We start from the raw sequence: 113886 nt of genomic DNA, 5'->3' as shown, positions 1-113886 counted from the left end.
GGCCTGCTGGAGCGCGTCGGACGTGGCCTGCGCGCGCGACTGGCGCGGCCGGCGACGCAGCGCGGGCGCGGGTTGCGCCGCCGGCTGGCCGGGCGGCGCCGGAACCTGAACATGTCGCGGCGGCATATTTGCTACTCTGAAATTCAGCGGAAACGCGTTTGACCGGCAGACCGCGACGCACGAGACCGGAGACAGCCCGATGACCGAATCGACCCGAGACGTCACGAACCAGTTCGACGAACTGGTCGACTATAACCTCTTCGCCACCGACGTCGCGCTGCGCGACGCACTCGCCCGCGCGGGCGCCGACTGGGCCGTGCCGCGGCTCGACGCGTACGGCGCGCGGCTCGGCAGCGCCGACACCGCACAGCTCGCCGACGAAGCGAACCGCCACGCGCCGGAACTGAACGCGTTCGACCGGCGCGGCCGGCGCATCGACCGCGTCGACTTCCATCCGGCCTGGCACACGCTGCTCGGCATGTACCGCAACGAAGGCTTCGTGTCGCTCGCGTTCCGCGACACGCGCCCCGGCCGCTGGGCCGCGACCGCGGCCGGCTTCTACCTGCACGGCCAGATCGAGGCCGGCACGCTGTGCCCGGCGACGATGACGCAGGCCGCGATTCCGGTGCTGCAGAAGGAGCCGGCGCTGTGGGGCCTGCTGCGCGACAGGCTGTACAGCGACGACTACGATCCGCGCGACGTGCCGGTCGCCGACAAGCGTGCGATCTGGTTCGGCATGGGGATGACCGAGAAACAGGGCGGCTCCGACGTGCGCGCGAACACGACGCTGGCGACCCCGGTCGGCGCGGGCGGGCGCGGCGGCGAATACCGGCTGCGCGGCCACAAGTGGTTCTTCTCCGCGCCGATGTGCGACGCGCACCTGGTCGTCGCGCGCACCGAAGCGGGCAGCCCGTCGTGCTTCTACGTGCCGCGCTGGCGGCCCGACGGCACGAAGAACGCGGTCGAGATCCAGCGGCTGAAGAACAAGATCGGCAACCGCAGCAACTCGAGCAGCGAGATCGAGCTGAACGACGCATGGGGGATCATGCTCGGCGACGAAGGCCGCGGCATTCCGACCATCATCGAGATGGCCACCTATACGCGGCTGAACTGCGTGCTCGGCAGCGCGGCGATGCTGCGCCAGGGCGTCGTGCAGGCGATCGCGTACACGCGCCGGCGCCACGCGTTCGGCCGCGCGCTCGCCGAGCAGCCGCTGATGCGCACCGTGCTCGCCGATCTCGCGCTCGAAAGCGAGGCCGCGCTCGTGCTCGCGATGCGCCTGGCCGACGCGTTCGAGCGCGACGACGCGCCGCGCGAACGCGCGTGGAAGCGGATCGTCACGCCCGCCGCGAAATTCTGGGTCTGCAAGCGCGCGGTCGAGCTGACCGGCGAGGTGATGGAAGTGTTCGGCGGCAACGGCTACGTCGACGACGGCCCGATCGCGCGCCTGTTCCGCGAAGCACCGGTCAACTCGATCTGGGAAGGCTCAGGCAACGTGATGTGCCTCGACGTGCTGCGCGCGGTGTCGCGCGAGCCCGACGCGGCCGCGGCGCTGCTCGCCGAACTGGCCGACCTCGGCGCGGGCGAACCGCGCATCCGCGCGGCGCTGGATACGCTGCGCGCGATGCTCGCGGCGCCCGCCGACACGCTCGAGGCGTCGGCCCGGTTGTTCGCGCAACGGCTCGCGCTGGTCGCGCAGGCGTGCCTGCTGCGGCGCGACGCACCCGCGTTCGTCGCCGACGCATTCGTCGCGACCCGGCTCGCCGCGCCCGACTGGGGCCGCATCGCGGGCGGCTTCGACCCGCACGCGCTCGACGTCGCTGCGCTGCTGCAGCGCGCGTACCCGGCCTGACGCGCCCGCTCGTCCTCCTCGCGTGGAGCCATGATGAACCTCGCCGCCGCCCTCGACCGCGCCGCCCGTGCGACGCCCGACAAGCCGTTCCTGATCCACGACGACACGGCGATCACGTACGCCGCCGCGCGCGAGCGCTCGCATCGCGCGGCGGCCGTGCTGAGCGCACTCGGCGTCGCGGCCGGCGACCGCGTCGCCGCGATGTGCCTGAACACGCCCGCGTTCGTCGACCTGATGTTCGGCGCGTGGCGGCTCGGCGCCGCGTTCGTGCCGATCAACCACAAGCTGCAGGCGCCGGAAGTCGACTACGTGCTCGAGCACAGCGGCAGCAAGGTGCTCCTGTTCGACGCGGCGCTCGCGCCGGTGCTGGCGCGCGTGATCCATCCGGTGCGGCGGCTCGTCACCGAAGGCGACGCCGCCGGCACGCCGAATTTCGACGCGATGTGCGCGGCGATGGACGGCGTCGCGGGCATCGAGCCGGCCGACGGCGACGTCGCGCAGATCCTCTACACGTCCGGCACGACCGGCCGCCCGAAAGGCTGCGTGCACAGCCATCGCGCCGTGACGCTCGCAGCGATGCAGGCGGCGCTCGCGACCGGCATCGGCCGTAACGAACGCACGCTGATGGCGATGCCGATCTGGCATTCGTCGCCGCTGAACAACTGGTTCGGCGGCACGCTGTACGCAGGCGGCACCGTCGTGCTGCTGCGCGAATACCATCCGCTACGCTTCCTGCAGGCCGTCGAGCGTGAGCGCGTGACGCTGTATTTCGGCGCGCCGGTGTCGTATACGCTGCCGCTCGACACGATCGAGCGCTTCGCGGCGTTCGACCTGTCGAGCGTGCGCGCATGGCTGTACGGCGGCGGCCCGATCGGCGCCGCGCAGGCCGAACGGCTCGCGCATGCGTATCGCAGCAACGCGTTCTTCCAGGTGTACGGAATGACGGAAACGGGCCCGGCCGGCACCACGCTGTATCCGGACGAACAGATCGCGAAGGCCGGCTCGATCGGTCGCCAGGGCGGCCCCGGCGTCGACCTGCGGGTCGTGCGGAGCAATGGCGCCGACGCGCTGCCGGGCGACACCGGCGAGATCTGGCTGAAGGCCGACAGCATGATGCTCGGCTATCTCGACGACCCGGCCGCGACGCGCGCCGCGTTCGCGCCGGACGGCTGGTATCGCACCGGCGACATCGCGCGGATCGATCAGGATGGCTACCTGTTCATCGTCGACCGGCTGAAGGACATGATCGTGACGGGTGGCGAGAACGTCTATTCGAAAGAAGTGGAGGACGTGCTCGACGCGCATCCGGACATCGCGGAAGCGGCCGTCGTCGGCGTCCCGCATCCGGAATGGGGCGAGACGGTCGTCGCGCACGTCGTGCTGCGCGCGAGCGCTGCGCCCGATGCGGATGCGCTGCGCGCGTTCTGCGGCGAGCGGCTCGCCGCGTACAAGATTCCGCGCGAATTCGTGTTCGCGGAAACGCTGCCGCGCACGCCGACCGGCAAGCTGCAGAAGTTCCTGCTGCGCACGCGGCGCGAGCGCGAGTAACGCCGAAGCCAAAGAAAAAGCCACCGGACCCGACGGCCCGATGGCTTTTTCGCACGCGATGCGGGACGGGGCATTGCGACGCCCCCGCCCGCGCTCACGCCATGCTTACTTGCCGCCGATGCTCTTCAGCGGCTTCCACTCGCCCTTCTCGACCTTGTACATCGTGATGCCGCCGTTCTTCAGGTCGCCCTTCGCGTCGTACGCGACGTGCGACGACGTGACGCCGGCCATGTCGGTCTTCGCGAGCACCGGCAGGTACTTCGCCGGATCGGTCGAATCGGCCTTCTTCATCGCGTTGAGCATCGCCATCGCGCCGTCGTACGCGTACGGCGAGTACGTCTGCACTTCTTCGCCGAAGCGCTTCTTGTACTTGTCGGCGTAGGTCTTGCCGCCGGGCATTTCTTCCAGCGGCAGGCCTGCCAGCGATGCGATCGTGCCGTCGGCCGCGTTGCCCGCGATCTTCAGGAACGTCGGCGTCTTCACCATTTCGCCGCTCATCAGCGGTGCGGTGATGCCGAGCGTCTTCATCTGCTTGACCATCGGCGCTGCCTGCGAATCCGCTCCGCCGTAGTAGACGAGGTCCGGCTTCGCGGCCTTCAGCTTGGTCAGGATCGCCTTGAAGTCGACCGCCTTGTCGTTCGTGAATTCACGGTCGACGATCGTCGCGCCGCCGGCCTTCGCGGCCTTCTCGAACTGGTCGGCGAGACCCTGGCCGTAGGCCGTGCGGTCGTCGACGATCGCGATCTTCTTCATGCCGAGATCCTTCGACGCGAAGGTGCCCGCCACCGAGCCCTGCTGCGTGTCGGACGTCATCATGCGGAAGGTCGTCTTGTAACCCTGCTGCGTGTATTCCGGCGCCGTCGCCATCGCGATTTCCGGAATGCCGGCGTTCGCGTAGATGCGCGAAGCGGGAATCGTCGTGCCCGAGTTGAAGTGGCCGAGCATGCCCTTGATGCCGTCGTCGACGAGCTTCTGCGCGACCGTCGTGCCGGTGCGCGGGTCAGCCTGGTCGTCCTGCGTCTCGAGCACGAACTTCACCGGCTTGCCGCCGATCTTCGGGCCGGTCGCGTTGAAGTCTTCCAGCGCGAGCGCGATCCCGTTCTGCATATCCTTGCCGTAGTGAGCCTGGGCGCCCGTCATCGGCCCTGCGTAACCGATCTTCACGTCATCCGCATGGGCCGTCCCCGCCAGCGACATGACAGCGACGAACGTCGCGCCTGCCAGCTTTTTCATCGTGTGTTGCATAGCTTCTCCTTGGTACCAGGGTAAATGGAGCGGCTTCGGGATCGCCTTGCCGCTTCCTTTGATTGATCCGAACGGCAAGGATGGTCAGCCGATCGTCATCAAATTCGCATTGCCGCCCGCCGCGGCCGTATTCACGCTCACCGAGCGCTCGGTCAGCAGGCGCTCGAGCGCGTAGTCTTCCGCGTCGCCGTTCTCGAACGCGCCCGCCGACACGCCCTGCACCGACACGATCGGGCCCGGCCGCTGCGCGACGTCCTTCACGAGCGTCTGCAGCTCGTCGCTGTCGCCTTCGAACAGCACCGCGTCGAACGGCGCGTCGGCCTGCTTGCGCACGGCCGCATGCGCCTTCAGCGCAGCCGGCAGCGCGGCCACCAGCGCCTCGCCCGCGGCACCGGCGAACAGTGCGCGGTTGCCCGTCGCCAGCACCGCCGCGAACTGCGCGCGCGCGCCGCTCGGCGTTGCCGCGACACACAGCACCGTGCCGCGCGGGCCGAGTGTATACGTGTTTCGCTCGCCGGTCGGGCCGGTCAGCACCGCGGTCGCACCGGCCGGCACCTGCGCCAGGTAGCCGTCGCAGCGAGCGGCCAGCGCCGGTTCGCGCTGCTCGATCAGCCAGTCGCGCAGCGCGGTCAGCGCCGTCGCCGGGTTGCTGCGCTGTTCGCCATCGACCGCGCCGTCCGCGATCAGCGTCTGCGCGAGCGAACGCGGCAGGCCCGACGGACGCGTCGCGAGCAGGCGCTGCAGGTACAGCGCGCCGCCGGCCTTCGGGCCCGTGCCCGACAGCCCTTCGCCGCCGAACGGCTGCACGCCGACCACCGCGCCGATCACGTTGCGGTTCACGTAGATGTTGCCGACGTGCGCGTTCGAGATCACGTGCGCGATCGTCTCGTCGATCCGCGTGTGGATGCCGAGCGTCAGGCCGTAACCCGTCGCGCGGATCTGCTCGAGCAGCTTGTCGAGCTGGCTGCGGCGATAGCGCACGACGTGCAGCACGGGGCCGAACACTTCGCGCTTCAGCTCGTCGATGCTGCCGATCTCGATCAGCGTCGGCGGCACGAACGTGCCGTGCGCGCAGGCTTCCGGCGACGGCAGCTGCGTGACCGCGTGGCCCTTGTCCTTCATCGTCACGACGTGCGTGTCGATCGTCTGCTTCGCTTCGCCGTCGATCACCGGGCCGACGTCGGTCGACAGCCGGTCCGGGTTGCCGAGCGCCAGCTCGTGCATCGCGCCCTTGAGCATCGTCAGCGTGCGGTCCGCGACATCGTCCTGCAGACACAGAACGCGCAGCGCCGAACACCGTTGACCGGCCGAGTCGAACGACGACTGCATCACGTCCGCGACGACCTGCTCCGCGAGCGCCGACGAATCGACGATCATCGCGTTCTGGCCGCCCGTTTCCGCGATCAGCGGAATCGGCTTGCCGTCCGGGTCGAGGCGCGCGGACAGCGTCTTGTTGATCAGGCGCGCGACTTCGGTCGAGCCGGTGAACATCACCGCGCGCGTGCGCGGATCGGCGACCAGCGCCGCGCCGACGGTCTCGCCGGTGCCCGGCAGCAGCTGCACCGCGCCGGCCGGCACGCCGGCCTCGCGCAGCAGGCGCACGGCCTGGGCCGCGATCAGCGGCGTCTGTTCGGCCGGCTTCGCGAGCACCGTGTTGCCGGCCGCGAGCGCGGCGGCGACCTGCCCCATGAAGATCGCGAGCGGGAAGTTCCACGGGCTGATGCAGACCACGGGGCCGAGCGGACGGTGCGTGTCGTTCGAGAATTCGTCGCGGATCTGCGCCGCGTAATAGCGCAGGAAGTCGACGGCTTCGCGGATTTCGGCGATCGCGTTCGGCAGCGACTTGCCGGCTTCGCGCACGATCAGGCCCATCAGCGTGTGCATCTGCGCTTCGAGCAGGTCGGCCGCGCGCACCAGGCAGTCGGCGCGCGCATCGACCGGTGTCGCCTGCCAGATCGGCGCGGCGGCAACCGCGTGCGCGAGCGCCGCGCTCACGTGCTCGGCCGTCGCTTCGCTGACCGTGCCGACGATGTCGCGCTGGTCGGCCGGGTTGCGCACGTCGCGCGCCGGGGCGTCGGCGAGCGCGTCGTCGGCGAGCATCGGCGCCGCGCGCCACGGATGGTGCGCGCTCGCCAGCAACGCGGACGACAGCGACGCGAGACGGTGTTCGTTCGACAGGTCGAGGCCCATCGAGTTGGGACGCTCGTCGCCGTACAGGTGGCGCGGCAGCGGAATCTTCGCGTGCGGCGCGCCGAGCGGCACGACCTTCGACGCCTCGTCGACCGGATCGGCGACCAGTTCCTTCACCGACACGGTTTTATCCGCGATGCGGTTCACGAACGACGTGTTCGCGCCGTTCTCCAGCAGGCGGCGCACCAGGTACGCGAGCAGCGTTTCATGCGTGCCGACCGGCGCATACACGCGGCACGGACGGTTCAGCTTGTCACGGCCCGTGACTTCCTCGTACAGCGGCTCGCCCATCCCGTGCAGGCACTGGAATTCGTACTGGCCCGGGTAGTAGTTCTGGCCGGCCAGGTGATAGATCGCGGCCAGCGTGTATGCGTTGTGCGTCGCGAACTGCGGGTAGACGGCGTCGGGTGCCGCGAGCAGTTTCTTCGCGCACGCGAGATACGACACGTCCGTGTAGATCTTGCGCGTGTAGACCGGATAGCCTTCGAGGCCGTCGACCTGCGCACGCTTGATTTCGGTGTCCCAGTACGCGCCCTTGACGAGGCGGATCATCAGGCGGTGACGGCTGCGGCGCGCGAGGTCGATCAGGTAGTCGATCACGAACGGGCAACGCTTCTGGTAACCCTGCACGACGAAGCCGATGCCGTTCCAGCCCGCGAGTTCCGGATCGAAGCACAGCGCTTCCAGCAGGTCGAGCGACAGCTCGAGACGGTCGGCTTCTTCCGCGTCGATGTTCAGGCCGATGTCGTAGCGGCGCGCGAGCAGCGCGAGCGCACGCACGCGCGGCAGCAGCTCGCTCATCGTGCGGTCCTGCTGCGAGCGCGAGTAGCGCGCGTGCAGCGCCGACAGCTTGATCGAGATGCCCGGGCCTTCGTAGATGCCGCGGCCGCCGGCCGCCTTGCCGATCGCGTGGATCGCCTGTTCGTACGACGCGTAGTAGCGCTGCGCGTCCTCTTCGGTCGTCGCCGCTTCGCCGAGCATGTCGTACGAGTAGCGGAAGCCGCGCGCTTCGTACTTGCGGCTGTTGGCCAGCGCCTCGGAAATCGTCTCTCCGGTGACGAACTGCTCGCCCATCAGGCGCATCGCCATGTCCACGCCCTTGCGGATCAGCGGCTCGCCGCCACGGCCGATCAGGCGCGTGAGCGCCGACGACAGGCCCGCTTCGCTGTTGGTCGTCACGAGCTTGCCGGTGATCATCAGCCCCCAGGTCGCCGCGTTCACGAACAGCGACGGCGCGTGGCCGACGTGCGAGCGCCAGTCGCCCTTGCTGATCTTGTCGCGAATCAGCGCATCGCGGGTCGCGCGATCGGGGATCCGCAACAGCGCTTCGGCCAGACACATCAGCGCGACGCCTTCCTGGCTCGACAGCGAAAACTCGTGGATCAGCCCTTCGACGCCGCCGCCCGAGCTCTTCTCGCGCAGCGCCTCGACGAGCTGCGTCGCGAGCGTCTGCACGTCGGCCTGCAGGTTCGCCGGCAGGCGCGCCTGGCCGAGCAGGAACGGCACGCATTCCGGTTCGGGGCGGCGATACGCGGCCGTGATCGCCGCGCGCAACACCGATTGCGGCTGCACGTTCTGGGCGAACTCGAGGAACGGATGCGGCGAGTTGTCGTCGTCACCGTCCGGCGTCTGGCCGTCGGCGAGCTCCGTCACGCCGCTGCTGCCCGACAGTTCGGGCGGCAGCTGGCCGTGCTCGATCCGCTCGAGGTACGCGAAGATCGCCTGCTTGATCAGCCAGTGGGGAGTGCGCTCGAGACGCGCTGCCGCGTCTTTCAGGCGCGAGCGGAGAAGGTCGTCGACTTTGACGCCAAGAGTCGTGCTTGCCATGGTGGGTTGGTGCGCCGGTGCGAGCCCGGCAATGTGGTGTGAGAGGATGCGCGAAATCCTACGGCACGCAATAAAAAGGTGCAACCGAATTAAGAGATTGGTTGCACCTCGAAGTTACTCAATATAATCAGCCACTTATAAGGTTGCAACCTAGGGGTTGCCCGTGGTCGGTGGATCGGTGTTTTCCCTGATCGAGGGCGAGTTGGCGCGCGTGGGCAACCTTCGGTGTGCGCGGCGGAGGGGAAAGACGGGTTGCACTGGCCGGGTCGGCGGGTACCGCGGGCAGGTTTGGAACGCGCCCTGCGGAGATCGCATGCCGCTCGGCGCGGGCGGCGGGGTTGGCGGGTTGGCGGGTTGGCGGGTTGGCGGGTTGGCGGGTTGGCGGGTTGGCGGGTTGGCGGGTTGGCGGGTTGGCGGGTTGGCGGGTCGGCGGGTCGGCGGGTCGGCGGGTCGGCGGGTCGGCGGGTCGGCGGGTCGGCAGCTCGGCAGCTGGCAGCTCGGCAGCTCGGCAGCTCGGCAGCTCGGCAGCTCGGCAGCTCGGCAGCTCGGTACCGGGAAAGCGGCGCGCGGCAGACGACTGCTGCCGCGCCGCTCAGATATCCAGCGGATCGACCTCGACGCTCCACCGCAGCACGCCCTTCAGCGCGCGCAGTTCCGGCTGCCATGCGCGCAGCGCGTGCTGCAGCGCGGCCCGCGACGCGCTTTCGAGCAGCAGCTGCGCGCGGTGGACGTTCGCGACCTTCACGATCGTCATCGGCACCGCGTCGTACACGGTCACGCGATCGGCGCCCGGCAGCCCCGGCAACGCAGCCGCGGCCTGCAGCAGGAACGCGAGCGCCGCGTCGAGCGTGCGCCCTTCGGCGCGCAGCAGCGCCTGGTAGACGAACGGCGGCAGGTGCGCGTCGCGGCGCTCGCCGAGCGTCGAATTCGCGAAGCCGACGTAATCCTGCCGGCCGAGCGCGTGATACAGCGCGTGACGCGGATAACGCGTCTGCACGAGTACCTCGCCCGGCAGCCCCGCGCGCCCCGCGCGGCCGCTCACCTGCATCAGCTGCGCGAACAGCCGCTCGCTCGCGCGGAAGTCGTGCGAGAACAGCGCGGTGTCGGCATTGAGCACACCGACGAGCGACACGCGCTGGAAGTCGTGCCCCTTCGCGATCATCTGCGTGCCGACCAGGATGTCGACTTCACCGGCGTGCACATCCGAGAACAGCGCCTGCGCACTGCCCTTGCGCCGCGTGCTGTCCGCGTCGATCCGCAGGATCCGTGCGCCCGGCACGGCCTCGGCGAGCGCCTCCTCGATGCGCTGCGTGCCGCGCCCGAGCGGCGCGATGTCGACGTTCCCGCATTCCGGGCACGAACGCGGAATGCGCGCTTCCCAGCCGCAGTGATGGCAGCGCAACGCGTGCTCGGGTTTGTGCAGCACGACATAGGCGCTGCAGCGCGGGCAACCGGCGACCCAGCCGCACGCGTCGCACGCAAGCTGCGGTGCGTAGCCGCGCCGGTTCAGGAACACGAGGCTCTGCTCGCCGCGCTCGAGCCGCGCCTTCAGCGCCGCGACGAGCGGCCCCGACAGCCCGCCCATCGACGCGCGCCCACGCCGCCGCTCCTCTTCGAGATCGATCAGCCGCACGGTCGGCAGCGTCGCGTCGGCCACCGCGCGGCGCGACAGCGTGAGCCGCGTGTAGCGCCCCTGCTCGGCCTGCCACCAGGTCTCGAGCGACGGCGTCGCCGAACCGAGCACGACCGGAATGCCGAGATGCTTCGCGCGCCACACCGCGAGATCGCGCGCCGAATAGCGTAGCCCTTCCTGCTGCTTGTACGCGGGCTCGTGCTCCTCGTCGACGACGATCAGCGCGAGCGTCGGCAGCGACGCGAGCACCGCGAGCCGCGTGCCGAGCACGATCCGCGCGCGGCCCGTATGTGCGGCGAGCCAGTTGCGCGCCCGTTCGCCTTCGGCGAGCCCGCTGTGCAGCGTGACGATCGCGTCGTCGGCGAGCGTGCCTGCGAAGCGCGCGCGAAACGCGGCCTCGAACTGCGGCGTCAGGTTGATTTCGGGCACGAGCACGAGCGCCTGCGCGTCGGGCCGCGCATCGAGCAGCGCGGCGAGCGCATGCAGATACACCTCGGTCTTGCCGCTGCCGGTCACGCCATGCAGCAGGAACGGCGCGAAGCCCTGCGCGGCGCGGATCGCGTCGAGCGCCTCGGCCTGCTGGTCGGTGAGCGCCGGCGGCACAGTTCGTCCACCGGTTGTCGACAGGTTATCCACAGCTTTGGGCACAGGCGCGTCGGCCCAGCCGATTTCCTCGATCGCGACCCAGCCGCGCGCCGCCCAGTCGTCGAGCGTGGCCGCCGCCTTCGGATGCAATGCGCGCGCATCGGGCAGCGTCAGCGAATCGGTGTCGGCGAGTGCCTGCGCGAGCCGCCGCAACGCGGCCCCGCGCGCGGGCAGTGCGTCGGGCAGCGCCGTGCGGCCGGCTTCGGTCAGCCGGTGACGCACCTCGGGCGCCAGCAGCCGCCCCCAGCGCTCCGCGTCGCGCAGCGCCTGCGGCAACGCCGGCAGCGCGACTTCACCGCGACCGCGCTGGTAGTAGTCGGCCGCGAAAGAGACGAGCGCAAGCCAGTCCGGCGCCAGCGGCGGCAGCTCGGTGCAGATCGCGTCGATTGCCCGCAAGCGGGACGGCGGCACGTCGGTGTGAGTCGTCACTTCGCAGACGAGGCCGACGACCTGCCGCTTGCCGAACGGCACCTGCACAAGGGTGCCTGGCTCGGGCGCCGGCTGGACGTCGCAGCGGTAGTCGAACAGGGTGGCGAGCGGATGGTCGAGGGCGACCCGCAGGTAGGTGCCGTCCATCACCGCGCTCCGGCGGCGCACAGCACACGGACGACTTGCATCCGAGTCCGCATCACGGTGACGGACTTAAAGTAAAACTTCAGATTCGGCGCTAAGTTTTGGATTCGCATTAGGAATCGCCGTATACCCTGACCAGCCTGTGGATAACTTTGTTGAGAACTCCCCGTCCAATCGCCGCAAAGCGCGCGGGGCCGTGCTTTCCGCTGTTTCCGGCCGCCGTGTGCCGCGCCCCGCGGAGCCTTATTCCATAAGGCTGCTATTCAAATTACCCAACCATAGCGAGACAATTCGACCGATGCAGGGCTCTACCGCGCTGCAACGTGGAAAATGTGCATAAGTCAAGTCTTGACAAGCGATGGATCGGCAACCGGGGCGGGGTTGCGCCCTGTTTAGCGCCGACAGCGAAACGCCGTCATCCCGCAGTGCAGCATGACAACGCTTGCGCTCAGCCCGCCGCTCCGCTACGAATCTTGCGGCTGTGCGTGTGCACTTCGTCGACGAGTTCGGCGACGTGGTCGGGCGACGTGAACTGCGAGATGCCGTGGCCGAGGTTGAATACGTGGCCGGGATGATTGCCGTAGCTGTCGAGTACCGCGCGCGCCTGCTCGCGCACGGCGGCCGGCGGCGCAAACAGGATCGTCGGGTCGAGGTTCCCCTGCAGCGCAACGCGCCCCGCGACACGCTCGCGTGCGGCGCCGAGGTTGACCGTCCAGTCGAGCCCGACCGCGTCGACGCCGGTCGCCGCGATTTCCTCGAGCCACAGCCCGCCGCCCTTCGTGAAAGTGATCACCGGCACGCGCTCGCCGTCGTGCTCGCGCTTCAGTTGCGCGACCACGCGACGGATGTAGTCGAGCGAGAAGCGCTGGTATGCGCCGTCCGCCAGCGCGCCGCCCCACGTATCGAAGATCATCACGGCCTGCGCGCCGGCTTCGATCTGCGCGTTCAGGTACGCGGCCACGGCCTGCGCGTTCACGTCGAGGATGCGGTGCATCAGGTCGGGGCGCGAATACGCCATCGACTTCACCGTGCGGAAGTCGTCCGACCCACCGCCTTCGACCATGTAGCACGCGAGCGTCCACGGGCTGCCCGAGAAGCCGATCAGCGGCACGCGCTGGCGGCCCTGGCCGTCGGTCAGCGCGCGGCGAATCTCGCGCACGGCGCCCGTCACGTAGCCGAGCGTTTCCTCGATGTCGGGCACCGCGAGCTTCGCGACATCGGCCTCGGTGCGCACCGGATGCGCGAACTTCGGCCCTTCGCCGACCTGGAAGTCGAGGCCGAGGCCCATCGCGTCGGGAATCGTCAGGATGTCCGAGAACAGGATCGCGGCGTCGAGCGGGAAGCGCTCGAGCGGCTGCAGCGTCACTTCGGTCGCGTAATCGGGATTCTTCGCAAGGCCGAGGAAGCTGCCGGCGCGCGCGCGCGTCGCGTTGTACTCGGGCAGGTAGCGGCCAGCCTGGCGCATCAGCCAGATCGGCGTGTAGTCGGTCGGCTCGCGCAGAAGCGCACGCAGGAAGGTGTCGTTGAGCAGGGTATGGGCCACGGTAGGAGCGACGATGCGAAGGCAAAACGGCATTTTACCGGAGCGGGGCCGCATGGCTGCGTATGTCGATGCGATGGCGGCCATATGACGCGCGCGATGGCTCCGTTATGATCGGACGCTGATATCGAACCGATCCACGGAGGAGACCGATGAAGACATTTGCCACGCGCGCCGCGCTCGCCGCCGCCACCCTGCTTTGCTGCGCCGCCGCGCACGCGCAGGGTACGACCGCGACCGCACCGTCGTCCGCGGCCGCGGCCGGCTCGCGGCTCGACGACGTGCTCGCACGCGGCACGCTGCGCGTGTGCACGACGGGCGACTACAAGCCGTATTCGTACTACCGGAGCGACAGCCGCTTCGAGGGCATCGACATCGACATGGCCGAGTCGCTCGCGAAATCGCTCGGCGTGAAGGCCGACTTCGTGAAGACGAGCTGGTCGAACCTCACCAACGACTTCGTTGCGAAGTGCGATATCGCGGTCGGCGGCGTATCGACGACGCTCGAGCGCCAGAAGCGCGTGTTCTTCACGCAGCCGTACGTGGTCGACGGCAAGACGCCGATCGTGCGCTGCGCGGACGCAGACAAGTACCAGACCGTCGCGCAGATCGACCGGCCCGAGACCCGCGTGATCGTGAACCCGGGCGGCACCAACGAGCGCTTCGCGAAGCAGTTCTTCACGCACGCGAACCTGACCGTCTACCCTGACAACGTGACGATCTTCAAGCAGATCCTCGCGGGCAAGGCGGACGTCATGGTGACGGACGCATCCGAGACGCTGCTGCAGCAAAAGCTGAATCCGGGCCTGTGCTCGGTGCATCCGGACAAGCCGTTCCAGTTCGGCGAAAAGGCGTACATGGTGCCGCGCGGCGACGTCGTGTTCCAGCAGTATGTCGACCAGTGGCTGCACCTCGCGCTGTCGACCGGCGAATACCAGGCGATCGCCGACAAGTGGCTGAAGTAAGCGCGATCGCGGGCGGCAACGGCGGCCGATAGCAGACAACGCCGCCGCTATCGCAGCAGGCGAACGGGGCGCGGGCGGCGGTATGGCCGTCCGCCGCCCCCCGTTACACACGGCGCAGGGGGCTGAAGACGTAAAACCGCGAAAATTGGCCGAATGGCCGACTACCGCGCGCGCCGATCACGTTTCAAAATCTTTCTGACGAATGAATCGTCATATGCGATATGTGCCGCGCGATGCACATTGGGGCGTATAAATCGGCCATTCACCGATGCTGATACGCATGAAAAACGCATTATGTGCAACCGCTGAAAACTCTGCGGAAAAGATGGGTAAATATGACCTTTTTCAGGACCCCGAAAACAGCAAAAAATCCCGGAAAGCCTTATCTGGCGGGCGTTACAACCTGAAACACTTTGTTACCGCGAGGGGTGAGCAATTCGCCCACAATGGCCTCAACGGTTTCAACACGGATGCGGTCTCGTGTGCCAAGTGTGAGCGGACGCGAAGCGCTGCGAGCCAGTCGGTCACGTACCGAAGCCCTTCCGAGGGGCATCCCTGTTGGAGTCGTTTCCGGCCCCCCGCCGGATCCGGTTTCATCTTTGGTCTCCTCGCGCTAACCCCGTAGCGTGTGGTTTTTAGCGGGCTAATAAGCCCGCTTTTTTTCGTCCATCGAAAACGCAACGGCCCGCAGGCCGCCGCGTTTTTTTCCTGCCGCCGGCCAACCGGCCTCTCACGCGGTCTTCTGCACGTCCAGCTTCAGTTCCTCGATCATCCGGTCGCGCATCACGAACTTCTGCACCTTGCCCGTCACCGTCATCGGCAGCTCGTCGACGAAGCGGATGTAGCGCGGAATCTTGTAGTGCGCGATCTGGCCGCTGCAGAACGCGCGCACGTCGTCCTCGGTCATCTGCTCGTCCGCGCGCAGCACGATCCACGCGCACAGCTCCTCGCCGTATTTCGGATCCGGCACGCCGAACACCTGCGCGCTCTGAATCTTCGGATGCCTGAACAGAAATTCCTCGATCTCGCGCGGATACACGTTCTCGCCACCGCGGATCACCATGTCCTTCAGCCGACCGACGATATTGCAGTAGCCGTCCGCGTCGAGCGTCGCGAGGTCGCCCGTATGCATCCAGCCGTCGACCAGCACCTCGCGCGTCTTCGCGTCGTCGTCCCAATAGCCGAGCATCACCGAATAGCCCTTCGTGCACAGCTCGCCCGTCGCGCCGACCGGCACGATCTCGCCGTTCGGATCGACGATCTTCACCTCCAGGTGCGGCTGGATGCGCCCGACCGTCGTCGTGCGCTTCTCGAGCGGATCGTCGGTCGAGCTCTGGAACGACACGGGGCTCGTCTCCGTCATCCCGTACGCGATCGTGATCTCGCGCAAATGCATCTGCGACACGACGCGCTTCATCGTCTCGATCGGGCACGGCGAGCCGGCCATGATGCCGGTGCGCAGCGTCGACAGGTCGAACTTCGCGAAGTCCGGATGATCGAGCTCCGCGATGAACATCGTCGGCACGCCATGCAGCGCGGTACAGCGTTCGTCGGCCACGGCCGCGAGCGTCGCGATCGGATCGAACGCCTCGCCGGGGAATACCATCGCCGCGCCCTTCGACACGCACGCGAGCACGGCCAGCACCATCCCGAAGCAGTGATACAACGGCACCGGGATGCAGAGCGAATCCTGTTCGGTGAAGCGCATCGCCGCCGCGATCGAGCGTGCGTTGTTGACGACGTTGCGGTGCGTGAGCGTCGCGCCCTTCGGGCTGCCGGTCGTGCCGCTCGTGAACTGGATGTTGATCGGCTCGGTGGCCACGAGCGTCGCGCCGATCGCGTCGAGCCGCGCGACATCGAGCGTGTCGCGGCCGCGCGCCATCACGTCCGCGAAGCGGAACATGCCGGCCGGCGCCGCCTCGCCCATCGAAACGATCGTTCGCAGGCTCGGCACGCGCGCCGCATGCAGGTCGCCCGGCGTCGCGCTCGCGAGCTCCGGCGCGATGGTCTGCAGCATCTCGACGTACGCGGACGTCTTGAAGCGCTCGGCCGCGATCACGGCCTTGCAGCCCACCTTGTTCAGCGCGTATTCGAGTTCCGCGAGCCGGTAGGCCGGGTTGATGTTGACGAGCACCGCGCCGATCCGCGCGGTCGCGAACTGCGTGAGCAGCCATTCGCTGCGGTTCGGCGACCAGATGCCGACGCAGTCGCCCTTCACGATCCCGAGCGCGACGAGGCCCGCCGCGAGCACGTCGACCTCGCGTGCGAATTCGCGCCAGGTCCAGCGCACCTGCTGTTCTCGGAACACGACGGCCGGACGATCGGGAAAGCGGCCGGCCGTGTCGAGCAGGAACCGGCTGATCGTCGCTTCGGATAGCGGCACGTCGGTCGCGCCGCGCACGTACGACAGTCCGTTTTCGGGCGCGATCAGCGCCCCCTTGCCAAGGTCTGCTGCCATCGATGTCTCCGTCCGTTTTTGTCTGATCGGCCCGGCGCGCGGCTCGCGCGCGTGCCTGCTCCGCCACGATCGCGGCGGACTGCCTCTACCCGGATGATGCCGCGCTCTGCTGACGACACTCTGACATCAAATCGCGGCGGACGGATGAAATAGCACGACCGGACGATACGATCCGGCCCGCAAAAAACAGACGAAAACGACGGGCGAAAAAAAAGCAGCCCGAAGGCTGCTTTCTTTCGCGGGATACGCGCGCGCGGCTTAGTGCCGGCTGCGAATCTTCGCCAGACGCTGGATCGCTTCGAGCTGCGCCATCGCGGTCGCGAGCTCGGATTGCGCCTTTGCGAGGTCGAGGTCCGACTTCGCGTTCTGCAGCGTTTCCTCGGCACGCTTGCGCGCTTCCTCGGCTTTCGCCGCGTCGAGGTCCTTGCCGCGGATCGCGGTATCGGCGAGCACCGTCACGGCGCCCGGCTGCACTTCGAGAATGCCGCCTGCGACGAACACGAATTCGTCGTTGCCGCCCTCGACTTCGATGCGCACCGCACCCGGACGAATCCGGGTGATGAGCGGCGTGTGGCCCGGCAGAATGCCCAGCTCACCCGTTTCGCCCGGCAGCGCGACGAATTTCGCCTCGCCCGAGAAGATCTGCTCTTCCGCGCTGACGACGTCTACTTTGATGGTTGCCATATCGACTCCTGTCGATCGAAGCGAGCACTCGAGCGCTTACTCCGATCCCATGCACGGCGGGTTGAGCGTATTGCGTGGGCGCCTGTCCGCGAACGGATACCATCACGGTATCCCTCACGAACGTACCGGCGCCCGCTGCGTTACGCCTGACCCTTACGAGATCTTCTTGGCCTTTTCGAAGGCTTCGTCGATCGTGCCGACCATGTAGAACGCCTGTTCCGGCAGGTGGTCGCACTCGCCGTCGACGATCATCTTGAAGCCACGGATCGTTTCCTTCAGCGGCACGTACTTGCCCGGCGAGCCCGTGAACACTTCAGCGACGTGGAACGGCTGCGACAGGAAACGCTGGATCTTACGCGCACGTGCGACCGACAGCTTGTCTTCCGGCGACAGTTCGTCCATGCCCAGAATCGCGATGATGTCGCGCAGTTCCTTGTAGCGCTGCAGCGTCTGCTGAACGCGACGGGTGATCGAGTAGTGCTCTTCACCGATCACGTTCGGGTCGATCTGGCGCGACGTCGAGTCGAGCGGGTCGACCGCCGGGTAGATACCCAGCGAAGCGATGTCACGCGACAGAACGACGGTTGCGTCCAGGTGGCCGAAGGTGGTTGCCGGCGACGGGTCGGTCAAGTCGTCCGCAGGGACGTACACGGCCTGAACCGACGTAATCGAGCCCTTCTTGGTCGACGTGATGCGCTCTTGCAGCTTGCCCATTTCTTCAGCCAGCGTCGGCTGATAGCCCACTGCCGACGGCATACGGCCGAGCAGTGCCGACACTTCGGTACCGGCCAGCGTGAAACGGTAGATGTTGTCGACGAAGAACAGCACGTCGAGGCCTTCGTCACGGAAGTGCTCGGCCATCGTCAGGCCGGTCAGCGCGACGCGCAGACGGTTGCCCGGCGGCTCGTTCATCTGGCCGTACACCAGCGCGACCTTGTCGAGAACGTTCGAGTCCTTCATTTCGTGGTAGAAGTCGTTCCCTTCACGGGTACGCTCGCCCACGCCCGCGAACACGGAGTAACCGCCGTGTTCCTTCGCGATGTTGTTGATGAGCTCCATCATGTTGACGGTCTTGCCCACGCCTGCACCACCGAACAGGCCAACCTTGCCGCCCTTCGCGAACGGGCAGATCAGGTCGATGACCTTGATACCCGTTTCGAGCAGTTCGGTCGACGGCGACAGTTCGTCGAACGCCGGAGCCTTCTGGTGGATCGAACGCGTCGTTTCGCTTTCGATCGGGCCGGCTTCGTCGATCGGACGGCCGAGCACGTCCATGATACGACCGAGGGTCGGCTTGCCGACCGGAACCGAAATCGGCTTGCTCGTGTTCTTCACGGTCAGGCCGCGGCGCAGGCCGTCGGATGCACCCAGACAGATGGTACGGACCACGCCGTCGCCCAGCTGCTGCTGGACTTCGAGCGTCAGTTCCGAGCCATCGAGAATGAGCGCGTCGTAGATCTTCGGCATGCTGTCGCGCGGGAATTCCACGTCGATAACGGCGCCGATGCACTGTACGATCTTGCCTTCTACCAAAGCAGCAGTACTCATCGCTTTTCCTTTAAATACCTGATTCTTTACTCGCGCAAAGGCGCAGTTGTCGTCCGTGGCGCGCGCTTAAACAGCGGCTGCGCCGCCGACGATCTCCGACAGTTCTTTCGTAATCGCGGCCTGGCGGCTCTTGTTGTACACGAGCTGCAGTTCGCTGATCACCGTCTTCGCGTTGTCGGACGCGGCCTTCATCGCGACCATCCGCGCCGATTGCTCGGACGCCATGTTCTCCGCGACGGCCTGGTACACCAGCGCCTCGACGTAACGCACGAGCAGTTCGTCGACGACTGCCTGCGCGTCCGGCTCGTAGATGTAGTCCCACGACGTGGCCGGCGTACCGTCATCGGCTTCGAAGTGTTCCGACGACAGCGGCAGCAGCTGCTCGATCACGGCTTCCTGCTTCATCGTGTTGACGAAGCGCGTGTAAGCGATATAGACCGCCGACAGCTTGCCTTCCGAGTACAGATCGAGCTGCGTCTTCACGGCGCCGATCAGCTTGTCCAGATGCGGGGTGTCGCCGAGGTGCACGACCTGCGACATCACCTTCGCGCCGAAGCGGTTCAGGAACCCGAGGCCCTTGCCGCCGATCGCGGTGGCTTCGACCTTCTGGCCCTTCTCTTCCAGCTCCTTGAACTTCTGCACCGTCGCACGCAGCACGTTGGTGTTCAGACCGCCGCAAAGACCCTTGTCCGTCGTGACGAGGATGATGCCGGCCGTCTGCGCGCCGTCGTTTGCCACCATGAACGGGTGGCGGTACTCCGGGTTCGCACGGCTCATGTGCGCGGCGATGGCACGGACCTTGTCTGCATACGGACGAGCGGCGCGCATGCGTTCCTGCGCGCGACGCATCTTCGATGCAGCCACCATCTCCATCGCCTTCGTGATCTTGCGCGTGTTCTGCACGCTCTTGATCTTGCCGCGAATTTCCTTCATTCCAGCCATAGCTTGCTCCTTGACCGAAGCGGCGCGGGCGCATCAGCACCCGCGCGGCCTCAGTGTGTCACTCGCGGATCAATAGGCACCGGACTTCTTGAAGGATTCGATCGCCGAGCGCAGCGCGCCTTCGTCGTCCTTCGAGAGATCCTTGGTGTCTTCGATGCGCTTGATGAGGTCAGCGTGGCTGGTCTTCAGGTTGTCGCGCAGGCCCTTCTCGAACGACAGCACTTGCTTGACGTCGAGATCGTCGAGGTAGCCGTTGTTCGCGGCGTACAGCGACACGGCCAGTTCCCAGACCTGCAGCGGCTGGTACTGCGGCTGCTTCAGCAGTTCCGTCACGCGGCGGCCGCGCTCGAGCTGCTTGCGGGTCGCTTCGTCGAGGTCCGATGCGAACTGCGCGAATGCGGCCAGTTCACGGTACTGCGCGAGGTCGGTACGGATACCGCCCGACAGCTTCTTCACGACCTTCGTCTGAGCGGCGCCACCGACTCGCGACACCGACACGCCGGCGTTGATTGCCGGGCGGATGCCTGCGTTGAACAGGTCGGTTTCCAGGAAGATCTGGCCGTCGGTAATCGAGATCACGTTCGTCGGAACGAACGCGGTCACGTCGCCAGCCTGCGTTTCGATGACCGGCAGTGCCGTCAGCGAGCCGCTCTTGCCCTTCACTTCGCCGTTCGTGAACTTCTCGACGTACTCTTCCGACACGCGAGCAGCACGCTCGAGCAGACGCGAGTGCAGATAGAACACGTCGCCCGGGTACGCTTCACGGCCCGGCGGGCGGCGCAGCAGCAGCGAGATCTGACGGTATGCCCAAGCTTGCTTGGTCAAGTCGTCATAGATGATCAGCGCGTCTTGGCCGCGGTCGCGGAAGTATTCGCCCATCGTGCAGCCGGCGTACGGCGCGAGGTACTGCATCGCTGCCGAATCCGAAGCCGAAGCGGCGACGACGATCGTGTATTCCATCGCGCCCGTTTCTTCGAGCTTGCGAACCACGTTCATGATCGACGAAGCCTTCTGGCCGATCGCGACGTAGATACAGATCAGGTCCTTGCCCTTCTGGTTGATGATCGCGTCGAGCGCCACCGCGGTCTTGCCGCACTGACGGTCGCCGATGATCAGCTCACGCTGGCCACGGCCGATCGGCACCATCGCGTCGATCGACTTGATGCCCGTCTGCACCGGCTGCGACACCGACTTACGCCAGATCACGCCCGGGGCGATCTTTTCGATCGCGTCGGTCAGCTTCGCGTTGACCGGGCCCTTGCCGTCGATCGGGTTGCCGAGCGCATCGACCACGCGGCCGACGAGTTCCGGACCAACCGGGACTTCGAGAATGCGGCCCGTCGTCTTGACGATGTCGCCTTCCGAGATGTGTTCGTATTCGCCGAGAATCACCGCGCCGACCGAGTCGCGCTCGAGGTTCAGCGCGAGGCCGAACGTGTTGCCCGGAAACTCGAGCATTTCGCCCTGCATCACGTCCGACAGGCCGTGGATACGCACGATACCGTCGGTCACGGAGATCACGGTGCCCTGGTTGCGAACGTCTGCGCTCGCTTCAAGGCCCTGGATCCGGCTCTTGATCAGCTCGCTGATCTCAGAGGGATTGAGTTGCATTATTCGCTCCTGATAGTCAATTCTGTTGCGTGCCGGCGTGGCGCTCAGGCGGTCAAGGCAGCCTGCATCGATGCGAGGCGCGCGCGAACCGAGGTGTCGAGCACTTCGTCGCCGACCGTCACGCGCACGCCGCCGATCAGCGACGAATCGACTTCGACCGTCGGCTTCAGCTTGCGCTTGAACTTGCGTTCGAGGCCAGAGACGAGGCTTTCGAGATCCGCGCCGTTCAGCGGGAACGCGCTCACGATCTCGGCGTCGGCTGCACCTTCACGTTCGTTCTTGAGCGCCTCGAACTGCTCGGCGATTTCCGGCAGCAGCGCGATGCGATGATTGTCGACCAGCATCTGCACGAAGTTCTTCGCTTCGGCGCCGGCCGCGACCGGCGACTTCACCGCAGCAAGCAGCAACTCGGCTACTTGCGTGCGCGTCACCTTCGGGCTCGACGCGACCGACAGCACTTCCGGCAGACGCGCAACCTGGGCCAGCTCTTGCACGAGCGTGGACCAGGCGGCGATGTCACCTCCCTCGGCCACGCGGAACAGCGCTTCTGCGTAAGGGCGGGCGATGGTTGCAAGTTCGGCCATGATCAGAGCTCGGCTTTCAGTTGATTCAGCAGTTGGGCGTGGGCCGTTTGATCGACTTCGCGCTTCAGGATCTGCTCGGCGCCCTTCACGGCCAGCGCGGCGACTTCGCCACGCAGCGCTTCGCGCGCCTTCACGATTTGCTGTTCTGCTTCCGCTTTCGCCTGGGCGACGATGCGGGCGGCTTCAGCCTGGGCGTTGGCCTTGATTTCCTCGGCGACCGCCTGGGCACGCTTTTCAGCGTCGGCGATGCGCTGCTGGCCGTCGTTGCGGGCCTGCGCGAGTTCCTGGTCCACGCGCTTGTGCGCTGCGTCGAGTTCCGCCTTGCCCTTCTCCGCGGCTGCGAGGCCGTCGGCGATCTTCTTCGAACGTTCGTCGAGGGCGTTGATCAACGGCGGCCACACGAATTTCATCGTGAACCACGCGAGGACCAGGAACACGACCATTTGCGCAAACAGAGTTGCGTTGAGATTCACGGTGTTTCCTTATCTGCTATTCCGGAAAAATGAAACGGTAAGGCGCTCATCGAGTTGCATTCGATCAGCGCCCCAAGTCTCCGTTCCGCCCTGCGCCGGCTCACGCCGGTCGCATATTTCCGAGGAACCTTAGCCTGCGACGAGCTTCGACAGGAGCGGGTTCGCGAACGCGAACAGCATTGCGACACCAACGCCGATCAGGAATGCAGCGTCGATCAGGCCGGCCAGCAGGAACATCTTCGTTTGCAGCGGGTTGATGAGTTCCGGCTGACGTGCGCAGGCTTCGATGTACTTGCCACCCATCAGCGCGATACCGATACAGGCGCCGATTGCACCCAGGCCGATGATGATGCCGATACCGATGGCGGTCAGACCCTGGATGTTGGCGATGTAAGCTTGCATGATCACTCCTTTGTGAAAAGACTTGGAACTGAGATTTAAAAAACTAAAACGGAAACTCTTTTTTGCACGCCGCGCTTAGTGCTTGTCGTGCGCTTGGCCGAGATACACCAGCGTCAGCATCATGAAGATGAATGCCTGCAACAGAACAATCAGGATGTGGAAGATTGCCCAGACGCTACCCGCGATCACGTGACCAACGAAGCCGAGGAACGTTGCGTCGCCACCGAAGCTCCACATGCTGCCGAGCAGGGCGATCAACAGGAACAACAGCTCACCCGCGTACATGTTGCCGAACAGCCGCATGCCGAGGGAGACGGTCTTCGCGAGATATTCGACGATGTTGAGCGCGAGGTTAGGGATCCACAGCAGCGGGTGGGCACCGAACGGGGCCGACAGCAGCTCATGCACAAAGCCGCCCGCGCCCTTGATCTTGATGCTGTAGTAGATCATCAGGACGAACACGCCGAGCGCGATGCCGAGCGTGCCGTTCAGGTCGGCCGTCGGGACGATGCGATGGTGGGAAATCACGTCCGACAGACCGAGCAGGCCGATCACGCGGCCCGGCAGGTCGACGGGGAGGAAGTCGAGGGAGTTCATCAGCGCGACCCACACGAACACCGTGAGGGCGAGCGGAGCGATGAAGGTGCGGTTGCCGTGGACGATGGCCTTCGATTGATCCTCGACCATTTCGACGAGCATCTCGATTGCGCACTGGAAACGGCCCGGCACGCCCGACGTCGCCTTGCGGGCGGCCAGACGCAGCAGGAGGATCGTCACGATGCCGCACACGATCGACCAGAACAGCGTGTCGAGGTTCCAGACGTGGATGTCGAAAATCGACGTCTGATGCGAGGTGGAGAAATTCTGCAAGTGGTGCGCAATGTACTCGGACGGATCCGGACCGCGCGTGCCTTCGCTAGCTGCCATATCGTTAATGCCACCCAAATTGTCGAAAATCGTTTTGCCCCGTTCCGCAATACGCTATTGCCGCGATTGCGGGAACGGGCCGGTGCGGTTCGTTGTCGAAACCGCACGCTGCTTGTTGCTTACCGCCAGGCCAGCGCGATCCAGTACGTCTTCAGCACGACGAGGTAGGTGACGAGGAGTGCAGGCCAGTGCACGCCGGCGTAGCCGTATGCCACTGCGGCGAACATCCCGATCGTCACGCCGAGCTTCAGGGCTTCGCCCATCACCCAGCTCATCACGGTGGCCGAGCCACCTGCCTTCAGTCGTGCCACGAACAACGCGCTTGGCACCCAGCCGATCGCCCCGCCCAGAAACGCGGATTGCGCAGCGGCGCCCGGCGACTTTGAAAACAGCCACCACGCCAGCGTTGCAACCAGGGACAAGACCACCTGCGCGATCACCACCTTGTAGGGGGTCACGCGCGACGGCTTGCTCACGTCCGGACCGAACAACCTCTCGGCTTCCGTCCGCGTGAGCGGAACGATGTTGTTATCTTGCTGCTCGGCATCCCAGTCGTCGTCATCGGACTCGCGCCGCTCGCCGGCCGCTGAAGCGGTGCGTTGCGCTCGGTGATCATCGTGCCTGTCGTTCGGCGCCTGACCCGCCATCGCAATCTTCCGCAAAATCCTTGAACCCGGCCCCTGCTTTCCGAAAGCTTTCAGGGGTGCCTAGCTAACAAATCCGGGCGATTGTAAGCGATAGTTGCAAGTGATTCAAGGCTTTAGACGCGACAAAAACCTGCGTAAAACGACGCCTCATCATGTGAAAAACGCGCGAATCCACGACGTACGATGACAGTTGTAAGGTCGCTTTTTTGCACCGGTATTTCTTGCCCGAAAAAGTCCGGCGACGAGGCAATGACGTGGCATCGACGCCTGGTGCGGGCGACACCGGCGCGACGCGTTTGCAGCAGGAATTCCGCTGTGACGCGATCACGGATAATGATCCGGCGCAGCGATGCGAAGGAGAGGAAATACTGTGACCACCGCGACGAGCGCGATGCGTGAAATACGCTCGCACGCGAGCGCGTCGATGCCAGCAATCAGTTGTTGTGCCACCACAGTCGATCGACTGTGGATCGCCGCACTTATCAACAGCCCCCGGTTTCTCACCCACTGCGAATGCTGTGCCCCACCCCGTCAAGCTTGCAGCACGCCTGCACCGCAGGCGGCCGCATCGCTTAACCGCGCACGAGCAACCACGCACCCAATGCCGCGCTCACCAGCGCGAACGGGATCGACACGAGGTGAAACGGCAGCCACATGCGCGGCTCCTTCGCGAGACGCACCGCGATCAGGTTCGCGAGCGAACCGATCGCGAAACCGAAACCGCCGACCGATACGCCGAACGCGAGCGCCCGCCAGTCGCGCGTGAATTCCGACAGCAGGATCGCCGCCGGCACGTTGCTGATGCCCTGCGACAGCACCGCGCCTGCCGCGAACACGCGCAGCGGCGAATCGAGGTGAGTCCGCGCGATCGCGTCGTGCACGACGGGCAACGCGGCCGCGCTGCGCAGCACGACGAACATCAGCACGAAGATCAGCAGCAGCAGCCAGTCGATCTTCAGGACTGCATCACGTCTCGCCACCAGCAGCGCGATCACGACGGCAATCAGGCCCGGCACGGGATGGTGCGCATCGGCGAGCAGCACGAACGCACCGAACAGCACCGCCGCGAGCAACGCATGCAGGCGCTGGACGGGGACGGCCTGGACGTCTCCAGACAGATCGAGCGGCTTCGCGCGAAACGCACACGCCGTCAGCACGAGCAGCAGCGCCATCAGCGCCAGCGCGAGCGGCCCGAGCGTGACGACGAAGCGGCCGAACGACACGCCGCTCAATTGCCACAGGAACAGGTTCTGGGGATTGCCGAGCGGAGTCGCGACGGACCCCGCATTGACGGCCAGCGCGACCACGATCACGAGCCGCCGGAAAGGCAGCGGCGTCAGCAGGCGCAGCGACACCATCAGCGGCACGACGACGAACAGCGCGACATCGTTGGTGAGCCACATCGCGAGCGCCGCCGCGAACACGACGAGCAACATCGCCAGCCCGCGCTCGGAATGCACGTGATGCACGATGCGATGCGCGAGCCACATCAGGCACCCGGACAGCTCGAGCGCCTTGGTCAGCATCAGCAGACCCGCGAGCGTCGCGACGGTCTGCCAGTCGACGAGACCGGCCAATGCGGCAATTGGTTGCGGACGCAACAATTGAAGAATAATCAGTGCAAGCGCCAGTACCGCCAGCACCGGCTCCTGCATCAGCCATCCGAGCCATCGGCGCGGCGCTGCCGCGCCCATGTTCTCCGTCAATCGCACCTCGTTACTCTTCCGTCGCGACGTTGCCGCGAAGGCGCGCGAGAATGCCCTCGAGCGCGTCGAGGTTGCCGAAGTCGATCAGCACCTGCCCTCGCCCGCGGCGGCCGAGCTTGATCTTCACCGTCGACGCGAGCAGGTCGGACAACTCTTCCTCGAGACGGCGCGTGTCGCGGCCGCCGTCATCCTTCGCGCGCGCCTTCACCGCCGGCGCTTCCTTCGTCGTGTGCGCGACCAGCTTCTCGGTCTCGCGCACCGACATGCGCTTGTTGACGACCTGATGCGCGAGCGTGATCTGCGTCGCGGCGTCGACCGCGAGCAGCGCGCGCGCGTGCCCCATGTCGAGATCGCCGGCCAGCAGCATCGTCTGCACTGGCGAAGCGAGGTTCAGCAGGCGCAGCAGGTTCGATACCGCGCTGCGCGAACGGCCGACCGATTCGGCCGCCTGTTCGTGCGTGAAACCGAACTCGTCGAGCAGACGCTGGATACCGTGCGCCTCTTCCAGCGGGTTCAGGTCCTCGCGCTGGATGTTCTCGATCAGCGCCATCGCCGCGGCGGCCTGATCGGACACGTCCTTCACGAGCACCGGCACTTCGTCGAGGCCAGCCAGGCGTGCCGCGCGGAAACGCCGCTCGCCTGCGATGATCTCGTATTTGTCAGACGAAATGGGGCGTACCAGGATCGGCTGCATCACGCCTTGCGCGCGAATGCTGGCCGCCAGCTCCTGCAGGCTGCCTTCGTCCATCCGCGTCCGCGGCTGGTACTTGCCGGCCTGCAGCTTGCCGAGCGCGAGCGTGTTCGGTGCCCCTTCGATCTTCACCGCTTCGGTGATGTCCGCACTGCCGCCGAGCAGCGCTTCGAGGCCACGTCCCAAGCCCTTCTTCTTTGGTACCGCGTTCATGTCTTTCTTCCTCGCTTCGCTCATGTCCGGATCACGACACCTCGAACGCGCGCACGCGATCGATCATCTCGGCACCGAACTGGAGATACGCCTGCGCACCGCGCGAATTGCGGTCGAACACGACGCCCGGCAACCCGTAACTCGGCGCTTCCGCGAGGCGCACGTTGCGCGGAATCACAGCGTCGAACACCTTGTCGCCGAAGTGCGCTTTCAGTTGATCGGAGACTTGCTGCTGCAGCGTGATGCGCGGATCGAACATCACGCGCAACAAGCCGATGATCTTCAGGTCGCGATTCATGTTCGCGTGGACCTGCTTGATCGTGTTGACGAGATCCGACAACCCTTCCAGCGCGAAGTACTCGCACTGCATCGGGATCACGACGCCGTGCGCCGCGCACAGCCCGTTCAGCGTCAGCAGCGACAGCGTCGGCGGGCAATCGATCAGCACGAAGTCGTAGTCGTCGGCCACATGCTCGAGCGCGGCCTTCAACCGACGCTCGCGGTTGTCGATGCTGATCAGTTCGATCTCGGCACCCGACAGCTCGCGGTTGGCCGGCAGCACGTCGTACGTGACGCCCTCCGGACGCACGCGCGCGTCCGTCACCGAGACGCCGTCAACCAGCACTTCGTACACGGTCGACTCGCAGGCGGCCTTGTCGATCCCGCTACCCATCGTCGCGTTGCCCTGCGGGTCGAGATCGATCAGCAGGACTCGTTGCTCCTGCGCTGCAAGGCTTGCGGCGAGATTGACCGATGTCGTCGTCTTGCCGACGCCCCCCTTCTGGTTCGCAACGCAGAAGATCTTTGCCATCGTTGGTGTGTTCCCTTTACCTTCAAACAAACAGCGCGCTACCGCGCGCCTTCAATTCGCCTCGTCGACGGTGACCTCGATCAGATGCCGTTCGGCATCGAGCATCGGCACCGCCAGCCGCATCGTCTGCTTTACGCGACTGCCTTCCGGCAGCCGTGCAATTTCGTCGTCCGGGTGGACACCCTTCATTGCCCAGATCGATCCGCCGGGCGCGACGAGATGTCGAGCAAGTTTAACGAAGTCGGATAGATCCGCGAAGGCGCGGGATACGATCATGTCGAATTTTTCCGGCACTTCGACACCCGGCTGCAGCGATTCGACCCGCCCGGTGACGACCGACAGGTTCGCGAGCTTCAGCTCCGCACGCATCTGCGTCTGGAATGCAGACTTCTTCTGCACGATATCGTTCAGCGTCACTTGCCAGTCCGGCCGGACGATCGCCAGCACGATACCGGGCAACCCGCCGCCCGAACCCACGTCGAGCACGCGCGCCGATGCACGGTCGCGCAGATGCGGAACGATGGAGAGTGAATCAAGAATGTGCTGGATCAGCATCTGCTTCGGGTCGCGGATCGCGGTCAGGTTGTAGACCGCGTTCCACTTGCCGAGCAGCGCGACGTAATCGAGCAGCTGGTTGCGTTGTGTGTCCGTCAATGCGATGTCGAGCGCGGCCGTGCCGTCGACGAGCATTTGTTCAAGTACGTCCCGATTAACCGCCGGCGCGCGACGGGCCGTCATTGTTGCGTCGGGACGGTGCCGTCCCCCTGCTCGGTCGCCTCTGCGGCAGTGCCATTACGACGGCCGAGGCCACGGCGCTTCAGGTGCACCATCAGCAGCGAGATCGCAGCCGGCGTGACGCCCGAGATCCGCGATGCCTGGCCGATTGTTTCCGGCCGGAACTCGTTGAGCTTCTGGCTCACTTCGAACGACAGGCCGCGCACCTCGCGATAGTCGATACCGTCCGGCAGGCGCGTGTTCTCGTTCGCATCATTGCGCTCGATCTCGCTCGCCTGGCGTTCGATATAGCCCTGATATTTGATACCGATCTCGACCTGCTCCTTGATCTGCTCGAGCAGCACCGGATCGTCGGCCAACGGCTCCGCCGGACCGCATTCGCCGCCCTTCAGGCCGCACACGCCGTCGTAGCTGATACCCGGGCGACGCAGCAGTTCGGCGAGGCTGTACTCGTGATCGATCGCCTTGCCGAGCAGCGCGGTCGCCTCTTCCGGCGGCAGCGTCTTCGGCGTGACCCATGTCGACTTCAGTCGTTCGGTTTCACGTGAAACAGCGTCGCGCTTCCGGCTAAACGCATCCCAGCGCACGTCGTCGACCAGGCCCAGCTCGCGGCCGATCTCGGTCAGGCGCATGTCCGCATTGTCTTCACGCAGGCTCAAACGATACTCGGCACGGCTCGTGAACATCCGGTACGGCTCCGCCACGCCACGCGTGACGAGGTCGTCGACCAGCACGCCAAGGTACGCCTGGTCGCGACGCGGGCACCATGCGTCCTTCTCCTGCACGTAACGGCCTGCGTTCAGACCGGCCAGCAGGCCTTGAGCGGCCGCTTCTTCATAGCCCGTCGTGCCGTTGATCTGGCCCGCAAAGAACAGCCCGTTGATCGCCTTCGTCTCGAGCGATGCCTTCAGCGCGCGCGGGTCGAAGTAGTCGTATTCGATCGCATAGCCGGGGCGCAGGATGTGCGCATTCTCGAGGCCGCGCATCGAGTGCACGAGTTCGAGCTGCACGTCGAACGGCAGGCTCGTCGAAATCCCGTTCGGATAGAACTCGTTGGTCGTCAGCCCTTCCGGCTCGAGGAAGATCTGGTGCGATTCCTTCGACGCGAACCGGTGGATCTTGTCCTCGATCGACGGGCAGTAACGCGGGCCGACACCTTCGATCACGCCTGTATACATGGGCGACCGGTCGAGGCCGCCGCGAATGATGTCGTGCGTGCGCTCGTTCGTATGCGTGACCCAGCACGGCAACTGCTGCGGATGTTGCTCCGCACGGCCCAGGAACGAGAACACCGGGATCGGATCGAGGTCGCCCGGCTGCTCGTCCAGCTTCGAAAAATCGATCGAGCGGCCGTCGATACGCGGCGGCGTACCGGTCTTCAGGCGGCCCTGCGGCAGCTTCAGCTCCTTCAGACGCGCCGACAGCGACACGGCCGCCGGATCGCCCGCGCGACCGCCCGTGTAATTGTTCAGGCCGACGTGAATCTTGCCGTCGAGGAAGGTACCTGCCGTCAGCACCACCGCACGTGCGCGGAATCGGATGCCGATCTGCGTGACGGCGCCCACCACGCGGTCGCCTTCGACCATCAGATCGTCGACGGCCTGCTGGAACAGCCACAGGTTCGGCTGGTTCTCGAGCCGGTGGCGGATCGCAGCCTTGTACAGGATACGGTCGGCCTGCGCACGCGTCGCGCGCACGGCCGGGCCTTTCGACGAATTCAGGATCCGGAACTGAATACCGCTCTCGTCCGTCGCGGCGGCCATCGCGCCGCCGAGCGCATCGACTTCCTTGACCAGATGGCCCTTGCCAATGCCGCCGATCGACGGATTGCAGCTCATCTGCCCGAGCGTTTCGATGTTATGGGTCAGCAGCAGCGTCTTCGCACCCATACGGGCCGATGCCAACGCGGCCTCCGTGCCGGCGTGCCCGCCGCCGACGACGATGACGTCAAATTCTGTGGGAAAAAGCATGGTGGATTCCGCGCGCAGGACTGCGCACGAACCTATCTGAGAAATGTATGGGCCGAATTATAGCGGGTTCGGTTTTCACCCGAAGGCCGTCCGAATGGTAGGGACCGTTCATTTAGCCGGTTTTTTTTCGGCCGATCGGCCGAGCTGTGCCGCCTGGTCGGCCTTGGCGGCGCTGGCGCGACCTCACTGCACATCGTCAAGCTGTGCAAAACCGAGGACCCGGTAGCGGCTCGTGAACCGACATCACCGTGACATCACAGTATTTCCGGTCAATCGCCCGGCACTTATCCCCTGTGGCGACCGACCACCGTCAACGCTCATTCCCTGTGCAACCCGACGCGATGAGTCCGCACTCTCATCACAGTGCTTCCGCTGGTTGCTCCGGCACTTATCCCCACACTCGATTCACCGTCACGTCGCCCTCCTCCGAAAACAAAAACGGCGTGTTTCACGTGAAACACGCCGCCCGTTTCCCGCCCACCGCCTCACCCATCAAGCCGTTTTCTTCGCCAGCCCCAGATACGTTTCGATTACCTGCGGATTCTGTGCCAGCTCGGCAGCCGGCCCTTCCAGCGCAAACTCGCCGGTCTCCAGCACATAGCCGTAGTCCGAGATCTGTAGCGCGGCCCGCGCGTTCTGCTCGATCAGCAGCGTCGCGACGCCCGTGCCACGCAACGCGCTGATGATATGAAAAATCTCTTTCACAATCAGCGGCGCCAGCCCGAGGCTCGGCTCGTCCAGCATCAGCAGGTCGGGCTTACCCATCAGCGCGCGGCCCACCGCAAGCATCTGCCGTTCGCCGCCCGACAGCGTGCCGGCCGCCTGCTTGCGCCGCTCCTTGAGCCGCGGAAACAGCGCGAACACATGATCGAGCTGGTCGAGGAAGTTCGACTCACCCGCGACCTTGCGGCGATACGCGCCCAGCACGAGGTTGTCCTCGACGGTCATCGTGCTGAACAGCTCGCGCTTTTCCGGCACAAGGCACATCCCGCGCGCGACGCGCTGCTCGACGGGCAATGCGCCTACGTCGTTACCGCGGTAAACGATCGCGCCCGACGCGTGCCCGGTCACCGGCAACGCGCCCATGATCGCGTTCAGCAGCGTCGACTTGCCGGCTCCGTTCGGGCCGATCACGCTGACGATCTGCCCTGCGCCGACCTTGATCGCCGCACCGTGCAGCGCCTCGACCTTTCCGTACCGCACCGCCAGCCCGCGTATCTCGAGAATCGGCATCGTCGTGTCCGTCATCACTCCACCCCGCCCAGATACGCTTCGAGCACCGCCGGATCCTGCTGCACGTCCTGCGGCAGCCCTTCCGCGATCCGCGTGCCGAATTCCATCACCACCAGCCGGTCGGTGAGGTTCATCACGAAATCCATGTCATGTTCCACGAGCAACACGCTCATCCCTTCGGCCTTCAGGCGCCGCAGCAGGTCCGCGAGCTGCTGCTTCTCCTGGTAGCGCAGCCCGGCCGCCGGCTCGTCGAGCAGCAGCAGCGTCGGATCGCAGCACAGCGCGCGCGCGATTTCGAGAATCCGCTGCTGGCCAAGTGCGAGGCTGCCCGCTTCGTCGTACATGTGCTTCTCCAGCCCGACGCGGCGGATCTGTCGTGCCGCTTCAGCCAGCAGCTGCGCTTCCTCACGTGCATTGAGCCGCGCGATGCTGCGCCAGACGCCCGTATGGCCGCGCAAATGCGCGCCGATCGCGACGTTCTCGAGCACCGTCATCGTCGGCAGCAGCTTCACGTGCTGGAACGTCCGGCCGATCCCGCGGCGGACGATCTGGCGCGACGTGAGCCCGTTGATCCGCTCGCCGCGGAACGTGATCGTGCCGCCGGTCGGCTGCAGCACGCCGGTCACGAGGTTGAACGTGGTCGACTTGCCCGCGCCGTTCGGGCCGATCAGGCCGACGATCTGCCCCGCTTTCACGTCGAAACTGACGTCGTTGACGGCCACCAGCCCGCCGAACTGCTTGCGCGCGTTGTCGACCACGAGCAGCGGCTCGCCCGCCACCGGCTTCGCGCGCTGCGGCAGCGGGTCGGCATGGTCGGGCACATGTGCGCGCGGCCCGCGTGGAAACAGCTTCGCGACGAACGGCCATACGCCCTGGCGCGCGTACTGCAGCAACAGCACCATCAGCACGCCGAACACGATGATCTCGAAGTTGCCTTCCGAGCCGAGCAGCTTCGGCAACAGCGTCTGCAGGTAGTCCTGCAGCACGGTGAGGATCGCCGCACCGAGCACCGCGCCCCATACGTGCGACACGCCCCCCACCACGGCCATGAACAGGAATTCGATCCCGTGGTTCAGGCCGAACGGGGTCGGGTTCACCGCGCGCTGCAGGTGCGCGTACAGGAAGCCCGATACCGCGGCGAGCACGGCCGCGTAGGTGAAGATCACGACGCGCATCCACGCGGTGTTCACGCCCATCGCTTCGGCCATCACGCCGCCGCCGCGCAGCGCGCGGATCGCGCGGCCGGGCCGGCTGTTGAGCAGGTTCTGCACCGACACGATCGCGGCCAGCACGACGGCCCAGATCAGGAAGTACAGGCTGCGGCCGCTGCCGAGCTCGATGCCGAACAGGTTCAGTGCCGGAATCCCGTTGATCCCGTCGTACTTGCCGAGCAGCTCGAGGTTGCCGAACAGATAGAACAGCGCGAGCCCCCAAGCGATCGTGCCGAGCGGCAGGAAATGCCCGGACAGGCGCATCGTGACCGCGCCGAGCACCAGCGCGACGAGCGCCGTCAGCACGACGCCGACGATCAGCGCGAGCCACGGCGACACGCCGTATCGCGTGGTCAGGAATGCGGTCGCATACGCGCCGATGCCGACGAACGCGGCCTGCCCGAAGCTCGTCATCCCGCCGACGCCCGTCAGCAGCACGAGCCCGATCGCGACGATCGCGTAGAGGCCGATGTAGTTCAGCAGCGTGATCCAGTATTCGGGCACCTGCAGCGCGCCGGGCAGCACCGGCAGCGCGAACAGCACCACGAGAAACACCCAGAAGGTCTTGTTGCGTACCATCGTCTTCATCGCGTCACTCCTCTTCCTCTTCCGCATGCGGCGCCGCGAAACTGCGCCACAGCAGCACCGGGATGATCAGCGTGAACACGATCACTTCCTTGTACGCGCTCGCCCAGAACGACGAATACGATTCGAGCACGCCGACCAGCAGCGAGCCGGCGGCCGCGAGCGGATAACTGACCAGCCCGCCGATGATCGCGCCGACGAAACCCTTCAGGCCGATCAGGAAGCCGGAGTCGTAATAGATCGTCGTCAGCGGACCGACGAGGATGCCGGACAGCACACCGAGCCCGGCCGCCAGCGTGAATGCGAGCCGCCCTGCTTCGGTCGTGCCGATGCCGACCAGCCGCGCGCCGAGCCGGTTCACCGACGTCGCGCGCAGCGCCTTGCCGGCGATCGTGCGGCCGAAGTACACGTAGAGCGCGCCAATCAGCACCAGCGCGGTCACGACCACGAGGATGCTCTGTACCGACACCGTCATGCTGCCGACCGACAGCGACGCATCCGCGAAGCCGCTGGTGCGCGAGCCTTCGGCGCCGAACATCACGAGCCCGAGGCCGACCATCGCGAAATGGACGGCGACCGACACGATCAGCAACAGCAGCGTCGTGCCTTCGGCGATCGGCTGGTAGACGAGCCGGTAGACGAACGGCCCCATCGGCACGACGATCGCGAGCGTCAACGCGATCTGCGCAAGCATCGGCAGCGGCTGCGCGGCAAAGCTGCGCGTGATCGCGAACACCGCGAGCGGCAGCAGCACGTAGCGGCTGCCGAGCGTCGCGAGCGTGCGGCCGAGTTGATGGCGGCGTTCGCGATGGCGGACCAGGCCGCCGACTTCCAGCAGGAAGCACGCGATGCCCATCACGAACAGCAGCCAGCAGGTGGCGGGAAATTTCTGCGCCTGCAACGCCGCAAGCGTGAGCGCACCGTAGGCGACGAATTCGCCCTGGGGAATGAAGATCACCCGCGTGACGGAAAACACCAGCACGAGCGCCAGCGACAGCAATGCATAAATGGCGCCGGTCGTGATGCCGTCTTGCGCGAGGATCGCCGCAATCGAGAGATCCATACGTTTCGTGTATCGAGAATGCTGCGGAGAAACGGCGACGGGAACGGCCCGCGCGCGGACGGCAAGACCGGGGGTCAGGCGTCGCGTTGCGGGCTTCCCGGCATTCCATGCGGCGCGAGCACGGACAGCCGCGCCGCCGACGGCGCGCACGGCGCCGTTCGCGCCGCGCCCGCCGGTTTCACGTGATGCTTACTCGGCCTGCAGCTTCCACTTGCCGTCGACGATCTGCACCATCACGCGCGCCCGCGTGTCGAAGCCGTTGTGATCGGTCGCCGTCGTGTTGATCACGCCGTGCGACACGGGCAGGTCCTTCACGCTCTCGAGCGATGCGCGCAGCGCCTCGCGGAACGCCTCGGTGCCCGGCTGGCCCTTCTTCAACGCATCGGGAATCGCACGCTGCAGCAGCAAGCCCGCGTCCCACGCATGGCCGCCGAAGGTCGCCAGCGAACCGGCCCCGTACGCCTTTTCGTACGCGGCCTTGTAGCCGAGCGCCGGCTTCTTCACCGGATTCGAATCGGGCAGCTGGTCGGTCACGAGCACCGGGCCGGCCGGCAGGATCTCGCCTTCGCAATCCTTGCCGCACACGCGCAGGAAGTCGTTGTTCGCGACGCCGTGCGTCTGGTACACCTTGCCCTTGTAGCCGCGCTCCTTCAGCGTCTTGGCCGGCAGCGCGGCCGGCGTGCCCGATCCGGCGATCAGCACCGCGTCGGGATTCGAGCCCAACAGCTTCAGCACCTGCCCCATCACCGACGCGTCGGTGCGGTTGAAGCGCTCGTTCGACACGAGCTTCAGGCCGTTCTTCTCGGCCGCCGCGCTGAACGTCTTGTACCAGCTGTCGCCGTACGCATCGGCGAAGCCGATGAAGCCGACCGTCTTCACGCCATGCTTCGCCATGTAGCCGGCGATCGCGTCGGCCATCAGCTGGTCGTTCTGCGGCACCTTGAACATCCATGCGCGCTTCGCGTCCATCGGCGAGATGATCTGCGCGCTCGCCGCGAGCGAGATCGTCGGCGTCTTGCCCTGCGACACCGGATCGAGCATCGCGAGCGAGTTCGGCGTGACGGACGAGCCGATGATCGCGTCGACGTGATCCTCGTCGATCAGCTTGCGCACGTTCTGCACCGCGCGGCTCGTGTCGGACGCATCGTCGAGCACGATGTACTGGACGCTCTTGCCCGCGATTTCCTTCGGCAGCAGCGCGATCGTGTTCTTTTCCGGAATCCCGAGCGAGGCGGCCGGCCCGGTGGCCGACAGCGTCACGCCGATCTTCACCTGCGCCGACGCCGTGGCCGCCGCACCCACAAGGCCCGCGGCAAGCAGAACCTCCATCCATCGATTCATCTTCATTTACGTTGTCTCCAAACGCTGCTCGAAAAATCCGTGGGTCGCTCGGGCGGCTCCCGGTCCTCAAACAAGTTAATAAATTAACTATCTCGCCGTACCGCGTCTACGCTCGTTTTCCCGTGAAACGCCGGCGTCGCAATCGAGCCCCGGCGATCGCACGCACGCTCGCGCCGCGGCGCGTTCCGAAACGGTCGTTCGACCGCCACGATGCGCGGCAGCGATATCGCCAGGATGAAGGGAACGGAGAAACGCAGCGTTGCGCGAGACGCGATCGATGCGAATGCAACGATCGCGGGAAGGTCGGCCGGCCGAGCCTGGTTCGGCTCCGCAAGCGCGCGGCACACGATCAAAAAACCGGCCGCTCATGCGCATCCGAACGACGCGTCGGATGCGAACGCAACGACCGGAGAAGCAGCCGTGCCGGGCAGTCGCGCCAGAACGTGCATACCGGCCGCAGGACGGCTCGTGAAGGCCCGGGCATACCGATGCACCGCCGCCCCCGAACGAGCGGCGCCAACCGCCCTTCGCACCCCGATCCATCGTCCCGCGCTTCTCATCCAACCGCACTCCCTCTTCTGCATTTTGCTTGTAGGAGAACTGCCGACTATTTTCCCGACCGCACGGTCGGCGAAAGCTGAGTGTAACGGACGCTTTTTGCGCACGCCAACCGGGTAAGCCCGGACGGCATGCGCGTGGCTGCGCGCCAGCGGCGATCGACCGGCAGGATTGGACGAAAACGGGGGGACGGGATGAAACGCGAGCGATGCGAGATGAGGTGAGGCGGAAACGGGCGCGGGAAACGCGGCGCCACTCGCCTGCACCATCAATGGAAATTCGCGCACACAAATGAAAAAGCGCTGTTGGATTCCGTCCAACAGCGCTTTGGGGTCCGGGCACTTTGTGCCTCGATTGTCTCCTCGTTCTCCACCTGCAAATTCGTTTCGCGGTGCATCAGAACTGAAACGAAGATTAAAGGACCTTTCACCCTGCGACAACTTAGCATTTACCCCTATGGTGCATCGCCGCACGAAAATGGGGCACCAGCCTTGCCGCGCGGCACCGTGCCGACGCCGCCGCGACGCCCTTCCCGGCCGCGCCGGATGGTGCTTCGCATCAACGCGTCGCCACGCCGCGGCGCGCTGCAATCAGGACGGCCTGAGCGTCTTGACCCGTGCGACCATCTCGCCGACGATCCCGCGCCGGAACGCAAGCACGCATGCGATGAAGATCAGCCCGGTGACGATCGTCGCCGATTCGCCGAGCGAGTGGAACCAGCCGATGCCCGTCATCGACGCGAGCCATTCGCCGATGTCGCCGAGCCGGTCCTCCAGCGCGACGATCAGCGCCGCGCCGAGCAGCGGCCCGAACAGCGTGCCCATCCCGCCGACGAGCGTCATCAGCACGACGAGGCCCGACATCGTCCAGTACGCGTCGGACAGCGTCTCGAAGCCGAGCACCAGCACCTTCAGCGAACCGGCCAGCCCCGCGAGCCCGGCCGACAGGATGAACGCGAGCAGCTTGAAGCGGTCGGTGTCGTAGCCGAGCGAGATCGCGCGCGCCTCGTTCTCCTTGATCGCGACGAGCACCTGGCCGAACGGCGAGTGCACGATGCGCACGATGAACGCGCACGCCGCGACGATCACCGCGAGCACGACGTAGTAGAGCGCGACGTCGTTCGACAGGTCGACGACCCCGAACAGATGCCCGCGCGGCACGCCCTGCAGGCCATCCTCTCCGTGCGTGAACGGCGCCTGCAGGTAGATGAAGTAGACCATCTGCGCGAACGCGAGCGTGATCATCGCGAAGTAGATGCCCTGCCGGCGGATCGCGAACAGGCCGACGACGAGCCCGAGCAACGTCGCGGCGAAGGTGCCGACGAGCACGCCGAGCTCCGGCGTGAAGCCGAGCGTCTGGATCGTATAGCCGGTCGCGTAGCCGGCGGTCGCGAGGAACATCGCATGGCCGAACGACAGCAGCCCCGTATAGCCGATCAGCAGGTTGAACGCGGCCGCGAACAGCGCGAACGTGAGCACCTTCATCACGAACACCGGATACGCGCCGATGAAGGGGGCGGCGAGCAGTGCGGCGAGCAGCACGCCGTAGAGCACTTTTCTCTGCATCATTTTTCCTTGCCGAACAGGCCAGCCGGGCGGATCAGCAGCACGATCGCCATGATCACGAACACCACCGTGGCCGACGCCTCCGGATAGAACACGCGCGTGAAGCCCTCGATCACGCCGAGCATCAGCCCGGTGATGATCGAGCCGAGAATCGAGCCCATCCCGCCGATCACGACCACCGCGAACACGGTGATGATCATCGGCTGGCCCATCAGCGGCGACACCTGGATCACCGGCGCCGCGAGCACGCCCGCGAATGCCGCGAGCGCGACGCCGAAGCCGTAGGTGAGCGTGATCATCATCGGCACGTTCACGCCGAACGCCTCGACGAGCTTCGGGTTCTCGGTGCCCGCGCGCAGATAGGCGCCCAGGCGCGTCTTCTCGATCACGAACCAGGTCGCGAGACACACCGCGAGCGACGCGACGACCACCCACGCGCGGTAGTTCGGCAGGAACATGAAGCCGAGATTGGTCGCGCCGGACAGCTGCGACGGCACGTCGTACGGCTGGCCGGACGACCCGTAGACCGAGCGGAACACGCCTTCGACGACGAGCGTGAGGCCGAACGTGAGCAGCAGCCCGTACAGGTGATCGAGCTTGTACAGCCAGCGCAGCATCGAGCGCTCGACCAGGATCCCGAACGCGCCGACGATCAGCGGCGCGAGCGCGAGCATCGCCCAGTACGGCAACCCGAAATACGACAGCCCCATCCACGCAAGCATCGCGCCCAGCATGAACAGCGCGCCGTGCGCGAAGTTGATCACGTTGAGCAGCCCGAAGATCACCGCCAGCCCGAGGCTCAGGATCGCGTAGAACGAGCCGTTGACGAGCCCGAGCAGCAACTGGCTCAGCATCGCCGGCAACGGAATGCCAAAGATTTCCATCGACTTAGCCGTCCGAATGAGTTTCGTTGCGTGCGCAACCGTCATGCCGTCGCGCACGCGGGCGGTGCATCGGCCACATCGCTGCGGCCGCTGCGGCCGCGCCCGCGCTTACTTCCATGCCGCGCAGCGCGTCTCCTGCTTGGTCGTGAACGCCTGCTCGCCCGGAATCGTCGCGAGCACCTTGTAGTAATCCCACGGCTCCTTCGATTCCGACGGCTTCTTCACTTCCATCAGGTACATGTCGTGAATCATGCTGCCGTCCTGGCGGATGTAGCCCTTCGCGTAGAAGTCGTTGATCTTCGCCTTCTTCAGCTCGGCCATCACCTTGTCGGAGTCGGTCGTGCCGGCCGCCTGGACCGCCTTCAGGTAGGTCGTCACCGACGAGTAGTCGGCCGCCTGCAGGCTCGACGGCATCTTCTTCATCTTGCCGAAGTAGCGCTGCGCCCACTGGCGCGCCGTCGCGTCGCGGTTCCAGTACCAGCTGTCGGTCAGCACGAGGCCCTGCGTCGTCTCGAGGCCGAGGCTGTGCACGTCGTTGATGAACATCAGCAGCGCGGCGATCTTCATCGTCTTCGTGATGCCGAACTCCTTCGCGGCCTTGATCGAGTTGATCGTGTCGCCGCCCGCGTTCGCGAGGCCGAGGATCTGTGCCTTGGACGACTGCGCCTGCAGCAGGAACGACGAGAAGTCCGACGCCGACAGCGGGTGCCGCACCGTGCCGAGCACCTGGCCGCCGCTCGCCTTCACGACGTCCGACGTGTTCTTCTCGAGCGCCTTGCCGAATGCGTAGTCGGCGGTCAGGAAGAACCAGCTCTTGCCGCCCTGCTTCACGACCGCCGAGCCGGTGCCCTTCGCGAGCGCCATCGTGTCGTATGCGTAGTGGACCGTGTACGGCGTGCACTGCTCGTTGGTTAGCGTGTCGGCACCCGCGCCGATGTTGATGTAGACCTTCTTCTTCTCGGCCGCGACCTGGTTCATCGACAGCGCGGTCGCGGAGTTCGTGCCGCCGACCAGCAGGTCGAGCCCGCCGCGGTCCATCCATTCGCGCGCCTTCGACGCGGCGATGTCCGCCTTGTTCTGGTGATCGGCATAGACGACCTCGATCGGCTTGCCGAGCACCTTGCCGCCGAAGTCGGCGACCGCCATCCGGATCGCCTCGAGGCCGCCCTGCCCGTCGATGTCCGCGTACAGCCCCGACATGTCGGTGATGAAGCCGATCTTCACGCTATCCGCGGCGTGTGCGGCGCCGGCGGTGAACGCTGCGGTCGCGACCGCCAGACACGCGTGTGCGAGGGTCTTCATTTTCATTGACGTCTCCTGTTGTTCTGATGCGTTGTGGTTGTTCGTAGGCCGCCACGGCTAGCGGCAAGGGAAACGGGGCGGCGTCACACCCCGAGCAGGTCGTGAAGGATCGGCATCTTGCCTTCCAGTTCGGATGAGCGGAAATGCTCGACGATGCGGCCATGTTCCATCACGTAGAAGCGGTCGGCGAGCGGCGCGGCGAAGCGGAAATTCTGTTCGACCATCACGACCGTGTAGCCGCGCGCCTTCAGCGCGACGATCATGCGCGCGAGCGCCTGCACGATCACCGGCGCGAGGCCTTCGGAAATTTCATCGAGCAGCAGCAGGTTCGCGCCGGTGCGCAGGATCCGCGCCACCGCGAGCATCTGCTGCTCGCCGCCGGACAGCCGCGTGCCCTGGCTCTGCCGGCGCGACGCGAGGTTCGGGAACATCGCGTAGATCTCGTCGAGCGACATCGCGTGCTCGCGCGGGCCGATCGGCGGCGGCAGCATCAGGTTCTCCTCGCACGACAGGCTCGAGAAGATTCCGCGCTCCTCCGGGCAATAGCCGACGCCGAAATGCGCGATGCGGTGCGTCGCGAGGCCGATCGTCTCGTTGCCCGAAACCTTGATCGAGCCGCTGCGCCGGCCGGTGAGGCCCATGATCGCGCGCAGCGTCGTGGTGCGGCCCGCGCCGTTGCGGCCGAGCAGCGTGACGACCTCGCCGCGATGAACGCTCAGGTCGACACCGTGCAATATGTGGGATTCCCCGTACCAGGCCTCGAGGCCCGTGATCTCCAGCGCGGGCGTGCCGCTCTCGACGCCGCTCAATTCGCGTTCCTCCCGTTCGCTGTGCTTCATGCGTGCGCCCCCGCAAGCGCCGCATCGGCGCTGCCCATGTAGGCCTCGATCACCAGCGGATTCTTCGACACTTCCGCATACGAGCCCTCGGCCAGCACTTCGCCGCGTTGCAGGACGGTGATCGTGTCGGAGATGCCCGCGATCACGTTCATGTTGTGCTCGACCATCAGGATCGTGCGGCCGCTCGCCACCTTCTTGATCAGCGCGGTCACGCGATCGACGTCCTCGTGGCCCATCCCTTGCGTGGGCTCGTCGAGCAGCATCAGTTCGGGTTCCATCGCGAGCGTCGTCGCGATCTCGAGCGCGCGCTTGCGGCCGTATGCGAGTTCGACCGTCGGCACGTGCGCGAAATCGGTGAGGCCGACCTGCGTGAGGAGATCCATCGCGCGATCGTCGAGGCGCCGCAACGTGCGCTCGCTGCGCCAGAAATGGAATTCGGTCCCGAGCGCGCGCTGCAGGCCGATGCGCACGTTCTGCAATGCGGTCAGGTGCGGGAATACCGCCGAGATCTGGAAGGAACGGATGATGCCGCGCCGCGCGACCTGTGCGGGCCGCTCGTCGGTGATGTCGATGCCGTTGAAGACGATCTGGCCGGCCGTCGGTGTCAGGAACTTGGTCAGCAGGTTGAAGCAGGTGGTCTTGCCCGCGCCGTTCGGTCCGATCAACGCATGGATCGCGCCGCGCCGCACACGCAGGTTGACACCGTTCACGGCGGTGAAGCCCCTGAATTCCTTCGTCAGTCCGCGTGTTTCGAGAATCGTGTCGCCGAGAATCATGTTCCCTTCCGTACGAAGTCAGGCGAAGCACCGGGAAGATTCGCGCAAGCGACCGCGAACAAGTCCGCGGATCTGCGGGCTGCCCCCGGGGCGCCGTATTACGCCTCGAGGGTGGTCTCCCGCGCCGACGCGTATGCACACTGCGCAACATTGTCGCGCCGTTGGTGCAGTGCAATCATCGGGATTTGCACTTATAGGGCTGGCTGCCATATCGGGCGCGGCTGAGCGCGAATTTTCGACGCGCTTTTTTGACGCGCGCATCATCGAGGTGCGCATGCTCGCATCGGACGTGCCTGATTGAACGCGGGCATGTGACGCTGCGCGTCATGTCGTCGCGCAAAAAAAGCCGCGTGACATAAGCGATAAGCGGGTGCGCGAAGCAATTGCCGTGCGCATCGCCGGCCCGTGTCATTGTGATGCTCGCGCGTCACCTTTGCTTCGCATAGCGAAACAGCGGGCGCTCGGATGACAGCCCGCTGTCGCGCGTGTCAGCGTGGCGTCACGCAGCCGTCATCGCCGCGTCCGTTCGCACCTGCGTCGCGTCGTGCGCCGCGCGTCGATCGGCGCGAATCATGTCGCTTGCGCGCTCGGCGATCATCAGCGTCGGCGAATTCGTGTTGCCCGACGTGATGAACGGCATCACCGATGCGTCGACGATCCGCAGCCCGGCGATGCCGCGCACGCGCAGCCGGCTGTCGACGACGGCACGCGCGTCGTCCGCGCGCCCCATCCGGCACGTACCGACCGGATGGAAGATCGTCGTGCCGACCGCGCCCGCCGCTTCGATCAGTTCGGCTTCGGTCCGGTATCGCTCGCCCGGCAGGATCTCCTCCGGACGGTAGCGCGCGAGCGCCGGCGCGGATGCGATCCGGCGTGTGAGGCGCAGCGCATTCGCGGCGACCTGGCGATCGTGGTCGGTCGACAGATAGTTCGGTGCGATCGACGGCGCCACGCCGGCATCGGGGCTCGCGATATGCACGCTGCCGCGCGAACTCGGCCGCAGATGGCAGACGGACGCCGTAAAGGCGTTGAAGCTGTGCAGCGGCTCGCCGAAGCGCTCGAGCGACAGCGGCTGCACGTGATATTCGAGATCGGGGCGCGTGAGCGCGGGATCGTCGGGATCGGATTTTGCGAACGCGCCGAGCTGCGACGGCGCCATCGACATCGGCCCGCGTTGCAGCAGCGCGTATTCGGCGCCGATCATCAGCTTGCCCCACCAGTGCGCGGACAGCGTGTTCAACGTGCGCACGCCTTCGACGCGAAATGCCATCCGCAGCTGCAGGTGATCCTGCAGGTTCTCGCCGACGCCCGGCAGATCCTGCACGACTTCGATGCCGAGCGCCTGCAGCCGTGCGCCCGCACCGATGCCCGACAGTTCGAGCAGCTGCGGCGAATTCACCGCGCCGGCGGTCAGCAGCACTTCGGCGCGTGCGTGCGCGACGTAGTCGGTGCCGCCGCCGCGATACTCGACGCCGACCGCGCGCCGCCCGTCGAAGATCACGCGCTGCGCATGCGCACCGGTTATCACGGTCAGGTTCGGGCGCGTCATCGCGGGCCGCAGGAACGCCTTCGACGTATTCCAGCGCACGCCGCGCTTCTGGTTCACCTCGAAATAGCCGACCCCGCTGTTGTCGCCGCGGTTGAAATCGTCGGTCGCCGGGATGCCCGTCTGCTGCGCGGCCTGCGCGAACGATTCGAGGATCTCCCAGCGCAGCCGCTGCTTCTCGACGCGCCAGTAACCGCCTGCGCCGTGTGCGTCGCTCGCACCCGCGTGGTGGTCCTCGCTGCGCTTGAAGATCGGCAGCACGCTGTCCCACGACCAGCCCGCGTCGCCGGTTTCCTGCGCCCAGCTGTCGTAATCCTCGCGCTGGCCGCGCATGTAGATCATCCCGTTGATCGACGAGCAGCCGCCGAGCACGCGACCGCGCGGATACGACAGTGCGCGGCCGTTGAGCGCCGCCTCCGGCTGTGTCTTGTACAGCCAGTCCGTGCGTGGATTGCCGATGCAGTACAGATAGCCGACCGGGATGTGGATCCAGTGATAGCCGTCCTTGCCGCCCGCTTCGAGCAGCAGCACGCGGATCTCGGGATCCTCGGTCAGGCGGTTCGCGAGCACGCAGCCTGCGGTGCCCGCGCCGACGATCACGTAATCGAATTCGCCCTCGAGCGTGCGTTGAGTCGTCACGACGTGTCTCCTGTCGACCCGAGTTAGCGCTTTAGCGCTTACTCGGGTCCCATGCTTTGCGGTCGACCCGAGTTGGCGCTTTAGCGCTTACTCGTGCCCCGTGCTTTGCGGTCGACCCGAGTTAGCACTTCATCGCTTACTCGTGCCCCATGCAAAGCGCATTGTTGTGTCCCGCGCGGCGCAATCCCGCGCGTCGTTTTCAGCATAGTGCGTCGCAGGCGACGCGATCGATGAAGCGTACTCCGCCTGCCGTCCGCCGATCCAATGAGTTATGCTGAACTGCGTTATAAGCTGCGCTCATATCACGACGATGGATCTCACCCTGCTCCGTGCGTTCGCGACGGTCGCCCGCGAAGGCAACCTGACGCGCGCCGCCGTGCAGTTGCACCTGACGCAGCCGGCCGTCAGCCTGCAGATCAAGCATCTGCAGGAAACGCTCGGCGTCACGCTGTTCACGCGCACGTCGCGCGGGCTCGCGCTCACACGCGACGGCCAGACGCTGCTGCCGCACGCGGAGCGCGCGCTGGCCGCAGCCGCCGACGTGCAGCGCGCCGCTGCCGCGCTGCGGCACGAGGTGCGCGGCCGGTTGCGGATCGGCACGATCCTCGACCCCGGTTTCCTGCGGCTCGGCGGCTTCCTGCGCGCGCTGGTCGAAACCCATCCACAGATAGAAACCGCGCTGCGGCACGGGATGTCCGGCTGGGTGCTCGAGCAGGTGCGCGCGCGGGCGCTCGACGTCGGCTACTACATCGGCCGGCCCGGCGAGGACGAGCCGCGCGACGACACGCTGTTCCACACGGTCACGCTCACGCGTTTCCAGTATCGCGTGCTCGCGCCGGCCGGCTGGAAGGAGCGCGTGCAGCGCGCGCACGACTGGCGCGCACTCGCCGCGCTGCCGTGGATCTGGACGCCGCCGGCGTCCGCCCATCACCGGCTGCTGTCGCGGCTGTTCGCGGCGGCCGACGCGCAGCCGGTGAAGGTCGCCGAGGTCGACCAGGAGCAGTCGATGCTCGATCTCGTGAAATCGGGGATCGGGTTGACGCTCGCGCGGGACTCGACCGCGCTGGCCGAAGCGCACGCGCACGCGCTGACGATCGTCGAACGCGTGACGGTGCCGACCGAGCTGACCTTCGTGGCGCTCGTCGAACGGCGCGACGAACCGGCGATCGCGGCCGCGCTGCGGCTGATCGAGACGCAGTGGGCGATATGAGCGTGGCTGATGTCGGTGTGACGGGTCGTGCAGTGGACTTTTGCGGCTGACGCTTCCTGCTATTCCTGTTCCTCGGCGTTCCTGCGTTCCCTGCGTTCCCTGCGTTCCTGCGTTCCTGCGTTCCTACGTTCCTGCTCTAGTGCGTCTCTGCGTCTAGTGCGTCTCTGCGTCTCTGCGTCTCCTGCGTCTCCTGCGTCTCCTGCGTCTCCTGCGTCTCCTGCGGATCTTGCGAATCGCCAACTCGCCCGCGCATGACCGACGAAATCACATACGAGCCCCAATCGCCCGCTCCGCGTCGCGTTGCCGCGCGCCAGTCGCTCGTCACGCCACCATCGCAGGCTTTTTGCTAGATTGTCCGTTCGCACACCGCGAGACCCCTGATTGAAGGAGACCCGCATGGCCCGCAACATCGAGATCAAAGCCCGCGCCCGCGAATTCGACCAGCTGCGCGAACGCGCCGCGATGCTCGCAACCGAAGCACCGCTCTTCTACCGCCAGCAGGATTTCTTCTACGACGTGCCGCGCGGCCGGCTGAAGCTGCGCCGCTTCGAAGACGGCACGCCGGCCGAGCTGATCTTCTACCAGCGCGACGATCGCGACGGTCCGAAGGCGTCGTACTACACGCGCAGCCCGGTGACGAACCCGGACGCGATGCACTCGCTGCTCGCGACCGCGCTGACCACGCGCGGCATCGTGACGAAGGAACGGCACGTGTACCTCGTCGGCCGCACGCGGATCCACCTCGACCGCGTCGACGGCCTCGGCGACTTCATCGAACTGGAAGTGGTGCTCGGCCCCGACGACGACGAAGCCGGCGGCGAAGCCGAGGCGCATGACGTGTTCGCGAAGCTCGGCGTGGCGCACGAGGATCTCGTCGCGGTCGCGTACGTCGACCTGCTGAACGCCGACGCGCAATCCGAAGCGGCCTGATCGAGCCCTATCCGCGGCGCCGCCTTGCGCCCCGCCGCCAGCCCCGCCGCCGCGTCACGCGGCGCCGGGCGCCAGGTGCGCAAGCGGCAGCGCGCCGTTGCGCTTGAACGTCGTCAGCACGATGTTCGAGCGCACGCTGTCGACGCCCGGCACGCGCATCAGCTTCTTCATCACGAACTGCGACAGCGCGTTGAGATCCGGCGCGACGATCCGCAGCAGATAGTCTGCATCGCCGACCACTGCATGGCATTCGAGCACCTCGGGCAGCACGTCGATCTGCTGCTGGAACTGCTCGATGATCGAATCGCCGTGGTGCTTGAGCTTCAGGCTCGTGAACGCGGTGACGCCGAGCCCGAGCTTTTCGGGGCGCAACATTACGCGATAGCCTTCGATCACGCCGGCCGCCTCGAGCCGCTGCAGCCGCCGGCCGATCTGCGACGGCGACAGTGGCACCTCCTCGCCGAGCTGCTGGTGCGTCGCGCGGCCGAAGCGCTGCAGCACGTCGAGAAGCGCGAGATCGAAGTGATCGAGTTCCAGCATGAGCATTCTCCGCATTGATTCCGATTTCGATGCGCGATTATCGCATCATCAGGCGAATCAACGCCATCTTTGCGCCCATTCCGCATGTCCCCCGCTCTACACTTGCATGGTTCCCATCACAGCGTGCAGAGCCTCACCATGTCCACCGTCGTCACCGCGAAACTGCAGGAGCAGTTCGATGCGGGCCTCGAAACCCGCGCCGATTTCACCATCGACCAGCCGCTCGAACGCTACGGGCAGGTCGACCACGCGGTGTGGCGGCAGCTCTATGCGCGCCAGTCGGCGCTGCTGCGCGGTCGCGCGTGCGACGCGTTCGTCGCCGGGCTCGGGAAGATCGACCTGCCGGCCGATCGCGTGCCGTCGTTCGCCGACGTGAACCGCCAGCTGAAGCCGGCCACCGGCTGGGAAATCGTCGCGGTGCCGGGCCTCGTGCCCGATCGCGTGTTCTTCGAGCACCTCGCGAACCGGCGGTTTCCGGTCACCTGGTGGATGCGCCGCCCGGACCAGCTCGACTACCTGCAGGAACCCGACTGCTTCCACGACCTGTTCGGCCACGTGCCGCTGCTGATCGAGCCGGTGTTCGCCGACTACATGCAGGCCTACGGCCGCACCGCGCTCGCGGTCGCGGACGACGAAGCGGCGCTCGCGCGGCTGGCGCGCCTCTACTGGTATACGGTGGAATTCGGCCTGATCCGCGACCCGCAGGGCACGAACGGGCTGTCGATCTACGGCGCCGGGATCGTGTCGAGCAAGGGCGAGAGCCTCTACAGTCTCGAAAGCGCGGCGCCGAACCGGCTCGGTTTCGACCTCGAGCGCGTGATGCGCACGCGGTACCGGATCGACACGTTCCAGAAAACCTACTTCGTAATCGACGATTTCGCGCAGCTGTTCGCGCTGGCCGACGTCGACGGCCGCGCGCTGGCCGACCGGCTGGCCGCGCTGCCCGAATTCGCGGCCGGCACGGTACTCGACGGCGATCTCGTGCTGCATCGCGGCACGGGAGAAGGCTGGCCGGACGACGCGGACGCGTAAGGCCGCGGGCCACGCCGGCGTGATTCGTGCGCCGGCGCCCGCCTTCCGATGCCCGTCGCCGGATGCCCGTCGCCCAACTATGAAACAATGACCGGTACCGGCTTTGCCGCGTGGCCTTTACCCGCGTGCGGGCGCCGTTACCGAACGAGGTGCAACATGATCCACAAGCTCACATCAGAAGAACGCAAGACCCGGCTCGAAGGCCTGCCGCACTGGACGGCCGTGCCGGGCCGCGACGCGATCCAGCGCAGCCTGCGCTTCGCCGATTTCAACGAGGCCTTCGGCTTCATGACGCGCGTCGCGATCAAGGCGCAGGAAATGAACCACCATCCGGAATGGTTCAACGTATACAACCGCGTCGACGTGACGCTGTCGACCCACGATGCGGACGGCCTGACCGAGCGCGACATCGCGCTCGCGACGTTCATCGACCAGGTGTGCGCACATACCCAACCGGCCGCCTGAGGTCGTCCTCTACCGCCGCGCGTCTTTCGACGCGCGGCGCGTCAACTTTTCATTTCGATGAACGTTTTCTAGGATGTACTCAGCGAAAGCCTTCAACTTTCCAAGCCATCCTTAAGGCGCACGTAAGTCTCATACGCTTTCCGCGCCCTAGGGTCCAAACCTTCCAGTTGCAGCGCGCTTGCGCGCTGTACAATCAGCAGCGCATACGGCTTGGAGAGCGCGCTGGCCTCTTCGCAGAGTTTGAGTTCGTCGCCGCTCGACGGCGAGCGGGCGCGCCAGAAATTGATCGCGGCTTCGAGGTCGTGGATCGAAATATCGGACATGATTGGATTTAATCGTTCGCTGGCCGCCATGCTTGATGTCAGGCGATGCGGCGCCCCTGTGGAAACGGCGTCGTGCTGTCCGCGTGCCTGAACCGCCAACCCATTGTACTTGAGCGAACTTCATGCGACTCCTTCTGATCGAAGACGACCGCCCCATCGCACGCGGTATCCAGAGCAGCCTCGAGCAGGCTGGCTTCACCGTCGACATGGTGCATGACGGCATCTTTGCCGAACAGGCGCTGGCACAGAACCGCCACGAACTCGTGATCCTCGACCTCGGCCTGCCGGGCATCGACGGGATGACGCTGCTCACGCGTTTCCGCCAGACCAACCGCCACACGCCGGTCATCGTGCTGACCGCGCGCGACGAACTGAACGACCGGATCCAGGGCCTGAACTCCGGCGCCGACGACTACATGCTCAAGCCGTTCGAGCCGGCCGAGCTCGAAGCGCGCATCCGCGCGGTGATGCGCCGCAGCGGCCCGCACAGCGACATGCCGCGTCCGGAAGTGTCGCTCGGCGGCGTCCGCCTGTCGGGCGTCGATCGCCGCATCTTCAACGACGACAAGCCGCTCGAACTGTCGCCGCGCGAATTCGCGGTGCTGGAAATGCTGCTGCTGCGTCACGGCCGCGTCGTCAGCAAGGCCCAGCTGCAGGATCACCTCACGCATTTCGGCGGCGATCTCGGCGACACCGCGATCGAAGTCTACGTGCATCGCGTGCGCAAGAAACTCGAGCAGTGCCGCGTCGAAATCGTCACGGTGCGCGGCTTCGGCTATCTGCTGCAGGAAATCCGCCAGACCGCGAGCGTCTGAGCGGCGCCGCACGCCGGCCGGCCGCGTGCCGCCGGCGAGCCGCCCTGCCCGCGTCGCCGTCCGGCGCACGTCCGCGCCGCTCCCCGTGAGCGGCGCTTATCCATTTTCCCGTCGAAATGTCTTCTGATCCGGCTGTGACCACCAGCCTGCGCCGCTCGCTGCTTCGGCGCCTCGCCGCGCCGCTGTCGATGCTCGCGCTGATGAGCGGCCTGATCGCCTACTGGCTCGCGTGGCAATACACGCAACACGTGATCGACCGCTCGCTCGCCGACCTCGCGACCGCCATCTCCAAACAGATCCAGATCGCCGGCCCCGACGCGCCGTTCACGGTGCCGCCGCTCGCGCAGGCGATGTTCTCCGATCCGGCCGAGGCGCTGATCTACCGGATCAGCGACGGCGAGCAGGAACTCGCCGGCGATCCGAAACTGCCGCTGCGGGGCATCAACGTGCGCCGCATGCATCACGCGTACGTGTTCGAGGCCGAGTACGACAACCGCGCGGTGCGGGTCGCGCAGGTGCGCGTCGAGGAAGTCGACGGCGGCCGGCCGATGGTGGTCGAGGTCGCGCAGCCGGTGCGGCACCGCTACCGGATCGCGGCCGAATTCCTCGTCGCGATCATGATGCCGCTGCTGCTGCTGCTGCTCGCGGGCTGGGGCATCGTGTGGCGCGTCGTGAACCAGCAGCTCGGCCCGCTCACGCATCTCGCCGATTCGCTGAACCGGCAGACCCACACGTCGCTGGAGCCGGTCGACGAAACCGACGTGCCGCTCGAGATCCGGCCGCTGACGAGCGCGATGAACGCGCTGCTCGGCCGCCTGAAGACCGCGCTCGACGCGCAGCGCAAGTTCATCGCCGATGCCGCGCACCAGCTGCGCACGCCGCTCACGGCCGTGAAGCTGCATGCCGAGCAGGCCGCCGTCGCGCGCGACCCGCAGCAGACCTATGCCGCGGTGCGCGAACTGCGCGCGGCCGCCGACCGCGCGGTGCGGCTGTCGAACCAGCTGCTGTCGCTCGCGCGCGCGGAGCCGGGCGAACAGGCCGCGCGTTTCGTCGACGTCGACCTGGCCGCGATGGCGTTCGAGACGGGTGCCGAATGGGTGCCGCGCGCGCTCGCGTCGCATGTCGACCTCGGCTTCCAGCGCAGCGACGATCCCGGCGAGGACGAAACGCTGAACGTGCGCGGCAACCCCGTGCTGCTGCGCGAGGTGATCGCGAACCTGCTCGACAATGCGTTGAAATACGTGCCGCTCGCCCGGCCGCACGGGGCGCGGATCACGGTGAACGTCGCGCGCGGCGCGCTCGAGACCGGCGAGCCGGCCGCCGAGATCGTCGTCGAGGACAACGGCCCGGGCGTGCCGGCCAATCAGCAGGCCGACCTGTTCAAGCGCTTCTTCCGTGGCGACGCGCAAAGCGGCAACGGCGTCGAGACGGGCGCCGGGCTCGGGCTCGCGATCGTGCACGACATCATCGCGATGCACGGCGGCACGGTGTCGTACGAGGATGCATCGGAAGGCGGTTCGCGCTTCGTGGTGCGGGTGCCGCTCGCCAAGCGCACCGGGAAGCCGGCAAGCGAGACGCCGGCCGCCGCGCCGACGCACTGAGGCACTGAGGCACGCGCGGCGAACCCTCATCAGGCTGGATGGACGGCCGCGCGGCGGCCATCCGGCGGTGACGCAGCCGCGCGCGATGCGCGGCCTCACCGGTCACTTCTTCTTTTTCTTGTCCTTCGCGCCGGACTCGGACTTGCCGTCCTTCCTGTCCTTCTTCTTTTTCTTCTTGCCGTCGTCGTCCGGCGTGGCGAGCAGCGTGCCGCGGCATGCGGTCGCGCCGCAATGGCACGCGTATTCCCGCTTGAGTTTCTTCGTCAGCTTCTCGTCGATCACGAGGCCGTAGTCGTAGAACAGCTCTTCTTCGGGCCCGATGTCGCGCAGTGCGTGGATGAACACGCGGCCCTTGATCTCCTCGGCCTCGCAGTTCGGCGCGCACGAATGGTTGATCCAGCGCGCGCTGTTGCCGTCGATCTTGCCGTCGATCACCCCGCCCTCTTCCAGTGCGAAGTAGAACGTATGGTTCGGCTCGTTCGGGTCGTGCGGATGGCGGCGCAGCGCTTCCTTCCACGAAATTCGCTCGCCCTTGTATTCCACTACGCGTTCGCCGGCCTTGATCGGCTCCACCGCGAACACGCCCTTGCCGTGAACTCCCGAGCGGCGTACCGCGATCCTGCGTGAACTCATCGAACGAATCCTTTGAAGACGACTTGAATGGAAGACGGCCGCGCCTTCGTTTTGCGCGGCCCTGCGTCGCGCAAAACGAAAACGCGGCACCGGTCGGTGCCGCGTCGGGACATGCGGCGAATCACCCGCATCCTACACGTTCAAGATTGCTTCGCTCAACATCGCGCGCAATATTGCGCGCATGACGCTCAGCGCTGGCCGAATGCGATGTCGCCGAACAACGCCTTGTGCTCGCGCGGCTGCGAACGCCAGTACTGCGGCGGCGCCGACACCTGCGCGCCGAGCTCGGCAGCCGCATGCCACGGCCAGCGCGGGTCGTACAGCATCGCGCGCGCCATCGCGACGAAATCGGCATCGCCCGACTCGATCAGCCGGTTCGCATGCGCGGGATCGTTGATCAGGCCGACCGCGATCGTCGGCATCCCGACCGCGCGCTTCACCGCCTGCGCGAACGGCACCTGGTAACCGGGCGACAGCGGAATCTTCTGCAGCGGCGACACGCCGCCGGACGACACGTCGATCCAGTCGCAGCCGCGCTGCTTCAGCTCGTGCGCAAACGCGATCGTGTCCTCGAGTTCCCAGCCGCCCTCGACCCAGTCGGTCGCCGACACGCGCACGCCGACCGGCCGGTCCGCCGGAAACGCCGCGCGCACGATCTCGAAGATCTCGAGCGGAAAGCGCATCCGGTTTTCGCGCGAGCCGCCGTATTCGTCGGTACGCTGGTTCGCAAGCGGCGACAGGAACTGATGCAGCAGGTAGCCGTGCGCCGCATGCACCTCGATCGCATCGATGCCGAGGCGCGCGGCACGCTTCGCGCTGGCGGCGAACGCGTCGCGGATCCGGTTCAGGCCGGCCGCGTCGAGCGCGAGCGGCGGCGTCTCGCCGTCCTTGTGCGGCAGGGCCGACGGCGCATGCGGCAACCAGCCGCCATCGGCGACGGACACGAGCTGGCCGCCCTTCCACGGCACCTCGCTCGACGCCTTGCGCCCCGCGTGCGACAGCTGCATCGCGACGCGGACCGGCGAATGCTTGCGGATCGCCGCCAGCACGGGCTTGAGCGCTGCTTCGGTCGCGTCGTCCCACAAACCGAGGTCGCCGGCCGTGATGCGCCCGTCGGGTTCGACCGCGGTCGCTTCGATGCAGAGCAGGCCCGCGCCGGACAGCGCGAGATGGCCGAGGTGAATCATGTGCCAGTCGGTCGCCTCGCCGCGCTCGGCCGAGTACTGGCACATCGGGGAGATAACGATCCGGTTCGGAAGGGTCACGCCGCGCAGCGTGAACGGGGAAAACAGCGCAGTCATGGAGGCCGCTCGCCAGGAAAGGGAAACAGCGGACGAGCGTAGCATGCGGGCTCGAAGCCTGCTGGCGGCCGGTTCGGCAGTAAGCGGATGGTCAGGTAGCGCCGGCGTACCGCCGGCAGCGATGCCGCGCGCACACGGCATGCAGCGGTGCGCCGGCCGGCAAGGCCTGCGGGCCGGTCACGGGCGGTGCCGCTCGCTCGGGATCAAAGCCCGACGCTGTCGAGCCACTCCGCGAACATGCGTCGCGCGGCCGCCTCCAGCGCGGGACCGTGCTGCACGGTGTCGGCGCGCAGCTGGCGTGCGTCGATGCCGGGCGTCGACGCGATTTCGCCGGCGTTGCCGATCAGCCAGGGTTCGAAGCGGTCGGCACGGATTTCGGGATGGCATTGCAGCGCCAGCACGTGCTGCCCCCACGCGAACGCCTGGTGGCGGCAGGCCGGTGTCGAGGCGAGATGGATCGCGCCGCCCGGCAGGTCGAACGTATCGCCGTGCCAGTGCAGCATCGAGGTCGCCGCGCCGTCGAGATGGCGCAGCGGCGACGCGCGGCCCGCGTCGGTGAGCGTCAGCGGCGCCCAGCCGAGTTCCTTCTGCGCAGCCGGATAGACGCGCGCACCGAGCGCGCAGGCGATGAACTGCGCGCCAAGGCAGATACCGAGGATCGGCAGCCCGGCGTCGATGCGCTGGCGCACGAGCGCCGTGAGCGGCGCGATCGACGGATACTGCGCGTCTTCGTACACGCTGAGTGGCCCGCCGAGCATCACGAGCAGCGCCGGCTTGAGCGCGTCGAGCACCTCGACGCGCGACGCGCCGACGTCGACGTAGCGCACCCGCCGCCCGCGCTCCCCGAGCACCTGCTCGAAGCTGCCGAGGTCCTCGAAATGCACGTGGCGGATCGCCACCACTTCAGCGTTCATCATCGGCCTCCCGGTCGATCGACGGACGTCAGCCGGCGAACACCTTCCAGGTCTTCTTTTGCGTTGCCGCGTCGGCTTCTTCGTGCACCGAACAGTCGAGACGCAGATCGCTGTCGGCCATCGACAGGTCGAGCGCCGCGCAGTGATGCACGGTCTTCTTCGACTGCTTGCCCGGCTGGAAATGCGTGCACGTCAGGCACATGCGCTGCGGCGGCGTCGCGCCGGACACCTGCAGTTCGCGCAGCGTCTTCAGCAGCGCGCGGTACAGCGCGCCCTGCTCGTCCGCGCCGAGCTTGCCGACCGCCTTCGTCAGGAATTCCGGCCATTGCAGCGCCTTCTTCGCCGCGGTACGGCCGCGGGCCGACAGGCGCACGGCAAGCGCGCGGCCGTCGTCCAGCGCGCGGCGCTTCTCGACGAGCCCCTTCGTCTCGAGCGTGCTGACCGCATCGCTGGTGGTCGCAGCCGTGAGCTGCGTCTCGCGCGCGATCTCGCCGAGCCGCATCGGGCCCTTGCGTTGCAGCAGCAGCACGAGGATCTCGCCCTGCGTCGGCGTGAGGCCCGCGCCTTCCGCCCAATCCCATGCCTGGCTTCGCATGGCCGTACTCAACCGCAGCAAGCTGTGGGTCACACGTCCCGAAGCCTGATTCCCGTAAACGCCTTCGCTCATAGTCTTTTCGCTTTGCCGCCGCCCGGATTGCCGAGCAGCCGTAGTGTGGAGATCGAATGTCTATCTCAAAACAGACGCTCATCGAGGAGCGTCGACACGGCCGTCGCGAGGCACACGCGGCGGTCGCGTTCGCGGCGACCGGTGAGACACAGGTCATTCCGGTGTCCGCAAAGCCGACATTCTAAGCGAGAGCGGAAAATCGCACAGCTAAGTTATCCCCTTCATTCTGTGGAAAATCGCTGGATAACCGGATTTTTTCGTTGTGCCGGCAATCCCTGCCGGCCTCACGGCGCAACGCGCAAACATTTTCCTGTTCGAATCGGCCATCGTGTGGCTGGCGGCGATCCACCGGGTTATCCATACCGCAGTGCGTTGACTTTGCAGCGGAATATCCAGTTATCCACAGATTTTCAGGAGGACTGGCGACGCGGAACGCCCGAATCGGCGTCGACCGGCATTCAGCGAATCGCCGCGCGGTCGAGCCTGTAATCTGCAAAACATTTTTTCATTCACGCCAGCGCAGGCACTGCTGGCGGACCGTCTCGTTCAGCGATTTTTCCTGTTTGAAAACGGTTCTCAACCACGATGCGTCATTCACGCGCGCCTGCGCGAGCGCACCGATCTCGTCGAGTGCCGCGCGCGAGCCGAGCGCGGCCGCATGCGGCGCGATCCGGTCGAGCGTGTCGAGGATGTCTTCCGCGATCGTGCGGCGCTCACCTGTCTGAGGATTGACGCAGGTGCCCTCGAGCCCGAAGCGGCAGGCTTCGAAACGGTTGAATGTGTAGACGAGATAGTCGTCCTCCGACAGCTTCAGCGGCCGGTCGGTCAGCAGGTAGCGCGCGAGCGTCTGGATGTAGCACGCGATCGCGGCCGCGCGGTCGACCGACAGCGGCGTGTCCATCACGCGCACCTCGATCGTCCCGTAGCCGGGCTTCGGCCGGATGTCCCAGTAAAAGTCCTTCATCGAGTTGACGACGCCCGTGTTGACCATCTTCGTGAAGTACTCCTCGAAGCTGTCCCAGGTCAGCACGAACGGCGCGCGGCCCGACAGCGGGAACGCGAACACCGAATTCAGGCGCGCCGAATGGAAGCCGGTGTCGACGTTCTGCACGAACGGCGACGACGCGGACAGCGCGATGAAGTGCGGAATGAAGCGCGACATCGAGTGCAGCAGGAACAGCGCGCTGTCCGGATCGGGACAGCCGATGTGCACGTGCTGGCCGAACACGGTGAACTGCTTCGCGAGATAGCCGTACAGCTCGGAGATGTACTGGAAGCGCGGCGCGTCGTAGATCTGCCGGTCGCTCCATTGCTGGAACGCGTGCGTGCCGCCGCCGGCGAGCCCGACGTTGAGCTGGTCGGCCGCCTTCACGAGCACGTCGCGGATCGCGTGCAGCTCGGAGACCGCCTGCTCGTGCGAATGGCAGATGCCGGTCGACAGCTCGATCATGCTCTCGGTGATTTCAGGCGTGATGTTGCCGGGGAAGGTCTCGCCCTGGATCAGGCGCATCAGGTCGGATGCAGCCTTGGTAAGGTCGTAGTTGTGCGTGTTGACGACCTGGATCTCCAGTTCGACGCCGAACGTGAACGGTTCGGAATTGACGAAGGTTTCGAGTGCCATGGCAGGTTCCGGAATCAGTTTCTGTCGCTGCGTTCGCTGACCGCCGACAGGCAGCGGTAGACGACGAACGGGCTGACGAGCTGCAGGATCACGATCGTGCACATCACGATCGCGCGCAGGTGCGGGTCGAAATTCGGATAGAGCTGGTAGGTGTCGTCGACGAGCAGGTACGACAGCGCGGACATCGGTGTCAGCGCGATGCCGAGCGCGACGCCCTGCTTCATCCCGAGCCCGCTCGGCTTCGCGAACGCGACGACGCCGGCGAGCTTGGCGGCGAGCCGCGTGACGATCAGCGCGATCGCGAGCAGGCCGCCGAGCGCGATGTCGCCCCACGTGAACGACGTGAGCGTCAGCACGAACAGGATCACCGTCAGCAGCCAGCCGGCCGTGCCGAAATGCTCGGGCCACAGCTGCGGCCGCGCTTCGAGGTTCTTCACGATGATGCCGGCGAGCAGCAGCGTGAGCAGTGTCGACAGCTTCAGCGCCTGCGCGACCGCGATCGCGAGCATCACGAGCCCGAACAGCGCGACGAACGAATGCTCGTCGCGCATCGTCGCGGTCATGTGGCGGAACAGGTAATTGCACGCCCGCGCGACCAGGTACGCGACGATGAACGAACCGGCGATCAGGTAGGCGGGTTGCAGGATCGTCGCGAAAACGTTCCCGTACGCTTCCTGGTGGAGCCAGCTCGTGACGAGCTTGGTCAGCACGATTGCGTACACGCTGTTCAGCGCGGTCAGCGTGATGAGGCGCTGCGACACCTGCCCTTCCGCGCGCAGCTCGGTCTTGAGCTGGATCACCATCGACGGCGACGTCGCGATCGCGATCGCCGACAACACGAGCGCGACCATGCCCGACACGCCGAGCGCGAGCATCACAAACAGCACGAGCACGAACGTCAGCGTCGCCTCGGCCAGGCTCGACGCAACGAGCCACGGATTGCGGCGGATCCATTTCAGGTCGAGGCGGCTGCCGAGCTCGAACAGCAGCAGGCCGAGCGCGACGTCGATCAGCAGCCGCGAGGTTTCGTCGGTGCTCGCGTCGATCACGCCGAATCCGAACGAACCGGCGATGAGACCGATCACCGCATACCCGGTGATGCGCGGCAGCCGCCATGCGCGATAGCACAGCTCGCCACACAGACCGGCCGCGAACAACGCGAGCCCGGCCCAGAACACGGCATCCGGCGCGAGCGGCCAATTGGGCAGGAATGAGAACGCCGACTTCATCGTGGTGACTTCTCCTTTGGAAGCAATCGCCAGCGGCGCGGGGTCAAGCGTCAGAAATGAGATGCGCGCCGGCTGGGTATCGCCCCGAGTGTAAATGTTGTGGTCGACGACGGCGGGACATGGGATCCGCCTCTTTCCGCCATCCGGCGGAACTGTCGTTCAGGCTGCCGATCTGGATTGTCGGCCTGGTGTGTGAACGGACTGCGCAGTCTCGATGATTCAGATTCGAAATCGAGCCGACCGTTCCATTGAAGCATGTCCGGCGCTTGGCCGAACGAACGCGAAGGAAACCGATTGTGCCACAGCTTTTTCGCTCCGGAACCGATTGAATCGACTCGTGGCGCTGTGAGGCGCCACAGGTCTTTGGTTTCAATGGTTTACTTGTATATATACGTAGTAGAAGTTAACAAGGCGCTCACAGTTCTGTGGATAACTTCGGTTTACGCAACAAGATCAAGGCGTTGGCGCGGCCATAAGTCGTTGCACAGGCTGTTTGCTCACAGAGGTTTGAGTTGGGCAACTTTCGGGCCGTTTCACAGCTGTGCCGAGTTGCCCAGTTTACGTCCACTGTGATTGCACACGAAGTGCGTGCGGATTCCGCGCGGTTATCCACAGCGTCGCGTGGATAACCTTGCGCGAAAAAATCGAAGGACTGTGAGGATTCGGCTGACGAGATCAGCCGATCTGGCGGCCGCGCAGCGCGCGGATCAGGAACCGGGCCGGGTCGACGGCATCGGCGAGTTCGCGCTCGAGCGGCAGCGGCTCGCCTTCCAGTTGCGACGCGATCAGTTCCGCGCCGAGCGCGGCCCACACGAGGCCGCGGGAACCGTAGCCGAATGCGCCGTACAGGCCCGCGCTGCGCGGCAGGTCGCGCGCCCTCGCACCGCTCAGCGCGCGTGCGTTCGCGACGGCCTGCGCTTCGTCGGCGAGCGGGCCGATCACCGGCACGCGGTCGGCGACGACCCAGCGAAACGCGACGCGCCCGCGCAGCGTATCGACGTCCGGCAGCTCGCCGATCAGGCCGGGCAGCAGATGCCGGACGCGCTCGATATTTTCGATATGCCCGGCGCCGCGCATCGCCGGATCGAGGTCGTCGGGTTCGAACGTCGCGCCGATCAGCAGCGTGCCGTCGTCGAGCGGTACCGCATAGCCGTCGCCGATCGCGGGGCACGGCAGCGGTGCCGTGCTGCCGGGCGGCAGCAGCGTGAGCTGGCCGCGCACCGGCTGCAGCGCGACGTGCCGCAGGCCCGCTAGACGCACGGCGTCGCCGGCGTTCGCGAGCACGACGACCGGCGCCTCGGCGAGCGTCGCGCCTGCCGCGTCGACGGCGCGCCACGTGTCGCCATCGCGCTCGAGTCGCGCGACTTCGGTGCCGGCGAGCAGTGTCACGCGTTCACCGGCCGCCGCGACTTGTGCGGCGCAGACCCCGGCCGGCCAGACGGCGCCGCCGTGCGGAAACAGCAGGCCGCCATGTGCGACCGGCAGGTTCAGATGCGCGCGCGCGGCGTCCGTGTCGAGCAGCGACACGTAGTCGGACGGTGCGCCGAGCGCGTCGAACGCGTCGCGCATCCGCACGAAATCGTCGGCCGATTCCGCGAGATGGATCATTCCGCGCGTGCTGCGCGCGAACGCATGGCCCGCATGCTCGAGCGCGCGCCAGCGCGTCAGTGCATGCAGGAAACCGCTGCGCGTGAGGCGGCTCGCGACGTTGTCGTCGCGCGTCATCAGTGGATGGAATACGCCGGCCGGATTGCCCGATGCGTCGCTCGCGATTCGCGCGTGCCGCTCGATCAGCGTGACGTTCCAGCCGCGCGCGGCGAGCCGTTCGACGACCGCGCAGCCGGCCAGCCCCGCGCCGATCACGATCGCGTCGCGCGCGGCAACCGGCAACGCGCGCGGCGGTTCGTGCCGGCGCATCCGCCAGCGCGGTGCGTATTCGCCCGCGAGCATCGCGAACTTGCCGGCCAGGCCGGCCATCTTGCGATACGTGAAACCCGCTTCGAGGAGCGCTTGTTTCACCACGCCCGCGCTCGAATAAGTCGCAAAGGTCGCCTTCTCGGCGGCGATACGTGCGAGCGCGCGGAACACGTCGGCCGACCAGAGATCCGGGTTTTTCGTGGGCGCGAAACCGTCCAGATAGAACGCATCGGCGCGGGCGACCAGTTTCGGCAGCATCTCGCACGCGTCGCCCAGCGCGAGCGTCAGCACGACCCGGCCAGCGTCGAATTCGAGGCGATGAAAACCGGGAACGAGCATCGGCCACGCATCGGCGAGCATTTCTGCTTCCGTCGATATCGTTGTGTTCGCAACCATATGGGACAGTGCCCGGCGCAGGTCATCGCGCGAAAACGGATGCTTCTCGAACGACACGAAATGCAGCCGTTCGCAGCGCGCGGGATCGTCGCGCCAGGCGGCCCAGGTCGCGAGGAAGTTGACGCCCGCGCCGAACCCCGTCTCGACGATCGTGAACGTGCGCTGGCCTTGCCAGCGCCCGGGCAGCGCGTTGCCCGCGATGAACACGTAGTTCGCCTGCGCGAGCGCGCCCGCGACGTTGTGATAGATGTCGCCGTACGCGGGCGAGATGAGGGTGCCGTCGTCGCGGAACGCGAGCGTGGCGGGAACGAGTCGGTCGGGCATGCGAAACAAAAAACGTGGCAGCCAAGCCTGGCAAGGGATTGCGCGGAGGCGTCCGGCGGGTCGTTGGCAAAAACCAACGGCGTTGCGCGGCGGCGGACCCGGCTGCGTATCCCGTCCGGTTGGCGCAGGTCAAAAAACGGGCAATCGACGATTCATTCGGCGAAATACCGATGAAAATCTTTGAAACCCTTGTCGTTATTGGGTTTGCGCTGCGCTATCATAGCAACGCCGTACCGCGGGGTGGCCTTCCGGCAAACCGGACGGCACGTCGCGCGGGCCAGGATTCGGCGCTGTGCCGTCGAAGTCTGACTCTCGACGGCACGGTTCGCGCACGTATAATCGGCGCGTTCGCGCTGTTCGTGTCAAACCTAACCTGAAAAAGGAACCTTAATGAACAAACAGGAACTGATCGACGCCGTCGCCGCCCAAACGGGCGCCAGCAAGGCTCAAACCGGCGAAACGCTGGACACGCTGCTCGAAGTCATCAAGAAGGCCGTGTCGAAGGGTGATGCGGTTCAGCTGATCGGCTTCGGCAGCTTCGGTTCGGGCAAGCGCGCAGCACGTACGGGCCGCAACCCGAAGACCGGCGAAACCATCAAGATCCCGGCAGCCAAGACGGTCAAGTTCACGGCTGGCAAGGCGTTCAAGGACGCCGTCAACAAGCGTTAATCCAGCGCCTGTTCCAGGAAAAAAACCCGCCTTTCGGCGGGTTTTTTGTTGGGCGCGCGCGGCATTTTTGCCACAGTTCGCGTCACTCTTGCAAGATTTAACGGTTGCCTGTCGCAAGCCGTTTTTACCGCGTATTACGCGTGCACGATCTGCGTGTCGCCGGGATCGTCGTCGTCGTGCGCATCGACATCCCACACCGGGAACGGATCGTCGAACGCGCTCCATTGCGCCGCACCGAGCGCGAATTCCGCATCGGTGAGCAGGCATGCGTCGAGTTTCGCGCGCCATGCGTCGGCATCGAGCCCGATGCCGATCAGCACCAGTTCCTGACGGCGATCGCCGACCGAGCGGTCGTCGAGGTCGCCCTGCCACTCCGTGCGAATTTCGGCGAGCAACTCGTCGTCGTCCGGCCATTCCGCGCGATCCTGCGCGGCCCACCAGAGGCCCGCCGGGCCATGCCGGCACACGCCGCCCGCCTGCGACAGCGAGCCCGCGATGTCGTTGCGCGTCGCGAGCCAGAAGAAGCCCTTGCTGCGCAGCACGCCCGGCCACTCCTGATGCAGCAGCGCCCAGAGCCGTGCCGGATGAAACGGCCGGCGCGCGCGGTAAACAAAATTGCCGATGCCGAATTCGTCGGCTTCGCCATGCACGTGCGCATGATGCGGATCGTGGCACTCGGGATCGTCGCAATGCGTGTGATCGTGATCGAGCGACGCGAGCCAGCCCGGCGCGTTCGCGGCCTCGTCGAAATCGAAGCGGCCGGTGTTCAGCACTTCCTCGAGCGGCACGTTGCCGAACGTCGACACGACCTGGTGCGCGCGCGGGTTGAGCCGCGCGAGGATGTGCTGCAGACGCGCGAGTTCTTCCGCGCCGACGAGGTCGGTCTTGTTGATCACGAGCACGTCGCAGAACTCGATCTGCTCGATCAGCAACTCGACGAGCGTGCGATCGTCTTCGTCCGATGCGGCGATGCCGCGCGTCGCGAGCGCGTCGTCGGAGCCGTAGTCGCGCAGGAAATTGTAGGCGTCGACCACGGTGACGAGCGTGTCGAGCCGCGCGACGTTCGACAGCGATGCGCCGTCGTCGTCGACGAACGTGAAGGTTTCGGCGATCGGCATCGGCTCCGCGATGCCGGTCGATTCGATCACGATCGCGTCGAAGCGGCCATCCGCCGCGAGATTGCGGATCTCGACGAGCAGGTCGTCGCGCAGCGTGCAGCAGATGCAGCCGTTCGACATCTCGACCAGGCGTTCCTCGACATGCGACAGCGCCTGCGCATCGCGTACGAGCGACGCGTCGATGTTGACCGCCGCGAGATCGTTGACGATCACGGCGACTTTCAGGCCCGCGCGGTTCGCGAGGATGTGATTGAGCAGCGTGGTCTTGCCGGCGCCGAGGAAACCGGACAGCACGGTGACGGGCAACGGCTGGTTCATTGCCGGATTCATAACGATTTGCACCAACGGAAAAGAGGGAAAAGCGGCCGCGGCGTCCTGACGGGGCGCGATCGGCCCGGAGCCGGTCGCCCGGGCCGGTCGAAACCGCGGCGTGAGATCCGCATTGTGCATCAAACGCGCGCCGGCCGAGCGGCACGGCGTCGGCAAGCGCCGCGGCGCGGCGTCACTGCTCGGGCGGCATCAGCTTCCACTGCGTCAGGATCCCGGCGATCTGCCGCGCATACTTGTCGCGCAGCGACGGCGTTTCCGAATGATAGGCGCCGACGGCCTGCCATGTGTTGCCGTAGCGATTCATCTTCTGGCGCAGGTGCCAAGCGGCGATGTAGACGTTCTTGCACGGCTGCATCAGCGTGTCGCGGCCGATGCCGTAGCGCGACAGCGTCGGCAGGTGGATCGAATTGATCTGCATCAGGCCGTAGTCGACCGAGCCGTTCGTATTCTTGTTCAGCGCGTCGGGCCGGTTGTGCGACTCCTGCCACGCGATCGCGCGCAGGATCAGCGGATTGACCTTCTGGTAGCGGGCGGCCTCGTCGAAACAATCCGCGCGTGCGCTTCCGCAGGCGAACCACACGCCGGCGGCGATCAACGCGATCGAAGCGAACCGTCTGTTCATGGTGCGGAAAACGAAAGAAATGGGCGCAAGGATCGGGAAAACCCGTGTCCGTTATTCGTGCGACTGGAAACGTGCCGCCCGTATCATACCGAGAGTCCGTCACGTGGCGACATGCGAACGACGGCTGCCCGTTTATACCGCATTTTCGTGTCGATTCATCGCAAAAACGACGGCGATGGACGGCAGCCCGGGGCGGCGCCGAAATCTTACATATTGCATACGGTGCGCCGGATACATGTCGTATGTGAGACAGTCCTCGGCTCAATGTGATATTCCGGACATGAAAAGCTGCTAATGTCGCCTCTTTCGGACCTGGATCCCAGCACTACCGCCGGAAGTGGCCTGAGCCGGCATCGACCCATTCATCCATGACAAGAAATCGCTTCGTTATGCGGCGCATCGCGACGACCCTGATCGTCGCCGGCATCATCGTCTCGCAGGCCGCCTACGCTCAGGTCACGCTCAATTTCGTGAATGCGGACATCGACCAGGTCGCCAAGGCGATCGGTGCCGCAACCGGCAAGACCATCATCGTCGACCCCCGCGTGAAGGGGCAGCTCAATCTCGTGGCCGAACGGCCGGTGCCGGAAGACCAGGCGCTGAAGACGCTGCAGTCGGCGCTGCGCATGCAGGGCTTCGCGCTCGTGCAGGATCACGGGGTGCTGAAGGTCGTGCCGGAAGCCGACGCGAAGCTGCAGGGCGTGCCGACCTATGTCGGCAATGCGCCGCAGGCGCGCGGCGACCAGGTCATCACGCAGGTGTTCGAGCTGCGCAACGAATCGGCGAACAACCTGCTGCCGGTGCTGCGGCCGCTGATCTCGCCGAACAACACGGTCACCGCCTACCCGGCGAACAACACGATCGTCGTCACCGACTACGCGGACAACGTGCGCCGCATCGCGCAGATCATCTCGGGCGTCGACAGCGCCGCGGGCGCGCAGGTCCAGGTCGTGCCGCTGCGCAATGCGAACGCGATCGACCTCGCCGCGCAGCTGCAGAAGATGCTCGACCCGGGCGCGATCGGCAACAGCGACGCGACGCTGAAGGTGTCGGTCACGGCCGACCCGCGCACCAACTCGCTGATGCTGCGCGCGTCGAGCGCGTCGCGCCTCGCCGCCGCGAAGCGCCTCGTGCAGCAGCTCGACGCGCCGAGCGCGGTGCCCGGCAACATGCACGTCGTGCCGCTGCGCAACGCCGACGCGGTGAAGCTCGCGAAGACGCTGCGCGGGATGCTCGGCAAGAGCAGCGGCGACAGCGGTTCGTCGGCGTCGTCCAACGACGCGAACAGCTTCAACCAGGGCGGCGGCTCGTCGCAGAGCGGCAACTTCTCGACCGGCACGTCGGGCACCCCGCCGCTGCCGTCGGGCGGCTTGGGCGGTTCGTCTTCTTCGTCGGCCTACGGCGGCAGCGGTTCGTCCGGCGGCGGCCTCGGCACGGGCGGCCTGCTCGGCGGCGACAAGGAAAAGGGCGACGACAACCAGCCGGGCGGGATGATCCAGGCCGACTCGGCCACCAACTCGCTGATCATCACCGCGTCCGACCCGGTCTACCGCAACCTGCGCTCGGTGATCGACCAGCTCGACGCACGGCGTGCGCAGGTCTATATCGAAGCGCTGATCGTCGAGCTGAACTCGACGACGCAGGGCAACCTCGGCATCCAGTGGCAGGTGGCGAGCGGCCAGTTTCTCGGCGGCACGAACCTGAACCCCGGGCTGGGCCTGGGCAACAGCATCATCAACCTGACGGCCGGCGGTGTGGCCAACGCGGCCGGCGGGATCACCGGAGGCGGGCTGGCCTCCAACCTCGGGCAGTTGTCCCAGGGGCTCAACATCGGCTGGCTGCACAACATGTTCGGCGTGCAGGGGCTCGGCGCGCTGCTGCAATACTTTGCGGGCGTGAGCGACGCGAACGTGCTGTCGACGCCGAACCTGATCACGCTCGACAACGAGGAAGCGAAGATCGTGGTCGGCCAGAACGTGCCGATCGCAACCGGTTCGTATTCGAACCTGACGAGCGGCACGACGAGCAACGCGTTCAACACCTACGACCGTCGCGACGTCGGCCTGACGCTGCACGTGAAGCCGCAGATCACCGACGGCGGGATCCTGAAGCTGCAGCTCTATACCGAGGATTCGGCGGTCGTCGCCGGCACGACCAGCGCGCAGACCGGCCCGACCTTCACGAAACGGTCGATCCAGTCGACGATCCTGGCCGACAACGGCGAGATCATCGTGCTCGGCGGCTTGATGCAGGACAACTATCAGGTATCGAACAGCAAGGTCCCGCTGCTCGGCGACATTCCGTGGATCGGCCAGCTGTTCCGTTCGGAATCGAAGGTGCGTGCGAAAACCAACCTGATGGTGTTCCTGCGCCCCGTGATCATTTCCGATCGCGGCACCGCGCAGGAAGTCACGGCCAACCGCTACGACTACATCCAGGGCGTGACGGGCGCGTACAAGTCGGACAACAACGTGATCCGCGACAAGGACGATCCGATCGTCCCGCCGATGCCGCTCGGCCCGAGCCAGGGCGGCACGCCGGCCGGGAACCTGTTCGATCTCGACAAGATGCGCCGTCAGCAGCTGCAACGCCAGGTGGCGCCGGTGCCGGCCCAGCCGCTGCCGGAGGCAACGCCCGCGCAGCCGCGGAGCGTACCGCAGCAGGCCGTGCCGCAACAGCCGCTGACCGCCACGCCGGGAGCCTCGCAGTGAGCGACGTGCTCGCATCCTCCGCTCACGACGGCACGCCCGGCGAACGGCAGCCGCCGTCGCCGCTCGCCGCGCGCCTGTTGCCGTACGGCTTCGCGAAGAGCGGCCAGGTGCTGATCGCGCACCAGCTCGACGACACGCTCGAGGTGTGGATCAGCGAACGCACGAACGATGCGGCGCTCGCCGAAATCGCGCGCAACTTCGGCTCGATCTCCGTGCATCGCGTGCCGGCCGACGAGCTCGCGCAGGCGATCAACCAGGCCTACGCGCGCCAGGACGGCAGCGCGGCGCAGATCGTCGGCGAGGTCGAAGGCGAAGTCGACCTGTCGCGGCTGATGCAGGACATCCCCGAAGTCGAGGATCTGCTCGAATCGGAAGACGATGCGCCGATCATCCGGATGATCAATGCGCTGCTCACGCAAGCGGCGCGCGAACAGGCATCGGACATTCACATCGAGCCGTTCGAGAATGCCTCGGTCGTGCGGTTCCGCGTCGACGGCACGCTGCGCGACGTCGTGCGCCCGAAGAAGGCGCTGCACGGCGCGCTGATCTCGCGGATCAAGATCATGGCGCAGCTCGACATCGCCGAGAAACGCCTGCCGCAGGACGGCCGCATCACGCTGCGCGTCGGCGGCCGGCCGGTCGACGTGCGCGTGTCGACGCTGCCGACCGGGCACGGCGAGCGCGCGGTGCTGCGTCTGCTGGAAAAGGATGCGCAGCGCCTGAACCTCGAAGCGCTCGGGATGGGCCGCGACACGCTCGTCCAGTTCGACAAGCTGATCGGCCGCCCGCACGGCATCGTGCTGGTGACGGGCCCGACCGGTTCGGGCAAGACGACGACGCTGTATGCGTCGATGTCGCGGCTCGAAACGGCGACGACCAACATCATGACCGTCGAGGATCCGATCGAATACGACCTGTCCGGCATCGGCCAGACGCAGGTGAACGAGCGGATCGGGATGACCTTCGCCCGCGCGCTGCGTTCGATCCTGCGCCAGGACCCGGACGTGATCATGATCGGCGAAATCCGCGACCTCGAAACCGCGCAGATCGCGGTGCAGGCGTCGCTCACGGGCCACCTCGTGCTCGCGACGCTGCACACCAACGATGCGGCGTCCGCCGTCACGCGCCTGACCGACATGGGCGTCGAGCCGTACCTGCTCGCGTCGTCGCTGCTCGGCGTGCTCGCGCAGCGCCTGGTGCGGCAGCTCTGCCCGGTCTGCAAGGAAGAGCGGCAGGAGGAAGGCCGCACCGTGTGGCATCCGGTCGGCTGCGACAAGTGCGGGCATTCGGGCTACGCGGGCCGGCGCGGCGTATACGAACTGCTGGTGGTCGACGATTCGATCCGCACGCTGATCCACCGCAACGCGGCCGATGCGGAGATTCTCGCCGCGGGCCGCGCGGAAGGGATGCGCACGCTGCGCGACGACGCCGAGCGCTGGCTCGCGGCCGGTGCGACGTCGCTCGAGGAAGTGCTGCGCGTGACGGGAGGCGCATAGCGCGATGTCGGCATTCCGTTTCGAAGCAATCGATTCGGCCGGGCGCGCGCAGAAGGGCGTGATCGATGCCGACAGCGCGCGCGCCGCGCGCGGCCAGCTGCGCACGCAGGGGCTCACGCCGCTGGTGGTCGAGCCGGCCGCCAGCGCGAGCCGCGGCGCGCGCTCGCAGCGCCTCGCGTTCGGCCGCAAGCTGTCGCAGCGCGAGCAGGCGATCCTCACGCGCCAGCTCGCGAGCCTGTTGATCGCGGGGCTGCCGCTCGACGAGGCGCTCGGCGTGCTCACCGAGCAGGCCGAGCGCGACTATATCCGCGAACTGATGGCCTCGATCCGCGCGGAAGTGCTCGGCGGCCACTCGCTCGCGAATGCGCTGGGCCAGCATCCGCGCGATTTCCCCGAAATCTATCGCGCGCTCGTCGCGGCGGGCGAGCACACCGGCAAGCTCGGCATCGTGCTGTCGCGCCTCGCCGACTACATCGAACAGAGCAACGCGCTGAAGCAGAAGATCCTGCTCGCGTTCACGTATCCGGGGATCGTCACGCTGATCGCGTTCGGCATCGTCACGTTCCTGCTGAGCTACGTCGTGCCGCAGGTCGTCAACGTGTTCGCGAGCACGAAGCAGCAGCTGCCGATCCTCACGGTCGTGATGATGGCGCTGTCGGATTTCGTGCGGCACTGGTGGTGGGCGATCCTGATCGCGGCCGCGCTCGTCGTGTGGGTGGTGAAGGCGACGCTGTCGCGCGACGGGCCCAGGCTCGCGTTCGACCGCTGGGTGCTGACCGCGCCGCTCGCGGGCAAGCTCGTGCGGGGCTACAACACGGTGCGCTTCGCGAGCACGCTCGGCATCCTGACCGCGGCCGGCGTGCCGATCCTGCGCGCGCTGCAGGCCGCCGGCGAGACGCTGTCGAACCGCGCGATGCGCGCGAACATCGACGACGCGATCGTGCGCGTGCGCGAAGGCTCCGCGCTGTCGCGCGCGCTGAACAACGTGAAGACGTTTCCGCCGGTGCTCGTGCACCTGATCCGTTCGGGCGAGGCGACGGGCGACGTGACGACGATGCTGGATCGCGCGGCGGAAGGTGAAGCGCGCGAGCTCGAGCGCCGCACGATGTTCCTGACGAGCCTGCTCGAGCCGCTGTTGATCCTGGCGATGGGCGGGATCGTGCTCGTGATCGTGCTGGCCGTGATGCTGCCGATCATCGAGCTGAACAACATGGTGCAGTGACGGCCTGACCGCCGGTCAGGCCGCCGCCGTTCAACGCATGTAGATCGCGGGGGACGGCGTGTTCGCGGGGAGCTGGACTTCGGCGCGCGCGCCGTTGCGGTCGACGATGATCGAGCGGTTGCGCACTTCGGCGAGCTTCGCTCCGGGCGCGAGCTCCGCGCCGAGCGACACGGCGCGCGGCGGCTCGCCGCCGATGCCGACGATCGCGGCGCCGCCATGATCGAGCGCGAGAATGCCGAACAGGTGGATGTCCTGCACGGGATTCTTGTCGAGCTGGCCGCCGAAGAGCGCGGCGGCGTCCTCGGTGCGGATCGGCAACCGCGCGGCGGCGGCGGGCAGCGGCGCTTCGCGGGCCGACAGCGTGACGACCCAGTAGGTGGCCGTCGCGCACAAACCCGCGAAGAGGGCTAGGGAGAGGATCCGGATCGAGAGCGCGTTCATGCGCGCTATTGTACGGATGTATATGAAATTTGCGTTGGGTGAAAGCCCTCGGCAGTGCGCGCCTTACAATGCGTGCTCCGCGCCCGGGGGAAACGGAAGCTGGCCGTCAGGCAAACGTCCGGAATGCGCCGGGTGCGTCACTTAATCGACGACATTTTTTGGAAGAGGTAGTCAGTCATGCAAACGTGGATCACTCGCCGTAATGCGGCCGTGCGCCGTCAGCGCGGTTTCACGCTGATCGAGATCATGGTGGTGGTCGCGATCCTCGGGATCCTGGCGGCACTGATCGTGCCGAAGATCATGAGCCGTCCCGACGAGGCGCGCCGTATCGCCGCGAAGCAGGACATCGGCACGATCATGCAGGCGCTCAAGCTGTACCGGCTCGACAACGGCCGCTATCCGACCCAGGAACAGGGCCTGAACGCGCTGATCCAGAAGCCGACCACCGATCCGATCCCGAACAACTGGAAGGACGGCGGCTATCTCGAGCGCCTGCCGAACGATCCGTGGGGCAACGGGTACAAGTACCTGAACCCGGGCGTGCACGGCGAGATCGACGTGTTCAGCTACGGCGCCGACGGCAAGGAAGGCGGCGAGAGCAACGATTCCGACATCGGTTCGTGGCAGTAAGCCTGCGCTGACCGTCCCGACGTTCTCCCCGTTCTTCACTCCATGCCCGCCCCTCGCACGCCCTTGCGCTCCGCTCGCGCTCGCCGCGATGCCCGCGACGGCCGCGTGCGGCGCGGCGCGGCCGTGACCGCGGCACGCGCACGCGGCTTCACGCTGCTCGAGATGCTGGTCGTGCTCGTGATCGCGGGCCTGCTGGTGTCGCTCGCGTCGCTGTCGTTGACGCGCAATCCGCGCACCGACCTGCGCGAGGAAGCGCAGCGCATCGCGCTGCTGTTCGAGACGGCCGGCGACGAAGCACAGGTGCGCGCGCGCCCGATCGCGTGGCAGCCGACCGCGCACGGTTTCCGCTTCGACGTGAGCTCGCCCGACGGCTGGCACACGCTGCGCGACGACGTGCTGCGCCCGCGCGACTGGGACGGCGGCGTCACGGGCGCCGATATCGACTATCCCGGTTCGGACACGCGCGCGAGCCGCGTCGTGTTCGGCACGGAAAGCATCGACACGCCGGTGCGCGTGACGCTGCATTCGGCGGTCGGCAGCGCGACGATCGTCGGCACCGGCAACGGCCGCTACGAGGTGCAATGACGATGCGTCGTCGCCTGCCCTTTCCGGCCGCTTCCCGCCCCCCAAGGGGACTCCCTTCGGGGCACCCCGGGCGTACTTCCTCCGGAGACCGGCCTGCGGCCGGCCTCGTCGGGGCGCGCGGCTTCACGATGATCGAGGTGCTGGTCGCGCTCGCGATCATCGCGGTCGCGCTCGCCGCGTCGATCCGCGCGGTCGGCACGATGGCGACCAATGCATCCGATCTCCACCGCCGGCTGCTCGCCGGCTGGAGTGCCGACAACGCGCTCGCGCAACTGCGCCTCACGCATGCGTGGCCGGAGGTCGGCGAACAGAGCTTCGACTGTTCGCAGGGCAACCTGCAGCTGGTCTGCACGCAGCGCGTGAGCACGACGCCGAACCCGGTGTTCCGGCGCGTGCAGATGTCGGTGAGCATGCCGGGGCGCGCCGGCGTGCTCGCGCAAATGGTGACGGTGGTCGCGAATGAAACCAGCCGTCCGCTCTGACGCGCCGATGCCGCGCCGGCCGCTGCGCGCCGCCGGCTCGCGCCGCGTGCGAGGCTTCACGCTGATCGAACTGATGATCGCGATCGCGATCCTCGCGGTGGTCGCGATCCTGTCGTGGCGCGGGCTCGACCAGATCATGCGCGGCCGCGACAAGGTCGCGGCCGCGATGGAAGACGAGCGCGTGTTCGCGCAGATGTTCGACCAGATGCGCATCGACGCGCGGCTCGCCGCGACCGACGACGAAGCCGGCCAGCCGGCGATCGGCGTCGCCGGCAACACGCTGCAGATCGTCCGCGAGCTCGACGTGCCGGGCGCCGCGCCGCGGCTGCAGGTGGTCCGCTACCGGATCGCCGGCGGGCGCGTCGTGCGCTATGCGTCGCCGCCGCTCGACGACGCGAACCGCCTGCGCGACGTGCTGAAGGACAGCAGCGTCGACGGCTGGAGCTGGGTCGCGCTGATGGGCGGCGTCGGTGCGATCGACGCGAAGCTGTACGTGCCGCGCGTCGGCTGGACCACCAACCTGCAGACGGCCAACGACGCGCTCGCGCAGAACAACGACGCGCTGAAGGTGCCGCAGATCGGCAACGCGCCGCCGGCGCGGGCGGTGACGGGGCTGCAGGTCAGCATCGGCGCGACGTCGCTGCGCGTGCCCGTCACGCGCATCTTCCTCGTCGGGGAATGACGATGCGCGCGCGCCCTCACCGTACCCGGTTCGCCGCACGCGGCCGCCGCGAGCGCGGCGCGGCGATCATCACCGCGCTGCTCGTCGTCGCGCTGTCGGCGATCCTCGTGTCGGGGATGCTGTGGCGCCAGCAGGTGCAGATTCGCCGCATCGAGAACCAGCGCGTGATCGCGCAGGCGCAGTGGGTCGCGCGCGGCGCGCTCGACTGGACGCGCATGATCCTGCGCTCCGAGGGCGACACGGCGCCCGGCATCACCTATCTCGGCGGGATCTGGGCCGTGCCGATCGCGAAGACGAAGCTGTCGGATTTCCTCGGCCGGATCGGCGCGCCGAACGACAACGGCGGCGAAGATACCTACATCTCCGGATCGATCGAGGACGCGCAGGCGAAGTACAACCTGCGCAACCTCGTGTCGTCGCCGGCGCCCGGCGTGCTGCAGCTCAACGCGATGCAGTTCCAGGCGTTCCAGCGGCTGCTGACGACCCTCGGTTACGACGGCGCGCTCGCGAAGCGCATCGCGCTGCAGATGCGCGCGGGCCTGATGCACTCGGCGACGCGTTTCCAGACGCCGACGCTGCCCGGCGCCGGAACGGCCGCGACCGCGCCGGTGCCCGGCGGCGACACGGCCGGCAACTTCACCGACGAGCCGGGGATGTCCGACGGCGACCGCGGGCCCGCGCCGCTCGTGATGACCGGCGTCGACAGCCTGCTCGACGTCGACGGCGTCACGCCCGAAATGGTCGCGCGGCTGCGCCCGTTCGTCACCGTGCTGCCGACCACGACGCCGGTGAACATGAACACCGCGCCGGCCGAGGTGATCGCGGCGCTGATGCCGGGGATGAGCGTGTCGTCCGCGCAGGCGCTCGTCGCGCGGCGCGAGACCGTGTTTTTCCGCAACGTCGGCGACGTGCAGCTCGCGCTGCGCGGTGCCGGCGCGCCGAACGTGACGATCGACTCGAGCCTCGTCGACGTCAATTCGAGTTACTTCATCGTGCATGGCCGGATTCAGCACGATCGCGCGGAGGTCGATCGCACCTCGCTCGTGTATCGTGATCCGACCACGCACTCGACGCGGGTCGTGCGCATCCGCGACCAGCTATAACGACGCCATCCGGGAGAGGAGCTCTTGAGCACGCTGATTGTTTCTTTGCCGCCGCGCGAGCCGGCCGTGCCGTTGCAGGAATGGCAGTGGCCCGAGCTGCCGTTCACGCTCGTGGACAAGGCCGGCCAGGTGCAGCGCGCGGGCCGCGCCGCGCTCGCGCTGCTGCCGCGCGCGAACGCGACGGTGCTGATCGTCGCCGCGCGCGACGTGCTGCTGCTGGCCGCGACCGTGCCGCCGCTCAAGGGGCCGAAGCTGCGCCAGGCGCTGCCGAACATCGTCGAGGATCAGCTGATCCAGGATCCGCTCGGCTGCCATGTCGCGCTCGATCCGGTCGCGCTGCCCGACGGCGGCCGCGTGCTGGCCGTCGTCGACCGCGCGTGGTTCCGCGCGATCTGTGATGCCTTCACCGCGGCCGGCCACCGGCACCTGAGCGCGGTGCCCGCGACGCGCTGCCTGCCCGCACCGCGCGCGCCGGCGGCGGAAGCTGCACCGGATGCGCATGCCGACGGTGAGGCCACCCAAGCCGACGCGCTCACGGATGCGGTCGAGCCGCCTGCGCGCCCGACCGCGGTCGCCGCGGTGCTCGGCGTCACGACGGCGGTCGAGCCGGTGCTCGTGGAAGCCGGCGCGCAGCCGGCCGCGGCCGGTGCGCCGCGTCTCGAATTCGCGGTCGCGCGCGGCGCGCTCGGCGAAGGGTTCGCGGCGCCTGCGTCGCGCGCGGCCGGCACGCTCGCCGCGCTCGCGGGCGGCGGCGACGTCGAACTGTACGAACTCGGCGAACCGGGCGCGGAGCCGCGCCTCGCGTCGGTCGGACGCGCCGACGGCCCGCTGCTGCCGGGCGCGCAACCGCTGCCGTTCGATGCGTTCGCGCGGCGTGCGCTGACCGAGCGCTTCGATCTGTGCCAGTTCGAATTCGAATCGCAGCCGTGGCGCTTCGACCGCGCGACGCTGAAGCGCCTGCGCGTGCCGATCGCACTCGCCGCGGCTACGCTCGGCGTCGCGGTGATCGGGATGAACCTGCACTGGTGGAAGCTGTCGCGCGAGCGCGACGCGCTGTCCGCGCAGATCACCGAGACGCTGCTGTCGGCCTTCCCGAAGACGACGACGGTGCTCGATCCGCCCGCGCAGATGCAGCGTCAGCTCGACCAGCTGCGCCTCGCGGCGGGCGAGCTGTCGCCGAACGATTTTCTCGCGCTGTCGAGCGGGCTGTCGCGTTCGATGGGCGCGCTGCCGCTGAACGGTATCGCGTCGCTCGATTATCACGACCGGCGGCTCGACGTCGGCTTCAAGCCGGAGGTCAAGGTCGACCCCGATTTCCCGCAGCGTCTCGCGCGCAACGGGCTGACCGGCGAAGTCGACAGCAGCACCGGCAAATGGACGATCCGGAGCCGCTCATGAAGACGGAACAACTGACCCAGACGCTGGCCCAGTTCTGGGGCGAGCGCACGCCGCGCGAGCGGACGCTGCTCGGCTGGGGCGGCGCCGTGCTGGCCGTCGCGATCGCGTATTCGGTGCTGTGGTCGCCCGCGGAGGAAGGCCGCGCGCGGATCCGGCGCGCGCTGCCGACGATGCGCCAGGAGCTCGCGCAGATGACCGCGCAGGCCAACGAGGCGAAGTCGTTGACGGCCGCCGCGCAAGGCGTCGCGCCGACCGGTCTTGCGCTGAAGGACGCGCTCACCGCGTCGCTGTCCGATCACGGGCTGCAGGGCGCGCAGGTGCAGGTCGTCGGTAACGGCGTGCAGATCCAGATGAAGAACGCCTCGTTTCCGGTGTGGACGCAGTGGCTCGACGACGCGCGCCGGCAGTTCAAGGTGCAGGTCGGCGAAGCGCATGTGACCGGACTGAAGGAAGACGGCCAGGTCGACCTGACGGCCGTGATGCAACCCTCGACGCAGAAATGACGCAGTGGATGAAACCAGCGACGGTCGGCCGATGAGGCCAGGGATCAGGCGGCTCGTCGCCGCATTGCCGTGGGTGGTGGCGGGCGGGTTCGCGACGGCGCTGACGCTCGTCGCGCTCGCGCCGGCCGCGTGGATCGCGCCGCAGTTCGCGCGCGCGAGCGGCGGCCACGTGAACCTCGTCGATCCGGACGGATCGCTGTGGCACGGCTCGGGCACGCTGATGCTCGCACCGGGCGCGGACCAGAGCGCGGCAACGCTGCTGCCGGGGCGGGTCGAATGGACCACGGGCTTCTGGCCGCTCCTGACCGGGCGCGTGCGGATGCGCATGCGGCAGACCGAGGCGATGCCCGACGCCGTCACGCTCGACGCGACGTGGCGCGGCGCCGTGCTGTCGGCGGGCACGATGGCCGTGCCCGCGTCGCTGCTTGCCGGGCTCGGCACGCCGTTCAACACGCTCGACCTGCAGGGCGACGTGCGGCTCGGCTGGACCGACTGGCGGATGATCGGCAACAGCGCGTTCGGCCAGCTGACAGTGACGATCGATTCGATGAGTTCGCGCGTGTCGCGCGTGAAGCCGCTCGGGTCGTATCGCGCAGTGCTGCAGGCGAAGGGCTCGGGCGCCGATCTCGACCTGTCGACGACGCAGGGCCCGCTGTTCCTCGACGGACACGGCAGCTTCGGCCCCGGCCAGGGTTCGTTTCGCGGCACCGCGCATGCGGCGCCCGAGCAGCAGGCGAACCTCGCGGGGCTGCTGAACCTGCTCGGCCATCCGATCGGCAACAACGAAGTGTCGCTGATCTTCGGCGACGCGACGCGCTGACGCGCGCCACCCTCTCCTTTCCGTCTTACTTCTGCGCGAGCGGCACGGCGGCCGACGGCGCGGTCGCGGCCGGCGCCGCCGCACCGGATGCCGGCGCCGGTGCCGCCATGTCACCCGTTTCGCGCGCGAGGTCCGACGCATCCCAGCCGCCGCCGAGCGCCTTCACGAGCCCGACCGACGACACCATTCGCTGGCCGGCGATCGTCGCGAGCTTCTGCTGCGCGGTGAACGCGGTGGTCTGCGCGGTCAGCACGTTCAGGTAGGCGACCGTGCCGGCCTTGTACTGGTTCGTGACGATCGCGAGCGCATGCTGGGCGCTGTCGACGGCCTGCCGCTGCACGTCGACTTCCTGCGCGAGGATGCGCTGCGACGCGAGGTTGTCCTCGACGTCCTGGAACGCGGTGAGCACCGCGAGGCGGTACGCGGCGACGTCCTGGTCGTAGGTCGCGCGCGCGGCATCCGTTTGCGCGGCGCGCAGGCCGGCGTCGAACAGCGTCGCCGCGAGCTGCGGGCCGACCGTCCAGAACCGCGCGGGCAGCGTGAACAGTTGCGACCACACCGAGCTCTGGAAGCCGCCGGTGGCCGACAGCGTGAGCGTCGGGAAGAACGCGGCGATCGCGACGCCGATCTGCTCGTTCGCGGCCGCCGCGCGGCGCTCGGCCGCCGCGATGTCGGGCCGGCGCTCGAGCAGCGCGGACGGCACGTCGACCGGCGTGATCGGTGGCTCCGCCGCGAGCGGGTTCGGCGCCAGCGAGAACGTCGATGCCGGTTCGCCGATCAGTGTCGCGATCGCATGCTCGTACTGCGCGCGCGCGACGCCGTTGTCGATCGACGCGGCCTGCGCGCTCTGCAGCTGCGTCTGCGCCTGGATCACGTCCGCGCGCGCGGCGACGCCCTGCGCGTACTGGTTCTGCGTGAGCTTCAGCGATTCGCCGTACGACTTCACGGTGTCGTCGAGCAGCTTCTGCAGCGCGTCGGACGTGCGCAGCTGGAAGTAGGTCTGCGCGAGCAGCGCCTGCTGCGAGAGCCGCGCGTTCGCGAGATCGGCCGCGGCGGCCGCTTCGCCGGCGCGCTGCGCGCTGACGGTGCGGCTCACCTTGCCCCACAGGTCGGGTTCCCAGCTCGCGTCGAGGCCGACGCTGTAGCTGTTGCTGATCGACGAGCTGCTGCCGAAGCTCGACGAAGACGACGTACGCCCCGTCCGGGAGCGTGAGCCCGAGGCGGTCAGCCCGACGGTCGGGAAGTACGCGGCACGCGCTTCGGCGACGAGCGCGCGGGCCTGCCGGTACGCGGCGGCCGATTGCGCGATGGTCTGGTTCGATGCGTTGAGCTTGCCGACCAGTGCCTCGAGCTGCGGGTCGTGGTAGACGCTCCACCACGGACCGCGGTCGGCGCGGTCGGCGGGCTGCGCGACTTTCCAGCCGGCCGGCGCTTCCTTGAAGGCGGCGGGGATCGACGTGTCGGGCCGGTGATAGTCGGGCCCGACGGCGCAGCCGGCGAGCAGCACGGCCGTCGCGACGGCGACGGCGGCGCTCAGCGGGCGAATGGCGCGCGGGAGGAGAGCGTACGGCATGGTGGTTTTCCTGTCGGGATGCTGCGGCCGGCGAGCGGCGTCGCGCGATGCGGTCGTCGTGCCGCTGGCGGACAAATGGTAACTGACGGCGGGAAAGCCGCGCAGCCCTAAGGGTACGGTGCGCGGCGACACGAATGTGTTACCGGCGCGGCCGGCCGGTTTACCGGTCATTACGGATCGCTTGCGCTCGAGGCAGGCGACGAATGCGGCGCAGGCGACGCCGGGACGCGGGGTGCGGCCGGCATTCGGTCGGGATGACGGGAGCGGGCGGTGTCAGTGGCAGCGCGCGGGCAGAGCGACGGGATCGGCGGCGGACCGCCATGTCGACGGCTCCGTGGCCGCCGGGCGGCTCGTGCGGCGGGCGGCGCCCTTCGCGTTGCGCTGCCGGCGGTGATCGAACCAGGCAAACCCGAGCGCCGCGAGCGACCCGCCCGGCACCACCAGCATCGTCACGTACAGCGCGATCTTCCAGCCGCGGTGCGGCCCGGAGAACACATGATGAGCGGTATCGGTCAGGTTGCGGCGCAGCGCGCCGGCGGCATTTTTCAGGAACAGCATTGCGAACATCCTCGGGTGCCCGGCAGCGCGGGCTGAGCGGTCAGAACATCGTCTCCGGCAGTGCGGCATGCACGTCGTAACTGGTTGCCTGAAATAATATTGACTAAGCAATCATTTTTCAAGATACTGGGCGCGTTTTGACCTGAAACGCACTGTTGCTGCGCGCGCAATTCGCATGAACGGCGGCCTCTACGATCCCGACACCATTGCACTGGAAACGAGCCTCGGTTATTACCTGACCAAGGCCCGGCAGGCGCTCGTCGAGAGAATGGACCGCGCACTCGAGCCGTACGACCTCACCGCGCAGCAGATCGGCGTGATCCTGCTGCTGTCGCGCGGTTATGCGCGCACGCCGTTCGAGCTGTCGCGCAAGATGTCGTACGACAGCGGTTCGATGACCCGGATGCTCGACCGCCTCGAGCGCAAGGGCCTGATCGCGCGCTCGCGCAGCGAACAGGACCGCCGCGTGATCGAGCTGACGCTGACCGAGCGCGGCGCCGACGCGGCCCGCGCGCTGCCGTCGCTGATCGCGACCGCGTTGAACGCGCAGCTCGCCGGTTTCTCGGCCGACGAACTCGCGCTGCTCACCGGCCTGCTGCAGCGGTTCATCGCCAACGGGCCCGGCGACGCCGGCTGCCCGAAGCCCGACGAACCGGATTGCTGAGCGCGGGAGGCCCGATGTCTAGGTTAAGCATTCGCTTATTTCTCTGTCTGGGCAGAAGATGACGAGGCACGTGCTCCATCTCTCCCCTCACCCGTTCCACCCGTCCGGGCCGCGCGATAGGGTGCGCCCGTGTGTTGTGCCGGCGCGCTGCGCGCGTCGCGTCTAGGAGATTCCGATGTCCGCCACCACGGCATCCGCCGCGCCACCTGCCGCCCAACCCGCGCCGCTTACCGGCGGCGCGCTCGCGCTCCTCACCGTCGGGCTCGCGCTCGGCACCTTCATGGAAGTGCTCGACACGTCGATCGCGAACGTTGCGGTGCCGACCATCTCGGGCAGCCTCGGCGTCGCGACGAGCGAAGGCACGTGGGTGATCTCGTCGTATTCGGTCGCGTCCGCGATCGCGGTGCCGCTGACCGGCTGGCTCGCACGGCGGGTCGGCGAGGTGCGCCTGTTCACGCTGTCGGTGCTCGCGTTCACGATCGCGTCGGCGCTGTGCGGCCTCGCGGAAAACTTCGAGACGCTGATCGCGTTCCGGCTGCTGCAGGGCCTCGTGTCCGGGCCGATGGTGCCGCTGTCGCAGACGATCCTGATGCGCAGCTATCCGCCCGCGAAGCGCGGGCTCGCGCTAGGGTTATGGGCGATGACGGTGATCGTCGCGCCGATCTTCGGCCCGTTGCTGGGCGGCTGGATCAGCGACAACTACACGTGGCCGTGGATCTTCTACATCAACCTGCCGATCGGCATCTTCTCCGCGGCCTGCGCATACTTCCTGCTGCGCGGTCGCGAGACGAAGACGACGAAGCAGCGGATCGACGCGATCGGCCTCGCGCTGCTCGTGATCGGCGTATCGTGCCTGCAGATGATGCTGGACCTCGGCAAGGACCGCGACTGGTTCAACTCGAGCTTCATCGTCGCGCTCGCGCTGATCGCGGTCGTGTCGCTCGCGTTCATGCTCGTGTGGGAGGCGACCGAGAAGGAACCGGTGGTCGACCTGTCGCTGTTCAAGGACCGCAACTTCGCGCTCGGCGCGCTGATCATCTCGTTCGGCTTCATGGCGTTCTTCGGCTCGGTCGTGATCTTCCCGCTGTGGCTGCAGACGGTGATGGGCTACACGGCCGGCAAGGCCGGCCTCGCGACCGCGCCGGTCGGGCTGCTCGCGCTGGTGCTGTCGCCGCTGATCGGGCGCAACATGCACCGGCTCGACCTGCGGATGGTCGCGAGCTTCGCGTTCATCGTGTTCGCGGGTGTATCGGTCTGGAATTCGACGTTCACGCTCGACGTGCCGTTCAACCACGTGATCCTGCCGCGGCTCGTGCAGGGGATCGGCGTCGCGTGCTTCTTCGTGCCGATGACGACGATCACGCTGTCGAGCATCTCCGACGAGCGGCTTGCGAGCGCGTCCGGGCTGTCGAACTTCCTGCGCACGCTGTCGGGCGCGATCGGCACCGCGGCCAGCTCGACGTTCTGGGAGAACGATGCGATCTATCACCACGCGCGGCTGTCGGAATCGGTGAGCATCTACGCGCAGAGCACGACCGACTACCAGGGCGCGCTCGCGCAGCTCGGGATCGTCGGGCAGACGGCCAACGCGCAGCTCAACCAGCTCGTCACGCAGCAGGGCTTCATGATGGCGACCAACGACTTCTTCCATCTGTCGGCGGGCGTGTTCATCGCGCTCGCGGCGCTCGTGTGGATCACGAAGCCGAGGAAAGGCGCGGGGCCGGCAATGGGGCATTGAACGCGGAGGCTGGACCGTTTTCGCTGCGCCGTGTCCGTCTTGCAAGCCCCTTCCATTCGGACTAAGCTAAATAAGTTACTGAACTTAGTTCACATGGGATGAGGTAATGCAGACCTACAACATGCATGACGCGAAGACGAATCTATCGCGTTTGATTGACGAAGCCGTCCACGCGGGCGAACCGTTCGTGATCGCGAAAGCCGGCAAGCCGCTCGTCAAGGTGGTGCCGATCAATGCGCCTGAAGCCGTTCCCCCGGCTCGGATCGGCTTCATGAAGGGACAGATTCAGGTTCCCGACGATTTCGACACGATGGGTGACGAGGCCATTCGGAGGCTGTTCGAGGGCGACGCGTGAAAGTCCTGCTCGACACCCATCTGCTCCTTTGGGCGGCGGCCGACGCTGCGGAACTACCGAGCAGCGCCCGGTCGATCATTCAGGATCCGGCTTATACCCTGCTTTTCAGTGTCGTGAGTCTCTGGGAAATCGTGATCAAGCGCGGACTGGATCGGGACGATTTCCAGGTCGATCCCCATCTGCTCCGTCGCAACCTGCTCGATGTCGGCTACGTGGAATTGCCGATCACGAGCGCGCACGTTCTCTGCGTCGAGCAGTTGCCGGCGGTCCATCGCGATCCGTTCGATCGGCTGTTGATCGCGCAGGCAATTTCGGAAGGTGTATCGCTGCTCACGCACGACCACACCGTTGCGCGGTACGCGGGCCCGATTCAGCACGTCTGAATTCTGCCCGCACCGCGCGCCTCACTCCCGCGCCCGCAACCCGCCGAAGGCCAGGTCGTCGCCCGACGCGATCGGCAGCGTCGCCCGCGCGACGTCGAGCCACGCCCGCGCCGCGTGCGACAGGTAACCCTTCTTCAGCCAGCCGAGCGCGATCGCCCAGGTGATCTCCGGCTCGACGATCGGCCGGCACGTGAACTGCCGCGCATCGAGCCGCCGGCAGTACGGCTCCGGCAACAGCGCGATGCCGACCCCCGCGTGCACCAGCGCGGCCATGAAATCCCAATGACCGCTGCGGCTCACGATCGACGGCGTGAAGCCGGCCTGCCGGCACGCGTCGAGCACCGCGTCGTGCAGCGCGAGGCTTTCCGCGTAGAACACGAACGACTCGCGCGCCAGATCGGCGAGCGGCACGGCCGTGTGATCCTCCCAGCGCGACTCGCGCGGCGCGACCAGCCACAGCGGCGCGCGCACCATCGGCAGTCGCTCGAACGTGGCCGGATCGACCGGCTCCAGCAGCCCGCCGAGCTCGAGCTCGCCCGACATCAGCGCGGCCTCGATCATCCGCGCGCCCTGCTCGAACAGCTTCAGCTCGATGTTCGGATAACGCTGCTTGTACGCGGCGATGATCGGCGTGAACAGCGACCCGCCGAGCGGCGGAATGCCGATCGTCAGCTCGCCGCGCCCGAGCGTGCCCAGATCCTTCAGCTCCGACTGCAGCTGCGCCTGCGCGGCGAGCACGTCCTGGCCGCGCTGGAACACGATCCGCCCCGCGTCGGTCAGCACCATCTGCCGGCCGTCGCGCAGCAACAGCGGCGAGCCGATCTCGTCCTCGAGCGCCTTCACCATCTTGCTGATGGTCGGCTGCGTGACGAACAACCGGTCGGCGGCCGCCGTGAAGCTCTGCTGACGGACCACCTCGACGAAGTACCGCAGCGCGCGCAATTCCATCGATGACTCCCCAAGTTGGTGCAACGAACCAAGCTGAATTCCGAATTGGAATGACAAGGATAGAGACAAGTCATTTTATTTATGGTTAGGGGAAACCCTATACTCACACCATCAACGCAATATCTGTATGGAGCCCGCCATGACCAAGCCGACCGCCACTGCCGCCGCCCGCCCCGCCGCCGCGGGCAACGTTGCGCGTACGGGCCGGATCGTGCTGCAGGCCACCGCGCTCGGCGTGCTGTGGATGGCGGTCGACTGGGCCGTGCGCGCGGTCGGGCTGCCGGTGCCGTCCGGCGTCGTCGGCCTCGCGGTGCTGCTCGCGCTGCTGTTCTCGGGCCGCGTCGCGCCCGCGTGGGTGAAGGACGGCGCGAACTGGCTCCTGTCCGACATGCTGCTGTTCTTCGTGCCGGCCGCTGTCGCGGCCGTCCAGTATGGCGGGCTGTTCCGCGAGGACGGCTGGCGCATCGCGCTGGTCATGCTCGCCGGCACCGCGTTCGTGATGGTCGCGGTGGCGGTGGCGGTCGACCTCGCCGCGAAGCTCGAGCGCCGGCTCGCCGCGCAGCGCGTGTTCGCCGAGCGCCGCCGTGCGCGCCTCGCGACCGCGTCGGCCCACTGAGCCGGGGCCTGCGATGCTTGCGCTGCTGTCGAACCTGTCCGCCGACCGCGTGAATACCGCGATCTCCGTCGGCTGCTTCGTGCTGACGGTCGTCCTGTATTTCGTGTCGAAGCGGCTCTACGCATACAGGAAGACGCTGCTGTTCTCGCCGCTCGTGTTCGTGCCGGGCGTGCTGGCGCTGCTCGTCGTGCTGACCGGCATCCCGTATTCGGTCTACTTCCGCGACACGCGCTGGCTGATGTGGCTGCTCGGCCCGGCGACGATCGCGTTCGCGGTGCCGATCTACGAGTATCGCGACCTGATCCGCCGCCACTGGCTGTCGCTGTCGGTCGGCGTCGCGGTCGGGATCGGTGCCGGCGTGTGCGGATCGCTGCTGCTCGCGAAGCTGCTGCACCTGTCGCCCGAGCTGCAGCGCTCGCTGATGACGCGCTCGGTTTCGACCCCGTTCGCGCTCGCCGTGTCCGACAAGATCCATGCGCCGAAGGATCTCACCGCGCTGTTCGTGATCGCGACCGGCATCTGCGGGATGCTGCTCGGCGAGATCGTGCTCGCGCTGGTGCCGATGCGCACGCGGCTCGCGCGCGGCGCGCTGTTCGGCGCGGCCGCCCACGGCGTGGGCACGGCGAAGGCGCGCGAGATCGGCAGCGAGGAAGGCGTCGTGTCGAGCCTCACGATGATGATCGCGGGCGTGGCGATGGTGCTGATCGCGCCGCTGCTGTCGCTGCTGCCGATCTGACGATGCGCGGGCGGGTGCCGCCGCCCGCCCTTCTCGCCCGAAGGCCCGGATGCCCGCCGGTCGCCCGCCTCACCGCTCGCAGACGCGGTTTTCCCGCCGCTCGTACCCTGCATCGAGCCGACACCCGGCCGACAATCGGCTGAGATAGCCGCAATTCCCCCCTCTTTTCCGCCCATCGGGCTCGGCCCGGATGCCGAACAATGCATGCTACGAGACATCACGCACGCATTCACATGGCCTCCACGACCGCAAACCCGACTGCCGACAAGCCGGCCTCGTCCGGCAAGTTCAAGCGCATCGCGCTCATCGCCGTCATCGCGCTGGGCGCAGCGGCCGCCGCCGCGGGCGGCATGTACGTGTTCCTGAGCAAGACCGGCGTCGGCCATGCGAGCGCGCCCGCCGAACCGGCGCCGCTGGCCGCTCCGGTGTTCTTCCCGCTCGACCCGCTGACCGTCAACCTGCAGTCGGACGACGGCGTGCAGCACTACCTGCGCGTCGGCCTGTCGCTGAAGCTCACCGACCCGAAGGCACAGGAGCAGCTGACCGCGCGCATGCCGGAGACCCGCAGCCGGATCTTGCTCGCGCTGTCGAACAAGCATCCCGAGGATCTCGCGACGCCGGACGGCAAGCGTTCGCTCGCGAAGGAGCTGCGCGAGCTGATCGAACAGCCGACGCAGCCGGGCAACCAGCGCGCGAAGGTCGACGACGTGCTGTTCACCGAATTCGTCGTCCAGTAACGCGGCCGGAAAAGGAGCGCGCATGGGCCACCAGGAGTTCATGTCCCAGGAGGAGGTCGATGCCCTCCTCAAGGGCGTCACGGGCGAAACCGACGCAATCGACGAGCAGCGCGATACGTCGGGCGTCCGCCCCTACAACATCGCGACGCAGGAGCGGATCGTCCGCGGCCGGATGCCCGGCCTCGAGATCATCAACGACCGCTTCGCGCGCCTCTTGCGGATCGGCATCTTCAACTTCATGCGGCGCACGGCGGAAATCTCCGTGAGCCAGGTGAAGGTACAGAAGTACAGCGAGTTCACCCGCAACCTGCCGATCCCGACGAACCTGAACCTGGTGCACGTGAAGCCGCTGCGCGGCACGTCGCTGTTCGTGTTCGACCCGAACCTCGTGTTCTTCGTCGTCGACAACCTGTTCGGCGGCGACGGGCGTTTCCACACGCGCGTCGAGGGCCGCGACTTCACGGCCACCGAGCAGCGGATCATCGGCAAGCTGCTGAACCTCGTGTTCGAGCACTACACGACCGCGTGGAAGAGCGTGCGGCCGCTGCAGTTCGAATTCGTGCGCTCGGAGATGCACACGCAGTTCGCGAACGTCGCGACGCCGAACGAGATCGTGATCGTCACGCAGTTCTCGATCGAGTTCGGGCCGACCGGCGGCACGCTGCACATCTGCATGCCGTATTCGATGGTCGAGCCGATCCGCGACGTGCTCGCGTCGCCGATCCAGGGCGAGGCGCTCGAAGTCGACCGCCGCTGGGTGCGCGTGCTGTCGCAGCAGGTGCAGTCGGCCGAGGTCGAGCTGAGCGCGGATCTCGCCGAGATCCCGTCGACGTTCGAGAAGATCCTGAACCTGCGCGCGGGCGACGTGCTGCCGCTGGAGATCGCGGACACGATCACCGCGAAGGTCGACGGCGTGCCGGTGATGGAGTGCGGCTACGGCATTTTCAATGGTCAATATGCGTTGCGCGTACAGAAGATGATCAGCGCGGGCGACACGATGAAGGAAGGTGGATATGAGTGAGCTGAACCCGACGACCGAACTCGACCCGCAGGCACTCGCCGACGCGGCCCTCGCGGAATCGGCCGCGGCCGTGCAGGCCGCGCCCGCCGCCGCGGAAGAGGATTCGGGCATTGACGACTGGGCTGCCGCGCTCGCCGAGCAGAACCAGCAGCCGGTGCAGGCGGGCGCGACCGGCGCCGGCGTGTTCCAGCCGCTGTCGAAGGCCGCGGCCAGCTCGACGCACAACGACATCGAGATGATTCTCGACATCCCGGTCAAGATGACCGTGGAGCTCGGCCGCACGAAGATCGCGATCCGCAACCTGCTGCAGCTCGCGCAGGGGTCGGTCGTCGAACTCGACGGCCTCGCCGGCGAGCCGATGGACGTGCTCGTGAACGGCTGCCTGATCGCGCAGGGCGAGGTCGTGGTGGTCAACGACAAGTTCGGCATCCGGCTGACCGACATCATCACGCCGGCCGAACGGATCCGGAAGCTGAATCGATGAAAGTCGTGACGTCCGGCCGCCGCGCGCGCCTGTTCGCGATCGCGGCGGCGGCTGCCGTTGCCGCGTCGCTTGCGTGCGCGCCGGCCGGCGCCGCCGACATGAACGCGGTGAACAACGCCGGCGCCATCGCATCGAGCGTGACGGTCGGCTCGGCCGTGCCGTCGCTCGGCGTCGGCGCGGTGCTGCAGACGCTCGTCGGGCTCGCGGTCGTGATCGGCCTCGTATTCGGCTGCGCGTGGCTCGCGCGCCGCTTCGGGTTCCAGCCCGCGCGGCGCGGCGGCCCGCTGAAGGTCGTGTCGAGCGTCGGGCTCGGCGCGAAGGAAAGCGCGACGATCGTCGAGATCGGCGATACCTGGCTCGTGCTCGGCGTCGCGCCGGGCAACGTGCGGCTGCTGCATACGCTGCCGGCCGGCTCGGCGGCGGCCACCGCGACGGTCGAGGCACCTGCCGGCGGCCCCGCATCCGGCGGCGGCCAGCCCGGCACGTTCGGCGCGCGGTTTCGCGACGCGCTCGCGGGCGAAGCCGCGAAGCGCTTCGGACGCGGCAAGGACCGCTGACATGGCGTCGCGCCCTCTTTCCGCTCTTTCCGTATTCGCTTCTCGATGAAACACGAATTCCTGCGTCGCGCGGCGCGCTTCGCGCCCGTGCTGATCCTCTGCGTCGCCCCGGCGCTCGCGTGCGCGCAGGCGGCCGGCCTGCCCGCGTTCAACACGAGCCCGGGCCCGAACGGCGGCACCACCTATTCGCTGAGCGTGCAGACGATGCTGCTGCTCACGATGCTGTCGTTCCTGCCGGCGATGCTGCTGATGATGACGAGCTTCACGCGCATCATCATCGTGCTGTCGCTGCTGCGCCAGGCGCTCGGCACCGCGACGACGCCGCCGAACCAGGTGCTGGTCGGCCTCGCGATGTTCCTCACCTTCTTCGTGATGTCGCCGGTGCTCGACCGCGCGTACGCCGACGGCTACAAGCCGTTTTCCGACGGCTCGATGCCGATGGAGCAGGCCGTGCAGCGCGGCGTCGCGCCGTTCAAGACCTTCATGCTGAAGCAGACCCGCGAGACCGATCTCGCGCTGTTCGCGAAGATCTCGAAGGCCGCGCCGATGCAGGGCCCGGAAGACGTGCCGCTGTCGCTGCTGGTGCCCGCGTTCGTCACGAGCGAGCTGAAGACCGGCTTCCAGATCGGCTTCACGATCTTCATCCCGTTCCTGATCATCGACATGGTCGTCGCGAGCGTGCTGATGTCGATGGGGATGATGATGGTGTCGCCGTCCACCGTGTCGCTGCCGTTCAAGCTGATGCTGTTCGTGCTGGTCGACGGCTGGCAGCTGCTGATCGGCTCGCTCGCGCAGAGCTTCACGTAAGCGGAGGACGCGCACGATGACACCCGAACAGGTGATGACGCTGGCGCACCAGGCGATGATGGTCGGCCTGCTGCTGGCCGCCCCGCTGCTGCTGGTCGCGCTCGCGGTCGGCCTCGTCGTGAGCCTGTTCCAGGCCGCGACGCAGATCAACGAATCGACGCTGTCGTTCATCCCGAAGCTGCTCGCGGTGGCCGCGACGCTCGTGATCGCAGGCCCGTGGATGCTGACGACGATGCTCGACTACCTGCGGCAGACGCTGCTGCACGTCGCGACGCTCGGCGCCGGCTGAGCGGCGCGCCAGGCTTTCGTTCCCCGCCGATGTTCTCGGTTACCTACGCGCAGCTCAACGGCTGGCTGACGGCCTTCCTGTGGCCGTTCGTGCGGATGCTCGCGCTCGTCGCGACGGCACCCGTGGTCGGCCATGCGGCCGTGCCGGTGCGCGTGAAGATCGGCATCGCCGCGTTCCTGGCGCTGGTCGTCGCGCCGACGCTCGGCGCGATGCCGGGCGTCACGGTGTTCTCCGCGCAGGGCATCTGGATCGTCGTCACGCAGTTCCTGATCGGTGTCGCGATGGGCTTCACGATGCAGATCGTGTTCGCGGCCGTCGAGGCGGCCGGCGACTTCATCGGCCTGTCGATGGGGCTCGGTTTCGCGACCTTCTTCGACCCGCATTCGAACGGCGCGACGCCGGCGATGGGCCGCTTCCTGAATGCGATCGCGATGCTCGCGTTTCTCGCGGTGGACGGGCACCTGCAGGTGTTCGCGGCGCTGGCCGCATCGTTCCAGACGCTGCCGGTGTCGGCCGACCTGCTGCACGCGCCGGGCTGGCGCACGCTCGCCGCGTTCGGCGCGACCGTGTTCGAGATGGGGCTGCTGCTCGCGCTGCCGGTGGTCGCGGCGCTGCTGATCGCGAACCTCGCGCTCGGGATCCTGAACCGCGCGGCGCCGCAGATCGGCATCTTCCAGATCGGCTTTCCGGTCACGATGCTGGTCGGGCTGTTGCTCGTGCAACTGATGATCCCGAACCTCGTGCCGTTCGTGTCGCATCTGTTCGACATGGGGCTGGATGCGATGGGGCGGGTGTTGATCGGGTGGCGCCAGGTCGCTTGAGCCGCCGATTGCTGGAAAACCCCTAAAGGAATCGCCCGCCCGCGAAAGGTACCGGAAGGTTTCGCCTCCCTATACTCGTCAGGACGATGCAGCAAGCATCGCGCCATACGAATACAACGAAGGAGACGACCCCGATGCGACCCATCCTGCGCACCCTCGCCGTGGCAGCCAGCCTGAGCTGCGCGCTCGCCGCTCACCCCGCTTTCGCCGACGACGGCGGCAAGATCACGATCATGGTCGGCGGGATCGCGAAGCTGATCTACCTGCCCGCGCGGCTCACGCAGGAGCTCGGCAACTTCAAGGCCGAAGGGCTCGACGTCGAGCTGCTGTCGCAGCCGGCCGGCGTCGACGCCGAGAACGAGCTGCTGGCGGGCGCCGTGCAGGGCGTCGTCGGCTTCTACGACCACACGATCGACCTGCAGAGCAAGGGCAAGGACGTGAAGGCGATCGCCGTGTTCGGCCAGGTGCCGGGCGAGGTCGAGATGGTGTCGACCAAGGCGGCACCCACCTTCAAGTCGATGGCCGACGCGAAGGGCAAGACGCTCGGCGTGACCGGCCTCGGCTCGTCGACGAGCTTCCTCACGCAATATCTCGCGCTGCAGCACGGCGTGCCGTCGACGCAGTACACGATGCTGCCGGTCGGCGCCGACGCGAGCTTCATCGCCGCGATCAAGCAGGGCCGCATCGACGCCGGGATGACGACCGAGCCGACGGTGTCCGCGCTCGAGAAGATGGGCGACGCGAAGGTCCTGGTCGACCTGCGCACGCTGGAAGGCACGCGCGCCGCGCTCGGCGGCACCTATCCGGCGGCGAGCCTGTACGTGCAGTCGGCGTGGGCCGATTCGCACAAGGCCGAAGCCACCAAGCTCGCGCACGCGTTCGCGAAGACGATGCAGTTCATCCACACGCACAGCGCCGAGGAGATCGCCGCGAAGATGCCGGCCGACTACCAGAAGGACAAGGCGCTGTACGTGTCCGCGCTGAAGGCATCGCTGCCGATGTACACCGCCGACGCGAAGATGCCGGCCGACGGCCCGGCGACCGTGCTGAAGGTGCTGTCGGCGTTCAACCCGTCGGTGAAGGGCAAGCACATCGACCTGGCGCGCACCTACACCAACGATTTCGTGAACGCGAAGTAATCGATCTCGGCGCCGGCGGCGGCGATCCCGCCGCCGCGCGTTCCCCGTTCCGGCCCGGCTGACCGGCCCGGCGCCGCCACGATGCGGCGCCCTCCTCACCCGCAGGACGAATGCGATGACCCAGGCAGTTTCTCCGAGCACACCGGCGATCGAGTTTCGCAATGTGTCGTGCCGCTTCATTTCGCCGGAAGGCAAGGCCACCGTCGCGCTGCGCGACTTCAGCATGAGCGTCGCGCGCGGCGAGTTCATCGCGATCGTCGGGCCGACCGGCTGCGGCAAGTCGACCACGCTGAACCTGATCACCGGGCTGTTGAAGCCGGCTTCCGGCGAGGTGCGCGTGATGGGCCGCCCGGTCGACGGGATCGATCCGCGCATCGGCTTCGTGTTCCAGGCCGACGCGGTGTTCCCGTGGCGCAACGTGATCGACAACGTCGCGGCAGGCCCGCTGTTTCGCGGCCGCTCGAAGGACGTCGCCTACGCGCAGGCCGAGGAATGGATCCGCAAGGTCGGCCTCGACAAGTTCACGAAACACTACCCGCACCAGCTCTCCGGCGGGATGCGGAAGCGCGTCGCGCTCGCGCAGACCTTCATCAACCAGCCGGAAATCCTGCTGATGGACGAGCCGTTCTCCGCGCTCGACATGCAGACGCGCACGCTGATGCAGGACGAGCTGCTGCAGCTGTGGTCCGCGAACAAGGGCTCGGTCGTGTTCGTCACGCACGATCTCGAGGAGGCGATCGCGCTCGCCGACCGCGTGTTCGTGCTGACCGCGCGCCCCGCGACGCTCAAGCGCGTGTACGAGATCGACCTGCCGCGCCCGCGCGTCACGTCGGAGATTCGCTACGACACGCGCTTCATCGAAATTTCCAAGGACATCTGGCACGACCTGCGCGAAGAAGTGCAGATCGGCTGACAGCAGCAAGGACAGGATAGGACAGGAGCATGACCGACATGACGCTTCCCCCCACCGCCATTCCGGCACCGTCGCTCGAGGACGAGTCGCGTGCCGCTCAAACCCGGCTGCGCCGCCGCCGGCAACTGATCATCGGCCTGCGGATCGCCGTGCTCGTCGTCGTGCTGGGCGGCTGGGAACTCGCCGCGCGCCTGAAGTGGATCGATCCGTTCTTCTTCTCGCAGCCGACGCTGATCTTCGCGCAGCTCCAGGACTGGTTCGCGAACGGCACGTCGCAAGGGCCGCTGCTTACGCAGGTCTGGGTGACGCTCGAGGAAACCACGATCGGCTTCCTGATCGGCTCGGTCGCCGGCGTGCTCTGCGGGATCGTGCTCGGCCGCAACAAGCTGATGTCCGACGTGTTCGGCCTCTATATCCAGATCGCGAACTCGATCCCGCGCGTCGTGCTCGGCTCGATTTTCGTGATCGCGCTCGGCCTCGGCATGGCGTCGAAGATCGCGCTGGCCGTCGTGATGGTGTTCTTCGTGGTATTCGGCAACGCGTTCCAGGGCGTGCGCGAAGCCGACCGCTACCTGATCGCGAACGCGCAGATCCTCGGCGCGTCGCGCCGGCAGATCACCACGTCGGTCGTGATTCCGTCCGCGCTGTCGTGGATTCTCGCGAGCCTGCACGTGAGCTTCGGTTTCGCGCTGGTCGGTGCGGTCGTCGGCGAATTCCTGGGTTCCAAGCAGGGCATCGGCCTGCTAATCTCCACCGCCCAGGGCGCGTTCAACGCGAGCGGCGTGTTCGCGGCGATGATCGTGCTGGCCGTGGTCGCGCTGGCCGCCGACTACCTGCTGACCTGGCTCGAGAAGCGCTTGCTCAAGTGGCGCCCCGCCGCGTTCTGAGCAACGCAGGCATCATCGAATGACACGCCCGAACCGCGCCGGTTGCCCCGGCGCGGTTCGGCATTGAGGAGACGGAATGGCGCACAGCCTGCGCGGGCGGCTCTTGTGGTGGCTGCTGCTGCCGCTCGCGGCTTTCGTGCTGATCGCGGGCGCGATGTCGTACGACACCGCGCGGCGCACGGCCGGGCTCGTGCAGGACAGCGCGCTCGTCGCGTCCGCGCGCACGATCGGCGAGGACGTCGAATGGCGCAACGGGCGGCCGGCGGCCGACGTGCCGCCGGCCGCGCTGGAGATCTTCGAATCGCCGTCGGGCGATTCGGTGTTCTACAAGGTGATCGACAGCCACGACCGGCTGCTCGCGGGCAACCCGGCGCTCGCGCTGCCCGGGCGGCACGGGGTCGAGCCGACGCTGTACGACACGTCGCTCGACGGCGTGCGGCTGCGCGCGGCCGCCTACGACCGCCAGCTGTACGACGAGGGGCAGATCGAGACAGTCACGGTGATCGTCGCGAAGACGACGCGCTCGTACGACGCGATGGTCGCGACGATCTGGCGGCCGCAGCTCGTGCGCCTGTCGCTGATGCTGGTGCTCGCGATCGTGCTCGTCTATCTCGGCCTCACGCTCGAGCTGCGCCCGCTGATGAAGCTGAAGGACGACGTCGCCGACCGCGGGCCGATGGAACTGGAGCCGATCCGCCCGGAGCGGCTGCAGCACGAGCTGCGGCCGATCGTCGACGCGATCAACCAGTGCATCGCGCGGCTCAATACGCACACGGCCACGCAGCGTCGCTTCATCGCCGACGCCGCGCACCAGCTGCGCACGCCGATCGCGGTACTCGACACGCAGATCCAGTACGCGCAGCAGCGCGACCATGACGATCGCGAGCTGGCGTCGGTGCTCGACAGCATGCAGCGTAGCAGCCGCAAGATGGCCGACGTGACCGACAAGCTGCTGCTGCTCGCGCACGCGGAAGCGACGCCGTCGACGCTGCTCACGCATCGCGTCGATCTCGCCGCCGTCGTGTCGAGCGTGCTCGAGGAAACGATCGTGCTCGCGCAGCAGCGCGACATCGACCTCGGCGCCGATCTCGGCGAACGGCTCGACGTCGCGGGCAGCGACAGCCTGCTGACCGCGCTGGTGATGAACCTCGTCGACAACGCCGTGCGCTATACGCAGCCGGGCGGCTGCGTGACGGTCGCGGCACGGCGCGACGGCGCCGCGGTCGTGCTGGAGGTGGTCGACAACGGCCCCGGCATTCCGGCCGAAGCGCGGCCGCACGTGTTCAAGCGGTTCTACCGCGTGTCGGCCGACACCGAAGGCTCGGGCCTGGGCCTCGCGATCGTCCGCGAGATCGCGCAGGCGCACGGCGGCAGCGCGTCGCTCGCGCCGGGCCCCGGCAATCGCGGTATCGTCGTGACCGTGCGGCTGCCCGCGTACGATTGAAGAGTGCGCCCAAACCGGTCGCTGCGCGCCAGGCCCCCGAGGGGGCAATCCCCCAAGGGGACTTCCCGCGGGGCGGGGAACTTGGGGCGGCCCGGCGTTTCCTTGAAGAGATGAAGTTGCCATGAAACTCCTGCTGGTCGAAGACAACGCCGAACTCGCGCACTGGATCGTGAACCTGCTGCGCGGCGAGGATTTCGCGGTCGACTGCGTCGGCGACGGCGAGCGCGCCGATACCGTGCTGAAGACCGAGCGCTACGACGCGGTGCTGCTCGACATGCGGCTGCCTGGCATCAGCGGCAAGGAGGTGCTCGCGCGATTGCGGCGCCGCAACGACAACGTGCCGGTGCTGATGCTGACCGCGCACGGCTCGGTCGACGACAAAGTCGACTGCTTCGGCGCGGGCGCCGACGACTACGTGGTCAAGCCGTTCGAATCGCGCGAGCTGGTCGCGCGGATCCGCGCGCTGATCCGCCGGCAGGCCGGCGTCGGCACGACGCAGCTCGTGTGCGGCGATCTCGTCTATGCGTTCGGCACGCGTGAATTCCGCTGCGGCGACACGGTGCTCGCGCTGCGCCGCCGCGAGCATGCGATTCTCGAAACGCTGATGCTGCAACAGAACAAGACGGTATCGAAAGCGCGGCTGATGGACAGCGTATTCGCGCTCGACGACGAGCCGAGCGCGGATGCGATCGACATCTACATCCACCGGCTGCGCAAGCATCTCACGCTCAGCACGGCCGAGATCATCACGCTGCGCGGGCTCGGCTATATCCTGCGCGCGAAGACCGCGCAGGACTGACGGCGCGGCCCGCGGCATCGATTCGCAGCACGTAATGTTGTTTTGGCAGCCCGCGGGCTGCCGGCTTGCCCGATTCCAGATTATTGCGATTTCGGTGTTTTCACCGATCCGATTCTTTCCTCCGGGAAAGCGGCGTGAAGGATTGCCCCCTCTACGATGCTATGCGTCGGCCCTCTCGCTGTGGTCGGCAACAATCGGCATACATTACGTACTGCCAACAAACAGATTTCAATGCGGCAGCTCGGAGGAGACGATCTTGAAACGAAAAACCCTTGCCCTTTCCATCGCGGCGGCAGGCCTGTGCGCCGGCACCCAGGCGCAGGCGCAGTCGAGCGTGCAGCTTTACGGCCTGATGGACCTGAGCTTTCCGACCTACCGGACCCACGCCGACGCCAACGGCAACCATGTGATCGGCATGGGCAACGAAGGCGAGCCGTGGTTCAGCGGCAGCCGCTGGGGCCTGAAAGGCGCCGAGGACATCGGTGGCGGCACGAAGATCATCTTCCGCCTCGAAAGCGAATTCGTGGTCGCGAACGGCCAGATGGAAGACGAAGGCCAGATCTTCGACCGTGACGCTTGGGTCGGCGTCGAGGACGAGCGCTTCGGCAAGCTGACGGCCGGCTTCCAGAACACGATCGCGCGCGACGCGTCGGCGATCTACGGCGACGCGTACGGCTCCGCGAAGCTGACGACCGAGGAAGGCGGCTGGACCAACTCGAACAACTTCAAGCAGATGATCTTCTACGCGGCCGGCCCGACCGGCACGCGCTACAACAACGGCGTCGCGTGGAAGAAGCTGTTCAGCAACGGCATCTTCGCGAGCGCCGGCTACCAGTTCAGCAACTCGACCTCGTTCGCGACCGGCTCCGCATACCAGGTCGCGCTCGGCTACAACGGCGGGCCGTTCGCCGTGTCGGGCTTCTACAACCACGTGAACCACAACGGCTTCAGGAACCAGACGTTCTCGGTCGGCGGCGACTACTCGTTCAGCATCGTGCGCCTGAATGCCGGCTACTTCCGCTACAACGGCGACCAGGGCGCGCTCGGCCAGCGCCACGACGATTCGTGGACCGTGTCGATGAAGATCGCGCCGAAGGGCGCGCTCGACTACGAGCTCGGTTATCAGCAGATGCGCATCAAGAACGCCGCGTACAACGCCGACGGCTTCACGCCGAACGCGAACCTCGGCGCGTTCAGCCTGACCAACGGCGTCGGCAACGGCTTCAAGGAGACGATCTACGGGTCCGTGTTCTACCACCTGAGCAAGCGCACCGAGGTGTATCTGGCTGGCGACTACATGAAGCTGCATGGCGGCTACACGGTGTCGTCGACGTTCGGCGCGAAGAACCAGCTCGAACTGACGTCGGGCATCCGCACGCGCTTCTGACCCGAGGGCCGGTCATCCGCGCGGGGCCCGCCGGGCTCCGCCACACCCTCCATCCGGGATTCTCCATGCTGGCACGGCGGCGCATCGCGCTGACCGTGCCCTTTTTTTCGCCGTTTTTTCGTCGCTTTTGGCCCGCGAGCGCCCCCCGGGGAACGCCGGTCGGCCGCCGCCGCGACCACCGGCCCGAAGCCGCTTGCGGCCCGTCGGGCGGGCGATCGCGGCCGATGCGCGCACGATCGCCTCACATCGGTGCTTGACCTGCGCCGACCGACTCGCTAGCGTTTCGGGTTTGCCCGGGTGGCCATTGCCGCCGGTGCCGTGAGTGCGCCCGACGTCCTGGCGCACGCGGCCGGGCTCCGATGGAAAAAACGATGCAGAAACTCGATGCGGCGAGCCCGCAGGCGATGTCGACGGATTTCACCGCCGACAACGTCGCGCGCCTGAAGGCGCTGTTCCCCGAACTCGTGACCGAAGGCCCGGACGGCGCGTCGGTCGACGTCGACGTGCTCAAGGCGCTGGTCGGCGAGCGCACCGTCGGCGACGCCGACGAGCGCTACGGCTTCCACTGGCACGGCAAGCGCAGCGCGCGCCAGGCCGCACTCACGCCGTCGACGGGCACGCTGCGTCCGTGCCCTGCCGACAGCGTCGCATGGGACGACACGCGCCACCTCGTGATCGAGGGCGACAACCTCGACGTGATGAAGCTGCTGCACAAGAGCTACGCGGGCAAGGTGAAGCTCGTCTACATCGACCCGCCGTACAACACCGGCAGCGATTTCGTCTATCCGGACGACTTCAGCGACAGCATCCGCCACTACCTGGCGATGACGGGCCAGACCGAAGGCGGCGTGAAGCGCAGCACCAACACCGAGGCGAACGGCCGGTTCCACACCGACTGGCTGAACATGATGTATCCGCGCCTGAAGCTCGCGCACGCGCTGCTGTCCGACGAAGGGCTGATCGCCGTGCACATCGACGAGCATGAGGTGCATGCGCTCGTGCTGATGCTGCGCGAGATCTTCGGCGAGGAGAACGAGCTCGGCGTCGCCGTGTGGGACAAGCGCAATCCGAAGGGCGACGCGCGCGGCGTCGCGTACCAGCACGAATCGCTGGTGCTGTTCGCGCGCAACGCCGAGACGCTGCTCGAGCAGGCGCCGCTGAAGCGCCCGAAGCGCAACGCGCAGCGCATGCTGGATGCCGCGCACGACGCGGTGTACCGCAGCGGCAACGCGAAGGACGCGCAGAAGGCCTACCGCGCGTGGATGAAGGCGCAGACCAACCTGTCCGGCGGCGAGGTGATGTACGACCGGCTGTCGGCCGACGGGCGCGTGTATCGCCTCGTGTCGATGGCGTGGCCGAACAAGAAGAAGGCGCCGGACGAGTATTTCACGCCGCTGATCCACCCGGTCACCGGCAAGCCGTGCGCGATGCCGGCGCGCGGCTGGCGCAACCCGCCCGCGACGATGCAGGCGCTGATCGAGCGCGGCCAGATCGAATTCGGTCCGGATGAAACCACGCAGCCGCAGCGGATCTACTACCTCGACGAGAACATGTACGAGAACGTGCCGTCGGTGCTGCCGTTCGCCGGCTCCGACGACGCGCTGCTGAAGACGCTCGGCATCCCGTTCGACCAGCCGAAGCCGGTCGATTTCGCGGCGGCCGTGATCGGCTGGTGCACGCGCGGCGACGACATCGTGCTCGACTGCTTCGCGGGTTCCGGCTCGACCGGCCACGCGGTGATGCAGGTGAACGCGACCGACGGCGGCGCGCGGCGCTACATCCTCGTGCAGCTGCCCGAGGCGCTCGACCGCCGCGACAAGACGCAGCTCGCAGCCGCCGATTTCTGCGCGAAGCTGAAGAAGCCGCTGACGCTCGCGGAAATCACGAAGGAACGCCTGCGCCGCACCGCGCAGCAGGTCGCGCGCGACTACCCGGAAAGCTATGGCGACCTCGGTTTCCGCGTGTACCGGCTCGATACGACCAACGTGATCGAATGGGATCCGCGCCGCGACGACTTCGACCACGCGCTGTTCGCGTCCGTCGAGCACGTGAAGACCGGCCGCAGCGAGGACGACCTGCTCGCCGAACTCACGTTGAAGCTCGGCCTCGATCTGTGCACGCCGGTCGAGCATCACCCGGTCGCGGGCAAGACGGTGCACCTGATCGGCCGCTCGATCGTCGCGTGCTTCGACGCGCGTATCGCGCGCGACGACGCGGGCCCGCTCGCCGACGGCATCGTCGAGCTGCTCGACACGACGGGTGCCACGCGCGACGTCACGTGCCTGTTCCGCGACAGCGGCTTCGTCGACGACGTCGCGAAGCTCAATCTCGCCGCGCTGCTCGAACAGCACGGCGTGAAGCGCGTGCGGAGCCTGTGATGCGGCTGCATTTCGAAGCGGATCTCGACTACCAGCGCGAGGCGATCGACGCCGTCTGCGACCTGTTTCGCGGCCAGGAATCGTATCGCGGCGACTTCAGCGTGCTCGCGAACGCCGCGCCCGGCACGACGGCCGCGGCGCAAGGCTCGCTCGGTTTCGCGGTGTCGGAGCAAGGCGTCGGCAATCGGCTGTCGCTGACCGACGACGCGCTCGCGCGCAACCTCGCCGACGTCCAGCTGCGCGGCGGGCTGCCGCCGTCCGGCCAGCCCGGCTCGCGCGACTTCACCGTCGAGATGGAGACCGGCACCGGCAAGACCTACGTGTACCTGCGCACGATCTTCGAGCTGAACCGTCGTTACGGCTTCACGAAGTTCGTGATCGTCGTGCCGTCGATCGCGATCAAGGAAGGCGTGCACAAGACGCTGTCCATCACCGAGGATCACTTCCGCGCGCTGTACGCGGGCGTGCCGTACGACTACTTCCTGTACGACTCCGCGAAGCTCGGCCAGGTGCGCCACTTCGCGGCGAGCGCGGCGATCCAGATCATGGTGATGACGGTCGCCGCGATCAACAAGAAAGAGATCAACAACCTCTATAAAGACAGCGAGAAGACCGGCGGCGAGAAGCCGATCGACCTGATCCGCGCGACGCGGCCGATCGTGATCGTCGACGAGCCGCAGAGCGTCGACGGCGGGCTCGAGGGGCGCGGGCGCGAAGCGCTCGCCGCGATGGCGCCGCTCTGCACGCTGCGCTATTCGGCCACGCACGTCGATCGTCACCACATGGTGTATCGGCTCGACGCGGTCGACGCGTACGAACGCAAGCTCGTCAAGCAGATCGAGATCGCGTCGGCGATCGTCGAGGATGCGCACAACAAGCCTTACGTGCGGCTCGTCGGCGTGTCGAACCGGCGCGGCGCGATCAGCGCGCGCGTCGAGCTCGACGTCGCGACGGCGGCCGGCGTGAAGCGCCAGATCGTGACGGCGACCGACGGCGACGACCTCGAACGCCTGACCAGGCGCGCGCTGTACGCGGGGCTGCGGATCGGCGAAGTGCATGCGGTGAAGGGCGCCGAGTACGTCGAGCTGCGCCATCCGGAAGGCGAGGCGTTCCTGTCGCTCGGCGAGGCGTTCGGCGACATCGACACGCTCGCCGTGCAGCGCGAGATGATCCGCCGCACGATCCGCGAGCATCTCGACAAGGAATTGCGCCTGGCCGAGCGCGGCGTGAAGGTGCTGTCGCTGTTCTTCGTCGATTCGGTCGAACGCTATCGCCGCTACGACGAGAACGGGATGCCGGTGAAGGGCGACTACGCGCTGATCTTCGAAGAAGAATATGCGCGCGCGGCGCGTGTGCCGGCCTACCGTGCGCTGTTCGACGGCGTCGACGTCGCGCTCGAAGTCGAGCGCGCGCACAACGGTTACTTCTCGATCGACCGCAAGGGCGGCTGGACCGACACGAGCGAAAGCAGCGCCGCGGCCCGCGAGAACGCGGAGCGCGCGTACGGCCTCATCATGCGCGAGAAGGAAGCGCTGCTGTCGTTCGACACGCCGCTGAAGTTCATCTTCTCGCATTCGGCGCTGAAGGAAGGCTGGGACAACCCGAACGTGTTCCAGATCTGCACGCTGCGCGACATCCAGACCGAACGCGAGCGTCGCCAGACGCTCGGCCGCGGGCTGCGCCTCGCCGTCGACCAGGACGGCGAACGCGTGCGCGATCCGGGCGTGAACACGCTCACCGTGATCGCGACCGAGCGCTACGAGTCGTTCGCGGAGAACCTGCAGAAGGAAATCGAGGCCGATACGGGCATCCGTTTCGGGATCGTCGAGGAACACCAGTTCGCGGCGCTGCCGGTGCAGGAAGGCGACGGGCCCGCGTACGCGCTCGGCATCGAGCTGTCGCGCGTGCTGTGGACCCATCTGCACGAGCAGGGCTACGTCGACGCGCAGGGCAAGGTGCTCGACCGGCTGAAGGACGCGCTGCGACAGAGCGCGCTCGTGCTGCCCGCGGCGTTCGAGACGCTGCGCGCGCCGATCGTCGCGACGCTGCGCAAGCTGTCGGGCCGCTTCGCGGTGCGCAATGCGGACGAGCGGCGCGCGATCGCGTTGCGGCGCGACGCGTCGGGCAAGGCCGTCGTGTTCGGCGACGACTTCCGCGCGTTGTGGGACCGCATCCGCCATCGCACCGTGTACAGCGTCGAGTTCGACAACGCGAAGCTCGTGCGCGACTGCACGGCCGCGCTGCGCGACGCGCCGGACATCGCGCGCGCGCGGCTGCAGTGGCGCAAGGCCGAGATCGACATCGGCAAGGCCGGCATCGAGGCGATCGAGGTGGCCGGCGCCGGCACGGTGCTGATCGACGAAGGCGAGCTGCCGCTGCCCGACCTGCTCACCGAACTGCAGGACCGCACGCAGCTCACGCGCCGCTCGCTCGCGACGATCCTGGCCGACAGCGGCCGGCTCGACGATTTCCGCGTGAATCCGCAGCAGTTCATCGCGCTGGCCGCCGATGCGATCAACCGCTGCAAGCGGCTCGCGCTGGTTGCCGGCATCGCGTACCGGAAGCTCGGCGAGCGCCACGTGCATGCGCTCGAGTCGTTCGAAAGCGAGGCGCTGACCGGTTATCTGCGCAACCTGCGGCCGGATGCGCGGAAGTCGATCCACGAGGCCGTCGTGTGCGAGACCGACGCCGAGCGCGCGTTCGCCGATGCGCTGGAAGCGCACGACGGCGTGAAGCTGTACGCGAAGTTGCCCGCATGGTTCCGCGTGCCGACGCCGCTCGGCAGCTATCACCCCGACTGGGCGGTGCTCGCGGAGCAGGATGGCGGCGAGCGGCTGTACTTCGTCGTCGATACGCCGAATGCCGACGGCGACGTGACGAGCGAGCACGAGCGCGCGAAGCTCGCGTGCGGCGAAGCGCATTTCCGGGCGCTGGTGGACGGCGGAGCGGCCGCGCGGTTCGTGCGCGTCAGGCAGGCCGACGCGTTGTTCGGGCCTGTTGCAGCCGTCGCGCCGCTGGCGAGCGCGGGACGCTGAAACGAAGGGCGGCGACGAGCCGCCCTTTTTTCATGGCGCGGGCCGCGGCGCTGTTGCGATGCTCGCGTGTGCGGGAGCGAATCCGCCTGTCATTCGCGTGAAAGCGGTTCGTATTCTGGCGCGTTCGTGCGTGCGGTTACGGCTGGTTGCAAATCGGGGTCGATGCGCGACGAGCAACGCGACTCACCGCGGCGCCCCTTGGTCCGCTGGCAATGAAAGAGGGCGCCGAAGCGCCCTTCTTCCGCATGCGTGCGCCGCGCTTACAGCGTGTGGCCGAATGCGTTCCGATGCGCGTGGCGCGTGGACTTCGATGCATGCGCGGTGTGCCCGTGCGAGCGCCCGTGACCGCTGCCCGGCTGCGCGCCGGCACGATCGGCGATCGAATCGGAGCGATCGGCTGCGCGCGACAGGCCCTTGTCGCGGTCGCCCGCGTGCATGCCGTTCGAGTTGCTCAGCGCTTCACCGCTCATGTGGCCGGCGGACATGCCGCCCGCATTGGCACCCATGCCGCCCATCCCGCCGGCGCCATGGCCGCCGCCGTTGCCACCACCACCGCCACCGCCACCATTGCCGCCGCCCGCCGCCTGCGCGGAAACGGCGCCGAGTGCGAGCAGCGCAGCTGCGAGCACGGACAGATATCGTTGCGTTTTCATTGTTTGCTCCCTGGAGCGCGTTCGAGTGACTGCATTCTAGGTACGCGCGCGCTTCGTGCGGCGCGGCGTTGTAAATGATCGTAACGGCGCGCGCGGCGCGGTTTCGTCGGATCAATCCGCCGCTGTTCGGCATGCTTGATGAACCGGCCGGTCGGCCGCCACCCGACAAGGGAAACGAAAGGCGGAGACGGCGCGATCGCGCCGTTCCGCCGGTGGCTACGCTTACTGCGCCGGCTGCACGCCCTGCGCGGCGGCCTTGCGCTGCGCGGCCAGTTCCTGCTCGTGTTTCTTCGCCATGTGGCGGCCCACGATACAGCCGCCGACCGCGCCGACCACGGCGTGATGTCCCGCGTAGTGGCCGGCGACGCCGCCCACCACCGCGCCCTTCATGCAGCCCGCCGCGTGCGCGCTGCCGATCGTTGCGAGCGCGACGACGGCGGCCGCCGCGCTATACCTGATGTGTCGAATGGGCATCATGCGATCACGCTCCTCTCGTCGTCGTACTCGGTGTCCTCGTGAACCGGTTGCCCGGTTCAGTTCCAGCGGCCGCGCCAGCCGTCGCCGTCACGCCAGCCGCGCTCGCGCCACTCGTGCTCGCGCCATTCACGGCGGCGCCATTCGTGTTCGCGCCATTGACGCTCACGCCAGTCGTCATCGCGATAGTAGCCAACCGGCGCGTACGTCACCGGCGGCGGCGCGACGTAGACCGGCGCCGGCGCCGCATAGACGCCCGGCACACCGATGCCGACCGACAGGTCGACGTGGGCCGATGCGACGCCCGAAGCTGCCAGCGCCGCTACGCCGAGAACTGCACCGAGAATAAGTTTCTTGCTCATTTCGCGACTCCCTGCACGTGTCGTGCGTCATGTGACTACGGTTCGGAGTCTAGGCACCACGGGCGGACACAGGTGAAACCGGTGTGCGAGACCGGTAACGGACGTTTACGGAGGGGCGCGAAGCCTTGCGGGACAAGGGTGACGAGCGATTCGACACGCCGTTGCAACGACGCATCGAATCGGGAGAGTCGGGAAATTTTGCCGGCGCGCGGGCCGGCGACGCAAATCGCACGCGTCCCGCGCGCACGCCGTGCGAGCGGATCGCGACGACTCGCGACGACGTTACGCGCGGATATCGTCGACGCTGCGCAGCCAGTGCACGCTGAACAGGTGGTCCGCGTCGGTCCATACGGTGTCGGGCTCGAAGCCCGCACGCCGCGCGATCGCCTGGAAGCCGTCTATCGTGAACTTGTGCGAGTTCTCCGTGTGGATGCGTTCGCCGGCCTCGAAGCGGAACGCGTGGCCGCGCACGTGCACCGTCTGCGCGATATCGCTGACGAGATGCATCTCGATGCGCTGCAGCTCACGGTCGTAGAACGCGCAATGCGAGAACGCGTCGAGATCGAAATCCGCGCCGAGCTCCGCGTTCGCGCGGGCGAGCAGGTTCAGGTTGAACCGGGCGGTCACGCCCTGCGCGTCGTTGTACGCGTGATGCAGCGTGCGTTCGTCCTTCACGAGATCCGCACCGACCAGCAGGCCGCCGCCGCGCAACAGCCGCGCGGCGTCGCGCAGGAACGTATCGGCTTCCTCCGGCGAGAAGTTGCCGATCGTCGAGCCGGGAAAGAAGCCGATGCGCCGGCGTGGCGTGCCGGTCAGCTCGGCGAGCTGCTCGGCCTTCGTGTAGTCGGCCGCGAGCGGCGCGACGTCGAGCCACGGATACGCGGCACGCAGTCGCGCGGCCGCGCCGTGCAGGTAGTCGGCCGAGATGTCGATCGGCACGTAGCGCGCCGGCGCGTTCGCATAGTTGTCCGCGCACGCGTCGAGCAGCACGCGGATCTTCTCGAGCGAGCCCGCGCCGAATTCGACGATGTCCGCATGCGGGCCGACGCGCCGCACGATCTCGGCCGCGCGATCGCGCAGGATCCCGAGTTCGGTCCGCGTCGGGTAATACTCCGGCAGTTCGCAGATGCGATCGAACAGCGCGGAGCCGGCCGCATCGTAGAAGTATTTCGGCGGAATGCTGCGCGGCGTGCGCGACAGCCCGTCGATCAGGTCGCGCTCGAACGCGCTCGGCCGCGCATCGCGGGCGGGTTGCAGGCCACCGCTCGTGGCCGTCAGATCAGACGTCTCGCGCAAGTCGCACTCCCGTGAATTGCCAGCGCGCGGCCGGCGGAAAGAAATTGCGGTACGTCGGCCGTTCGTGCCCCGGCGGGGTCGCGATGCTGCTGCCGCGCAGGACTTGCTGGCCGACCATGAACTTGCCGTTGTATTCCGCAGCGACGCCCGCGAGCGGCCGAAAGCCCGGATACGGCTCGTAGGACGAACGCGTCCACTGCCATACGTGCCCGAGCATCTGCGTGATGCCATCCGCGCCGAACGCGGCCTCCCATTCGAATTCGGTCGGCAGGCGTGCGCCGGCCCATTCCGCATACGCCGCCGCCTCGTAGAAGCTCACGTGACACACGGGTGCATCGGGCGCGAGCGGCTCCACGCCGTGCAGGCCGAACGCGCGCCAGGCGTGTGCGGCTGCCGGATCACCGTCGTCGCCGGGAATCCAGTACGCGGGCCCTTGCCACCCTTCCCGCTGCACCGTCGCCCAGCCGTCGGACAGCCAGTATTCGGGGCGTGCATAGCCGCCGTCCGCGATGAAGGCCGCGAATTCCGCATTCGTCACGAGACGGTTCGCGATCTCGCACGGACGCACGAGCGCCGTATGGCGCGGCCGTTCGTTGTCGAACGAGAACGCGGCGCCATCGTGGCCGATCTCGACGAGCTCGCCCGGCTGATGCAGCCAGCGCAACGGGCCGGCATCGCCCGCGGCCAGGGCGGCGTGCCCGGCGTGCCCGGCGTGAGCATTGGCGCCGCTGCGCGGCCGGAACGCGGGCTTCAGCGGGTTGCACGAGAACGCGTGCAGCATGTCCGTGACGATCAGTTCCTGATGCTGCTGTTCGTGATGCAGGCCGAGCTCGATCTCGGGCGCGATCGTGGCGAGCAGCGCCGGATCGGCGCCGTCGAGCGCGCGCAGCATCGCATCGTCGACGTACTGCCGGTACGCGTGCACCTCATCGAGCGACGGACGCGTGAGCAGCCCGCGCTGCGGCCGCGGATGGCGGGGGCCGAGTGCTTCGTAATAGGAATTGAAGAGGAACTGGAACGCGTCGTCGAACGGCGCGTAGCCGCGCACGCGACGCATCAGTACGACGGTTTCGAAAAACCAGGTCGTATGCGCGAGATGCCATTTCACCGGACTCGCGTCGGGCATCGACTGCACGGCCTGGTCTTCGGCGGACAGCGTCGCGGTCAACGCGATGCTATGGGCGCGCACGTCCTGGTAACGGCGCTGAAGCTGGGATGCAAGGAGGCTCATCGGTTTACCGTTCACGTCGCGATTCGCTGCGTTGCGTTGCCGGAAAAAGGAAAGCCTTGCGCTCGGATGCGCGCGGCTGACGTGCGACCTTCATTGCTGCGTCGTCGGACAGCCGGCGCGCGCGCCGGGCCGCTGGTGCGGCGTGACTTCATCTGCCCGTGCAGAACAGTATGGGCCAGAAATGTGAACGTCGCGAATCGGATTTCTGGTGAAACGAGTGCGAAAGAAAAATGAAAGCATTGATCATGCGCGGGGCGGCGGCGTGACGAACCGTCGATGCCCGTCATGACGGCGGCTCGGAGGGTGAACGCAATGTGTATGCCCGCGGGTTCTCCATGCCGACGCCTCATGACATCCACGCCGGCGTCATGAAAGATCGGATGACCCGGGTTCGCCATGGGAGCGGCGCCATGGAATTGAAATCGGCACGGGTCCGCGCGTCGGTGTCGCGGACCACGACACCGCCGTTCAACCGCTCTGCCCTCCGCGCGCTTCCCCGTTTTTGAAGATTTTTTTGCGTCGATGTCACAGGCGCGCAGGGCTCGCTCGTCATATCGCCGGAACCCACACGAAAGGAGAAGGAACCATGACTGCGAAACTCAATCCGTTTGCCGCCGCGCCCGCATTGATGAAGAACTGGATGGCCGTCTCGGTCGCCGCTGCCGGGAGCCTCGAGCCGACGCTGATCGAGCTGGTCAAGATCCGCGCGTCGCAAATCAACGCGTGCGCGAACTGCCTTAACATGCACACCGTCGAGGCGCGCGAGCAAGGCGAGACGGAGCAGCGCATCAACCTGCTGGCCGCGTGGCGTGAAGCGCCCTGCTACACCGACCGCGAACGCGCGGCGCTCGGCTGGACCGACGCGCTCACGCGGCTGTCGGAAGGCCATGGCGCGCACGAGGCCGCGTATGCGGTGCTGAACGACCACTTCAGCCAGGAGGAACAGGTGAAACTCACGGTGATGATCAACGTGATCAACGGCTGGAACCGGCTGGCCGTCGGCTTCGGGCTGTGGATCGATCCCGCCGAGGCGAAGGCCGCTGCCGCGAAGATGGTGGCGTGATGACCCACCTCGATCCGGCCGCCGGCCGCGCCGCAGACCGGGCCGACGCAGCGGCGAGCTTCGACCCGCTGCGTCGGACGCTGATGCGCGTCGCGTACCGGATGCTCGGTTCCGTCGCGGACGCCGAGGACATCGTGCAGGAGGCGTTCATCCGCTGGATGGACGTCGACCGCACCGAGGTGCGCGTGCCCGAGGCGTTCCTGCGCCGCATGGTGATGCGCATGTGCCTCGACCAGCTGAAGTCCGCGCGGCACCAGCGCGAGACCTACATCGGCCCGTGGCTACCCGAGCCGGTCGTCGAGGAAGATGAACAGGAGGACGTCACGCTGCCGCTGATGCTCGCGCTCGAACGGTTGTCGCCGCTCGAACGTGCGGCGTTCCTGTTGCACGACGTGTTCGGCCTCGGGTTCGACGAGATCGCGACGACGATCCAGCGTGACCCGGCCGCCTGCCGGCAACTCGCCGCGCGGGCGCGCACGCATGTGCGCGAGGCGCGGCCGCGGTTTCATGTCGAGAAGCAGCGCGGGATCGAGCTGGCCGAGGCGTTTTTCGCGGCGTCACGCAGCGGCGACATGCGCACGCTCGGCGCGATGCTCGCCGAGGACGTGAGCCTGCATTCGGACGGCGGCGGCAAGCGCACGGCCGCGGGCAAGCCGGTGTTCGGCTTCGAGCGGGTGATGAAGGTGCACGCGCACCTCGCCGAGCTGTTCGCCACGCATGCGTCGAAGCTCGTGCGCGCGGGGTTCATCAACGGGCTACCGGGGTTCGTCACACTGGAAGCGGATGGCGAGCTGCAGACGACGGCTCTCGAGATCGAGGGCGGGAAGGTCGTCGCGATCTATGTCGTGCGGAATCCTGACAAGTTGAAGCATCTGCATTGATGCGTAACGAGCGGGGGCTTTGCGACCGCTTTTCGTGCTCTGCGCCCTGCTTTTACCCACTGCCGGCTGCCTGTCGTGCATGGATCGCACACGATGCATCTGCACATGCCTGCGCAGTTTCGGCCGCAAAAAGAAAAACGCCACGCGATGTTGCCGCGTGGCGTTTGTATGTTGGCGAGCCGGATTGCCTGTAGGCAATGCGAGCTGCCAGACCCCTTCATTTTGTTCGTTGGTAGGCTCGATTGGATTCGAACCAACGACCCCCACCATGTCAAGGTGGTGCTCTAACCAACTGAGCTACGAGCCTAAGAAGCCGCGAATTATAGAGAGGGTTTTGGAGGTGCGCAAGCCCCTTCGTGAAAATTTTTTGAATCAGGGAGGATGCGTTGGGGGATCGTCTGGCGCTCGAGGCAAACCGCAATCGCATCCGGGTTCATCCTCACTGCGACGTCTCCCCGGGCCCGCGTACGTTCCGTCATAATGGATTCGTCGCGAATCCCGGGCCGGGGGTTGCGAACGACAATCAAGAGCAGGAACCGGCCCGAGCCGGTCACGGGGAACAGGCGCGCGCGATGCACGATCCGCTCGCCACCTTGCACGAACCAGTAGCGCCTCGTGACGACGGCAGACCGCAACGCACGCGTAACGATATCGGGGTGGGTATGGTCGCGCTCAATCTGGTAATTCCCTGCTTCAACGAAGAAGCCGTGTTGCCGGAAACCGTACGCCGGCTCACGATCCTGCTTGACCAGCTTACCCGCGACGGCATCATCGACGGCGCGAGCGGCGTGACCTTCGTCGACGACGGTTCGCACGACCGGACCTGGTCCCTCATCGAAGGCTTCCATGCAGCCGATCCACGTATCCACGGCCTCAAGCTGTCGCGCAACCACGGGCACCAGAACGCATTGCTTGCCGGGCTCATGAGAGTCAACGGCGACGTGCTGATCAGTCTCGACGCCGATCTCCAGGACGACCTCGACGCGATTCCGCGCATGCTGCGCGAATACCAGTCCGGCGCCGAGATCGTATTCGGCGTGCGGCAGCGTCGCGACAGCGACGGCTTCTTCAAGCGCGTCAGTGCGCGCGGCTACTACCGGCTGCTGCGCCGCTTCGGCGTCGACATCTTGCCGGATCACGCGGACTTCCGCCTGATGAGCCGCCGGGCGATCGAAGAATTGCGCGGCTTCCGCGAGGTCAACCTGTTCCTGCGCGGCATCGTGCCGCTGCTGGGCTTCCGTACCGCGATCGTCCGGTACGACCGGCAGCCGCGCTTCGCCGGCGAAAGCAAGTACCCATTGGCGAGGATGATCCTGCTCGCGTCGGACGGTGTCGCGTCGTTTTCGACGAAGCCGCTGCAATGGAGCGCGTACGTTGGCGCGCTGCTCGCGCTGGCCTCGACCGTGTTCGGCATCTGGGCGCTGTCGATCCGGCTGTTCACCGACCGTTCGGTGCCCGGTTGGGCGTCCACCGTGATCCCGATGTATTTTCTCGGCGGCCTGCAGTTGCTGTTCCTCGGCGTAATCGGCGGCTATGTCGCGAAGATCTATTCGGAGACGAAGCAGCGCCCGCGCTTCATCGTCGAGAAGACGCTATGACAGGCCATCGGTCCTGTCGCGCAACACCCCGGCACGAGGCCGGCGGCGGCGGTATCTTACGGGGGGCGTCGTGCAATGGATGACAGCACGGTAAGCGGCCGCTTGCCGCGTGCGTGGCCATATCGCACAGCCGATCGCACGTTGCGCGCATTGTTCGTTGCGACGGTCGCCGCCGCCGGCCTGCTGTTCTGGCTCGCGCCGCACCCGCCGATGGTCGATCTTCCGCAGCATGCGGCGCAGGTCGCCACGCTGCGCGACATGCTGCGCGGCCAGTCGCCATGGGCGCCATTGCTGCGGATCAATCTGTTTACGCCCTACCTGCTCGGCTATGGCGCGGCGGCGCTGCTTTCGTTCGTGATACCGGTCGCGGCTGCGTTCAAGGTCATGCTGACCCTGTCGTTCTATGGTTTCGTCGCCGCGTACCTCGCACTGCGCCGGCGTCTCGGTACGGACCCGCGCCTCGACTGGCTGTGCGTGCCCGGATTCTTCGGCTTCGCATACGAGTTCGGTTTCTACTCGTACCTCGTCGCCGTACCGGTCGCGATGATCTTCCTGGCGCTCGCGCTCGACTATGCCGGGCGGCCGACAGCCCGCCGCGGCGCAATGCTGGTGCTCGTGAATCTCGCGCTGTTTTTCTCGCACGGACTACTCTTCGTGTTCGCGAACGCGATCGGCGTGCTGTTCCTGCTCGTGCGCCTGCGCCGGACCAGCATGTTGCCGCGCGTGCTGCTCGCCTCGTGGCCGTATGCGATCCTCGCCTCCGTCACCGTGCTGTACGCGGCGTTGCATCGTGACGTCGATCTGACGCCGATGTATCCGTTTACCGTGATGTGGGGGATCAGCCCGGTCGTGCGCGTGTTCGCGGCCGTGCTCTATCCGTGGGGTGTCGCCGGCGACAGCCGTTCGCTGCTGGCATTCCTGCTGATCGCTGCCGCACCGTTCGTGATGGCATCGAAACCGAACCGGCAAGTCGCCGCCTATGTACCGGCAATCATCGTGACCATCGTCTGGTTTACGGTGCCGCTGTTCGCGATCAACACGTTTTTCCTGTATCCGCGCTTTGCGCTGTTCCTGTTTCCGTTTTATGCGCTGATGTTCCGCGCGCCCGCACCGATGGAACCCGGCCGACGAATGCCGCAGCTCGCGCTGATGACGCAGTTGCTCCTTGCCGTGGTCTGCGCCGGTTTCATCGTTCAGCAAGGTGTCCGCGCGCTGCGCTTCGCCGACGAGAGCGCTGATTTCGACGTGGTTGCCAACGCGATCGAACCCGCACAGCGCGGTCTTGCGATCATGGTCGACAGGACGAGCCCGGCCGCCGGCAACCCGTATGCCTACGAGAACTTCGCGCTCTGGTATCAGGCCGAGCACCGCGGATTCGTCGATTTCAATGCCGCGCGGTTCCCGCCGCAGATCGTCCGCTTTCGGCTCGACCGGCTGCCCGGTGTCGGGCCGTCCGACGTCTCGCCGCTGCCGCTGTACCGGCACTTCGACTGGCAGCGGCACCAAGGGCGCCTGTACCGGTATTTCTTCGTTCGCGCCAAGACACCGCTGCCGGACACGTTTTTCGCCAATCCGGACTGTCGCGTCGTGCGCGTGAAGACGGCGGGCGAATGGTCGGTGTACGAGAAGCAGGCTTGTCGAGGCGATTGATTGCACTGCGTCGCATGCGGTGCGATGCGTCGCGCCACGTCGTGCACCGATCGCACCATCGGGAGATTGCGATGTCACCTGGATTCATCGCGGACGATACGCCGCGCTCGTATGACGAGATCTTCTACCGATACCAGCGCGAGGGATCGGCGCGGTCGGCGCATGGCGTGCTGCCCGGCGTCAACGCGCTGCTGAAGCCTGCAAGTATCCTCGACGTCGGTTGCGGTGCCGGAGCATGGCTCAGCGTGCATCGCCAGCTCGGCGTGCAGGACATCACCGGCATCGACGGCGACTATGTCGATCGTTCGATGCTGATGGTCGACCCCGCCGATTTCGTACCGGCCGATATTTCGAAGCGCTTCGATCTCGGGCGATCGTTCGATCTCGTCCAGTGCCTCGAAGTCGGCGAGCACGTGCCAAAGGCATCCAGCGAGGCACTCGTCGACAATCTCGTCCGGCACGGCAAGCGCGTGCTGTTTTCCGCCGCCGTGCCTGGCCAGGGCGGCGAGAACCACATCAACGAACAGCGCTACGAATTCTGGCGCGACCTGTTCGCGCGCCACGGCTACCAGCTGTTCGATTTCGTCCGGCCGATGATCGCCACGGACATGCGCATCGAGCCGTGGTACCGCTACAACCTGCTCTTTTTCGCTGCCGCCGACGAAGCGGAACGGCTGCCGGACGCGATCGGACAACACCGCGTCGACAGCCGTTCGGGCATACCGGACGTGTCGCCGCCCGGCTACAAGGCGCGCAAGTTGCTGCTGCGCTGGTTGCCGGTGCGCGTGAAAACCGGCATCGCCATGCTGAAGAGCCGGATGGTCGCCAACCGATTGAAGCGCCACGAGGAACACCGGTGAAACTGTCCGTCTACGTGCTCATTCTGGCCGGCGTGTTCCTCGCGGCAACCGGCCAGGTCGCGTTCAAGATCGGTGCCGACGGCCGCCATGCATTGACCGAATTCATCAATGCGTGGGTCGCGCTCGGGTTGCTCTGCTACGGCGCAGGCACGGTGCTCTGGATCTTCGCTTTGAGCAAGACCGGGCTCACCGTCGTGTATCCGTTTACCGCGCTTACGTTCGTGCTCGTCTTTCTGGCCGGAATCGTGTTCTTCGGCGAGCGCGTGTCGTATGCGCAATGGGGAGGCGTCGCGATGATTCTCGGCGGGCTGTATCTGATTGCCATGGTTCGATAGCGGGCGGACTGAGGCCGCAACTTATCCACAGCGCGCTATGGATAACCGTCCGGCAAGCCTCTGGATTCACAGTGGAACGATTGAGGATATGTCGGCGCGACTGTGAATCGACGGAAAGTTGTTCTGTGATGCACAGCGATTTTCCTGTGCATCGCCTGTGGTTATGCATTCCACTTCATGCTGAAAATTCAGGGCGTTACGGAAGTTATCCACTGTGAGGCTGCGGGCTTGTTAACTATCACTACGTATATATACGAACTCTGTTAACACCTTTGGATAAGCACAGTCCGCCGACTGTGATCCGGGCGGGATATGCACTGCGTGCGGTGGATGGATCAAGCGAAGCCGAAGCCGGCGACCAGCTCGAACGCTCGTATCTGTAGAATCGCCGGGGTTCGGGATCGTTGTCGGTTCAAGGGCGAGCGATTCAACGTGAAGTTCGATCCCGACGATCGATGAAGGCTCCCGTCAATGAGATGCTGGTGATCGATATTGCTGGCTGCGTCGTGGGTGCTCATGACCGATGCGGCTGCACAAGGATCCGTTATGACGACCACGCCACCGTCGTACGACATGACGGACGACACGACGCTGGAGTCCGTGCGGCCGTAGCGCCCGATTGTCGCGTGTGGACAACCGGCACGCAAAACAATCAGGAACGCTGTGTGCCCCCTCGGAAACACATTGATTCGAAGCGCTCACGCGCATGCGAACAACCCGTGAGCGGCCGAATCGAAATCCTGTGTACCAGCTCGGCGAGGGCGATGTGGATATCGCGACCCAAAGACACTCGAAATGCTGTGCGGGTCGAAGGTGAGTGATTCAACCAGAGACGGCATGCCGAGTCGCTGCGGCCGATGTGGATATCCTGCGTCCAGAAGACGCCAAACCCTGTGACGTCGGAACCGAAGTGGGTCTACCCATCCGGGAACGCACCGCGACGAGGTTCGCGGTGTGGACAACCACCACGAAAGCGAATTTAAACGCTGTGACCCCGAACGGTGAACGCGAGCGCTTTCAGGCTTGTCGAACCGCATCGGACGGACCGCAGTCAGCGCACAACGGCCACCAACGGACAGCATATCGTCCAGCTCAAATCTGCTGATCGAGCGCCCTCACGACCGCGTGCTCACCAAGACTATCTACAGGCCCGACCACCGCGAAGTTGAGCCCATTCACCGACCCATACCGCGCCAGCAACGACCCATCCACGCGTTGCCCGGCCGGCAGCAGCCGATGTTTCGATTCCGCGGGCCGGAGATAGAAGCTCAGCGTCCGCCCGGCGTCGTCCTCATAGAGCACCATCGCGGCCGTGGCCCCACTGTCCGTCGTAAACAACCGTCCGCCGACCGGCCTGAACCCCGCCGCACTCAAATCCGGCAGCCTCGCCGATGCCCCGACGCGGCGGGTGAGCCACCCCTGCAAATCGCCCGCACCGTTCGGCCGGAAATCCACCTTCGCGGTTTGATCGACCACCATCATCCGGTAAGCCTCGACCGCATCGCTCATCGGCGCAATCGGCGGCGCCGCGTTCCACCCGCGCGCTTGCCACCCACCGAACGTCCCGAGCCCGATACAGAACACGAACGAAGCCGCCATCGCGAACCGCACCCGCGAGCGCTCCGCACGCTTCGCACGAATCGCCGCCGGATCCAGCGCAGGATTCTCGCCAGGCATCCGCACGCCTTCGAGCGCGGCCCGCAACCGCTGAGCATCCTGCTGCCATTGCTTCACCTGTTCCGCACTCTCCGGATGCAGCGCGAGATATCGCTCGACCGCGGCGCGCGCATCGTCGTCGAGCTGGCCGTCGACATAGGCCTGGAGATCGTGTTCGTCGGGACGGAGCGTATTCATTTCATCAAACGGAGAGAAGGAGCGGGAAGCTCGCCGTCGCTGAGCTGGCGCAGCGCCTGGCGGGCGCGGGAGAGTCGCGACATCACGGTGCCGATCGGCACATCGAGCAGGTCGGCGACTTCCCGATACGTGAAGCCCTCGACCGCGACGAGCAGCAGCAGGCTGCGCTGCTCGTCGGACAAACGGCCGAACGCTTCGAGCGTCGCGCGCGCGGCCACCTCGCGTTCGGCGGACGGCCAGTGCGCCTCGTCGTCGCTGCGGATGCGGCCGAGCAGCCACGCATAGCGCTTCGCGCTGCGTTTGCCGTCGAGAAACTGCCGGTAAAGGATCGTGAAGAGCCAGCTGCGCAGCGACGCGTCGTCGCGGCGGCTCGCCCAGCGCGACAGCGCACGCTCGAGCGTCGACTGGACGAGATCGTCGGCCGCGTGGACGTCACGTGCCAGCCAGAGCGCGAAGCGTCGCAGCCTGGGGATGAGTTCGCGTAATGCGTCGTCGTCGGGGGCGTTTGAGGGCATGGCCGGGGGCGCGAGCCGATAAGCGTGGAGATGCCGCGTAGGACGCCGGTCGGCGCCGCTTATTCCGTCAGCATACGAAAAATTTCTTCATGGAATAAAGCGGCGCGGGTGGCGTCCTACACGCGTTCGACAATGATCTGACGATCGGGAGTGCATCCATGAAGCAATCATCCTCTTCTTCACCGCCGTGCGAGCCTGGGCGCGGAGGGTGGCGCTGGGCCGTGATCGGCGGCGCGGTGGCCGGCGTGGCCGTGGCGTTCGGGTATGTCGGCGGCTGGCTCGCGCCGGCGCGACTGACCCCGCACCGGCTCGTCGACGCGCTGCAGACGGCCGGCGGCGAGCATCCGGGTTTCCGGCGCAATCACGCGAAGGGCGTGTGCGTGACCGGTTACTTCGAAGGCAACGGCGCCGCGAGTGCGTATTCGGTCGCGCCGTTCTTCAAGGCGGTGCGCACGCCGGTGGTCGGCCGCTTCGCGCTGCCGGGCGGGAATCCGTATGCGCCTGACAGCAGCGTGCCGATCCGCAGCCTCGCGCTGAAGCTCACCGCACCGGACGGCCAGCAATGGCGGACCGGGATGAACGCGATGCCGGTGTTTCCGGTGGCGACGCCGAAGGCGTTCTACGCGCAGTTGCTGGCGACCCGGCCGGATCCGGCGACGGGCAAACCCGATCCGGCGAAGGTGAAGGCGTTTTTCGGCGCGCATCCGGAGACGGCCGCGTTCCGCGCCTGGGTGAAGGGTGCGAAGCCGAGCGCGAGCTACGTCACCGAAAGCTATTACGGGCTGAACGCGTTCTACTTCGTCGACGCGGCCGGCAAGCGCCAGGCGGTGCGATGGCGCGTCGTGCCGGAGCAGACGGCGGGCGCCGGGGACGTCGCGACGGCCGCGGATCCGAACGTGCTGCAGCAGGACCTGACACGGCGCATCGCGGACGGCGCGCAGAAGTGGAAGCTGCTCGTCACGCTGGCGGAACCCGGCGACCCGGTGGACGACGCGACGAAGACCTGGCCCGCGCAGCGGATGACGATCGACGCGGGCACGCTCGTGCTCGATCGCGTGGAGCCGCAGGACAGCGGGCCGTGCCGGGACGTGAATTACGACCCGACGGTGCTGCCGCAGGGGATTCAGGTGTCGGGGGATCCGTTGCTGGCGGCGCGGTCGGCGGCGTATGCGGATTCGTATCTGCGCAGGACGAGTGAAGAGGCCGGCGTGGCTGGCGCGGCGCGATTGAGTGCGGAGGGACGATGATGAAGGCTGCTACGACGTTTGGCTTGCCGGCGAGGCTGCTGCATTGGGTGATGGCCGCGATGATCGTCGCGATGCTGTTCATCGGGGTAGGAATGGTGGCGTCGGTTTCCGGGCGGCACGATTTCCTGGTGGCGTTGCACAAGCCGCTGGGGATTGCCGTGCTGGTGCTGGTGTGTGTGCGGATCGTGGTGCGGCTGTCGTCGAAGCCGCCGGCGTTGCCTGAGGATTTGCCTTGGTGGCAGAAGGTTGCCGCGTATGGGTCGCATCTGGTGCTGTATGCGCTGATGCTGGCGATGCCGCTGATCGGGTGGGCGATGCTGTCGGCTGGCGGGTATCCGGTGACCTTGGGCGGCGGCGTGCAGTTGCCGGCGATCGTTGCGGCTGATCCGGTCGCGTTCGCCTGGCTCAGGGTCGCGCATCGCGTGCTGGCCTATCTGTTCTTCTTGACGTTCCTCGCGCACTTTGCGGCTGCGCTGTATCACGGGCTGATTCGACGGGACGGCGTGGTGAGGGCGATGGTTGGGCGGTAATCGACAGAAGATCGAGTTCGCTGCGGCGGGGCGGTTCACGGGCGACCGAGGCTGCTCCTGCCGTGTTGCTTATATATGACCGCGGCGGCGGCGCAGCGCGCTCCCGGCCTAGCACGTCAAAAATATTTCACAAAAGGGGTTGCGGAGACCGGGGCGGGTGCTTAGAATCACGCCTCTTTCGCGCTAACGGAAACGCAGCGCGGGGGAAAGAAGGGAAGCGGTGCTGTTGAAGTCGGTTTTAGCGACTCCAGTGCATACGAATTTAAACCGCAGTCGTCGCAACGAAGTAGTTAAAAAAGTTGTTGACGAGTTTTAAAAAACGGTTGATAATCTCGCTTCTCTGCTGCTGAAAACGCAGCGCTGCTGAGAAACACGG

The 113886-nt window shown here is 66.9% G+C and carries 105 protein-coding genes and 1 tRNA gene (1 of these 106 only partly in view); 51 read left to right on the top strand and 55 right to left on the bottom strand.

Features of this window, described 5'->3' with window-relative positions; translation table 11 throughout:
• Window positions 1-126, bottom strand: partial view of a TetR/AcrR family transcriptional regulator gene (locus tag U5A56_RS19040; RefSeq protein ID WP_321923965.1) — the start only. It extends 543 nt beyond the left edge of the window; the window shows 126 of its 669 coding nt (coding positions 1-126); the start codon lies at window positions 124-126; its stop codon lies beyond the left edge, outside the window.
• A 73-nt stretch (window positions 127-199) separates the two neighbouring features.
• Between U5A56_RS19040 and U5A56_RS19035 the strand changes: the two genes are divergently transcribed.
• Window positions 200-1852 carry an acyl-CoA dehydrogenase family protein gene (locus tag U5A56_RS19035; RefSeq protein WP_321923963.1) on the top strand — a complete coding sequence of 551 codons (1653 nt, stop codon included), beginning with the start codon at window positions 200-202 and terminating at the stop codon, window positions 1850-1852.
• Between the two features lie 33 nt (window positions 1853-1885).
• Complete coding sequence (locus tag U5A56_RS19030; RefSeq protein ID WP_321924078.1) at window positions 1886-3400, top strand: class I adenylate-forming enzyme family protein; 1515 nt, start codon at window positions 1886-1888, stop codon at window positions 3398-3400.
• 105 nt (window positions 3401-3505) lie between these two features.
• Here the strand turns inward: U5A56_RS19030 and U5A56_RS19025 are convergent, their stop codons facing one another.
• From U5A56_RS19025 to hemE, 4 genes are all read right to left on the bottom strand, one after another.
• Window positions 3506-4645: a branched-chain amino acid ABC transporter substrate-binding protein gene (locus U5A56_RS19025; RefSeq protein ID WP_044849063.1), complete on the bottom strand. Its 1140-nt coding sequence runs from the start codon at window positions 4643-4645 to the stop codon at window positions 3506-3508.
• 84 nt (window positions 4646-4729) lie between these two features.
• Complete coding sequence (gene putA / locus U5A56_RS19020) at window positions 4730-8662, bottom strand: trifunctional transcriptional regulator/proline dehydrogenase/L-glutamate gamma-semialdehyde dehydrogenase (RefSeq protein ID WP_321923962.1); 3933 nt, start codon at window positions 8660-8662, stop codon at window positions 4730-4732.
• A 592-nt stretch (window positions 8663-9254) separates the two neighbouring features.
• Window positions 9255-11516 carry a primosomal protein N' gene (locus U5A56_RS19015; protein ID WP_124571488.1) on the bottom strand — a complete coding sequence of 754 codons (2262 nt, stop codon included), beginning with the start codon at window positions 11514-11516 and terminating at the stop codon, window positions 9255-9257.
• Window positions 11517-11961: 445 nt separating this feature from the next.
• The gene (hemE, locus tag U5A56_RS19010; RefSeq protein WP_311766328.1) at window positions 11962-13056 is read right to left on the bottom strand and encodes a uroporphyrinogen decarboxylase; all 1095 of its coding nucleotides are present in this window, start codon (window positions 13054-13056) and stop codon (window positions 11962-11964) included.
• A 149-nt stretch (window positions 13057-13205) separates the two neighbouring features.
• On the opposite strand from hemE, the gene U5A56_RS19005 reads away from it, so the two are divergent.
• Entirely contained in the window at window positions 13206-14018 is an 813-nt protein-coding gene (locus U5A56_RS19005; protein WP_321802038.1) for a transporter substrate-binding domain-containing protein, read from the top strand.
• A gap of 730 nt (window positions 14019-14748) precedes the next feature.
• Here the strand turns inward: U5A56_RS19005 and U5A56_RS19000 are convergent.
• From U5A56_RS19000 to U5A56_RS18875, 26 genes are all read right to left on the bottom strand, one after another.
• Entirely contained in the window at window positions 14749-16476 is a 1728-nt protein-coding gene (locus U5A56_RS19000) for an AMP-binding protein (protein WP_321923959.1), read from the bottom strand.
• Between the two features lie 258 nt (window positions 16477-16734).
• Window positions 16735-17160, bottom strand: coding sequence for a F0F1 ATP synthase subunit epsilon (locus U5A56_RS18995; RefSeq protein WP_006477288.1), 426 nt, complete (start codon window positions 17158-17160; stop codon window positions 16735-16737).
• A gap of 153 nt (window positions 17161-17313) precedes the next feature.
• A complete protein-coding gene (gene atpD, locus U5A56_RS18990) occupies window positions 17314-18708 on the bottom strand; it encodes a F0F1 ATP synthase subunit beta (RefSeq protein ID WP_321802036.1) in 1395 nt (464 codons plus the stop codon).
• A gap of 66 nt (window positions 18709-18774) precedes the next feature.
• The gene (atpG, locus tag U5A56_RS18985) at window positions 18775-19650 is read right to left on the bottom strand and encodes a F0F1 ATP synthase subunit gamma (protein ID WP_034209645.1); all 876 of its coding nucleotides are present in this window, start codon (window positions 19648-19650) and stop codon (window positions 18775-18777) included.
• Window positions 19651-19719: 69 nt separating this feature from the next.
• Window positions 19720-21261: a F0F1 ATP synthase subunit alpha gene (gene atpA, locus U5A56_RS18980; protein ID WP_014895499.1), complete on the bottom strand. Its 1542-nt coding sequence runs from the start codon at window positions 21259-21261 to the stop codon at window positions 19720-19722.
• A 44-nt stretch (window positions 21262-21305) separates the two neighbouring features.
• On the bottom strand, window positions 21306-21845 hold the full coding sequence (locus tag U5A56_RS18975; protein ID WP_014895498.1) for a F0F1 ATP synthase subunit delta: 540 nt from the start codon (window positions 21843-21845) through the stop codon (window positions 21306-21308).
• A gap of 2 nt (window positions 21846-21847) precedes the next feature.
• Complete coding sequence (locus U5A56_RS18970) at window positions 21848-22318, bottom strand: F0F1 ATP synthase subunit B (protein WP_006477283.1); 471 nt, start codon at window positions 22316-22318, stop codon at window positions 21848-21850.
• A 129-nt stretch (window positions 22319-22447) separates the two neighbouring features.
• Complete coding sequence (gene atpE, locus U5A56_RS18965; protein WP_021160442.1) at window positions 22448-22720, bottom strand: F0F1 ATP synthase subunit C; 273 nt, start codon at window positions 22718-22720, stop codon at window positions 22448-22450.
• Window positions 22721-22795: 75 nt separating this feature from the next.
• Entirely contained in the window at window positions 22796-23647 is an 852-nt protein-coding gene (gene atpB / locus U5A56_RS18960) for a F0F1 ATP synthase subunit A (protein ID WP_039351439.1), read from the bottom strand.
• Window positions 23648-23766: 119 nt separating this feature from the next.
• Window positions 23767-24294 (bottom strand): ATP synthase subunit I, encoded by a 528-nt coding sequence (locus tag U5A56_RS18955; RefSeq protein WP_044845236.1) that lies wholly within the window; start codon window positions 24292-24294, stop codon window positions 23767-23769.
• A 324-nt stretch (window positions 24295-24618) separates the two neighbouring features.
• Entirely contained in the window at window positions 24619-24744 is a 126-nt protein-coding gene (locus tag U5A56_RS18950; RefSeq protein WP_268906925.1) for a hypothetical protein, read from the bottom strand.
• A 122-nt stretch (window positions 24745-24866) separates the two neighbouring features.
• On the bottom strand, window positions 24867-25988 hold the full coding sequence (locus tag U5A56_RS18945; RefSeq protein WP_044845235.1) for an SLC13 family permease: 1122 nt from the start codon (window positions 25986-25988) through the stop codon (window positions 24867-24869).
• Window positions 25989-26010: 22 nt separating this feature from the next.
• Window positions 26011-26904, bottom strand: a complete 894-nt coding sequence (locus U5A56_RS18940; RefSeq protein ID WP_006482728.1) for a ParB/RepB/Spo0J family partition protein — start codon at window positions 26902-26904, stop codon at window positions 26011-26013.
• A gap of 31 nt (window positions 26905-26935) precedes the next feature.
• Window positions 26936-27715, bottom strand: coding sequence for a ParA family protein (locus U5A56_RS18935; protein ID WP_044845234.1), 780 nt, complete (start codon window positions 27713-27715; stop codon window positions 26936-26938).
• Between the two features lie 51 nt (window positions 27716-27766).
• Window positions 27767-28453, bottom strand: coding sequence for a 16S rRNA (guanine(527)-N(7))-methyltransferase RsmG (gene rsmG / locus U5A56_RS18930; RefSeq protein ID WP_124486820.1), 687 nt, complete (start codon window positions 28451-28453; stop codon window positions 27767-27769).
• On the bottom strand, window positions 28450-30420 hold the full coding sequence (gene mnmG, locus U5A56_RS18925) for a tRNA uridine-5-carboxymethylaminomethyl(34) synthesis enzyme MnmG (protein WP_044845232.1): 1971 nt from the start codon (window positions 30418-30420) through the stop codon (window positions 28450-28452). Before mnmG ends, rsmG begins: the two co-directional genes overlap by 4 nt.
• 492 nt (window positions 30421-30912) lie before the next feature.
• Window positions 30913-31668, bottom strand: a complete 756-nt coding sequence (locus U5A56_RS18920; RefSeq protein WP_321923955.1) for an ABC transporter ATP-binding protein — start codon at window positions 31666-31668, stop codon at window positions 30913-30915.
• Window positions 31668-33452 carry an ATP-binding cassette domain-containing protein gene (locus U5A56_RS18915; RefSeq protein WP_124893324.1) on the bottom strand — a complete coding sequence of 595 codons (1785 nt, stop codon included), beginning with the start codon at window positions 33450-33452 and terminating at the stop codon, window positions 31668-31670. The genes U5A56_RS18920 and U5A56_RS18915 overlap by 1 nt, the downstream gene beginning before the upstream one ends.
• 4 nt (window positions 33453-33456) lie before the next feature.
• Complete coding sequence (locus U5A56_RS18910) at window positions 33457-34512, bottom strand: branched-chain amino acid ABC transporter permease (protein ID WP_321802033.1); 1056 nt, start codon at window positions 34510-34512, stop codon at window positions 33457-33459.
• Between the two features lie 189 nt (window positions 34513-34701).
• Window positions 34702-35859 (bottom strand): ABC transporter substrate-binding protein, encoded by a 1158-nt coding sequence (locus U5A56_RS18905; RefSeq protein WP_044845229.1) that lies wholly within the window; start codon window positions 35857-35859, stop codon window positions 34702-34704.
• 1142 nt (window positions 35860-37001) lie between these two features.
• Window positions 37002-37976, bottom strand: a complete 975-nt coding sequence (locus U5A56_RS18900; protein WP_044845249.1) for a branched-chain amino acid ABC transporter permease — start codon at window positions 37974-37976, stop codon at window positions 37002-37004.
• Window positions 37976-38860, bottom strand: coding sequence for a branched-chain amino acid ABC transporter permease (locus tag U5A56_RS18895; protein ID WP_044845228.1), 885 nt, complete (start codon window positions 38858-38860; stop codon window positions 37976-37978). The genes U5A56_RS18900 and U5A56_RS18895 overlap by 1 nt, the downstream gene beginning before the upstream one ends.
• Window positions 38861-38968: 108 nt before the next feature.
• Window positions 38969-40168, bottom strand: coding sequence for an ABC transporter substrate-binding protein (locus U5A56_RS18890; RefSeq protein ID WP_044845227.1), 1200 nt, complete (start codon window positions 40166-40168; stop codon window positions 38969-38971).
• Window positions 40169-40245: 77 nt separating this feature from the next.
• A complete protein-coding gene (locus tag U5A56_RS18885) occupies window positions 40246-41001 on the bottom strand; it encodes an ABC transporter ATP-binding protein (RefSeq protein WP_044845226.1) in 756 nt (251 codons plus the stop codon).
• Window positions 40998-41777 (bottom strand): ABC transporter ATP-binding protein, encoded by a 780-nt coding sequence (locus U5A56_RS18880; RefSeq protein ID WP_040142748.1) that lies wholly within the window; start codon window positions 41775-41777, stop codon window positions 40998-41000. Before U5A56_RS18880 ends, U5A56_RS18885 begins: the two co-directional genes overlap by 4 nt.
• Before the next feature lie 499 nt (window positions 41778-42276).
• Window positions 42277-43962, bottom strand: a complete 1686-nt coding sequence (locus tag U5A56_RS18875; protein ID WP_321923952.1) for a GMC family oxidoreductase — start codon at window positions 43960-43962, stop codon at window positions 42277-42279.
• A 310-nt stretch (window positions 43963-44272) separates the two neighbouring features.
• Here U5A56_RS18875 and U5A56_RS18870 point away from each other — a divergent pair, with 310 nt between their 5' ends.
• Window positions 44273-45172, top strand: a complete 900-nt coding sequence (locus U5A56_RS18870; protein ID WP_321923951.1) for a LysR family transcriptional regulator — start codon at window positions 44273-44275, stop codon at window positions 45170-45172.
• A 396-nt stretch (window positions 45173-45568) separates the two neighbouring features.
• Window positions 45569-46102 (top strand): class IV adenylate cyclase, encoded by a 534-nt coding sequence (locus U5A56_RS18865; protein ID WP_044845223.1) that lies wholly within the window; start codon window positions 45569-45571, stop codon window positions 46100-46102.
• Between the two features lie 54 nt (window positions 46103-46156).
• On the opposite strand, the gene U5A56_RS18860 is transcribed toward U5A56_RS18865, so the two are convergent.
• Window positions 46157-46642: an Lrp/AsnC family transcriptional regulator gene (locus tag U5A56_RS18860; protein ID WP_006408082.1), complete on the bottom strand. Its 486-nt coding sequence runs from the start codon at window positions 46640-46642 to the stop codon at window positions 46157-46159.
• A gap of 138 nt (window positions 46643-46780) precedes the next feature.
• Between U5A56_RS18860 and phhA the strand changes: the two genes are divergently transcribed.
• The gene (gene phhA / locus U5A56_RS18855) at window positions 46781-47674 is read left to right on the top strand and encodes a phenylalanine 4-monooxygenase (protein ID WP_321821828.1); all 894 of its coding nucleotides are present in this window, start codon (window positions 46781-46783) and stop codon (window positions 47672-47674) included.
• Between the two features lie 156 nt (window positions 47675-47830).
• Entirely contained in the window at window positions 47831-48139 is a 309-nt protein-coding gene (locus U5A56_RS18850; protein ID WP_044845221.1) for a 4a-hydroxytetrahydrobiopterin dehydratase, read from the top strand.
• Window positions 48140-48231: 92 nt separating this feature from the next.
• Here U5A56_RS18850 and U5A56_RS18845 read toward each other — a convergent pair whose 3' ends face one another.
• Window positions 48232-48462 carry a DUF3717 domain-containing protein gene (locus U5A56_RS18845; protein ID WP_044845220.1) on the bottom strand — a complete coding sequence of 77 codons (231 nt, stop codon included), beginning with the start codon at window positions 48460-48462 and terminating at the stop codon, window positions 48232-48234.
• 122 nt (window positions 48463-48584) lie between these two features.
• Here U5A56_RS18845 and U5A56_RS18840 point away from each other — a divergent pair, with 122 nt between their 5' ends.
• Both U5A56_RS18840 and U5A56_RS18835 read left to right on the top strand, forming a co-directional pair.
• Window positions 48585-49277 carry a response regulator transcription factor gene (locus tag U5A56_RS18840; RefSeq protein ID WP_006401494.1) on the top strand — a complete coding sequence of 231 codons (693 nt, stop codon included), beginning with the start codon at window positions 48585-48587 and terminating at the stop codon, window positions 49275-49277.
• Between the two features lie 116 nt (window positions 49278-49393).
• Entirely contained in the window at window positions 49394-50878 is a 1485-nt protein-coding gene (locus U5A56_RS18835; protein ID WP_044845219.1) for a sensor histidine kinase, read from the top strand.
• A gap of 102 nt (window positions 50879-50980) precedes the next feature.
• On the opposite strand, the gene U5A56_RS18830 is transcribed toward U5A56_RS18835, so the two are convergent.
• The 7 genes from U5A56_RS18830 to mnmC all read right to left on the bottom strand — a co-directional run bounded on the left by U5A56_RS18830 (window position 50981) and on the right by mnmC (window position 59880).
• Window positions 50981-51511 (bottom strand): SET domain-containing protein, encoded by a 531-nt coding sequence (locus U5A56_RS18830; protein WP_124486811.1) that lies wholly within the window; start codon window positions 51509-51511, stop codon window positions 50981-50983.
• A 188-nt stretch (window positions 51512-51699) separates the two neighbouring features.
• Window positions 51700-52812 carry an NADH:flavin oxidoreductase/NADH oxidase gene (locus U5A56_RS18825; RefSeq protein WP_044845217.1) on the bottom strand — a complete coding sequence of 371 codons (1113 nt, stop codon included), beginning with the start codon at window positions 52810-52812 and terminating at the stop codon, window positions 51700-51702.
• Window positions 52813-53015: 203 nt separating this feature from the next.
• A complete protein-coding gene (locus U5A56_RS18820) occupies window positions 53016-53726 on the bottom strand; it encodes a glutamine amidotransferase (protein WP_257775130.1) in 711 nt (236 codons plus the stop codon).
• A 28-nt stretch (window positions 53727-53754) separates the two neighbouring features.
• Window positions 53755-54393 (bottom strand): MarR family winged helix-turn-helix transcriptional regulator, encoded by a 639-nt coding sequence (locus tag U5A56_RS18815; protein WP_321923946.1) that lies wholly within the window; start codon window positions 54391-54393, stop codon window positions 53755-53757.
• A gap of 505 nt (window positions 54394-54898) precedes the next feature.
• Window positions 54899-56014: a YbdK family carboxylate-amine ligase gene (locus tag U5A56_RS18810; protein ID WP_021160413.1), complete on the bottom strand. Its 1116-nt coding sequence runs from the start codon at window positions 56012-56014 to the stop codon at window positions 54899-54901.
• Window positions 56015-56028: 14 nt separating this feature from the next.
• Window positions 56029-57243, bottom strand: a complete 1215-nt coding sequence (locus U5A56_RS18805; RefSeq protein WP_257775107.1) for a cation:proton antiporter — start codon at window positions 57241-57243, stop codon at window positions 56029-56031.
• Window positions 57244-57918: 675 nt separating this feature from the next.
• Window positions 57919-59880, bottom strand: a complete 1962-nt coding sequence (gene mnmC / locus U5A56_RS18800) for a bifunctional tRNA (5-methylaminomethyl-2-thiouridine)(34)-methyltransferase MnmD/FAD-dependent 5-carboxymethylaminomethyl-2-thiouridine(34) oxidoreductase MnmC (protein WP_321923944.1) — start codon at window positions 59878-59880, stop codon at window positions 57919-57921.
• 14 nt (window positions 59881-59894) lie between these two features.
• Between mnmC and U5A56_RS18795 the strand changes: the two genes are divergently transcribed.
• Both U5A56_RS18795 and U5A56_RS18790 read left to right on the top strand, forming a co-directional pair.
• The gene (locus U5A56_RS18795) at window positions 59895-60257 is read left to right on the top strand and encodes a hypothetical protein (RefSeq protein WP_124486807.1); all 363 of its coding nucleotides are present in this window, start codon (window positions 59895-59897) and stop codon (window positions 60255-60257) included.
• A gap of 13 nt (window positions 60258-60270) precedes the next feature.
• Complete coding sequence (locus U5A56_RS18790) at window positions 60271-60549, top strand: HU family DNA-binding protein (RefSeq protein WP_006401505.1); 279 nt, start codon at window positions 60271-60273, stop codon at window positions 60547-60549.
• Between the two features lie 134 nt (window positions 60550-60683).
• Here U5A56_RS18790 and U5A56_RS18785 read toward each other — a convergent pair whose 3' ends face one another.
• Together U5A56_RS18785 and U5A56_RS18780 are read right to left on the bottom strand one after the other, a co-directional pair.
• Window positions 60684-61997, bottom strand: a complete 1314-nt coding sequence (locus U5A56_RS18785) for a GTP-binding protein (protein WP_124571500.1) — start codon at window positions 61995-61997, stop codon at window positions 60684-60686.
• 172 nt (window positions 61998-62169) lie between these two features.
• Window positions 62170-62619, bottom strand: coding sequence for a lytic transglycosylase domain-containing protein (locus U5A56_RS18780; protein ID WP_321812090.1), 450 nt, complete (start codon window positions 62617-62619; stop codon window positions 62170-62172).
• 368 nt (window positions 62620-62987) lie between these two features.
• On the opposite strand from U5A56_RS18780, the gene gspD reads away from it, so the two are divergent.
• Genes gspD through gspF form a run of 3 tightly spaced genes read left to right on the top strand, consistent with a single transcriptional unit; the run spans window position 62988 to window position 68048 of the window.
• Entirely contained in the window at window positions 62988-65330 is a 2343-nt protein-coding gene (gene gspD, locus U5A56_RS18775) for a type II secretion system secretin GspD (protein ID WP_044845211.1), read from the top strand.
• Window positions 65327-66826, top strand: coding sequence for a type II secretion system ATPase GspE (gene gspE, locus U5A56_RS18770; RefSeq protein WP_321923942.1), 1500 nt, complete (start codon window positions 65327-65329; stop codon window positions 66824-66826). Before gspD ends, gspE begins: the two co-directional genes overlap by 4 nt.
• 4 nt (window positions 66827-66830) lie before the next feature.
• Entirely contained in the window at window positions 66831-68048 is a 1218-nt protein-coding gene (gene gspF / locus U5A56_RS18765; RefSeq protein ID WP_124486803.1) for a type II secretion system inner membrane protein GspF, read from the top strand.
• A 30-nt stretch (window positions 68049-68078) separates the two neighbouring features.
• Here the strand turns inward: gspF and U5A56_RS18760 are convergent, their stop codons facing one another.
• A complete protein-coding gene (locus U5A56_RS18760) occupies window positions 68079-68489 on the bottom strand; it encodes a hypothetical protein (protein ID WP_044845208.1) in 411 nt (136 codons plus the stop codon).
• Between the two features lie 177 nt (window positions 68490-68666).
• On the opposite strand from U5A56_RS18760, the gene gspG reads away from it, so the two are divergent.
• Genes gspG through U5A56_RS18720 form a run of 8 tightly spaced genes read left to right on the top strand, consistent with a single transcriptional unit; the run spans window position 68667 to window position 74692 of the window.
• Entirely contained in the window at window positions 68667-69119 is a 453-nt protein-coding gene (gene gspG, locus U5A56_RS18755; protein ID WP_027783126.1) for a type II secretion system major pseudopilin GspG, read from the top strand.
• Between the two features lie 42 nt (window positions 69120-69161).
• Window positions 69162-69704, top strand: a complete 543-nt coding sequence (locus U5A56_RS18750; protein WP_321923939.1) for a GspH/FimT family pseudopilin — start codon at window positions 69162-69164, stop codon at window positions 69702-69704.
• Window positions 69701-70186 (top strand): type II secretion system minor pseudopilin GspI, encoded by a 486-nt coding sequence (gene gspI / locus U5A56_RS18745; protein WP_409364462.1) that lies wholly within the window; start codon window positions 69701-69703, stop codon window positions 70184-70186. Before U5A56_RS18750 ends, gspI begins: the two co-directional genes overlap by 4 nt.
• Complete coding sequence (locus tag U5A56_RS18740; protein ID WP_124486801.1) at window positions 70164-70868, top strand: type II secretion system protein J; 705 nt, start codon at window positions 70164-70166, stop codon at window positions 70866-70868. The genes gspI and U5A56_RS18740 overlap by 23 nt, the downstream gene beginning before the upstream one ends.
• 2 nt (window positions 70869-70870) lie before the next feature.
• A complete protein-coding gene (gspK, locus tag U5A56_RS18735; RefSeq protein ID WP_321923937.1) occupies window positions 70871-71971 on the top strand; it encodes a type II secretion system minor pseudopilin GspK in 1101 nt (366 codons plus the stop codon).
• 24 nt (window positions 71972-71995) lie between these two features.
• Window positions 71996-73369, top strand: coding sequence for a type II secretion system protein GspL (gene gspL, locus U5A56_RS18730; protein ID WP_321923935.1), 1374 nt, complete (start codon window positions 71996-71998; stop codon window positions 73367-73369).
• On the top strand, window positions 73366-73872 hold the full coding sequence (locus U5A56_RS18725) for a type II secretion system protein M (protein WP_321923933.1): 507 nt from the start codon (window positions 73366-73368) through the stop codon (window positions 73870-73872). The genes gspL and U5A56_RS18725 overlap by 4 nt, the downstream gene beginning before the upstream one ends.
• A 31-nt stretch (window positions 73873-73903) precedes the next feature.
• The gene (locus U5A56_RS18720; RefSeq protein WP_044845203.1) at window positions 73904-74692 is read left to right on the top strand and encodes a type II secretion system protein N; all 789 of its coding nucleotides are present in this window, start codon (window positions 73904-73906) and stop codon (window positions 74690-74692) included.
• Between the two features lie 25 nt (window positions 74693-74717).
• Here U5A56_RS18720 and U5A56_RS18715 read toward each other — a convergent pair whose 3' ends face one another.
• Both U5A56_RS18715 and U5A56_RS18710 read right to left on the bottom strand, forming a co-directional pair.
• On the bottom strand, window positions 74718-76265 hold the full coding sequence (locus U5A56_RS18715) for an efflux transporter outer membrane subunit (protein ID WP_321923931.1): 1548 nt from the start codon (window positions 76263-76265) through the stop codon (window positions 74718-74720).
• Window positions 76266-76538: 273 nt separating this feature from the next.
• Window positions 76539-76823 (bottom strand): multidrug ABC transporter ATPase, encoded by a 285-nt coding sequence (locus tag U5A56_RS18710; protein ID WP_321923929.1) that lies wholly within the window; start codon window positions 76821-76823, stop codon window positions 76539-76541.
• A 175-nt stretch (window positions 76824-76998) separates the two neighbouring features.
• Here U5A56_RS18710 and U5A56_RS18705 point away from each other — a divergent pair, with 175 nt between their 5' ends.
• The 4 genes from U5A56_RS18705 to U5A56_RS18690 all read left to right on the top strand — a co-directional run bounded on the left by U5A56_RS18705 (window position 76999) and on the right by U5A56_RS18690 (window position 79963).
• The gene (locus U5A56_RS18705; protein WP_044845200.1) at window positions 76999-77487 is read left to right on the top strand and encodes a MarR family winged helix-turn-helix transcriptional regulator; all 489 of its coding nucleotides are present in this window, start codon (window positions 76999-77001) and stop codon (window positions 77485-77487) included.
• Between the two features lie 175 nt (window positions 77488-77662).
• On the top strand, window positions 77663-79225 hold the full coding sequence (locus U5A56_RS18700; protein ID WP_124486794.1) for a DHA2 family efflux MFS transporter permease subunit: 1563 nt from the start codon (window positions 77663-77665) through the stop codon (window positions 79223-79225).
• A gap of 106 nt (window positions 79226-79331) precedes the next feature.
• Window positions 79332-79580 carry a type II toxin-antitoxin system Phd/YefM family antitoxin gene (locus tag U5A56_RS18695; RefSeq protein WP_044845198.1) on the top strand — a complete coding sequence of 83 codons (249 nt, stop codon included), beginning with the start codon at window positions 79332-79334 and terminating at the stop codon, window positions 79578-79580.
• A complete protein-coding gene (locus U5A56_RS18690; RefSeq protein WP_257775091.1) occupies window positions 79577-79963 on the top strand; it encodes a type II toxin-antitoxin system VapC family toxin in 387 nt (128 codons plus the stop codon). The genes U5A56_RS18695 and U5A56_RS18690 overlap by 4 nt, the downstream gene beginning before the upstream one ends.
• Before the next feature lie 21 nt (window positions 79964-79984).
• On the opposite strand, the gene U5A56_RS18685 is transcribed toward U5A56_RS18690, so the two are convergent.
• Window positions 79985-80911: a LysR family transcriptional regulator gene (locus U5A56_RS18685; protein WP_044845196.1), complete on the bottom strand. Its 927-nt coding sequence runs from the start codon at window positions 80909-80911 to the stop codon at window positions 79985-79987.
• Window positions 80912-81050: 139 nt separating this feature from the next.
• Between U5A56_RS18685 and U5A56_RS18680 the strand changes: the two genes are divergently transcribed.
• The 17 genes from U5A56_RS18680 to U5A56_RS18600 all read left to right on the top strand — a co-directional run bounded on the left by U5A56_RS18680 (window position 81051) and on the right by U5A56_RS18600 (window position 98961).
• Window positions 81051-81527 (top strand): CidA/LrgA family protein, encoded by a 477-nt coding sequence (locus U5A56_RS18680; protein WP_044845195.1) that lies wholly within the window; start codon window positions 81051-81053, stop codon window positions 81525-81527.
• A 13-nt stretch (window positions 81528-81540) separates the two neighbouring features.
• Complete coding sequence (locus U5A56_RS18675) at window positions 81541-82263, top strand: LrgB family protein (protein WP_044845194.1); 723 nt, start codon at window positions 81541-81543, stop codon at window positions 82261-82263.
• A gap of 200 nt (window positions 82264-82463) precedes the next feature.
• Window positions 82464-83000, top strand: a complete 537-nt coding sequence (gene fliL / locus U5A56_RS18670; RefSeq protein ID WP_124486793.1) for a flagellar basal body-associated protein FliL — start codon at window positions 82464-82466, stop codon at window positions 82998-83000.
• 22 nt (window positions 83001-83022) lie between these two features.
• Window positions 83023-84021, top strand: coding sequence for a flagellar motor switch protein FliM (fliM, locus tag U5A56_RS18665; RefSeq protein ID WP_124486792.1), 999 nt, complete (start codon window positions 83023-83025; stop codon window positions 84019-84021).
• Window positions 84014-84505: a flagellar motor switch protein FliN gene (gene fliN, locus U5A56_RS18660; protein ID WP_124486791.1), complete on the top strand. Its 492-nt coding sequence runs from the start codon at window positions 84014-84016 to the stop codon at window positions 84503-84505. Before fliM ends, fliN begins: the two co-directional genes overlap by 8 nt.
• On the top strand, window positions 84502-85062 hold the full coding sequence (gene fliO / locus U5A56_RS18655) for a flagellar biosynthetic protein FliO (protein WP_321923927.1): 561 nt from the start codon (window positions 84502-84504) through the stop codon (window positions 85060-85062). The genes fliN and fliO overlap by 4 nt, the downstream gene beginning before the upstream one ends.
• Before the next feature lie 45 nt (window positions 85063-85107).
• Window positions 85108-85869, top strand: a complete 762-nt coding sequence (gene fliP, locus U5A56_RS18650; RefSeq protein ID WP_044845189.1) for a flagellar type III secretion system pore protein FliP — start codon at window positions 85108-85110, stop codon at window positions 85867-85869.
• Window positions 85870-85885: 16 nt separating this feature from the next.
• Window positions 85886-86158 carry a flagellar biosynthesis protein FliQ gene (gene fliQ / locus U5A56_RS18645; protein ID WP_006750427.1) on the top strand — a complete coding sequence of 91 codons (273 nt, stop codon included), beginning with the start codon at window positions 85886-85888 and terminating at the stop codon, window positions 86156-86158.
• Between the two features lie 29 nt (window positions 86159-86187).
• Window positions 86188-86979, top strand: coding sequence for a flagellar biosynthetic protein FliR (gene fliR, locus U5A56_RS18640; protein WP_321802013.1), 792 nt, complete (start codon window positions 86188-86190; stop codon window positions 86977-86979).
• Window positions 86980-87113: 134 nt separating this feature from the next.
• On the top strand, window positions 87114-88118 hold the full coding sequence (locus tag U5A56_RS18635) for an ABC transporter substrate-binding protein (RefSeq protein WP_044845245.1): 1005 nt from the start codon (window positions 87114-87116) through the stop codon (window positions 88116-88118).
• A 115-nt stretch (window positions 88119-88233) separates the two neighbouring features.
• Window positions 88234-89031, top strand: coding sequence for an ABC transporter ATP-binding protein (locus U5A56_RS18630; RefSeq protein WP_044845187.1), 798 nt, complete (start codon window positions 88234-88236; stop codon window positions 89029-89031).
• A gap of 29 nt (window positions 89032-89060) precedes the next feature.
• Window positions 89061-89918, top strand: a complete 858-nt coding sequence (locus tag U5A56_RS18625; RefSeq protein ID WP_124486786.1) for an ABC transporter permease — start codon at window positions 89061-89063, stop codon at window positions 89916-89918.
• Between the two features lie 76 nt (window positions 89919-89994).
• Window positions 89995-91362, top strand: a complete 1368-nt coding sequence (locus tag U5A56_RS18620; RefSeq protein WP_321923925.1) for a sensor histidine kinase — start codon at window positions 89995-89997, stop codon at window positions 91360-91362.
• Between the two features lie 121 nt (window positions 91363-91483).
• On the top strand, window positions 91484-92161 hold the full coding sequence (locus U5A56_RS18615) for a response regulator (RefSeq protein WP_321923924.1): 678 nt from the start codon (window positions 91484-91486) through the stop codon (window positions 92159-92161).
• A 256-nt stretch (window positions 92162-92417) separates the two neighbouring features.
• Entirely contained in the window at window positions 92418-93548 is a 1131-nt protein-coding gene (locus tag U5A56_RS18610; RefSeq protein WP_321923923.1) for a porin, read from the top strand.
• Window positions 93549-93907: 359 nt separating this feature from the next.
• A complete protein-coding gene (locus U5A56_RS18605; RefSeq protein WP_321923922.1) occupies window positions 93908-95926 on the top strand; it encodes a site-specific DNA-methyltransferase in 2019 nt (672 codons plus the stop codon).
• A complete protein-coding gene (locus tag U5A56_RS18600; protein WP_321923921.1) occupies window positions 95926-98961 on the top strand; it encodes a type III restriction-modification system endonuclease in 3036 nt (1011 codons plus the stop codon). The genes U5A56_RS18605 and U5A56_RS18600 overlap by 1 nt, the downstream gene beginning before the upstream one ends.
• A gap of 260 nt (window positions 98962-99221) precedes the next feature.
• On the opposite strand, the gene U5A56_RS18595 is transcribed toward U5A56_RS18600, so the two are convergent.
• From U5A56_RS18595 to U5A56_RS18570, 6 genes are all read right to left on the bottom strand, one after another.
• On the bottom strand, window positions 99222-99614 hold the full coding sequence (locus U5A56_RS18595; protein ID WP_124571517.1) for a hypothetical protein: 393 nt from the start codon (window positions 99612-99614) through the stop codon (window positions 99222-99224).
• Window positions 99615-99836: 222 nt separating this feature from the next.
• Entirely contained in the window at window positions 99837-100091 is a 255-nt protein-coding gene (locus U5A56_RS18590; RefSeq protein ID WP_044845180.1) for a glycine zipper 2TM domain protein, read from the bottom strand.
• A gap of 56 nt (window positions 100092-100147) precedes the next feature.
• Window positions 100148-100450, bottom strand: a complete 303-nt coding sequence (locus U5A56_RS18585) for a hypothetical protein (RefSeq protein ID WP_044845179.1) — start codon at window positions 100448-100450, stop codon at window positions 100148-100150.
• Between the two features lie 282 nt (window positions 100451-100732).
• Window positions 100733-101746 carry an L-histidine N(alpha)-methyltransferase gene (egtD, locus tag U5A56_RS18580; protein WP_321923920.1) on the bottom strand — a complete coding sequence of 338 codons (1014 nt, stop codon included), beginning with the start codon at window positions 101744-101746 and terminating at the stop codon, window positions 100733-100735.
• Complete coding sequence (gene egtB, locus U5A56_RS18575; RefSeq protein WP_321923918.1) at window positions 101730-102977, bottom strand: ergothioneine biosynthesis protein EgtB; 1248 nt, start codon at window positions 102975-102977, stop codon at window positions 101730-101732. The genes egtD and egtB overlap by 17 nt, the downstream gene beginning before the upstream one ends.
• A gap of 11 nt (window positions 102978-102988) precedes the next feature.
• Window positions 102989-103264, bottom strand: coding sequence for a hypothetical protein (locus tag U5A56_RS18570; RefSeq protein WP_193759835.1), 276 nt, complete (start codon window positions 103262-103264; stop codon window positions 102989-102991).
• Between the two features lie 299 nt (window positions 103265-103563).
• On the opposite strand from U5A56_RS18570, the gene U5A56_RS18565 reads away from it, so the two are divergent.
• Both U5A56_RS18565 and U5A56_RS18560 read left to right on the top strand, forming a co-directional pair.
• Entirely contained in the window at window positions 103564-104040 is a 477-nt protein-coding gene (locus U5A56_RS18565; RefSeq protein ID WP_124893300.1) for a carboxymuconolactone decarboxylase family protein, read from the top strand.
• Window positions 104040-104921 carry a sigma-70 family RNA polymerase sigma factor gene (locus U5A56_RS18560; protein WP_321923915.1) on the top strand — a complete coding sequence of 294 codons (882 nt, stop codon included), beginning with the start codon at window positions 104040-104042 and terminating at the stop codon, window positions 104919-104921. Before U5A56_RS18565 ends, U5A56_RS18560 begins: the two co-directional genes overlap by 1 nt.
• 230 nt (window positions 104922-105151) lie before the next feature.
• Here U5A56_RS18560 and U5A56_RS18555 read toward each other — a convergent pair.
• Window positions 105152-105228 (bottom strand) — tRNA-Val (locus tag U5A56_RS18555).
• 355 nt (window positions 105229-105583) lie between these two features.
• Here U5A56_RS18555 and U5A56_RS18550 point away from each other — a divergent pair.
• The 4 genes from U5A56_RS18550 to U5A56_RS18535 all read left to right on the top strand — a co-directional run bounded on the left by U5A56_RS18550 (window position 105584) and on the right by U5A56_RS18535 (window position 109364).
• Window positions 105584-106519: a glycosyltransferase family 2 protein gene (locus U5A56_RS18550; protein WP_044845175.1), complete on the top strand. Its 936-nt coding sequence runs from the start codon at window positions 105584-105586 to the stop codon at window positions 106517-106519.
• A 141-nt stretch (window positions 106520-106660) separates the two neighbouring features.
• Entirely contained in the window at window positions 106661-108169 is a 1509-nt protein-coding gene (locus U5A56_RS18545; RefSeq protein ID WP_321923913.1) for a hypothetical protein, read from the top strand.
• A gap of 71 nt (window positions 108170-108240) precedes the next feature.
• On the top strand, window positions 108241-109029 hold the full coding sequence (locus tag U5A56_RS18540) for a class I SAM-dependent methyltransferase (RefSeq protein WP_321923911.1): 789 nt from the start codon (window positions 108241-108243) through the stop codon (window positions 109027-109029).
• On the top strand, window positions 109026-109364 hold the full coding sequence (locus U5A56_RS18535) for an EamA family transporter (RefSeq protein ID WP_124486771.1): 339 nt from the start codon (window positions 109026-109028) through the stop codon (window positions 109362-109364). Before U5A56_RS18540 ends, U5A56_RS18535 begins: the two co-directional genes overlap by 4 nt.
• Window positions 109365-110456: 1092 nt before the next feature.
• Here the strand turns inward: U5A56_RS18535 and U5A56_RS18530 are convergent.
• Window positions 110457-111218 (bottom strand): anti-sigma factor family protein, encoded by a 762-nt coding sequence (locus U5A56_RS18530; protein ID WP_044845172.1) that lies wholly within the window; start codon window positions 111216-111218, stop codon window positions 110457-110459.
• Window positions 111215-111733, bottom strand: a complete 519-nt coding sequence (locus U5A56_RS18525; RefSeq protein WP_321923908.1) for a sigma-70 family RNA polymerase sigma factor — start codon at window positions 111731-111733, stop codon at window positions 111215-111217. Before U5A56_RS18525 ends, U5A56_RS18530 begins: the two co-directional genes overlap by 4 nt.
• Window positions 111734-111891: 158 nt before the next feature.
• Between U5A56_RS18525 and U5A56_RS18520 the strand changes: the two genes are divergently transcribed.
• Window positions 111892-112980 carry a catalase family peroxidase gene (locus U5A56_RS18520; protein ID WP_321923906.1) on the top strand — a complete coding sequence of 363 codons (1089 nt, stop codon included), beginning with the start codon at window positions 111892-111894 and terminating at the stop codon, window positions 112978-112980.
• On the top strand, window positions 112977-113510 hold the full coding sequence (locus tag U5A56_RS18515) for a cytochrome b (RefSeq protein ID WP_321923904.1): 534 nt from the start codon (window positions 112977-112979) through the stop codon (window positions 113508-113510). The genes U5A56_RS18520 and U5A56_RS18515 overlap by 4 nt, the downstream gene beginning before the upstream one ends.
• Window positions 113511-113886 lie beyond the last annotated feature (376 nt).

Source organism: Burkholderia sp. BCC1998, from assembly GCF_905339875.1.
Taxonomy (GTDB): domain Bacteria; phylum Pseudomonadota; class Gammaproteobacteria; order Burkholderiales; family Burkholderiaceae; genus Burkholderia.
The sequence above is the reverse complement of the archived record's forward strand: the minus strand, read 5'-3'. Positions and strand labels throughout refer to the sequence as shown.

What these genes read in the sequence shown, in the direction of transcription:
- U5A56_RS18715 (WP_321923931.1), bottom strand. Translation starts at nt 76,265, where the DNA reads ATGCCGTACGCTCTCCTCCCGCGCGCCATTCGCCCGCTGAGCGCCGCC.
- U5A56_RS18840 (WP_006401494.1), top strand. Translation starts at nt 48,585, where the DNA reads ATGCGACTCCTTCTGATCGAAGACGACCGCCCCATCGCACGCGGTATC.
- U5A56_RS18560 (WP_321923915.1), top strand. Translation starts at nt 104,040, where the DNA reads ATGACCCACCTCGATCCGGCCGCCGGCCGCGCCGCAGACCGGGCCGAC.
- U5A56_RS18945 (WP_044845235.1), bottom strand. Translation starts at nt 25,988, where the DNA reads ATGGGCGCGGCAGCGCCGCGCCGATGGCTCGGATGGCTGATGCAGGAG.
- atpA (WP_014895499.1), bottom strand. Translation starts at nt 21,261, where the DNA reads ATGCAACTCAATCCCTCTGAGATCAGCGAGCTGATCAAGAGCCGGATC.
- U5A56_RS18615 (WP_321923924.1), top strand. Translation starts at nt 91,484, where the DNA reads ATGAAACTCCTGCTGGTCGAAGACAACGCCGAACTCGCGCACTGGATC.
- U5A56_RS18720 (WP_044845203.1), top strand. Translation starts at nt 73,904, where the DNA reads ATGAGGCCAGGGATCAGGCGGCTCGTCGCCGCATTGCCGTGGGTGGTG.
- U5A56_RS19035 (WP_321923963.1), top strand. Translation starts at nt 200, where the DNA reads ATGACCGAATCGACCCGAGACGTCACGAACCAGTTCGACGAACTGGTC.
- rsmG (WP_124486820.1), bottom strand. Translation starts at nt 28,453, where the DNA reads ATGACGGCCCGTCGCGCGCCGGCGGTTAATCGGGACGTACTTGAACAA.
- egtB (WP_321923918.1), bottom strand. Translation starts at nt 102,977, where the DNA reads ATGAGCCTCCTTGCATCCCAGCTTCAGCGCCGTTACCAGGACGTGCGC.
- U5A56_RS18835 (WP_044845219.1), top strand. Translation starts at nt 49,394, where the DNA reads ATGTCTTCTGATCCGGCTGTGACCACCAGCCTGCGCCGCTCGCTGCTT.
- U5A56_RS18635 (WP_044845245.1), top strand. Translation starts at nt 87,114, where the DNA reads ATGCGACCCATCCTGCGCACCCTCGCCGTGGCAGCCAGCCTGAGCTGC.
- gspG (WP_027783126.1), top strand. Translation starts at nt 68,667, where the DNA reads ATGCAAACGTGGATCACTCGCCGTAATGCGGCCGTGCGCCGTCAGCGC.
- fliR (WP_321802013.1), top strand. Translation starts at nt 86,188, where the DNA reads ATGTTCTCGGTTACCTACGCGCAGCTCAACGGCTGGCTGACGGCCTTC.
- U5A56_RS18785 (WP_124571500.1), bottom strand. Translation starts at nt 61,997, where the DNA reads ATGAATCCGGCAATGAACCAGCCGTTGCCCGTCACCGTGCTGTCCGGT.
- U5A56_RS18910 (WP_321802033.1), bottom strand. Translation starts at nt 34,512, where the DNA reads ATGGATCTCTCGATTGCGGCGATCCTCGCGCAAGACGGCATCACGACC.
- U5A56_RS18880 (WP_040142748.1), bottom strand. Translation starts at nt 41,777, where the DNA reads ATGATTCTCGGCGACACGATTCTCGAAACACGCGGACTGACGAAGGAA.
- U5A56_RS18525 (WP_321923908.1), bottom strand. Translation starts at nt 111,733, where the DNA reads ATGCCCTCAAACGCCCCCGACGACGACGCATTACGCGAACTCATCCCC.
- U5A56_RS18845 (WP_044845220.1), bottom strand. Translation starts at nt 48,462, where the DNA reads ATGTCCGATATTTCGATCCACGACCTCGAAGCCGCGATCAATTTCTGG.
- U5A56_RS18740 (WP_124486801.1), top strand. Translation starts at nt 70,164, where the DNA reads ATGAAACCAGCCGTCCGCTCTGACGCGCCGATGCCGCGCCGGCCGCTG.
- mnmC (WP_321923944.1), bottom strand. Translation starts at nt 59,880, where the DNA reads ATGCCCGACCGACTCGTTCCCGCCACGCTCGCGTTCCGCGACGACGGC.
- U5A56_RS18565 (WP_124893300.1), top strand. Translation starts at nt 103,564, where the DNA reads ATGACTGCGAAACTCAATCCGTTTGCCGCCGCGCCCGCATTGATGAAG.
- U5A56_RS18780 (WP_321812090.1), bottom strand. Translation starts at nt 62,619, where the DNA reads ATGAACAGACGGTTCGCTTCGATCGCGTTGATCGCCGCCGGCGTGTGG.
- U5A56_RS18935 (WP_044845234.1), bottom strand. Translation starts at nt 27,715, where the DNA reads ATGGCAAAGATCTTCTGCGTTGCGAACCAGAAGGGGGGCGTCGGCAAG.
- U5A56_RS18940 (WP_006482728.1), bottom strand. Translation starts at nt 26,904, where the DNA reads ATGAACGCGGTACCAAAGAAGAAGGGCTTGGGACGTGGCCTCGAAGCG.
- atpG (WP_034209645.1), bottom strand. Translation starts at nt 19,650, where the DNA reads ATGGCTGGAATGAAGGAAATTCGCGGCAAGATCAAGAGCGTGCAGAAC.
- U5A56_RS18620 (WP_321923925.1), top strand. Translation starts at nt 89,995, where the DNA reads ATGGCGCACAGCCTGCGCGGGCGGCTCTTGTGGTGGCTGCTGCTGCCG.
- atpD (WP_321802036.1), bottom strand. Translation starts at nt 18,708, where the DNA reads ATGAGTACTGCTGCTTTGGTAGAAGGCAAGATCGTACAGTGCATCGGC.
- U5A56_RS18810 (WP_021160413.1), bottom strand. Translation starts at nt 56,014, where the DNA reads ATGGCACTCGAAACCTTCGTCAATTCCGAACCGTTCACGTTCGGCGTC.
- U5A56_RS18885 (WP_044845226.1), bottom strand. Translation starts at nt 41,001, where the DNA reads ATGAAGCACAGCGAACGGGAGGAACGCGAATTGAGCGGCGTCGAGAGC.
- U5A56_RS18605 (WP_321923922.1), top strand. Translation starts at nt 93,908, where the DNA reads ATGGAAAAAACGATGCAGAAACTCGATGCGGCGAGCCCGCAGGCGATG.
- U5A56_RS18680 (WP_044845195.1), top strand. Translation starts at nt 81,051, where the DNA reads ATGACCAAGCCGACCGCCACTGCCGCCGCCCGCCCCGCCGCCGCGGGC.
- U5A56_RS18630 (WP_044845187.1), top strand. Translation starts at nt 88,234, where the DNA reads ATGACCCAGGCAGTTTCTCCGAGCACACCGGCGATCGAGTTTCGCAAT.
- U5A56_RS18920 (WP_321923955.1), bottom strand. Translation starts at nt 31,668, where the DNA reads ATGACGGACACGACGATGCCGATTCTCGAGATACGCGGGCTGGCGGTG.
- U5A56_RS19025 (WP_044849063.1), bottom strand. Translation starts at nt 4,645, where the DNA reads ATGCAACACACGATGAAAAAGCTGGCAGGCGCGACGTTCGTCGCTGTC.
- fliO (WP_321923927.1), top strand. Translation starts at nt 84,502, where the DNA reads ATGAAAGTCGTGACGTCCGGCCGCCGCGCGCGCCTGTTCGCGATCGCG.
- U5A56_RS18625 (WP_124486786.1), top strand. Translation starts at nt 89,061, where the DNA reads ATGACCGACATGACGCTTCCCCCCACCGCCATTCCGGCACCGTCGCTC.
- U5A56_RS18895 (WP_044845228.1), bottom strand. Translation starts at nt 38,860, where the DNA reads ATGGAAATCTTTGGCATTCCGTTGCCGGCGATGCTGAGCCAGTTGCTG.
- gspI (WP_409364462.1), top strand. Translation starts at nt 69,701, where the DNA reads ATGACGATGCGTCGTCGCCTGCCCTTTCCGGCCGCTTCCCGCCCCCCA.
- U5A56_RS18600 (WP_321923921.1), top strand. Translation starts at nt 95,926, where the DNA reads ATGCGGCTGCATTTCGAAGCGGATCTCGACTACCAGCGCGAGGCGATC.
- mnmG (WP_044845232.1), bottom strand. Translation starts at nt 30,420, where the DNA reads ATGCTTTTTCCCACAGAATTTGACGTCATCGTCGTCGGCGGCGGGCAC.
- gspD (WP_044845211.1), top strand. Translation starts at nt 62,988, where the DNA reads ATGACAAGAAATCGCTTCGTTATGCGGCGCATCGCGACGACCCTGATC.
- U5A56_RS18725 (WP_321923933.1), top strand. Translation starts at nt 73,366, where the DNA reads ATGAAGACGGAACAACTGACCCAGACGCTGGCCCAGTTCTGGGGCGAG.
- putA (WP_321923962.1), bottom strand. Translation starts at nt 8,662, where the DNA reads ATGGCAAGCACGACTCTTGGCGTCAAAGTCGACGACCTTCTCCGCTCG.
- fliL (WP_124486793.1), top strand. Translation starts at nt 82,464, where the DNA reads ATGCATGCTACGAGACATCACGCACGCATTCACATGGCCTCCACGACC.
- U5A56_RS18540 (WP_321923911.1), top strand. Translation starts at nt 108,241, where the DNA reads ATGTCACCTGGATTCATCGCGGACGATACGCCGCGCTCGTATGACGAG.
- U5A56_RS18530 (WP_044845172.1), bottom strand. Translation starts at nt 111,218, where the DNA reads ATGAATACGCTCCGTCCCGACGAACACGATCTCCAGGCCTATGTCGAC.
- U5A56_RS18865 (WP_044845223.1), top strand. Translation starts at nt 45,569, where the DNA reads ATGGCCCGCAACATCGAGATCAAAGCCCGCGCCCGCGAATTCGACCAG.
- U5A56_RS19005 (WP_321802038.1), top strand. Translation starts at nt 13,206, where the DNA reads ATGAAGACATTTGCCACGCGCGCCGCGCTCGCCGCCGCCACCCTGCTT.
- U5A56_RS18870 (WP_321923951.1), top strand. Translation starts at nt 44,273, where the DNA reads ATGGATCTCACCCTGCTCCGTGCGTTCGCGACGGTCGCCCGCGAAGGC.
- U5A56_RS18520 (WP_321923906.1), top strand. Translation starts at nt 111,892, where the DNA reads ATGAAGCAATCATCCTCTTCTTCACCGCCGTGCGAGCCTGGGCGCGGA.
- U5A56_RS18820 (WP_257775130.1), bottom strand. Translation starts at nt 53,726, where the DNA reads ATGAACGCTGAAGTGGTGGCGATCCGCCACGTGCATTTCGAGGACCTC.
- U5A56_RS18860 (WP_006408082.1), bottom strand. Translation starts at nt 46,642, where the DNA reads ATGCTGGAACTCGATCACTTCGATCTCGCGCTTCTCGACGTGCTGCAG.
- U5A56_RS18515 (WP_321923904.1), top strand. Translation starts at nt 112,977, where the DNA reads ATGATGAAGGCTGCTACGACGTTTGGCTTGCCGGCGAGGCTGCTGCAT.
- U5A56_RS19030 (WP_321924078.1), top strand. Translation starts at nt 1,886, where the DNA reads ATGAACCTCGCCGCCGCCCTCGACCGCGCCGCCCGTGCGACGCCCGAC.
- atpB (WP_039351439.1), bottom strand. Translation starts at nt 23,647, where the DNA reads ATGGCAGCTAGCGAAGGCACGCGCGGTCCGGATCCGTCCGAGTACATT.
- U5A56_RS18550 (WP_044845175.1), top strand. Translation starts at nt 105,584, where the DNA reads ATGGTCGCGCTCAATCTGGTAATTCCCTGCTTCAACGAAGAAGCCGTG.
- gspK (WP_321923937.1), top strand. Translation starts at nt 70,871, where the DNA reads ATGCGCGCGCGCCCTCACCGTACCCGGTTCGCCGCACGCGGCCGCCGC.
- U5A56_RS18570 (WP_193759835.1), bottom strand. Translation starts at nt 103,264, where the DNA reads ATGACGGGCATCGACGGTTCGTCACGCCGCCGCCCCGCGCATGATCAA.
- fliQ (WP_006750427.1), top strand. Translation starts at nt 85,886, where the DNA reads ATGACACCCGAACAGGTGATGACGCTGGCGCACCAGGCGATGATGGTC.
- fliP (WP_044845189.1), top strand. Translation starts at nt 85,108, where the DNA reads ATGAAACACGAATTCCTGCGTCGCGCGGCGCGCTTCGCGCCCGTGCTG.
- U5A56_RS18710 (WP_321923929.1), bottom strand. Translation starts at nt 76,823, where the DNA reads ATGCTGTTCCTGAAAAATGCCGCCGGCGCGCTGCGCCGCAACCTGACC.
- U5A56_RS18595 (WP_124571517.1), bottom strand. Translation starts at nt 99,614, where the DNA reads ATGAAAACGCAACGATATCTGTCCGTGCTCGCAGCTGCGCTGCTCGCA.
- U5A56_RS18790 (WP_006401505.1), top strand. Translation starts at nt 60,271, where the DNA reads ATGAACAAACAGGAACTGATCGACGCCGTCGCCGCCCAAACGGGCGCC.
- U5A56_RS19015 (WP_124571488.1), bottom strand. Translation starts at nt 11,516, where the DNA reads ATGGACGGCACCTACCTGCGGGTCGCCCTCGACCATCCGCTCGCCACC.
- U5A56_RS18675 (WP_044845194.1), top strand. Translation starts at nt 81,541, where the DNA reads ATGCTTGCGCTGCTGTCGAACCTGTCCGCCGACCGCGTGAATACCGCG.
- U5A56_RS18750 (WP_321923939.1), top strand. Translation starts at nt 69,162, where the DNA reads ATGCCCGCCCCTCGCACGCCCTTGCGCTCCGCTCGCGCTCGCCGCGAT.
- U5A56_RS18705 (WP_044845200.1), top strand. Translation starts at nt 76,999, where the DNA reads ATGAACGGCGGCCTCTACGATCCCGACACCATTGCACTGGAAACGAGC.
- fliN (WP_124486791.1), top strand. Translation starts at nt 84,014, where the DNA reads ATGAGTGAGCTGAACCCGACGACCGAACTCGACCCGCAGGCACTCGCC.
- gspF (WP_124486803.1), top strand. Translation starts at nt 66,831, where the DNA reads ATGTCGGCATTCCGTTTCGAAGCAATCGATTCGGCCGGGCGCGCGCAG.
- U5A56_RS18900 (WP_044845249.1), bottom strand. Translation starts at nt 37,976, where the DNA reads ATGCAGAGAAAAGTGCTCTACGGCGTGCTGCTCGCCGCACTGCTCGCC.
- U5A56_RS18805 (WP_257775107.1), bottom strand. Translation starts at nt 57,243, where the DNA reads ATGAAGTCGGCGTTCTCATTCCTGCCCAATTGGCCGCTCGCGCCGGAT.
- U5A56_RS18890 (WP_044845227.1), bottom strand. Translation starts at nt 40,168, where the DNA reads ATGAAAATGAAGACCCTCGCACACGCGTGTCTGGCGGTCGCGACCGCA.
- U5A56_RS18850 (WP_044845221.1), top strand. Translation starts at nt 47,831, where the DNA reads ATGATCCACAAGCTCACATCAGAAGAACGCAAGACCCGGCTCGAAGGC.
- U5A56_RS18760 (WP_044845208.1), bottom strand. Translation starts at nt 68,489, where the DNA reads ATGAACGCGCTCTCGATCCGGATCCTCTCCCTAGCCCTCTTCGCGGGT.
- U5A56_RS18585 (WP_044845179.1), bottom strand. Translation starts at nt 100,450, where the DNA reads ATGAGCAAGAAACTTATTCTCGGTGCAGTTCTCGGCGTAGCGGCGCTG.
- U5A56_RS18830 (WP_124486811.1), bottom strand. Translation starts at nt 51,511, where the DNA reads ATGAGTTCACGCAGGATCGCGGTACGCCGCTCGGGAGTTCACGGCAAG.
- U5A56_RS18700 (WP_124486794.1), top strand. Translation starts at nt 77,663, where the DNA reads ATGTCCGCCACCACGGCATCCGCCGCGCCACCTGCCGCCCAACCCGCG.
- U5A56_RS18825 (WP_044845217.1), bottom strand. Translation starts at nt 52,812, where the DNA reads ATGACTGCGCTGTTTTCCCCGTTCACGCTGCGCGGCGTGACCCTTCCG.
- U5A56_RS18590 (WP_044845180.1), bottom strand. Translation starts at nt 100,091, where the DNA reads ATGATGCCCATTCGACACATCAGGTATAGCGCGGCGGCCGCCGTCGTC.
- U5A56_RS18695 (WP_044845198.1), top strand. Translation starts at nt 79,332, where the DNA reads ATGCAGACCTACAACATGCATGACGCGAAGACGAATCTATCGCGTTTG.
- U5A56_RS18685 (WP_044845196.1), bottom strand. Translation starts at nt 80,911, where the DNA reads ATGGAATTGCGCGCGCTGCGGTACTTCGTCGAGGTGGTCCGTCAGCAG.
- U5A56_RS18975 (WP_014895498.1), bottom strand. Translation starts at nt 21,845, where the DNA reads ATGGCCGAACTTGCAACCATCGCCCGCCCTTACGCAGAAGCGCTGTTC.
- U5A56_RS19000 (WP_321923959.1), bottom strand. Translation starts at nt 16,476, where the DNA reads ATGGCAGCAGACCTTGGCAAGGGGGCGCTGATCGCGCCCGAAAACGGA.
- U5A56_RS18905 (WP_044845229.1), bottom strand. Translation starts at nt 35,859, where the DNA reads ATGAAGATGAATCGATGGATGGAGGTTCTGCTTGCCGCGGGCCTTGTG.
- U5A56_RS18915 (WP_124893324.1), bottom strand. Translation starts at nt 33,452, where the DNA reads ATGAAGACGATGGTACGCAACAAGACCTTCTGGGTGTTTCTCGTGGTG.
- U5A56_RS18995 (WP_006477288.1), bottom strand. Translation starts at nt 17,160, where the DNA reads ATGGCAACCATCAAAGTAGACGTCGTCAGCGCGGAAGAGCAGATCTTC.
- fliM (WP_124486792.1), top strand. Translation starts at nt 83,023, where the DNA reads ATGGGCCACCAGGAGTTCATGTCCCAGGAGGAGGTCGATGCCCTCCTC.
- U5A56_RS18815 (WP_321923946.1), bottom strand. Translation starts at nt 54,393, where the DNA reads ATGAGCGAAGGCGTTTACGGGAATCAGGCTTCGGGACGTGTGACCCAC.
- atpE (WP_021160442.1), bottom strand. Translation starts at nt 22,720, where the DNA reads ATGCAAGCTTACATCGCCAACATCCAGGGTCTGACCGCCATCGGTATC.
- U5A56_RS18955 (WP_044845236.1), bottom strand. Translation starts at nt 24,294, where the DNA reads ATGGCGGGTCAGGCGCCGAACGACAGGCACGATGATCACCGAGCGCAA.
- phhA (WP_321821828.1), top strand. Translation starts at nt 46,781, where the DNA reads ATGTCCACCGTCGTCACCGCGAAACTGCAGGAGCAGTTCGATGCGGGC.